Genomic DNA, 115,343 nt, shown 5'->3' with positions numbered 1-115,343 from the left:
ACGGCCTGGGCGCGGCGGTGGTGGCGCTGACCGCCACCGGGTCAAAGGGCCTGGAGTTCGACTCGGTCGTGGTGGTCCGCCCGGAGGAACTGCTGGAGCAGCCCCGAGGCGCCAACGACCTGTACGTCGCGGTCACCCGCGCCACGAAGCGGCTGACCGTGGCCCACGAGGGCGACCTGCCGGAGGTGCTCAAGCAGCTCTCCGGGTGAAGCTCCCGCGGGTAGGTGCCGCGGACTTGCGGGTAGGTGCCCGCCTGGCTGATGGGTAGGTGCCCACCTGATTGGTGGGTAGGTGCCCGCCTGGTTGGTGGGTGACCTCCCGCGTCCGGCACCCTCCTATCTCCGTGGGTGCGGCCCGTGGGGGTGTTGGTCTTGTGCGGGTGGTTTCCCCTTTTCCTGCCGCTTGATGGTGGCCGTCTCCGCTGCGCGCGTCAAGGTCGTCGCCGTCGAAGCGCTGGCGCGCTATCGGAGGCGCTCCACCTTGACCCGCTTCGCTGCGACGGCGGGTTGGCGGCTGTCAGGAACGGGGGACGTGTGGTCGGGGAGGCGATGGGCCCCAAGGGGCCCGAAGGGCCCGAAGGGCCCCTACAGCACAAGCACGGCCTGGCGGCCGTCAACGGCCACTCCGCCGGAGCGTTGACGCCTGGCGGTGTCGCGGCCGGTCAATGTGTGCTGCGAACCGCAACGGGCGGCCTTTTTCCCCGATGATCTTGCCCCCAGCTCCACCCTCGACCGTCGAGAGTGGAGACAGGGGCAAGATCAACCCCTATGAGCGACCTGGAATTCCAGGTGGACATAAACACCACACCAGGCGGCCTGAATCAGGAGACCTGAAGAAAGTCAGGGGGCACCCCTGACGAAAGTCATGCATTCAGCACAAGCCAGCGATAAGACTTCCTTTGTTCGACCCTTTCGATTACAATAGAAGAATGACGATCTCTCCCGAAGCACCCACCCCCACCGGGCACACCCCGGTGGATACCACGGTGGTCGCTGCTCGGGAAGAGACCACCGCGTTCTTCGACCGCGACGTGCCCCTCGGGGCGGCGGGCGAGGTGCTGGACCAGGCCACCCGCGTGTGGGAACACCTCGACCAGATCAAAGTCTCCATGGCCGCCCGGCTGGCCCAACTCGAAGCCACCGGCCAGCTGTTGGAACAGGGCGGACAGAGGAACCTGGAGGCGTGGCTGCGCCACGCCTTCGGGATCGCGGCCGCCCAGGCCAACGACCTGGCCCTGATCGGGCGCGCCGAATTCCGTCAGGAAATGGTCCCCACTCTGGAGGCGTTGCACTCCGGGGTTCTGTCGGTGGGTGAGGCCGCTGCGGTGATCAAGGGCGCCGAGGCCGGGGTGGAGAAAAGGGAAAAGGGTGACCACCCCGACCCGGAGCTGTTCCGCGCGAAAATGGAATGCGGAATCCTGGACTTCAAGGAGTCGCGCCCGAACATGTCGGTGGGCCAGATCACCCACTTCGCCCACCAGCTGTGCATGCGACTCAACCCGAACAAGGTGGAAAAGGACCACGAGGCCGCCCACGCCGCCCGGGGCGCCCAGCTGGTCACCACCTTCGACCGCACGTTCCTGTTCCAGGTGTGGGGCTCACCCGCTGACGCCCTGCGGATCCAGGTCGCGTTGGACAACTACCAGGTGCCCTTCCACCCCGAGGACGGGCTGTCCAAGTACGAGCGCACCTACGACGCCCTCATGGCCGCCCTGGGCTTCGCCCAGTCACACCAGGGGTGCGACACCCCCACCACGGCCACGGCGTTGATCAACATCACCGTGCCCGCCACCTCCCTGGCCGGGGACGAGGAAGCCGAGGACGCTGGTCCGGCCACCACGGAGACCGGGCAGGTCGTGCCCATCTCCGTGGTGCGCGAACTCCTCGGCCAAAGCTGGATCCGCCGCCTGGTGGTGGAGCAGAAGAACGGCCAGGTCCTGGACGTGGGCCGCTCCTGCCGGCTGGCCCCGCCCAAGATCCGGGCGGCCGCCTTCCACGGCCACACCAGCTGCGCCTGGCAGTACGGGTGCGACGTACCGTTGCCCTGGACCCAGGCTGACCACATCGTGGAGTTCTGGCAGGGCGGCACCACCAGCGCCGCCAACATCCAGCCGCTGTGCGCGACCCACAACCAGATCAAGCACCGGTGGTCGGTACGCCAGGACCGCCGGATGTGGTCGGGGCGAAACCGAGGCCGCACCGGAAACCAGGGCTCGGACCCGGATGGGGACCCAGCCCCACACCCGCACCCGTAACCGGCCACCCCCAACAAGCCCCCACCCGCCTTCGCCGGGCCGCTACCCCCGCATGGCCAGACCCCACCCCGACCCCGACCCTCCCAGCCTTGAGCCCTCGCCACCCCGGGGGCCGGGGGGTGAGACCTGGTCCTAGAAGCACGCTCACCCCTGTTTTTGCCTCCAACAGGGGGGTTCACCCACACCCAGACACCAGCCGACCCCCAAACACCAGCCCCCACCCGCCAGCAGGGGTCCGCCGCACACCATGACCGGCCGCGACACCCGCAACCGTCAACGCTCCGGCGAAGTGGCCATCGACGGCCGCTAGGCCGTGCTTGTGCTGTTGGGGTCCGGCCGAAGGCCGGACCATTGCTACCCCGACCACACCTCCCCCGTTTCCTGACTGCCGCCGACCCGCCGTCGCAGCGAAGCGGGTCAAGGTGGAGCGCCTCCGATAGCGCGCCAGCGCTTCGACGGCGACGACCTTGACGCGCGCAGCGGAGACGGCCACCATCAAGCGGCAGGAAACGGGGAAACCACCTGCACAAGACCAACACCCCCACGGGCAAACCCCACCCAACAGCCCCTCACCCACTGAGCACCCACCACGCCTGACCCCACCCACCGGCGCCCACCCACCGAGCCCACACAGCCCACAGCTCAGAACCCCCGCGTGAACACCCGGACTTCCTCGCCCAACTTCGGTGTAGGAGCGGACGTGCCGGTCCCGGCCCGATGCCCTCCTCCGCTTATGCGCCACACGCATAAGACCAGTTCCGAGGGTGTGGTCCGTTAGTCCGGTGGTCCGGCCCCGCCGAAGGGAGGATCGGCGGGGCCGGAGGCCGGGCCCTGGTACAGGGGGCCGGGTCTGGACCTACGCGGCTACCGCGGTGCGAAGAAGGTGTCGGCGGCTGGCAGCAGCGTGTGGGAGTAGTCGAACAGGGCCTGGTTCTCCCAGGCGTTGCCGGAGTCGGGGTCGGTGGGATCCCAGCCGTTGCCCTCGACGGCGGTCCACGCGGGTTCCCAGTACACGACGCCCCGGCCGCGGCCGCCCGCGACGGCGGCCACGGTGTCGACGATGTCTGCCAGGATCGCGGACTGCCCCTCGGGGGTCGCGGGGTGGCCGGTCACCTCCGCGAGCTCCTCGTCGAAGATGTTCTCGTGCCCGTCGGCGTCCTCGAGGGTGAACCCGTAGGCGGTCTCCACGAGGACGGCGTCGCGATCGTACCGGGAGGTGATGTCGTCGAGGTTGGTGCGCAGGTCGTCGAGGGTTCCGTGCCAGTACGGGTAGTAGGACACCCCGATCACGTCGAAGTCGGCGCCGTGCTCGACGGCGGCGTCGAACCACCAGCGGAACATCTCGTTGTCGCCGCCCTCGGCCAGGTGCAGCATGACCTCCGCCGACGGCGCGGCGTCGCGGACTGCCCGGGTCCCGGCGTCCACGAGTTCGAACAGCCCCGACCAGTCGTCGGTGTGCCCGTCCGGCCACAGCATGCCGTTGTTGATCTCGTTGCCCACCTGCACCATGTCGGCCGGGGTGTCCTGGTCGGCCAGGGCGGCCAGGAGCCCGTGCGTGTGGTCGTACACGGCGTCGACCAGGTCGGGGAAGGCCAGGGACTCCCAGGCGGCGGGCTTGTCCTGTTGTCCGGGGTCGGCCCAGAAGTCGGAGTAGTGGAAGTCCACGAGCAGCCCCATGCCGAGGTCCTTGATCCTCGGGGCGAGCGCGAGGACGGTCTCGGCGGTGTTGTAGCCGTCGGCGGGGTCCACCCAGACCTTGAGGCGGGCGTAGTTCATCCCGGACTCGGACAGGATGGTCAGCGCGTCGTCCTCGTTGCCGTCGGCGTCCCGGAAGACGGCGCCGAAGTCCTCGCCCTTGACCAGGGTGGACATGTCGCCGCCGGAGATCCAGTCGCCCTGGCGCGGGCGGGGCCGCGGGGTGGCCGGTGCCGCGTACGCGGCCGACGCGGGAAGGGGCGCGACGGCTGGCACGGCGAGGAGGGCGCTGAGCTGGGCGAAGGTTCGTCTTTTCATGGTTACCTCTCGGTCGGTGGCGTGTTCTCCTTCAGGACTCGCACTCCCCCGGCGGGGACCCGCAGGGTCGCGTCGACCCGCTCCCCGCTCACGCAGTCCACGCCCGAGGCGCGTACCTCGGCGTCCTGCGCCCCGTGGTTGAGGACGGTCAGATAGCTCTCCCCCAGGCCCACTCTGCGGACGGCCTCCACGTCCTCCCGCAGGTCCTCCACGACGGGCGGGGGCGCGATCTTGTCCAGCACCGCACCCAGCCCTTCGGGGGCCAGCGCGGTGGAGACGTACCAGGCCTCGCCGGAGCCGATGGCGTTGCGGGTCACCGCCGGCTCCCCCGCCGCCGGTCCGTCCGTGTAGGAGAGCACGCACTCCGCGCCGTCGGGGACGACCCGTTCGGCCCACACGCGCCCCGCGACGCCGTTCTCCAGGTGCACGCCCTCGTCGGCGCGCAACGGCAGGAACTCGTCGATCTCCAGCCCCAGCAGGTCCCGCAGGGGGCCGGGGTACCCGCCGGGGTGGATCTCGTCGTTGGTGCCGACGATGCCGGAGAAGTAGGAGACCACGACCGTTCCGCCCGCTTCGGCGTAGCGGGTGAGGTTCGCGGCCGCGGCGTCGGTGGTGAGGTACAGGCTGGGTACGACGACCATCGCGTAGCCGCTCAGGTCCGCGTCGGGCGGGACCACGTCGACGGTGCGGTGCGTGCGCCACAGCCAGGTGTAGTAGGCGCGGAAGCGTTCGAGGTAGGAGTGGTCGGCGCTGGGCCGGAACTCCAGCTCCATCGCCCACCACGACTGCCAGTCCCACACCAGGGCGGTGTCGGCCCGGACCGTGCTGCCCCGCAGGCTCTCCAGGTCGGCGAGCTCGCGGCCCAGGTCGACCACCTCGCCCCAGATCCGGCTCCGGCGCCCGTTGTGCGGCACCATCGCCGAGTGGAACTTCTCGGCGCCGAACCGGGAGGCGCGCCACTGGAAGAACATGATGCCGTCGGCCCCGCGCGCCAGGTGGGTCAGGCTGTTGCGGCGCATCTGACCGGCCTGTTTGGCGATGTTGCGGGGCTGCCAGTTGACGGCGCTCGTGGAGTGCTCCATGAGCACCCAGGGCCGACCGCCCGCCACCCCGCGGGTGATGTCGGCGGCCATGGCCAGCTCGACGTGGTTGTCGCCCTCCTCTGCCTGGAGGTAGTGGTCGTTGGCCACGAAGTCGACCTCGCGCGCCCAGGACCAGTAGTCGATCCACTTGCAGTTGACGATCATGAAGTTGGTGGTGACCGGGGTGTCGGGGGTGTGGCGCCGCACGATGTCGCGCTCGCGCCGGTAGCACTCCAGGTGCGCGTCGTTGCAGAAGCGCAGGAAGTCCAGCTGCAGGGCGGGGTTGATGGCGGTGGGCGCCACGCGCGGAGGTTCGACCTGTTCCCAGGCCCCGTAGGTCTGGCCCCAGAAGCTGGTGCCCCACGCGGTGTTGAGGCTGTCGACGTCCCCGTACCGCTCGCGCAGCCAGGCACGGAAGGCCTCGGCCGAGACCGCGCAGTAGCAGGCGGGCATCGCCCCGCCGTACTCGTTGTGCACGTGCCAGAACACCACGGCCGGGTGGTCGGCGTAGCGGCGGGCGAGCTCCTCGGTGATGCGCGCCGCGGCGCGGGCGTACTCCGGGGAGCTGGGGCACAGGGTCTGCCGGGAGGCTCCGGACAGGATGTGGCCCTCTTCGGTGACCGGGCGGACGGCCGGGTACTGGTGGAGCAGCCACGCGGGCGGGGCGGCGGTCGGGGTGGCGAGGCCGACGCGGATACCCGCGCCGTGCAGCAGGTCGAGTACGCGGTCGAGCCACTCGAAGGTGTACACGCCCTCCTCGGGTTCGAGGTGCGCCCAGGAGAAGATGCCCAAGCTGACCAGGTTGACCCCGGCCTCACGCATCATCCGGACGTCCTCGTGCCAGACCTCCTCGGGCCACTGGTCCGGGTTGTAGTCGCCTCCGTAGACGATCGCGTCGACACCGGGGATGAGTGGGGCAGTGGTCACTGGCGATCAGGCTCCGCTCGTACATGGGAACGTTCACAGTTTTCGTCCCACATGATGCCCATAACCGATTCGAAAAACCACCCCTTGACACGATCATCTCTTCTCGACAAGAGTGTGACCGCTCCCACAGACAACCAGGAATTCATCCGGAGGAGACATGCGATGGCCATAGGACGCAGCTCCCGGATTGCCGCCGGTGTCGGCGCGATGGTCCTGCTGAGCTCGTGCTCGCTCTTCCCCGGCACGGACGACGGCGCGGTGGAGCTGACCTTCTGGACCTGGGCCCCCGGCATCGAGGAGGTCGTGGAGATCTGGAACGGGGACAACCCCGACGTCCAGGTGACCGTCAGCGACCAGGGCGCAGGCGAGGAAGTGGTCACCAAGATGCTGACCGCGTCCCAAGCCGGGCACCCGCCCGACCTGGTCCAGGCCGAGTACCAGGCGCTGACCACGCTCGCCGCGCGCGACGCCGTCGCCGACCTGAGCGCCCATACCGCGGAAGCGGAGGACGCCTTCCACGAGAACATGTGGGAACAGGTGACCATGGGCACCGACCAGGTCTACGCCATCCCCCAGGACTCCGGGCCGATGATGCTCTACTACCGGTCCGACCTGTTCGACGAGTTCGGCCTGGAGGTCCCCGCAACCTGGGACGAGTTCGCCGACCTGGCCCGCGAGGTCCGCGACGAGCACCCCGACCACCGCATCACCAGCTTCTCCCCCACCGACCCCGGCTGGTTCGCCGGGCTCGCGCAGCAGGCCGGTGCCGCTTGGTGGACCACCGAGGGGGACGCGTGGTCCGTCTCAGTCGACGACGAGCCCACGCTGCGTGTCGCCGACTACTGGGGCGGACTGGTCGCCGAGGACGCGGTGAGCGGTCGGCCGATGTACACGCCCGAGTGGAACGCCGCCCTGAACGACGGTTCGCTCCTGGCCTGGCCGAGCGCGGTCTGGGCCCCAGGGGTCCTGTCCGGCGCGGCCGAGGACACCGCGGGCGACTGGTCCATGGCACCGCTCCCCCAGTGGGAGGAGGGCGCGAACGTGACCGGCAGCTGGGGCGGTTCCGCCACGGGTGTCGCCACCGGAACGCCGCACGAGGACGCGGCGGCGGAGTTCGCGGTCTGGCTGAACACCTCCCCCGAGGCCACCGAGGCGCTCGTCCTGGAGAGCGGCATCTACCCGGCGGCGACGGACACCCAGGACAGCCCGGTCCTGGACGAGCCCCCGGAGTTCCTCGCGCACCAGGAGGACTTCTACGAGGAGGCCGCCCGGATCGCTGAGGGCGCCGCGCCGGTCACCTGGGGCCCGAACGTCAACATCACCTACAGCTCCTACCAGGACTCCTTCGCGGACGCGATCGCGGGCGGGGCCCCGTTCTCCGAGGCCGTCGCCGCGATGCAGGAGGACACCCTGTCCGACATGGAGAGCAAGGGTTTCGCCATCTCCGGGTGACCACCCGGCCCATCCCCCCAAGGAGTGTCCACCATGTGCCCGGCCAGAGCACCCTCGCGCAGCCACAGGGCCGCGCGTCTGGTTCCCTACGCCTTCCTGGCCCCCGCCGTCATCCTGAGCTCCCTGCTCATCCTGCTACCGATCGCGTACACGATCTACCTGAGCGTGCGCCGCGTCGAGGTCTCCGGCCTGGGTCTGGGCGCGGAGGGGCGCAGCGAGTTCTTCGCGGGCCTGACCAACTACCAGTCCGCCGCGACCGACCCCGAACTGTGGGCCGGGACGCTGCGCATCGGGATCTACGGCCTGATGGTCGTTCCCCTCATGCTCGGCCTCGCCCTGGTGTTCGCCCTGGTCCTGGACCACCAGCGGGTGCGCTTCCGGAGCGTGTCCCGGATGGTGATCTTCCTTCCGTACGCGGTGCCCGCCGTGATCGCCACCCTGCTGTGGGGCTTCCTGTACCTTCCCGAGGTCAGCCCGTTCCACCAGACCCTGGAGGCGCTGGGGTTGCCGAGCGTGGACCTCATGGGCCAGCAGACGGTCTTCGTCGCGCTGACCAACATCGCGGTGTGGGGCGGTACCGGCTTCAACATGCTGATCCTGTACACGAACCTGCGCGCGGTCCCACCCGACCTGTACGAGGCGGCCCGGATCGACGGCGCGAGCGAGCTGCAGATGGCGCTGCGCATCAAGATCCCGATGCTCACGCCCGCGCTCATCATGACCTCGCTGTTCTCGATGATCGCCACATTGCAGGTGTTCTCCGAACCCGTGACGCTCTCACCCCTGTCCAACGCCATCTCCACGACCTGGAGCCCCCTGATGAAGGTCTACCGGGACGCGTTCGTGCGCGACGACATCCATCTGGCCGCGGCCACCTCCATCATCATCGCCGCGGTGACCCTCGCCCTGTCCTACGCGTTCCTGCGCCTGGTGCAGTCGCGCGCTTTCAGCCAGGAGGAGCGATGAGTCCCGCGAAGGAGACGCGCCCGGCGGACCCCGCGCGCGGAGCTGCCCGCGCCAAGGAGAGCGGTGCGAGCGGCGCTGCCCGCGGTGACGGCGCGGCCCGCGGCCGCAGCGGCGGTGCGCGCACGCCCGTCATCCCCACCGCGATCCTGCTCCTGGGCACGCTGTACTGCCTCATCCCGCTGGCGTGGGTGGCGGTGGCCTCCACCAAGGGCGGGTCGGACCTGTTCACCACGTTCACCTTCTGGCCGGGCGACGGCCTGTTCGAGAACGTCGGCGAGCTGACCGCCTACCGGGACGGCCTGTACTGGCAGTGGATGGCCAACAGCGCCCTCTACGCCGGGGTCGGCGGCCTCCTGTCCGCCCTGCTGTCGTGCCTGACCGGGTTCGCCCTGGCGAAGTACCGGTTCCGCGGGCGTACCGCACTGTTCAACATCCTGCTCGCCGGGGTCCTGGTGCCCCCGGTGATGCTCGCGGTCCCCCAGTTCCTGCTGTTCGCCGAGGTCGGCCTGACCAACACCTACCTGTCGGTCCTGCTGCCCAGCATCGTGAGCCCCTTCGGCATCTACCTGGCGCGCGTGTACGCGGCGGCCGCGGTCCCCGACTCCCTGCTGGAGTCGGCGCGTACCGAGGGCGCCGGTGAGCTGCGCGTCTTCTGGAAGGTGGCGCTGCCCATCATGCTGCCGGGCCTGGTGACGGTCTTCCTGTTCCAGTTCGTGGCGATCTGGAACAACTTCCTGCTGCCGTTCATCCTCCTGAGCGACGACGGCATGTTCCCCGTCACGGTGGGCCTCTACACGCTCCTGAACCAAGGCGCTTCGCAACCGGTGCTCTATACCCTGGTGATCACCGGATCGCTGCTCTCGGTCATCCCCCTGATCGCGCTCTTCGTGGCCCTGCAGCGGTTCTGGCGCATCGACCTGCTCTCCGGCGCGGTCAAGGCCTGACCGGCCCGGGGCGGGGCACCCGCGCGGAGCATGCTCCGCCCCGGACGAGAGGGAAACGACGAAGCCGTGACCGAAGACGACCGACCGACCGACCGCCAGGCGCACCGCCGCCCCACGATCAACGACGTGGCCACGGCCGCCGGGGTCTCCCGGGGGACCGTCTCCCGGGTCCTGACCGGCGAGGGCTACGTGAGCAAGGACTCCAGGGCGGCGGTGCTCAAGGCGGTGAGCACGATCGGCTACGTCGCCAACCGGCACGCACGGGGGCTGGCAACCCAGCGCTCCCAGACGGTCGCCTTCGTGCTCTCCGAGCCCCAGCACCGCCTGTTCGAAGACCCCAACTTCAGCATTCTGCTGCGCGAGTGCACCCAGGCGTTGGCCGCCCACGACATCATGCTGGTGCTGACCATCGCCGGGAACGAGGCCGACCGCAAGCGCGTGAGCCGGTTCGTCTCCGAGGGCGGGGTGGACGGGGCCCTGCTGGTCTCCGACCATGCGGGCACGTCCCTGGTGGACGAGCTGCTCGCCACCGGAACACCCCTGGTGGTGTGCGGTAGGCCCTCGGGTCACGGCATCGCCCACGTGGCGGCCGACGACCGCGACGGCGCCCGCCTGATGGCCCAGCACCTGCGCGGCTCCGGGCGCGAGCGCATCGCCACCATCGCCGGGCCGCAGGACACCTCCGGGGGTGTGGAGCGCTTGGCGGGTTTCCACGATGTGCTGGGCGAGGTCGACCAGCGCCTGATCGCCGTCGGCGACTACTCCCGCAGGAGCGGCGAGGAACAGATGCGCGCCCTGCTGGAGCAGGCCCCGGACCTGGACGCGGTCTTCGTCGCCTCCGACCTCATGGCCGCCGGGGCCCTGGACGCCCTGCGCCGCGCGGGCAGGCGGGTCCCCGAAGACGTGGCCGTCGGCGGGTTCGACGACTCCACCGCCGCCGAGAACTGCGACCCGCCGCTGACCACCGTCCGCCAGCCGCTGTCCCGGATCAGCAGGGAGATGGTGCGGCTGCTGCTCGACATGATCAACGGGGACACCCCCGCGGGGATGCTCCTGCCCACCACACTGGTGGAACGCGACTCGGTCTGAGGGGCCGGTGGAGTCCGGGCGGCGGGTTCGGGTCAGCGCTCCCGGGCGGCGCCGGTCGGCCCGCCCCTTCCTGACCGGCGAGGACCGTCAAGGAAGCACCAATGCCGCCTCAAATCCGTTTTCCCCTCCTTCCCCTCGCTGCGACCGCCTCGCCTCGCCCCCTCGCCGACGGGCCTCGGCCACCCCACCCCCGGAGGCGGCCTCCGGCCACCCGTGACCAGGCAAATTCTTCGCCAGGAAAGGGTTACGCCGGACCACCGGGCCTCTATTGGGGCCCATCCTGGAGAGCGGGCCCACGATCCCCTGGCCGTCAATGGCGATGGCTCCCGCGCTCCCCTGCCCGGTTGGGATCCGGCAGCACCTCCGCAGTGGACCCACACCTCATCTCCCTGTGAACTTCTGTGCTCGAGCACTGGACGCCCACAGAGTTGTACGTACAATCCGTACGGACAATCCGCGTACCAGCCGCTGGCCCCGTGCCATTCCGCCGGGCTTCTGCGAACGGATACTCATGCGCGAACCACGGGTCACCGATACCCCTCTTCCCCTGGATGAACAAGATCCCCAGCGGGGTCGTCCTCATCCCCCTGGCACCGGGTTCGGCCATCCGGAACCCTCACCCCCGTGGTGACCACCTGGGCCCCGCGCCGGGCCGGATCCCGGCCGGCGTAGGCCGAGAAAGCCGAAGAACAACAGGCAGGGCAAGAGAAGCCAGCGGAGGAAGCACGCACCGCGGCCGCCGCGGACGACGCGGCCGCGAACGACCAACAGAGAGGTTCCGACCCGTGAACACGTATTCCCCGCCGCGCGCCGCCGTGCTCGCGGACGACCTGACCGGCGCCGGCGAAACCGCCGTCCAGTTCCTGCGCGCCGGTTGGCGGACCGAGCTCCAACTCGGCCCGGCCGCGTCGAACACCGACGTCATCGCGCTCAGCACCGACTCGCGGGCGCTTCCCGCGGAGCAGGCGGCCGAAGCGGCCGCGCACTCCACCCGGCGACTACGCGAGGCCGGGGTCGGCCTGCTGTACAAGAAGATCGACTCCACCCTGCGGGGGCCGGTCCGCGCCGAGATCGACGCGGTCCTGGCCGCCTGGTCCCCCAACGCCGTGGCCGTGGTCTGTCCGGCCTTCCCCGCCAACGGCCGCACCGTCCGTGACGGCGTCCTGCTCGTCGACGGGACCGAAGTGCACCGCACCGCCGTCGGGAACGACCCGGTCACCCCGGTGGCGGAGAGCCGGGTCGCCCCGCTGATCGGCGCCGAACACGTCCAGCTCACCGGGCAGGACCCCGAGGAGGACGCGGCCCTGCTCCGCGCCGCCGCACCCGTCGCCGTCGTCGACGCCAAGAACGACACGGACCTGGCCCGGGTGGCGGCCGCCGTCACCGCGCTCGGGCCCGACGCCGTACCGGTCGGCTCCGCGGGGCTGGCCACCCGGTTGGCGGAGACCTGGCGCCCGGTGGAGGAACCCCCGCCCTCCCTGGTCGTGGTGACCTCGCACCACCAGACCGCCCGCGCCCAAGTGGCCGAGCTCGAGATCGACGAGTGGACCGTCGTGGAGCAGCCCGACCAGGTGGACCTCGCCGACGACGAGGCCTGGCACATCTGGAGCGAGAAGGTCATGGACCGGTTCGACCCCGACACGCCCCACACCGCGCTCGTCGCCCCCGAGGACCGCGACGGCGGCCTCGCCCCGGCGACCGTGGCCCGCAGGTTCGGGGAACTGTCCGCCCGCCTGGCCGACCGGCACGCCCTGTCCGGGTTCGTCGTCGCCGGCGGCGACGGCGCCCGCGCCCTCACGGCAGCCCTGGAGGCCCGGGCCATCACCCTGACCGGCGAGGTCGCATCCGGCATCCCCCTCGGCACACTCTCCGGTGGGCCCCGCCACGGTCAGGCCATCGTCACCAAGGCCGGGGGGTTCGGCAGCCCGACCGTTCTCCTGGAGGCCGCCGACGCGGTCCGCCACGTGAAAGGCAGAAACAGTTGAGCCGCCCCACCCTCGCGGTCACCCTCGGAGACGTCGCCGGCATCGGTCCGGAGATCACCGCCAAGGCGCTGCTCCTCCACCCTGAGGCCCGTGAGTACGCCAGGCCAGTCGTCATCGGCGACGTGGACGCGCTCCGCAACGCTGTCGCCACCGTGGGCGGCGACCCGTGGGCGGTCAACCCCGTGGCCTCACCCGCCGACGCGGCCGACGCACCCGAAATGATCGACATCGTGCAGACCGGCCCCTCGCTCGGCCATGTCGCTCCCGGGGCGCTGAGCGCCGCCGCGGGCGACGGCGCGGCCCGGTTCGTCATCGAGGCGGCCGACCTGGCCAAGCGGGGGATCGTCGACGGGATCGTGACACCGCCCCTGAACAAGGCCGCCATGCACCTGGGCGGGCACGCCTGGCCCGGGCACACCGAGCTGCTGGCACACGAGTTCGGGGTCAGCGAATACAGCCTCGTGCTGTCCGCGGGCGACCTGTCCTTCTTCCACCTCACGACGCACGTCTCCCTGCGCCAGGCCATCGGGGACATCACCCAGGAGCGGACCCTGGAGGTCCTGCGTCTGATGGGCGCGTTCGCGCGCGCCCAAGGTGACGCGGACGAACCCATCGGGGTGGCCGGGCTCAACCCGCATGCCGGGGAGAACCGCCTGTTCGGTGACGAGGACGCCGACATCCTCGCGCCCGCCATCGAGCGCGCCCGCACCGAGGGCATCAACGCCCACGGCCCGCTGCCCGCCGACACGCTCATCCCCGCGGCGGTCAAGGGCAAGTGGAAGCTCGTGGCGGTCTGCTACCACGACCAGGGCCACGCGCCCTTCAAGGCGGTGTACGGCGGCGACGGTGTCAACATCACCGCCGGTCTGCCCGTGGTGCGGGTCTCGGTCGACCACGGCACCGCCTTCGACATCGCGGGCAAGGGCACCGCCCGGGAGGCCGGCCTGGTCCTGGCGATGCGCCGGGCCGCCGAACTCGCCCCCGGGTGGGGGCACGTCTGGCAGGCCACCGGCATCTGACCTCGGTCGTGTCCCATGGGGCGTTTCGCCCCGCTCCACGGGGGGCGGGCCCGCCGCGACGGTGTCGGCGGGCCCGCCCCCACGATCCTGACCCAGTGCCGCGGCGGGCTTCCAACCCCACCATGCCACGTGTTTCCATAGCCGACCACCACAGGCGCGATGGTTGGAGCCCTCCATGACCGACACCAGCACCGGATTCGTCAAGGTCCTCGGCAGGGGGGACGTCCTCGCCCTGGCCTTCGGCGCGATGATCGGCTTCGGCTGGATCCTCCTGACCGGCGACTTCATCAATGCGGCGGGCAGCGTCGGCGCGGCCTTGGCGTTCGTCATCGGCGGCATCATCATCGCTTTCGTCGGCCTCACCTACGCCGAACTGGTCTCAGCCATGCCCCGTGCGGGCGGCGAACACCACTACGCCATGCGTGCGATCGGCCCCAAGGGCGCGGTCGTCGCTTCGTGGTCCATGGTGCTGGGCTACGTCTCCGTCGTCGCTTTCGAGGCAGTGGCGATCCCCGAGACGCTCGTCTACCTGTTCCCGGACATGGAGGCCGGGTACCTGTGGACGATCGCCGAGTACGACGTGCACGCCAGCCTCGTCGCGGTCGGCGTGATCAGCGCGATCCTGATGACGTTCATCAACTACATCGGCATTCGCCCCTCAAGCGTCTTCCAAGTGATCGCCGTGCTGTTCCTCCTGGCCGTGGGAGCCGCGATGCTCACCGGCTCGTTCGTCGGCGGCTCCACGGAGAACATGCAGCCCCTGTTCACCGGCGGCGTTCCCGGGATCTTCGTGGTTCTGGTGGCGGTGCCGTTCCTGTTCGTCGGCTTCGACGTCATTCCCCAGTCGGCTTCCGAGATCAACCTGCCCTACCGCCTGGTCGGTGCGCTCCTGGTGATCTCCGTGTTCTGCGCCACCGCCTGGTATGTGATGATCATGCTGACCGCCGGTTCGGGCCTGTCCCCCGCCGGCCTGGCCGACGCCGAACTCGCCTCCGCCGACGCTATGGCCGCCCTGTGGAACAGCCCCGCCATGGGCAACGTCCTGGTCCTCGGCGGCATCGCGGGCCTGCTCACCAGCTGGAACGCCTTCCTGATCGGAGGCAGCCGCCTCGTGTTCGCCATGGCCCAGTCCCGAATGCTCCCCATATGGTTCGGCCGCGTCCATCCCCGTTTCCGCACGCCTGCCAACGCCATTCTGTTCATCGGGGCGCTGTCGTTGATCGCCCCGTTCTTCGGCGATCCGATGCTGAACTGGCTGGTGAACGCGGGCGGGTTCACCATCGTCATCGCCTACCTGACGGTGGTCGTCAGCTTCCTGGTGCTGCGCCGCCGCGAACCCCGCATGGAGCGACCTTTCACGGTGCGGGCAGGTGTGCCTGTGGGAGTCATCGCGCTGGTGCTGTCCGTCGGCCTCTTCAGCCTGTACCTGCCGGGTATGCCTGCCGCACTGCTGTGGCCCAACGAGTGGGTCATGGTGCTGGTGTGGTGGATCGCCGGAGCAGCGCTCATGTGGCGCCTGCCCAGGGTCAGGGCCGGGTCGGACACGGAACAGCGCCTGATCGAGGCCATGGACGCCCGGTCCAAGGGCACCCGCTAGCCCCCGGTCGGACCCGGAGTTCTGCCGGACGGGAGACCGGCCAGCGGTGTGCGGGCCCGGGCCCCAGTGCCTCGAGCGGGCCCGGAAGGCCTCGGCGTAGACGGTGTTCGCGTGTCCCACCCGTTCTAGAATGGCCGCCATGCCAGTCGACCGCTCCGGCCACCGGCCTCTGCACGCCCAGGTAGCAGACGTTCTGCGGGCGGAGATCCGAGACCGTTCGATCCCGCCCGGTGACGCGCTCCCCAGCGAGGCGTCCCTGCGCGAGCGTTTCGGGGTCTCCCGCAGCGTCGTCCGCCAAGCCCTCGCCACCTTGGAGGACGAGGGGGCCGTCCGCAGGACCCGGGGCCGGGCCCCGGTCGCCGCGGTGCCCACCGAGCACCACCGGCTCGTGCAGCGGGTCACCGGCCTGTTCGACCAGTTCACGGCCGAGGGCCTGAACCTGGCCACCGCGGTGCTCTCCCTCGATCCCGCCCGCGCCGGAACCCCTTCGGCCGTGCGCCACCTGGGCACGCGTGAGCTGCTGCGCCTGGAGCGCGTCCGCTACGTGGACGGCGAGACCCTGTCCTACGTGCGCACCTGGCTGCCGGCCGCGCGCTTCGCAGGCCTCGACGCCTCGCTACTGCGCGACTCCTCTTTGCACCGGCTGTTGGAGACCCGCTTCGGGGCGGTGCCCAGCAGCGGCCGCAGACAGATCCGCGCCGTCCCGGCGGACCCGCGCATCGCCGCGGAGCTCGGGGTCGACGACCGCGACCCGCTGCTCCTGTTGGAGGGCGGCACGTTCGACCAGCACGGCACCCCGCTGGAGTGGTTCGAGAGCTGGCACCGCTCGGACCGGGTGGTCTTCGACATCGAGGCAGCGGGCGCCGCCGACCAGGTCCGGATCGCGCCGGGTCCACCCCTCGTCAGCCCTCCGGTCACCGGAAACCGCGCGGGGGCGGAGACCGGGCGGGGCCTGGACCGGGCCGTGGAACTCGCCGCGGAGCTGCGCGCCGAACTCGACCGGCTCCGGGACGGCTGACGGCCCCGCCCCCGGGAGGGGCGGGGCCTGGAGATGTCAGCGGGGAACGGAGTCCTCGGACCGGGCGGTCAGGTGTCCCGGATGGCGCTGCACTCCTCCTCGTCGCGCGCGCTCTCCAGGTCGTAGGCGTCGTCGGGGGCCCCTCCGACGTCCTCACCTTGCTGTTCCTCGTCGGCGTAGGCGGGGGCGAAGGTGTGCTCGTCCAGCAGGCAGTGCGTCGGCCCCACGGCGCGCCACCAGTTCGGGAAGGCCTCCCAGGTGCCGTCACCGGGGTCGTAGAAGGAGACCTCCCCGTAGTGCGAGGTGACCAGGCGCACCGACGCCGACGCACCGGGCCGGGCGACGGGGTGGACGATGGTGTACTCGGTGTGCACCGCCAGGTAGTCCTGCCCCAGCTCGTCCCGGGCCGTCTCGGCCCACATGCTGCCGTCCACCTTCACCACGTCGCCGATGGGCTCGGCGGTATTGGGTGCGAGGTTGAACGGGACGTGCCGGCTGTCGAGGTCGGGGTCCTCGTGCCCGTGGTGTTCCAGGTACCAGTCCAGCGCCTGTTCGGTGAGCAGTGCGGTGAACACGCTGTTGTCCTCGTCGAAGACCGCGTCACGCTCCAGGTAGACCGCTTCCAGGTACTCCGCGGTCATGTCGTAGGCCTCTTGGACCCGGTCGCCCGGGTACTCCCCGACCTCCCCGACGGACGCCGCCTCAGGGGTTTCGAAGCCCTCCGCGTAGTCGTCGGCCTCGGTCCCGGAGAACGGGTCGTCCCGGTCGACCTGGTCGACTTCGGGTTCGGAGAGCCGGTTGGCCGTACTCGAGGCGGCCTCGCCCAGCAGGTCTTCGACAGGGGCGCAGGCGGTCAGGGCCAGGGTGGTGGTAAGTGCCGCACACAGGGTCAGCCGTGCGGTGGATGACATGGGGGATGCTTTCTTGTCTGTGGGGGATTGGAGCTCGGACCAGGGTATACAGGGATCTCCGGCCTTGAAGAACCGGGTTTCCCTGCCCGGCAGACCGGTGGCCCGAACGCGAGAGGCGGAGGCGCGCCCGGCTGTGTCCGTTCCCCACGCCGGTGCCGCGCCGCGGCCGACGGCACCCCCACGGCACCCCGCGTACAGCCACTTTCCCCTTCCCCACCCCCAGGAGCCCGATGCGATTCACCATGGACGGCCAGGAGTTCCAGCTCGACCGCACGCTGGTGGAGGCGCGGCTGGCGGGGCGCACGCCCGAGCGGCTCACCACCCACTGGGTCGAGATCGGTGGCCGGCGCTGGCCGCCCAAACAAGCCCTCGAGGTGGCGCTGGGTGTCTCGCGCACCCGCTTCACTTCGAAGACCGCGCTGCGTCACCTGCGCCGGCTGGACTTTCCCGCCAGCGAGCATTCCACGCCCGCTGCGGGCGCCCCGGGCCCCGCAGAGGCGGCCCGGAGCACCCCGGTGGTGGCCGAGGACACCCCGGACCCCGCCGAGGCCTTCCGGCTGCTGGCGGCCGTCAGCGGCGCCGAGGGCCTGACCTCCACCATCGGCTGGTTGGAGTCGCGGCTGCACGGAGCGGAATCCGGCGCCGTCGGTGAGCTGGCCGACCGGTCCGGCCTCCACTCTGACGTGCTGGCCGCCGCCTTGGTCGTACGTCGGCACATGGGGCGGCTGAACGACGTCATCCACGCGGCGACCATCCTCCAGGCGCTCCCCCTGGTCCTCGAGGAGGGGGAACGCATCAGTGTCCGGCCCTCTCTCGCTGCGGGCAACGACCCCAGCCGCCCCTTCGATGTGGAGACCGACCGCCGGGTGGCGGAGTTCAAGGTCGCACAGTGGAAGGGCTCCGATGCGATGCGTCAGCGCACGGTGTTCCAGGACCTGGTCCACCTGGCCTTGGACCGGTCCGGGCGCCGGGCGCAGCTGTACGTGGTCGGGGAACGGCCCATCAAGTTCCTGCGGACGAGCACCGCCAGCACGGAGTGGGCGCTGGGCCGGTCGGCGCCGGCTCTTCGGAAACGCTTCGAGGAGGAGTACGGCACCGCCCGGATCGAAGTGGGGGACTTCACCCGTGGGCACGCCGGGCACGTGGAGCTGGTGGACCTGTCGACGATGATCGCCCCCCTGGTCTGAGCCCAGGCCGACGGACCCCCGGGACCTGGGGTGCACCGGCTGGTCGCGTGGCCGCAGGGGGAAGCGCCGGGAGCCAAGGTGTCGCCGGGGCGCGGAAGCGCAGTCCGCGATGGATACCGCCTGGGCGGTTTGTGATACTGGTGTGGCCCCACAGCGGGTTCCCGGCGACCCCGCACGTCGGAAGCGGCCGCACGGTCGAAAGCAGCCGTGCAGGCCTGCGCGCCCCACCCCCTACCCCAAGGAGATCCCCGCCCGGACAGCCGTGCCGGTCAGTGCTGGCCGGTGTCCAGCAGCCGTTCGAAAGTACCCACCGGGTTCTCGCGCGTCGGTAGGGCCTCCACGAACGGCAGCAGCTCCCGCTCGGCGACCCCGTGGACCCTGCGCAGTTCGGCCACCGGGTCGTGGTGCTCGTCCACGCGCAGGTCCAGGTACGGGTACGGGTTCCCGGTGTGCACGTACAGCGCCGCGCTCTGCTTGCCGCGCCGGTCTCCCCCTGCGGCCTGCCCCGCCTCCAGGGCGCTCAGCAGCCGCTCACCCAGCGTGCCCTCCGCACGGGACTCCCCGGCCGATTCCCACCGCTCAGCCATCGCGTCGAGCGTGGCGGCGCCGGTCAGGATGTTCCCGGCCACCGCATAACCGTTCCCGGTCCGGTGACCGCTCCACGGGTGCGTCTGCGCCCCGGTGTGCGCGGCGGCGCGGCCGTTGCCGTCGACCACCGCCACCTGCCGCGAGTCCGCGTCCGGGTCGGCCCCGAGGACACGGCCGAGCGCGTCCTCGGCGGGCTGGGACCGCAGCAGCTCCAAGGCGTCCACGCCCAACAGGGGATTGATCAGCGCCTGCGTCGCCACCGCTCCCGCCTCAGCGTGCGCGAAGACGGACAGCGCACCGATCGCCGGCATCCGGCTGCTGACCGCGACTCCGCACGTCCCGGTGGCGGTGTCGTACGCGACGATCGAGAAGGTCCCTGCATACAACCGGCATCACTCTTGCTGTCGGTGCGCCCGGCCGCGTGCTTCCGGTGCGCTCGGTTCGGTGGAAGAACTCCCGCGACCGCGCACAACGGAGGCAGGTCCGGCAGATGTTACCGCCGGTGCCGCTGCTCGCCGACGGCCCCCCTGCACGGTCGGCGGCCCCTGCACGGTCGGCCCTGGCCCGGCCCGGGGGTCGGACTCCGGCAACGTCAGGGTGTCCCCCACCGAAAACTGGGGCCCTTCCCGGATGTACGCCGACGGGCACGAATCTAGATTGAACGGTATGACGGGCACCGTCCCCAGTCCGCAGGTGAGCGCCGAGCCGCCGGACAGGGTTTCCCCAGGCGCACAGCCGGTGAGAGCACCCCGCTTCCGGGCTCCCTCCCAGGCCCTCTCCCGCACCCCCTACCTCCCCCTGGTCCACTCCTCCTTCCTTCCCCCTGTCCCGCTTCCACGGTTACTGAGCCCGCGATGAGGCGGCCGGACTCCCTGTACCTGCGCCACGCCGCCAACGACCTGACCAAGAACAAGGCGGTCAGCGTCGCACTCGTCGTGGTCCTGACCCTCAGCGCGTTCCTCATGGCCACCGGGGCCATGGTGATGGAACGCCTGGTCGGGTCGGTCGACCAGCTCTTCGAGGAAGCCAAGCCCCCGCACTTCCTGCAGATGCACACGGGCGACCACGACCCCGAAGCCCTGGAGCGGTTCGCCTCCGAGCACCCGGAGATCGAGGCCTGGCACGTCGTCGACATGCTCGGCTTCGACGGGCCGACCGTCTCCTGGCAGCGGCCCGCCACCGGCGAGTCGGGGGACCTGTCCGACAGCCTGGTCGACAACCTCTTCGTGACGCAGAACGACGAGTTCGACTTCCTGCTCGACGAAACCGGTGGTATCGCCCGCCCGGCCGAGGGCGGGGTCCACGTCCCGGTGGCCTACCAGGAGAGCTTCGACCTGGAGGTCGGCGACGAACTCCGGATCCGGACGGACACCGGCCACCACGACCTGCGTATCGAGGGCTTCGTACGCGATGCGCAGATGGCTTCCTCCCTGTCCTCGGCCACCCGGTTCCTGGTGTCCGAAGCCGACTTCGCGGCGCTGGAGCGGGCCGGAGGCGGCGACCCCGAGATCATCGCCGAGTACCGGTTGGCCGACCCCTCCGACGCGTCGGAGTTGCAGCGCGCCTACGAGGCCGACGAGGCCCTGCCGAAGAACGGCCAGGCGGTCACCTTCCAGATGATCCGCATGGTCAACGCGTTCAGCGACGGCCTGGTGGCGGTGGCCTTGGTGTTCGTGAGCGTGCTGCTCATCGCGATCGCCCTGCTCAACGTGCGCTTCGTGATCCGCGGGTCCCTGGAGGACGAGGTGCGCGAGATCGGCGCGATGAAGGCCATCGGCCTCCCCGACAGGTCGATCGCGGGCCTGTACCTGGCCAAGTACAGCGTCATGACCCTGTTCGCCTGCCTGGTCGGCGGCGCCCTGGCCCTGGTGGCGACCGACCTGCTGACGCGCGGCATCCAGGTGAACTACGCCGAGGCGCCGACCGGCCCCCTGACGTTCCTGGTACCCGTCATCGCGCTCACGGTCGTCTACCTGTTCGTCATGGCCCTGTGCCGGGGCGTCCTGCGGGGTGTGCGGAGGATCCAGGTCGTGGGTGCCCTCGTCCACGGCAGCACCCTCGACGAGCGCCAGACCGCCCGCCGGGCACGGAGGCAGGCCAGGAACGCCCGGCGCGGCGGCCTGACCTCGTACCGCGGCGTGGGCGCGGGTACGGGCTTGGGCACGGCCATGGGCTTGGGCGTCAGCGGGCGCCTGGCCTGGTTGGACCTGCGGGCGGAGGCCCGGCAGTGGGTCCTGATCCCCATGGTCTTCTTCCTGGCGGCCGTCCTCATGACGCTCCCGATGAACCTGCTGAGCACCTTCGACAGCCCGCGCTTCGTCACCTACCTGGGTGCCCCGCAGAGCGATCTCCGGGCCGACCTGCAGTTCTCCGACGACGTCGACGCCGTACGCGAGGACGTGCTCGCGGACATGCACGCCGACGACAAGCTGACGGACGTGCGCGTCTTCGCCCAGGTGCTGTATGAGGCCGAGGGCGAGGAGGGGTGGCAGAGCATGCGGGTGGAGGTGGGCGACCACGCCGAGGGCACGGTCGAGTTCATCGAGGGCGGGCCGCCCGGGTCCGGCCAGATCGCGCTGTCGGCTCTGAACGCGGAGCGGTACGGAGTCGGCGTCGGAGATGAACTGGCCCTGCGCGACGGCGGCGGCGAGCCAACTGCGACCGAGGTCAGCGGCGTCTACCAGGACGTCACCAGCGGCGGTTACACGGCCAAGGCCCAGGGTGAGCAGGAAACCGGTGCGGCAGCGTACGTCGTCTACGCGGACACGGTCGAGGGGGCGGACCCGACCACCGTGGCCGCCGACTACCGCGACCAGCATCCGGCTGCCTCGGTCGTGCCGATGCGGGAGTACGTGCAGCAGACGCTGTCGTACGTGACCGGTGCCTTCCAGAGCGCCGCCGTGCTGGCCTTCGTGTTCGGGGTCGGGGTGGCGGCGCTCATCACCACCCTGTTCCTGAACCTGCGGCTGACCCGGGAGCGCCGCAGGATGGGGGTGCTGTCCGCCCTCGGTTTCTCCACCGGCGAGATCATCACCCAGGTCAGGGCCAAGATCCTCCTGGCGATGGTGGTCGGCACGGTGGCCGGCCTGGCGTTCGCGGCCACGGCCGGGGAGTCGTTGGTGGGCCTGGCCGTCTCGCTGGCGGGGCCGGGGATCGTGGACCTCGCGTTCATCACCAATCCGCTGATGGTGTACGCGGTGTTCCCGCTGGCGCTGGTCGGCTCCGGATACCTGGGTGCGGTGGTGCTCACCGCACGGCTGCGCGGCGCCGACAAGAGCTCGTGGCTCAGGGGCTGAGCAGAGCCAGAGGTTGAGCGGAGTTTGAGGTAAGGAAAAGAGGAGCGCACATGTCACAGGTCGACGAGCTCACGTTGGAGTCGCGGGCGCTGAGCAAGACCTTCCACTCCACCGAGCCGCCCACGCAGGTCCTCAGCGGGATCGACTTGTCCGTGCGCAGGGGCGAGTTCCTGGTGGTGATGGGGTCGTCCGGTTCCGGGAAGTCGACGCTGCTGTACAGCGTCAGCGGCATGGACCGCCCGACGAGCGGGAGCGTCCTGCTGGACGGGCGCGACCTGACCTCGCTGAACGATACGGAGATGAGCCGGGTGCGGCTGACCCGGATGGGGTTCGTGTTCCAGCAGGCGTACTTCCTGAGCAACCTCAACGTCCGGGACAACATCCTGCTGCCCGCGCTCAAGGCGCTTCCTAGGAAGGCGGGGTCGCGGGAGAAGGATGCCGCGATCAACCGCGTGGACGCGCTCATGGCGCGGTTCGGGATCGAGCACGTGGGGCGGCACGGCATCACCCAGGTGTCGGGGGGCCAGTTGCAGCGCGCCTCGATCTGCCGGGCGCTGGCGTGCGAGCCAGCCATCCTGTTCGCGGACGAACCGACGGGTGCGCTGAACAGCTCCATGACGACCGAGGTGATGGACGCGCTCACCGATGTGCACCGGGAGGGCACGACGCTGGTCATGGTGACCCACGACCCGGCCTGCGCGGCCCGGGCCGACCGGGTGATCTACCTGAGGGACGGTTCGGTGGTCGACGCCCGAGAGCTGGGCGCCTGGACCGAGGAGGCGGCGTCGGGCAGGGAGGACGACTTGCTCGCGTGGCTGCGGGAGCTGGGCTTCTGAGTGCGGCCGTTCTCGCGATGATCTTGCCCCTGTCTCCGCCCTCGACGGCCGAGCGTGGAGCTGGGGGCAAGGTCATCGGGGGTTGGGGCGGGTTTTCCATAAGCAACGGGGGACGCCTGGCGGTTTCGATCCCGGAGGAGCACCGTTGACGCATGGACTCACACTCCACCTCCTCGCCTGCCCCCAATCCCGCACCCTGCTCGGCCCTCACGCGGGCATCCCCCTCAGCCCCAGCCCGGGCATCCTGTTCAGCCCTCACCGCCGCACTCTCCTCGGCCCTCACCGTGGCTTCAGATCAGTACGGACTGGTCAGCTGGCCCCAGGTCAGGGACGCCGGACTCGCCAAGAACGACGTCCGCCGCCTGCTGCGCAACCGCACGTGGGGACACCCCTATACGGGTGTCTACTCCGTGCGCGCCCTCCTGGACCGCGACAGCCCGGATCGGCACCTGCGGTCAGCTGTGATGGCCGCACAACTGGCGCTCGGACCCGAGTCCTTCGCCGCCGGAGAGACCGCAGCGCTCCTGTGGGGAATGCAAGGGCTACCGGCATGGGACGGCCACACACTGCACATGGTGGTGCCCGGTCTGGGCCAGCAACGCCACGTCCACAGCATCGCGCTGCACACGTGGAAGGTCCGGCCAGGAGAGGTCATCACCGACGGCCCCCTCCGCCTGACCACCCCGGGCAGAACCCTGCGCGACACCCTTCTCCGGGTAGGGCGGAAGACCGCCGTGTGCCTGATGGACTCGGCGCTCAACCTGCAGCTGATCCGCCAGGAGGATTTCGAGCACCTCGAGCACGCCAACCGCGGACGCCGCGGGTGTGTTCGAGTCCGGCGGTGGTGGCCCCTGGCCGACGGCAGGGCGCAGAGCCCGTTGGAGACCCGGGTACGTCTGGCCTGCGTCGACGGAGGGCTGCCGCCCACAGACCTCCAGCGCCGCTTCGTCGACGGTAACGGCAGGCTCATCGGCGTGGTCGACTTCTGGTGGGAGCACCTCAAGGTCATCGGCGAGGCCGACGGCATCGGACCGCACAGCCTCCCCCAGGTCCTTGCGCGGGACCGCGAACGGCAGAACGCACTCCAGGCGTGGTATCCGGGGGTGCGCATCGTCCGCTTCACCTGGCAGGACCTCAAGCGCCCCGGATACATCCTGGCCACCGTCACCCGGGCCGGATCCGTACCCTAAGCCGCGATGATCTTGCCCCTGTCTCAACCCTCGACGGCCGAGCGTGGAGCTGGGGGCAAGGTCATCGGCTGTCAAGGGGCGGAGGCCGCCCCGTGCGACGCGCGGGTGGGCGCCGGGGTCGAGGCAGATGAGGACCGCGAGGACGCGCAGGTACACGGCGGGCAAGGCCAGGTCGGTGCCCAGAACCTGGTGGGCGCTGTTCCAGAGCAGGTTCAGCGCGTCCTCCGTGAGCGCAGTGCGTAGCGGATCCCACTTCACCGCGTCGTGGTGTTCCAGGACCTCATCCGTGAGCTCCTCGGGCACCCTGTTGATCAGCTTGGCGCCCTGATCCACGGCGTTCGCGATCTCGATGAGCAGGTCGCACCAGAAGTGCCCCGCGATCGCGCGACCGTACTCGGCGCGGGTCGGGGGTTCCTCTTCGCCCTGCCGCTTGGCGTGCTGCCAGAGCTTGTCGTCGAAGATCTCCTCGTTGAGCGCACGTCCGAGACGCGCCACCCGCTGGACCCTGGCTCCGTCGGCTGACAGCCAGGAAACCGCGCCCGCCACGACCACGGCGCCGCCGGCCTGCCGCAGGTATTTGGTAGGTGTCAGGTGCCCCTTCTTCTCGAAATGGCGCTTCTGCTCCCACCAGCGCTCCTGCGCGGGTTCACGTAGTTCCCTGACACCCTCCTCGCCGCGACGGGCCCGTTCTACGTGGCCACTCCAGCCGTGGAGGCTGCTTCCACAGGTGGAGCAGACGCACGCGAGCTTGGTGGCAGTCTCACATCGTTTGTTGTGCTGACTGGTGCGCGGCACGGAACCTCCGGGGGTAGGGGGAGACAGCTCCGGATCAGATGAGCCGCTCCCCACACTCCCCGTGAAGGGCTGGTACCCGGCACCCCGAACGGGGCCACTCTCCTGTGGCCGTCACGGCACGGATCCCTTGCCTCGCAGGGGTTTTCGCCGTCCGGATCCCCAGCCCGCACATGCCCGGCCACTGACCGGATGTGACTGGTAGTGCCGAGGACGAGGAGGGATGGCAGAGCATGCGCGTGGAGGTGGGCGACCACGTCGAGGGCACGGGCGAGTTCATCGAGGGCGGGCCGCCCGGGTCCGGGAAATCGACGCTGCTGTACAGCGTCAGCGGCATGGACCGCCCGACGAGCGGCAGCGTCCTGATAGAGGGGTCACCAGCCAGGGGCGCCAGGCCGCACGTCGGTGTCCAGAAGAGGGACGACACAGGTTCCGCCGACCCGCCGGAGCAGTTCGACCTCGCGGGCGAATCGGGCACGGAACTCGGGAGTAGCCGCCAGGTCACCGTGCACGGTCTTGACCGCCACCGCGTCGCCGTTCGGTCCCACACCTGCGAACACCACGCCCATGCCGCCGGATCCCAGCCTCGCCACCAGCCTGTACGATCCGATGCTTCGCGGCGCGTTCGGGGGCAGTTCCGTCGCCGTGTCGGGGAGTCGCAGTCGCAGAACAGTGCTCTGGTCAGTCATTTTCCTTTTGTGTCCGGTCCATGTGGGGGAGTTCAGCGTGGCGCCAACGCTAACAGCCGCCGTTATCACGATCAGCGGGCCCCGTGCCGCGGTTCTGGAGGGGACAGCCGGATCGAGCCGTTGCTTTCGGATCTGGCGCACTTCACCAGGCACCCTCCCCGAAGCCACGCAGCAATAAATGCGGACCACCGAAAAGTACGTACTCCCACGTGCGGCACCGCTCCGTGCGTATGATGCTCGGGCACCGCGGACCCCTGTCCCTGTCCTCGTTTCTGAGATGCCTGACGCAAAAGGACTATGGATGCGCTTGCCCATGAGCCCGCTCCCCCACCCCCGCGCGGCCTCCGCCCCGGCTATCGCCGCGGCTGCCTCCCTTACCTTGGTCACGGCCTGCGCGTCGGCAGAGGAACCGGACGAAACCACCGCCGCCGACCCGGGCGTCAACGAGGCCGACGCCGCACCCACGGGGTTCACGGACCACTCAGGGTTCGTGGTCGCCGCCTTGACGGGCGTTTCCTCCGGAGAGGGCGGGCGGGCGCAGGAGGTCGTCCTGACGGTCCACGATCCCGAGGAGGGCACGCAACGCGCCAGCATCACCGCCGGGGAGGTCTCCGCCCACGGTTCGATGGCCCAAGGTTCACTGCGATTCACCCAGGACTTCTCCCACGTGGCCTACTTGGAAGAGCAGACCGACGAGTCCGACCTGCTCGTGTACCGGCTCGAGGGGCAGGAGCACGAGGCCGAGCTGATCCACCGGATCGAACCGCCCAGCGACAGCATCACCGGCGGGTACAGGCTCGGAGGGCTCTCCTTCCAGCCCGACGGAGAGCGACTCTGGTACGCCGTCTACGACAGCGACGACGAGGCCGAACTCCGCTCCATCGGCATGGCCGAAGAGGAGGAACCGAAGGACGAGGGGACGGCGGAGTTCCCCAACTGGACCTTCGACACCGACGGCGAGCTGGTCGAGTTCCAGACCGAGACCACGGAGACCGAGTTGGACCGGGGATCCGCCTCGGTCGAGTACTTCACCTACGGGCAGACCTTCTCCCCCAGCGCGATCGACTTCACGGCCCCCGGCGCACGCCACGGCGAGCAGCTCCAATACCGCACCGTGCAGCAGCTTGGTGAGGACGGGGAGTACCTGGCGGGCGGGAAGCTGAGTCAGCGCGGCAGCCAAGGCGACGAGCACGAGTGGGGTCCGCTCATGCGGCTCACCCTGAACGAGTCGGGTGAGGTCGAGGCCCACGAGACCGTCATCCCGGAAATGGAGAGGCACGGGGTCGACGGTCTCCAGGTCTCACCGTCCAACGACGCGGCGGTCATCCTGGCGTCGAACCGCAACGCCGGCAATACGTACGCCAGGGACACCGACGTCTACTTCGTCGACCTCGACGACCCAGACGACCCCCGCCTCCTCGAGACGGTGCTCCCGGAACGCGAATCCGCATCCGACACGGATGCCTCCGTCAGCATCGTGGGCTGGCTGGAATAGGGCGTCCCGGCGGGTTCGGGTGCGTCTGTGTCTCCCTGGTGCGGGTTCGCGCCCGGGACACACAACGGCGCCAGCAGGGACCAATACGTCCGTTCCAGGGCAGCCCCGCATGGTTCTGTGTGCACCAGCCCCTGGAAACCACCGTCACCTGCCCGTCTCACGGAAGGGTTCGTGTGCGGTGTAAAGCCGTGTCAACAACCCGTACACGGCCCTGGAACCCTGATCGACCCCGTGACGCTCGCACCACTCGACGACCGCCCGTCCAAGCGCGACGGTACGGCGGCTCGCCTCGGCGCTGCCGAGCCGCCTCTCGGTGCCCGCGATCGCCGCCACGAAGATTCGGGTGACCAGTGCGAACCTGGCTTCAGACGTCAGAACGCAGGACACCCACGGGCCGACCGCCTTCAGCGTGACCTCATCGACCCGTTGGCCGAGGGCCAATCGCCACATGTCCGCGGCAAGACACATCGTCCTTTCGGGAAGGTCACCTGACGCGGACTCGATCCTCAGCAGGAGCTCGGGCACCCCGCCTTCGGCGCGGGCCAAGCGATCGGTGACGAACCGGTGAGCGATCTCCCGGCGTTGGACGGGAACGCCCGCGTGGCTCCAGTCATCCACAACCACCCGGACGACGTCGAACAACCTTTCAGTGTCCTCGGCCATCTCGTCCAGCGCGTCGAGTGCGGCCTCGCGTACCTTCACTGAGTCCGCCTGAGCCAGCCATTTCAGGCGGAACAGTGCGGAGACGGCGTCGTCACGGCTGTAAATGGCGCAGGCCGTGGCCACCACAACGGCGTGTTCGTCCGTCTTCGGCTTCCTCGCCCAGTCGTAGAGTTTTCGCCGCATCTTGCTGCCGAAATCAGGCCAGGAAGCGACTTCCGCGGCCAATCCCGCCACGGCCCTCCTGGGGGCCTTCCCCTCCATCCACTCGTTGAGTAGCTGAATGGTCAACTCGGGATCGTTCCTGCGCAGTGCCAGGCCGACCCAGGCGTCGCGCACCGCGTCGAGGCACTCTTTTGGGTGCTCTGCCGCGATAGCGTCGGTCCAGGCCAGCAGTTCCGTGTGGATCCGCGGCAGCTGGGACCACACGTAGTCAAGGACAGCGGCCGCGTATTCGGGCTTGGTGAACCGTACCCGGCCGTCCTTGCCGCGTTCGGCCCCGACGAGCCTGAGCGTGGGTTCCACACCGAGACCGGTGAGACCACCGGCGTCACCCTTCTCGACCCGCAGCATCGGGGCCAGAGTGTCAGCGGCGCTGAGTACCCTTTCGCTGTCCAGTCCTTCGAACGCGGCGACGGAGATGAGGACGATACGAGTCCACGCGGCTTCGGGTCCGCCCCTGTGTTCGTCGAACCACCGGTCGAGTTCGGCTTTCCAGTCGCCGTAGATCCCGATGGCCTCGTTGATCCACGTACTCATGATCTCGTGTGTGTCGCGTGCGGCGTGGGCCCGGAGCCCGACGTTGGCCATACGGACCGCGTCCGCGGGTGACGCCTTGGCCATGAGCGTCTTCACCTGCGGCCATCGTGCCAACGCCTCGATGCCCTCGGCATCGGGGAAGTACTTGAGATGCTCGGCGAGTACGTCGATGGCGTGGGGCCGGTCCACCTGGAAAACCGGTGCGTCGGGAAAGGCGGTGTCGTACGTTCCCGGCGGGGTGATGACGGTCAGCGCGGAATCGTGTCCGTCCAACTTCTGCCTCAGCTCTCTGATCGCGTCGACGACCCGCCCGTCAAGGCTCTTCAGCATGGTGAGGTCGACGATGTAGCCGGCGCCGGGGATCAGTTTGGTCCTGCTCAGACGGCTGTGCGGTGTCTCGTCCGGGTTGTCGTTAACCTGACCGAACTGGACTTGGTGGACCTGAAGGCCACACGACGTGTGCAGCGCTATCGCCGCAGTCTCCCGTCCGCTGCCGGGCTCACCGACAAGGACTGCCCAGCGCCGGTCCTTGAAGAGCTCAACGAAACGCTCATAGGCTTCCCTCGACGCCGGGTGGAAGGTATCGGCCAGGTACTTCTGGTACTGCCAGCTCTTCGCTTCCGGTTCCAACCCCTCCGCGTTGTACTGGTAAATGAACAGGTTCCCGTGTAGATGGCCCAGCTGCACCATCTTGAGGAACTCGACCGGGTTATTGAACACCGCGGAGTTGTTCACCATCGCGGTCTCCTGCGCGACCATTTCCCTCCAGGTCCTCTCGCCCGCTACTCGTCGGCCGGTGTCACCGGTTTGCCCATGGCCTCGGTCACCAACCCCAGCAGAGCGGCGGACCGGGCCACGTAGAAAGCCTCGAAGTCATCCCCGCGCAGGTGGGACGGGTGGATGAGGTGGCACTTCAGGTAGGTGTCCATTTCCCTGGTCGAGGACAGGTCCTCCAGGCGTTTGACGTACTTGCTGGGCGCCGCGCCGCCGATCGCACGGTTGGTCCTGGCGGACAGCGGTGTCTTGTTGACGATGCTGTCGAACCGGTCGCGGGCGATGCCCTGGACCTCACACCACTTCTGCGGGAAGACGTGGTGGATGTCGACGGCGTGGTCGAAGTAGGTGTCTTCCTTGATGTTCGCGCCCGTGCGCCAGTCGATGACGTCACGTTTGAGGAGAAGAGCGTAGAGACCCTTGTACGCGGCGCTGTTCCGGGTCCGCAACGTGTCCAGCCGCCCAGCGGAGAACTGGGCCTCCTCGACCGTACGGGGCAGGTGGTCTCCCCCACGCGCCCAGGCGACGACCTCCGGCAGGTCGCGCGCGAACCGGGATTCGGTGCTCCCCCCGTACATCTCGCCGAGGATCCCGCACCAGAACCACCGGGAGATCGCCTTGTGTGCCGCTGAGCTGTCCGCCTCCCCTCCCAGAGTGGCGAAGATGGCGGCCAGGGGGATGATCTGTGTTCCGTACGGCAGGAACCGGGTGTCGTAGACGCACTCGCTGTACAGGAACCGCGCCGTCCTCAGCAAAGCGTCGACGGCCCGGTCAGCCCATGCCCGGTAGTCCTCCAACGACAGCCGGAGCATCTCGGTGCGGCGGCAACCTACTCTGGGTGCCCGCTCGGCGTCACCCCCGCCGGCCAGCCACACCTGGTTCCGTTCCTGCGTGGCCAGGAGGGTGACGATCTGCAGGAAGTCGGTGTCCTTCACCTGCTCCAGGACCCGGTAGCGGCTGTCCCGAAGCCACGTGTTCCGCCTCTTCTGCCAGTCCGGACGCAGTTCGAACTCGTCCGCGGCGAAGGTCGCGGTCAGCAGCTCGAATACGGTCAGCGCTTCGCCACCAGTGTTGACCTTCTCGAAGACCTGGCACACGGCTTCACGTGGTGTTTCGCGCCCGAGCTCGATCATGGGCAGCTGGTACTTCTCGAAGCGTTTGACGACCTCGGTGTTGAAGGCTTTCCACAGCTCCCGAATGTCCTTAGCGTACTCGTAGTGCTCCCGGAACCCTTCGGCCCAGTCGCCGGAGTCGAGAATCTGGTGGAGGGGGAAGAGCTTGGCCTCGTACTCCTTCTCCGGGGTGGAGCAGTCCAGGCGGATGTCGTTGCGGAAGCTGCGCACAATGCGGTCTGCGGGAAGGAACCGCACCGCCTGTTCACGGTCGATCGCCGGGTCCACAGCTGCCTCGATGTCGAGGTAGAACCAGCCGGTGGTCCTCTTTCCCCGCTCGTCGTAGGTCTGGACGGGGGCATCGAGGGAAATGGCCTGGAAGAGGGAGGTCATGCGCTGCTGGCCGTCAAGAATGAGGGTTTCGGCTTCCCTCTTCTCGCGGAGCACCACCCCTTCGACCGGCCTCTCCTTGAACCTGGACTGTCCGCCGGTCCGGAGGAACATGAGGGTGCCGACCGGGTACCCCTGGGAGATGGAGGCGATGAGGCTGGCGATGCCGCTGTGTGGCCATACCCAGCCCCGTTGGAAGTCGGGAAGTTGGATACGGCCGTCGGCCACTTTCTTGAGCAGTTCCTCGAGGAACTCCTTGGTGCTGTCGAAGGTGTCTACCGCCATGGGGGTCCTACCTTTGTTTCTGGGTCCTGGTAGCGGATCAGGCGTGCACGAAGCGGGTGGGTTCCTTCAGTAGGGCTCTGGCGCCCTCGACGTCGGCCAACCTCGCCGACAGAGTGCGCTCGGCCAGGTGTGTGGGGAGGGCCGCGTTGAACTTCAGGCCGTCCAGGGCGCGCGTGGCCACCGACGGCAGGGTGACCCGCTCCCCCGCGGCCTCCTTGGCGGCGGCCCAGGTGCGCGGGTCGAGCTCGGGGTTCAACCTCAGGCAGGCGTCGTTGGGCTGCTGCTTGGGGTCAGCGGCCGGGCCCAGGGTGGCCATCAGGGTCAGGTTGGCCCTCGCGCCCGCCCAGGTCCACCAGCGCAGGTCGCCGTTGGTGGCGCGGACGATGACCGACCCGCCCGGGTGGACCTGGTCCAGGTGGTCCTCGCGGGCCTCGGCCAGGGCCTTGACCGCGCGCTGGGTGAGCCGCACCTTCGGGTCGGCACCGAGCAGCACCTCGCGGACCGCGCGGGTGAGGTCGAAGAAGGACCCCAGGTGGCCGCCCGAGTCCCACTTGGCCTTGCCTCCGCCGCCGTCGACCGGTTCGACGAAGCACCGCTGCCGACGCCAGTCCACGCCGGTCACCGCCCAGGTGCGGCCGGCGAGCAGCAGGCGGCGGGGCCCGGTTTCCTTCTCGTCGGCGGCCAGCAGCGCCGGGTCCACCCGACCGATCTCGGTGCGGCCCTGCAGGGCGGTGAACTGGGGCGGCGCGGTGAAGACGCTGGTCAGCTCCATGAAGTGGCGGTGGCCGAAGCGCTTCTCGGCCTCGGGGCCGATCATCATCAGCCCGCCGTCCAGGTCGATGAACCCCTCCCGGATCAGGTGGGCGGCGATCGGCATGCCCTGGTGGAAGGGTTCCAGGCCGCCCCACCACTCGGGCCACAGCCGCTCCCCCACCTCGGGTTCCTGCAGGCACAGGGCGAGCAGTTGCTGGGCGACGATGTGCCGGGGTTCGGGGGTGGGGGTCACCGGTTCCACCCAGTGCCGTCCCCACAGGTGCAGGAGTCCGGCGGCGTCCAGCAGCCCGGATGTGTCCACGGCCAGGAACAGGCAGTTGCGGGCGCTGCCCTTCCGGCGTCCGGTGCGGCCGATGCGCTGCAGGAAGGAGGCGACCGTTCCCGGCGCGTTGATCTGGATGACCCGGTCCAGGTCGCCCACGTCGATGCCCAGTTCCAGGGTGCTGGTGGCGACGATGACGCAGTCGCGGGCCTCGGCGAAGGCGGCTTCGGCGCGTCGGCGTTCGTCCAGGGACAGGGAGGCGTGGGATAGGAAGGTGGTCACGCCGAGCTCGCGCAGGGCGTGGCCGAGCTCCTCCACGTACTTGCGGGAGTCGCAGAACACCAGGCGCTTCTCTCCCATGTGGAGGGAGGCGATGACCTTGGCGGCGTTGTGCAGGGAGCCCACGTAGTCGAGTTCGACTTCGCCGGGCGGAGGCTCCTCGGGAGTCTGGGAGCCCTGCGGAAGGCGCACCCCGGGGGCGATCACCCGGCCCGGCCGCTGACCGGCCTGGGATCCCTGCAGCCAGGTGAGCAGCTCGTCGGGGTTGCCGACGGTCGCGGACAGCCCTACCCGCTGGACGTCTCTCCCGGCGACCCGGCCCAGGCGTTCGAGGACGGCGAGCAGGTGCCAGCCCCGGTCGTCCCCGGCGAAGGCGTGCACCTCGTCCACGACGATGCCGTGCAGGTTCCTGAAGAAGGCCCGGTGGTCGACCTTGGTGCTCACCAGCATCGACTCGAGGGACTCGGGGGTGGTGAGCAGGATGTCAGGCCGGTTGCGCAAGATGCGCTGGCGCCCGGCCGAGGAGATGTCGCCGTGCCACAGCTCGGCGGTGCGGCCCAGCCACCCGGCGTAGGCCTGGGCCCGGGGCAGCAGGTTGTTGAGCAGTGCCTTGATCGGGCACACGTACAGCAGCGACAGCCCCTCCCCCGTCCGCCCCGCCATGGCGGTGAGCAAGGGGAACAGGGCCGCCTCGGTTTTGCCTCCCGCGGTGGGCGCGAGCAGGATCGCGTCGTCGCCGTCGATGATCGGCGCCAGGGCCTCCCGCTGCAGGGGACGCAGCCCCGGCCAGCCCAGCGTGTTGACGACGTGGTGGGCGAGGGTGGGGTGGATCAGGTCAAGGCTGCTGGGCCCCGGGCCGTCCGCCCCTGCCGAAGGCGCGCTCACAGGTCCAGTTCCACCTCGTCGGCACTACCGACCCGCTGCACGTGGGCCCCCCGTTCGACCTCGGTCAGCTCGCCGCCGCCGACGGTGAGGCTGTAGTGCCGCCTCGGATCGAAGTCGGCGTTCTGGTCCACCCGGTCCATGACGTCCACGAGTTTGCGCAGGTAGAGGCGGGGTGCGATGCCGATCTTGCCGCCCAGCTCACCGGCGACAGCCTCAGCGAAACCGAGCAGGTAGCTGTCGTCGACCCGGCTGCGTACGCGCTGCGGATCGTCCGCACCGTCGGCGTACAGTTCCCGGACCGCCACCCCGAGGTCGTGGAGTTTGTCCAGGTCGAACCCGGTGAGGCGGACCTGGGCGGCGCGCAGGTTGTCGTGCCGGGGGTCCGGCAGGAAGTCGGTGGCCAGCCGTTGGGCCAGGGGCGCCAGGCGTTGGATGCCTTGGGGCCCGTCGAAGAAGGCGGGGGTGCCGGTGATCACCAGGTACAGCCCGGGGAACTGGTTGTTGGCGATCTCGTCCAGGAGCTGGCGCAGCGCGTTGAGAGCCTTCTCCCGGGTGTCGGTGCGTGCCCGTTGGAGGGTCTCCAGCTCGTCCAGGACCACCAGCAGCCCGGGGTGGCCGCAGTCGCGCAGCAGCACGAGCAGCCCCTTGAGCGCGGCCAGGGCGCCGAAGTGGTCGAGGTCGCCCTTGATACCGGCGTAGCGTTTGGCCGCGGCGGCGACGTTGGGCTGTCCACCCAGCCAGGCGATGAGCGCCTCGGCGATGGCGGCCTCGCCCGCGGCCTGGGCCCGGTGGTAGCCGCGCAGGGCGGCGGCGAAGCCGGGATTGGCGGCCGCGACCTCGGACAGGCGCCGTTCCAGCAGCTCCAGGACGGCCGCGTCGAGTGCCTCCTCGTCGTTTTCGTCCACGTTGCCTTCGGCGAGGACGTCCTCCTCCAGCGAGTACACCCAGTTGTCCACGATCTCGCGCAGGGCGCTGGGCGGTTGGGTGGCGGTCGTGAGGCGTTCGGTGAGGCGCCGGTAGACGGTCTCCAGCCGGTGCAGCGGGGTCTCGGTCTCGGAGATCTGGATCTCGGTGACCGCGAAGTTGGCGCGTTTGGCACGTTCGCCCAGCCAGCGGACGAAGAAGGTCTTTCCGGACCCGTACTCACCGCGCACGGCCTTGAAGTCGGCCCCGCCGGTACTGACGTTGCCGAGTTCCTTGTCGACGGCGCTCTCGAAGCGTTCGAGTCCGACGGCGAACAGGTCGAGTCCACCGTGCGGGACGGTTCCGCGGCGCAGGGCGCCCACGACCTCCTCACGGCGTGCCGCACTGACGGGGTTCACGGTCAGTTCCCTCCAAGAAACTGCTGCTGGAGCAGGGCGGTGTTGAGTTCGACGCTACGGTCACCGTCGGTGAGGGTCAGGACCGGGTAGGCCTCCACGTTGAGGACCTTGCCGACCATCTTGAGGAACCGCACGGCCCGCGGGTGGCTTTCGGGTCCCTTGGCGGCGCGGGAGGCCGCGGCGACCGGCAGGCGCGGTTGGGTGCCTCCCACGGCCACGAGGGCGTCGATGAGCGCGGCGATCTCCCCTGCGGCCGGGGCCCGGCCGACCCGGCCCAGGCTGGCCTTGAACGCGGGGGTGTCGATCACCTGGGTTCCCAAGGTCTCGTCACCGAACAGGGCGGGGGTCTGCTCGTGCTGGGACTTCTTGGACTGGGGCTTCTTCTTCCGTGCACGGCCGCCCCCGTTCTCGGTTCCAGGGGCCTCACCCGAGGACACGTATCCCCCGAGGGAACCCGCCTGGATCGCCTTACCGCTGGCGCCACCGACCCGGTTGTCGAAGGCGGCTGCCGGGGTGTTCTCCAAGGGCTGGGACCACCAGACCGGTTCCACCTGGACCGGGCTCAGCCGCTGCCAACCGGGCGGGGTGGGATCCGGGACGCTCTCGCCGCGGCCGGGGCGCGGGGTGTCCAACGCAGGTACGAACACCAGTACGGGGATGACCATCTCGGCGGCGGAGAACCCGCCGTGGTAGCCGTCCTTGCGGTCGGTGTAGCGGATGTCCTCCCGGTAGGGGACCACCAGGGTGCCGTCACCGTGCAGGACTCGCCCGCCGGTCGCGGCGATCTCACCGTCGCCGGGCTCGCCGGTACGGTAGCGGGCGGACTCCCCCGACTGGGTCTTGACGCCGCGGCCACGGTCCCACACGTGGCCGTGGTCGGAGGTGAGCACGACAGGGCGTCCGGCCCGGGCCGCGGCCTCGATCAGCGAGTTGAGCTTGCCGATCTGCTTGGTCGACCAGGTGGACTCGTCCCCCTCCCGACCGCGGGCGAGTGCATCGTCGATGGTGTTGAGCACGACGCCCACGACCGTCTCGGTGTCGTCGATGTGCTCCTGGACTTCGGTGGGCAGGTGGAACCCGGCCCCGGTCTCGAGGTCGCGCTGGTGGTAGAGCACCGCTTCGCGCTTGCCGAAGGCCGGGGTGTTCCACAGCGCGACGAACCCGGAGCGTTCCCGGTCCTGTTTGCCGAAGTCGAGCTTGCCGGTGAGCAGGGAGGCCCGGGAGTAGTTGGTGGTGGAGGGCACGGTGGCCAGGGCGCCCTCGCGCACAGCGACGTGGTCGCCGCCGCGGGAGCGGCCGATCTCGGCGAGGCGGCCGCCAGCCCGGATGTCCTCGGCGAGCTGGACCGCGACCTCCGTGCTCATCCCGTCCAGGACGATGATGAGGGGCGTCTGGTCCTCCGCCAGTGGCCGGGCAACCTGGCTGAGGAGGTTCTCGGAGCGCAGTTGGGTGTCGGTGGGTGCGTGCCCGCTGTTCCACCGGTTGACGGCGGTCGCGAACTCGGCGTCAACCAGTGCACGCCAGCCGCGGGCCCGCTCGTAGAGGGCGCCGAGCGCCTGGTCGAAGGCGGGCACGTCACTGCGGTGGTGCCAGATCGCGGAGGCTGCGCGGTCCACCCACCCGGTTTCCTGGACGTGGGCCTGGATCCACCCGTGCGCGGTGGTGGGGGTGGATTCCCCCAGTGGCCGGTCCGCGGAGCCGAGTGCCAGGCGGCGCAGCAGCCGCACCGCGTTGGTGGCGGCCCGCGCCTGGTCCTGTTTGTCCCTGGCGCTGTGGCGGCGGTGGTCGCTCAGGAGGGCGAGGGCCGCTTCCACCTCGCGCAGGTCCTGGGGCTGTGGGGCACTGGGCAGGGGCCCGTTGGAGACGTGACCCTCCCCCAGGGCGAGGCTGATCTGCCGTCCCAGGTCGGCCAGGCGGGTGTGCAGTCCGGCGTCGAGCAGGCGGCTGGCCTGCGCGACGGGGGCGGCGTCGAGCTGGAAGAGGAGTTCCTCGGTGCGGCGGACGGTCTCGTCGGCGTGGTTGTCCTCGGTACCGTCGAGCAGCCGCAGCAGGGCCGCGGTGCAGGCGCTGCCGAAGTCCCTGAGGTCTTTGGCGCCGGGCTGGTTGGCCCCGAAGTAGCGTTCCTGGGCGCGGATGAGGGCGTGCTGGGCGGCGCGGGCGGCCTCGGGGTCCCCGTCCGGGCGGTCCTCCTTGGCGGCCTCGTCCAGTTCGGCCAGGGTCAGCCCGATGGGGATGGCGTCCAGGGCGAGCCCGCGGTCCAGGAGCTTGAACAGCACCCGGGGTACGGCGCCGAGGGTCTGCTCCACCTCGCTCCGCAGAGCTTCGCGTTCGTCCTCGTGCAGGTGGGTGAAGGCGGCCACGGAGGCCGGGTCGCGCGTCCATTCCAGGAGTGCCGCGCCGTCGATCTTCTCGTCGGGTTCGCGGCCGAAGCGCACGGACACGGCGATGGACAGCGCCTGTTCGAGTTTGAGCACGCCCGTGCTCAGCTTCAGTTGTTTGACGGCGCGGATGCCGCGCAGGGTGTCGGCCAGCCAGCGCAGACTGCCCGAGTACAGCCGCGGGTCGATCCGGGTGACCTTGAGTTCGGTCCGCAGCAGCTCCCAGTTGTCGATCCGGAGCACTTCCTCACCGAGGAGGCGGCCCAGCAGTGCTTCGCCGAGATCGGCCGGGTCGAGCGGGGTGAGCACGACCACGTGGTCGACGTCGTCGTTGTGGCCGCTGAGGGCGTGCACGAGGGTGAGGACGCTGTCGGCGCCGATCACCCGCACGGAACGCGTCTGGCTGGGGCCCTCGGCCGAGTCAAGGTGCACGGTGAGGGTGTCCGGGCCGTCCCAGCGCGGGTCGGCGGACAGGGCGAGGGCGGTGGCACCGGACTTCGGGTGCCCCTTGTCCACCCGGCGGGCTTCGGCGTCCAGGGCGCGTTGGAGTGCGCTCGTCACGGTCTCGGCGTTCACCCGCCCCTGGGCGGGCGACGCGGGCCGTGCGGTGGCCTTGTGTTGGGCCGTGTGGGCCGTGCCGCTCACTCGGCCTCCCGGATGGTGATCTGGATCTTCTTGCCTTCGGGGATGTCCATCTTGGACCGCAGTTCGGCCACGACGGAGTCGAGGTCTGCGCCGGGGGTGACCGTCACCCAGGACTCCGCTGGGGTGTCCACGGCGGTGGGCAGGGTCGGTTCGTGCTCGGCGGTCACACCGGTGTGCTGCGGAGCGGCGCCGGCCGTCGGAGGTGCGGGCTGCACGGGGGCGGCGGGGGCGGCGGGGGCGGCGGGGTTCTGCGCGGCGCCCGAGGCCGCCGCGGCCTGCCGGACGATCAGGTTGTTCAGGGCACTGACGGCGCTGTTGGCGGCGCTGAGCGCCGTGGCCAGCTTCTGGCTGCTCTCGTTGTGCCGAGCGGCCTCCCTGAGCCGGGTCAGGATCTGCTCGGCCTGGGCCGCGTGTTCCCCACCCGACTGGATGATGGTCTCCAGGGAGTCCAGCAGGTCCCACCGCGCGGCGGCCAGGGCCTGGGCGAGGTTGCCCGCCCCGGCGATGCTGGTGCGGTAGACCCCGCCCTCCTCGGACAGGTCGGCCCGGCCCAGCGCGTTGACCAGCTCGGTATCGTCGGTCAGCCCGCCGAGTCGGCCGAGGAGTTCGTCGGCGGTACGGGCGGTGCGCAGCCGCGGGGCTTCCTCGTCCAGGCCGAGGATGTGCAGGTGCTTGGTGAGTTCACGGACCAGGTGTTCGCTGCCTGCCTGATGCCGGTGGGCCTGCTCCTTGAGCTGTTCGGCCAGTCGCTGCACGGAGCGGCTGTTGAGCAGCGGCTGCGCGGAGAGCCCGAAGACGCGCTGGGCGCGCTCGTTGGCCCGGTCGAAGTCCTCTTCGGAGGGCAGTTCCTGCTGGCGGAGCACGATCTCGTCGGCGAGCTGGCCGATCTCCGCGCCGGTGTAGCGCTTCCCGGCGCGGATCCAGGCCCGGTCGCTCTGCACGGCGTAGACCAGCACGAGCAGGTCGACGATCTCCTGGGGCAGCCCCTGGCCGTCCTCCCGGGCCCGGATCCACTCCCGGAGGTCACCGACCCGGATGTCGGTGCTGGTCGGCATGTTCATCTTGGCGAACCGGTCGATCTCGCGCTGCCAGTCGTCGCGCAGCACGAAGACCTCGCCCACGGTGGCGATCCGCAGCGGTTCAGCGATCCGCTTGAGCACCGGCAGGTCGCTCTTGGGTACGTTCGCGTACCGGTTGAGCTTGTCGGCCTTGGCCTCCTCCACCGCCTTGAGCACGGTGCTCAGGTCGGCGCGCCGCAGCGGAGCCTTCTTGGTGGGGCTGGAGAGGTCGGGGTGCTCGGGGTAGAGGTGGTCCAGGAGCTTGGTGGTGATCCGGTCCAGGGCGGCGGGGAACTGGCTGCCCGCTTCCAGGGGGATGTTGAGCCCCTGCGGCAGCGGTTCGATGTGCGGGTCGGCGGGGGCACCGAAGTCGGTGCTGTCCTTGTCGACCTCGACGAGACCGTAGGCGCCGCGCAGCAGGTTCTTGATCTGCACGGTCAGCTGGCTGCGCTGGTTGTCGAGCTGGGCCCGGGCCTCACGGCGGTCGTCGCTGCTCCAGTCGGGCGCCTTCTCCTCGATCACGTTGGGCTCGAGGAGGTACTCCATCATGAGGATGCGGCGCGCGTCCTTGAGGCGCAGCGGGGAGAGGAAGGTGGGCAGCCACACCAGCCCGGGGACGCTCTCACCGAACTCCTCACGCAGGCTCTGCACCCGGTGGCGGTCCTCGGCGGGGTTGTGGTCACCGTCGTCGAAGGGGTAGTCGATGACCACCCGGACCGCGTTGCCGGCGACCGGCCGGAACTCCTCACGCCCGAGGTCGTCGGTGGAGCGCACGTTGCCGAAGGCGAGCTCGACGGTGCGCTGGGTGCCGCGCCAGACCGCGTTGGTGCGCTCGGCGCCCTGCTCCAGACCGAAGTGCTCCCACAGCAGGCGCTTGAACAGTCGGCGCAGCGCCTGGTCGTTGGCGGCCGGGTAGGCGCTGCGCATGAGCGCTTCGGTGTCCACCCGCAGCAGGTTCAGGGAGATGGTGGGGTTGGTGGTCTGGGCACCGACCCGGACCTCCCCGCACTCGGCCTGTAGGTCCTGGAAGAACCGGGTGGCCGCGGCCACGTCCTGACCGCTGTGCCGGGCCTTGATGATGCCCTGGTTGAGCGCCATCGCCCGACCGGTGGTCAGGTCCTTGAGCGCGGGCACGTTGGGGGTGAGCGCGCTCAGCAGCAGGGTCTTGACCAACAGGTCGTCCCGGCGGAACGGGGAGCGCACGCCGAGCCCGGCCACCTCGGCCTCGGTGGTCTTGTGCCGCTGGAGCAGCCAGGGGCGGACCCTGTTGAGGTAGAAGTGGCTGATCTTGGCGTACTCACCGCTGAGGTGGTCCTTGAAGGGGCGGCTCTCCCCCTCGATGAGCACGTCGAAGACGGCTCCGAGCGGCACCATCTGTCCGACGGGCAGGGTGGTGCGGTGGTTGACCAGCAGCTGCAGGAGCAGCTTGAGGGCGCTGCGCTGGCGTTGCAGCGCGTAGGACAGGTCCACCATGACGTGCAGAAGAGCGGGGCTGAACGGATAGAGGTTCCGGAAGTCCTGGGCGGTGCTGGTGTCAGCTCCGCCCTGACTGTCCAGGAGGGTGTCGATGACCTCGGCGCGGCTGTTGCGCAGGCGTTCGAAGGCGGCGTCGATCTCGGCCTTGGCCTCGGCGTCACGGGGCTTGATGAGCCGGTGCTGGACCACCTCGGTGAGGTTGGCGTCGGCCAGCTTGATGTGACCGAACCGGCCGTCCCAGTAGCTAATGGTCTGGGAGATGCCCTCGGTGCCGCCGCCCAGCCCGACCAGGTCGCGCAGATCGCGCTGGCGGGGCACGAAGCTGATGATCGGCGCGGGGCGGTGGCTGTGCGAGGACTCGACCAGCTTGGCGATCTTCTGCACCTCGGTGCTGATCCGGCCCTCGTCGCCGATGAAGGCGGTGAAGCGCAGGATCAGCTCGTCCAGGAGCAGCACGACGGCGTCGCAGCCCAGGTGTTCCTTGGCGTGTCGGCTGATGGCGGACAGGCCCTCGTCGATGCTGAGGTAGGCGTCACTGGAGTCGCCCACAGCGCCCGCGTAACGCTGGAAGGGACCACCGAGCAGGGCGCTGATCAGTTCCTCCCGCAGCGCGCGCTGGGTGGGGTCCTCGGTGTCGGGGTGGACGGCGAAGGCCTCGTCAAGCGACTCTGTGGTCCAGGAGACGGGACCGGCGAAGTCACCCCAGACGTCGTCGGCGTCCTCGCCCTCTGCTGTGTTGGCGGGCAGCTGGGCGATGAAGGCAGCGTCCCCCTGACTGGCCCGCTGCGCGCGGGCGTCCGCGAGGAACCCGTCAGCACGGTAGACGGCCGGGACCGGGGCGTCCGGGTATTCCTCGCGCACCTGACGCACGTACCCGCCGAGGATGTTGGCTTCGAGGGAGATGCTGGGGTCGATGAGGTGCGCCTTGACCTCGATGAACTTCTTCCCGGAGAGCCAGTTGTCGTGCTTGGCGAGCAGGTCGGCCAGGGCGCGCTTACTGCGGGCGTCGGGGTGGTGGTCCAAGATCGCGGAGAGCACCGAAAGGAAGTGGCTCTTACCCGCGCCGAAGGATCCGTGCAGGTAGGCGGCCTGGGACTTGTTGTCGACGACCGAGGCGCGGATGGTCTCCAGGGCTTCGTCGAAGCACTCGGCGAGCTGGGGGGTGACCACGTACTGCGCGATGGCCTGGGCCTGGCGGGTCGACGTACTCTCGGTGAGCTTGACGACCAGGTCACCGTCATGGACGGCGAGAGGGATGTCGATCAGGTCGCTGATGACTCGGCCGGTACCGCTCGAACCAGGGGAAGGGGTCGTCATCGCCAGGGCGCGCCTTTCTGCCATCTACGTCGGGTTGCGCAACCGTGTACACAGCCACCCGAACGCGGCGGGGCGCCGGAGCGAGCGCTCGGTGGTGGGCACACGGTTCCCGTTGTTACAACCGGGGGTTCCAGCCTATGCCTCCACGGTGACAGAAGTGCCCTGAGCGGTGGGCTTGTGGGGCTTCTGGTTCGGGTGATGAGGGTGGTGAGGGTGGGGAACTAAGGCTGGACCTTGGTGTGACGGTTGGGGATGGGGCTCGGTTGTCACAGTGGTGGGGTGGGTTGGCCTGCTTGGCTGGGTGAAGGAGGTTCGAGCTTCCCGCGCAGCCGGGTGGTGGGGCGTGGTGGGGGTGTGTGGCCTCGGGCAAGAGACCGACCAGTGGTGTCAAAGTCTCTCGCCCGAGGTGGATGAGGCAGTCGAAGAAGCTCAGGCCTTCTTGCGCCGTCCCCGGGTGGGCGCCGGCGGTGCCCAACCCTTCATCGTGGACTCGGTGATCCCGGTGGTGTCACGCAGTTCGGCGAGGTCGGCCCTGAGGTAATCGGCAGGGGTTTCGCCGTACTCGTCGACCTCGGTGTGCCACTGCTGCACCCACGGCAGGAGTTCGAGCATCCCGGCCAGGAGCGGAATCATCTTGTCCCGGGCGTCCTCGTCCTCGCCCTTGCCCTTGCCCCAGCCGAGCTGGTCCAGACGCTCGTGGGCCAGGGTGCCCAAGGCGTCCGCTTGCTGTGCGTGGTCCCAGCCGGCCCATCCGAGGAGGAGGGTGGGGTCACTGTCGGTTTCAGCGCCGGGGTAGGAGATGAAGCGTTCCTTGGGAACATCGAGCTTGCCCCGGTTGGACCAGAACTCGCCCTTACGGAAGTCAGCCGTCGTGTACTTGGGTGGGACGGGAATATCGAGGCGGTGTTCCTTCTCCCCGTCAGCGAGGTCAGCATTGAGCTGGTCCTCCTGGCGCTGCAGATCCCATACCTCTTCCCACTGCTTGCGCTTACGCAGACCAGATTCCTTGTAGCGCAGAGCAGCAAGGTAGGGGACGTGCTCGGTCTTCACGATCTCCTCAATGACTTCACCGAAGTCCTTGCTGGAGTCATAGAGGGCCGCAACCTCAGCGGCTTCGGGGAACAGATCACGAACCCGGTTGGCCAAAGCGCGAACTGAGAGCGGGCGGGCACGCTCATCGCCGTAGTCATCAGCAGCGAACCAGAGACGCCGATCTTCGCACTTTCCCAGGAGCCAGGTCTTGAGCGCGGCCTGCTGCTTCTTCTCCCAGGATTCGGACTGCCAACGGCGCTTATATTCGGGGCGCTCGAGCAGGTTAATGTTCTTATCCGACTCGATAATCTCGATGCGCTTTGCGACAACCTTCTTGTAGGCGTCCGGCCAGTGGTTCGGGATCTCAGTGATGGGATTGGAGTTGTGACGGGTGAACCATTCCCCAGAAGCTTCCTTCACCTCCAGCTTACGCGCGAGCACGATTTCAAACGCTCGTTCACCTAGCTTGACTGAGGGAACCTCGGAAGCCTCTGAGAATACCAACTCACCAAGTTGCTCATCGGTGATGAGTCCGTAGCGATGGTAGACGTCCCAGTCGAGCTCTTCTTGGAGCGCAATCATCCGCTCCCGAGTGGAAAAGTACTTCTGGCGAGCCTCTCCCAAATTGCTAACCGTAGACATAGCAGCCTCCGCCAGCATACCTGGCTCAAGCCCAGAAAGCTTCTGGGCGAGCAAATCCAACCTCTGAGCGCGCACTAGAGGAAGCCGTCGAGGGAGGGGAAACTCTTTAAGCTTGGTCCCAGTGAATTCATAAAACTTCTCCCATTCCTCACTGGCAATGCCACCCCCAATTCCACCACCCCCCTTGTCATGACTCACCTGCTTGATCCAGAAGCATGCTGTCGAGGAGTTCAACACACCCAGCAACTCCAGATGCTGCCCCACCGTCGACCCCTCCGGAAGCTTAATCACTGGAGCCGAACGATTAAAAACTTTCCCCCCGCAATCCAGAGAGAAATTATTATGAGTCGCCACATGAGAGAAAGCAATCAAATTTTTCGAAGAGATTCGAGACGGCAAAGAAAATGCATAATCATACCACTTGAGCCCTCGTTCATATTTATTTTTTCCAAAATAAATATTACCCCCCAACATCGACCGCCACCCCCAGCCGTACTTCTCAATCTCATCAGCACCATTACCACCATCGTCAAATGGAGCGATTACAAAATCCCCGCTTGAAATCCTCCAGTCTCGAACCGCGTCCCCAAGAACAAACGGGCGCACCGGCAGCTGTGGCAGCCTATCTCGAACTGTCGAGTCAACCACAAACACCCCATCTTCCCCAGTAATGACAGCAAATCCGATTGACTCCACAACCCGACCCAGCACAGATTCCATTGATTCAATTTTTGATGCCAGCTCAGCAGCGCCACCACCAGACAAGCTCCATGGAAATTTTTCCAGCGCAGCTCGGTCCAAATTGGCCACACTCACCCATTTACTTCCACCTTGAGGCGAAGAAATTTGATTAACGATCGCCTGCCAAACTAGACCCTGGGCCGGGTTCTTCGGCTGCTCCGGCTCACCACTGATACCGAGAACAGCACGGATTTTACTTCCGCTTCGCCACATTCTGTTCCGACCAAAGAGGATTACCGTCGGCGTTCCGTGACCAGGAATATAGGCTCCCGATGAATCGACCACATGAGTCAGGTCCACCTTGGCATGGAAGTAATCTTCAATCAGCTTCTTTCCAAACTCGCGCTTCATGAAGGAGTTGGCAGTAATTTGACCAGCATACCCGGCTCTCAGATCAGATCCACCCCCAAGCACGGCCAAATCGAAGAAGCGTTTCGCGAAAGGTGCCGATAGAGCGTATTTTCCGGAACAGACCTGCTTGTACGCACCCCGGTAATTCTGGTTCTCTTGCTTGTCTTTAACCGTAATGTAAGGAGGGTTCCCCACAACAGCGTGGTAGCTGTTCATCCCCAGCAGGTCGTATTCCGCGTATTCGCGTACGTCTTCAGTCGTGTAGTAGTGCACGCCCCCACCGAAGAGAGACCGCTGCTCTCCCGGCGCACCCCGACCATGGATCAGGGAATCACCGGTGGCCACGACGATGGGCCATTCAGGACTACTCGCACTTAGGGCCGCGACTCCACCTTCCTGCATCGCAGCGATGAGGAGGCGGAAGCGTGCGATAGCCACCGCATAGGGGTTCTTGTCCACGCCGTGGACGCTGCGCAGGCTGCGGCTGATCAGGTCCCAGTCCGACGTACCTGGCTCGGCCTCGCGCCACTTGTTGAGCAGACGTCGGAAAGCTCCAAGCAAGAAGTGGCCCGACCCGCAGGTGGGATCGATCAGGCGGAAACCCTTGCCTTCCTCCTGCTGGTAGATCCGGTTGCCGTCGAGGCCGAACTCCTTGATGGCAGGTTCCAGGGTGTAGTCGAGGATGAACTCCTCGACAAACTCCGGGGTCTGGAGCAGTGCGTACTTCTTCCGGGTGGCTTCGGACAGATCTTGGTAGAGGTCACCGAGGAAGCGGGTGTTCCACTCGGGGTCGGTGAAGTCGTGGGCGAGGTGTCCGTCCTCTCCCACAAAACGCCAGAAGTCGATGATCTGTTTGGCGGCCTGGTGGGATGGGGTGATCGTCCACATCGGGTTGTGCTGCTTGTCGAAGAGCCCCGCCATGACCGACGAGACACTCATCTGCTCGAAGGCGTGCTCCAGCCAGTCACGGTCAGTCAGCTCCGCAGCCTCGGGGTTCTCACTCCGACCCTGGAGAACCCAGGCCTCCTTCAGCTCCTGGGCGACCCCGTAGCGGTCACGCTCATCCTTCGGACCAGCGATGAACGGCTCCTCAAGGAGCCCGTTGTCCTCGCAGAACCGCAGGAACACGGTGGAGAGCACCCACGCCACCGCAGCCTGAGTGATCTGGTCCTCGCGCCACTCACCCTCCGTGATACCGACCCGCTCGGCGTCGCGCGCACGCTGGTACTCACGCTTGAGATAGGCGTCGAAGGTCTCCGGCTCCCCGCTGGGGCCAGTTCCCTTGATCGCGGTTGGGTCCTGACCTCGTTCCCGTAGGTCATCCTCCAACAGCTTGACCTGCTTCTGCAGATCCTTGAGCAGCTTGGCCTGATCGATCACAGGAGCTCCAACCACAACGAGAGGGACGGGGTACCTGTCCATTCTCGCGCGCGGAACGCCTTGGTCGCACCTGAATCCTTAGTCGCTTCGTGAACAAGACAGCGGTGGTGACCACCTCGCATCGGCAGCCACCACCGCCGCTCATACGCTCAGCGGCCGACCGGGGTCGGCTGCAGGAGACGGGTCAGGGTCTCGGCGTCCGGGACCTCGGCCAGGCCCGAGGAGGAGGCCACCCAGAACGACCCGGTCTGCTCCCCGAACCAGACGATGAGCTGGGGGTTGCGGGCCTGCACGGCGGCGGCATAGACGTGCTCATTGCGGTATTCGGCCAGATGGCCGCCCAGGCGGGGCAGGCGCTGGGCTCGGCGACGGCGGCAGGACGGGTGCTCACAGGAAGGGCAGAACGGGCCGGGCAGCGGGCCGCGCCGGGGCGGGGTCCGGTAGAGGGGGTCGCTGGAAGGTCGGGGTACGGGGATAGGATGCGTCACTGATCCTGCTTTCTGAACATGTGCAAGTGTGTGGATTTCGGGATTGGAGGGCCCGGGAAGAGCGCGGCAACGCTCTCCTGGGCCCGTTTCGCGTCTTCGGCGCGATGTGGCTGCGGGTTTAGAGCAGGGCGTTCCAGCGGCTGCCAGTCAGGTCTCCGGCGAGGAAGAACCAGACCTGGCGGGTCCCGGTGAAGCCGTTGTCACCCCAACTGGTGGCCAGGGCGTCGACCATCGCCAGTCCTCGGCCGGACTCGGCCTCGCTGTTGAGCCGCGAGGCGTCGGTGGACAGGTACTCAAAGCGGCCCGGGGTGTCCTTCTCGGTGGTCTTGGCGCCCTGGTCCCGGCAGGTCAGACGCAGACCGTTGTCGCGGCGCTCGCACTTGAGGGTGTAAACCCCGTAGGGCTCGCCCGAGCGCGAGTGGGTCAGGGCGTTGTTGGCCAGCTCGCTGCCGAGCAGGGTGAACAGGTAGCGGTAGTCGCTGCTGTGCTCGGCGGCGCAGGTGTCCAGGAAGGCCCGGACCAGGGGCATGTACTGCACCGAGCGGCCGAAGGTGTAGCAGCGGGTGCTGAAGTAGCGCATCCCGGCGCGGCCGGTGAAGTAGTGGCGCTGGTGGGCCGGGACCAACTCCGCCAAGGGCAGGGTGACCTCCGGAAGCGAGGGCATGGGGGCGGTTGCGGGCATGACGAACAGACTCCTTACGCAGGCGGAAGCAGTGAGTGGTTCGAGGGTGTGCCCGCAAGGCTGACTGACCTTCACGATTTCCCCGCGCAGGGAAAGGGGCACGGCATAGCCTGAGCAGCACAGGGCCTACCAACTGTGCGTGAGGCCCCAGTCACTGGCTACACACATCATCTTGCACTCGACATTGTCGAGAGTCAAGCACTTTGAGACATTGTCGATTTTTTCGAGTAGCCTGTGTGCATGCGCATCCCGTACAGCCCCACCCTCCGGCTTCGTCTTCTCGTCTCCGAGCTCAAGCAGGGCCGCGAACGCTCCAAGCTGACGGTCTCCCAAGCAGGCAAGGCACTGGGATGGACCGCATCCAAGATCAGCAAGATCGAGACCACGGAGACTCGTCGCATCACCGCAGGTGACCTAGACCAGCTCATGGACCTCTATAAGATCGACGACCCTTCCAAGCGCCTGGCCATGCACGCATTGGCACGCGATGCGAAGGAACGGGGCTGGTGGTCCAAGTACCGCGAGGTCTTCGGGGAACAAGCCCTGCCCGACTTCGAAGCGGAAGCGTCAGTTATCCGCAGCTTCGAAGGCTTGGTCATCCCCGGACTACTCCAGACCCCGGAGTATGCCGAAGCCCTCTTCCAGGGCGGGCGCTATACCGACGCCAAGGACATCGCCCACCGCGTGGACGCCCGCATGACTCGGCGAGAGATCCTGTCACGGCTCAGCCCAGTCCACTTTCGCGTGGTCATGGACGAGGCAGCGCTACGGCGTATGGTCGGCGACCCCTCGGTCATGGCGCAGCAGTTGGGGCATCTGCTCGACATGGCGAAGATGCCCAACGTAGACGTCCAAGTACTTCCGTTCTCCGCCGGTTCCCATGCTGCCCTGGTAGCCCCGTTCAGCATCCTGGACTTCCCCGAACACTTGGCCATGTCCATCGTCCATGTGGGCACTGTGACGGATTCAGTATTCTTCGAGCAGCCCAAGGATGTCGCGCGTTACAGCACCACATTCGGCGATATCCAGGGGACCGCGCTGAGCACCACCCAGAGCGCTCGGTTCATCACCGACGTGCTCGAATCCCTAGAGAGCGACTGATGAGCAACGAGCTAGTATTCCGCAAGAGCAGCTACAGCGGACAAGAGCCGAACTGCGTCGAGGTTGCGCACATCCCCATCGGCTTCCGGAAGAGCAGCCACAGCGGCCAGAGCCAGAACTGTGTTGAGGTCGCTGACCTGCCCTGCGGCGCTGCTGTCCGGGACTCGAAGAACCCCGCCAAGGGCCACATGCCCTTCCCCTCCGCCGAGTGGACCGCCTTCCTCTCGTCCACCCGCGCCTGAGCCCCGTCACCACGAGCCACACCCCACCGTCGGCGTCTGACCCATCCCAGGTGAGGCGCCGACGTCTTCCACACCATGCCACCACCTCAAGGAAGGCACCGCCGTGGCCACCACCACGCAGGTACGCACCTACACCGTCAAAGAGGGCCTGCTCGACGAGTGGGTCCAGCGCTGGAGGGAGGAGATCGTCCCGCTACGACTGGAGTTCGGGTTCTCCCTCGGCGGTGCCTGGACCGACCGGGAGCGCCACCATTTCATCTGGGAGATCTCCTACGACGGCCCCGAGACCTTCGCCGAGCGCAACCGCCAGTACTGGGACTCCCCCAAGCGCGAAGCGATGGCCCTGGACCCCAAGGACTACCTGGTCTCCACCGAGACCCGCGAGGTCACCCGGGTCTACTGACCCGGTTCTTCCTCCTCACCGAACGTGAGCAGGTGCGCGCGTCGCTCCTGCCGTGTCAGTGCCCGGAAGGTGCGCCGCCGTGCCACGCGCATCAACTCCTCCAAGGGCATGTGAGCGTCCCATACCCGTACGGTGCCGTCGGCCGAACCGGAGGCGAGCAGTCGTGATCCCCCGCTCCAGGTGAGGCTCAGGGCGCGGTCCCGGTGCACGCCCACCGTCAGGGGTTCGTCCCCATTCTGTGTGTCCCAGACACGGACGGTGCGGTCGTGGGAGACGGTCGCCAGACGCGCACCGTCTGGTGACCAGGCCACAGCGGGCACACGGCCGCCATGACCGGTGAGCACCCGTTCGGTCTGCCCCGTGGCCAGATTCCACACCCGCACCGTCCAATCCGCCGACGAGGTGGCCAAGCGTGTCTCGTCGGGGGCCCAGGAGACAGAGTCCACCCAGTTCTCGTGTCCGGTGAGCACGGCGCTCTCGCGACCCGTGCTCAGGTCCCATACCCGTGCGGTGCGGTCGTCGGAACAGGAGGCGATCATCCGCCCGCTTGGGGACCAGGCCAGGCCCACGACCCAGTCCTGGTGACCGCGCAGTACGGCCAGCAGAGTGCCGTCGCTGGCGTCCCACACGCGGATGCTCCGGTCCTGGGCTCCGGTGGCGAAGCGGTCGCCGTCGGGAGACCACGCCACCGACTCCACGATGGCGTCCTCATGGGCTAGTTCGGCCAGTGACTCGCCTGTCTCCAGGTTCCACAGACGAGCGCACCGGTCGATACCGCCCGAGACGAGGACTCTGCCGTCCGGGGACAGCGCTGCGTCGCGCACCGTGCCGGTGTGTCCCTGCAAGGGGATGGACTGGTCGGTACTCCGCTCCCACACGCGAACGCTCCCGTCCTCACCCGCTGCGGCGAGGGTTTCGCCCTGGCTACTGAGGGCGTTGACCGCCGTGCCTTCCGCGTGGTGGACGGCGTGTTCCACGGTTCTGGGCTCCATCTCCCACAGGCGTGCTGTGGCGTCCTCCGACCCCGTGGCCAGCCGCCTGCCGTCGGGGGACCAGGCCACGCCCCAGACGGCATCGGTATGGCCCCTTAGTACAGCGCGTTCCTCTGCGTCCTCGGCGGTGAAGACCCGGGCGGTGCGGTCGGCAGAGGCAGTAGCCAGCAGACGGCCATCGGGTGACCACTCCACGTTCCACACGCGGTCGCGGTGACCGCGCAGCAGGAGGAGCTGCTCACCTGTGGCAGCGTTCCACACCCGGACGGTGTGGTCGCCCGAAGCAGTGGCGATCCGGGTTCCGTCAGGGTGCCAGGACACGCCCTCGACGAAGTCGCGATGGCCCGCGAGCCGAACGTCCTGGCGGGCTTCGACGACGTCCCAGACGATGACGCTCCGGTCATGGGAGGCGGTGGCCAAGCGGGTGCCGTCGGGCGACCAGCGGATGCCCAGGACGTTGTCGGTGTGTCCGGTCAACTGTGCGCTCAAGCGTCCGGTCTCCGCCTCCCAAATCCGGATGACGCGATCGCGCGAGGCCGAGGCGACGTAGGTTCCGTCGGGGCTCCAGGCCACACCACGCACCACGTCGGTGGCGTCGGTCAGACGCAGGAGGGTTGCACCGGTGCTGGCCTCCCATATCCGCACGGTGTTGTCGCGGGAGGCGGTGGCCAGACGCCGTGAATCCGGCGACCAGGCCGCCATCTCCACCATCCCCATGTGGCCGCGCAGCTCCCGGAGCAATCCGCCCCGGGTGTCCCACAGACGCGCGGTGCCGTCGCGGGACGCGGTGGCGATCCGGGCACCGTCGGGTGACCAGGCCAGGTTGCGGACGGTGTCCGTGTGGCCGGTCAGGACGGCGGAGCAGTGGCTGTGTGCGAGGGCCGACAGCAGTGCGCCGCGTACGACGGGAGCGGGGTCGCACTCCTCCAGTGCGGCCAGAGTGAGGAGGACCGCCAGCTCGGGATGCTCCTCGACACCGGCCAAGACGTATTCGGCGATCGAGAGCGACACACGGCGCAGGAAACGGTGGTCGCGGCGCCGGGAAGCATCGACGAAGGCGGTGAGCGCCGAGGTTTGCTGCTCATCGTCACGCAGGGCCTCCAACCAGCGTTCGGCGGTGGCCAGCCGGGCCCCGGTGAGCAGGTAGTCGGGGTGGTGTCCCGAACTCTGCCAGTCACCCGCCCAGCGCTCCAGCTCTGCGCGCTGGCGCAGTCGTTCGGTGTGTGCCTCCACCTGTTGGCGCAGCGGAGCCCATTGGCGGAAGAGTGCCTCGTGGGCGACCTGGGCGACGGGGCCGCCGTCCTGGACATCGCTGACCAGCAGACGTGCGTCAACGAAGGCGTCAACGATGTGTCGGTCGCGTTCGTCGAGTTCATCCAAGCGCACCCGGCGGCGCGTAGCGTCGCCGCTGGTAACGGTGACGAATCGCAGCAGGATCCGGAGGATGCGGTCGAGGTCGGAGTCCGCGCGCAGCTCTGCGGTGACCTGGTCGGCGTGGCGGGTCAGTGCTCCCTCCACACCGCCGAGCGCCCGGTAGTCGGCCTGGGTGGCGGTCCCGCGCGTACCTGCGCGGATGTGGATCTCCTGCAGGAGGTAGGCGAGCAGGGGCAGGGCGTCACCGCTTCCGGTGTCTGCCGCGATCTGCTCGACCAAGCCGTCCTCGAAGCGGAGACCGGCTGCCTCGGCGGGGCGTTCGATGATCTCGACGAGGTGCTGGCGGTCGAGCGCACCTAAGGCCAGGGGGTTGGTGAACAGTTCTGCGGCCTCACCGTTGAGGAGATCGCCGAGGAACTCCACACGCAGGGTGGCCACAACGCGTAGGTGACGGTCTCCTTGCAGGGCTTCGCGCAGGGTGCGCAGGAAGAGGGAGCGGTCGTGCTCACCGCTGAGCGTGACCAGCTCCTCCATCTGGTCGATGATCAGAACGGTGCGGCGGGGTCCGCCGCCCTCGCGACGGATTTTCTGCAGCTGGGTGAGGAGCTCGCCGCTGTCACGCCGGATGCGGCGGGCGTAGGCGTCGGCGTGCGCGTGGTCGGTGGCAGCGGCCAGAGCATTGGCCAGAGCCCCGACTGGATCGGTTCCGGGCACCATGACGGGCAGCACGTTCCAGCTCCGACTTCGCAGCCGGGGCAGGATTCCGGCCTGAACGAGGGAGGACTTGCCGCTGCCGGAGGCTCCGATAACGGCCAGGAAGCGCTCGTGGGAGTCGGTACCGACAGCGTTGAGACGGCGTATGGCCTCGGTTGTCTGCGCGGTACGGCCGAAGAAGACCGCGGCCTCGTCCTCGTGGAATGAGGCCAGGCCGGGGTAGGGGGAGCGCCCCGGCTCCCAAGTGAACGAGGGAGACGGCGGGTTCTCCAGCCTGTAGGCCACGAAATGGCCGATGAGCAAGGCCGCGAGGATGAGAACCAACCCCGGCACGGCGGCCCGTTCCAGAACCTGAAGGGGAAGGGAGGTCTGTTGCCCGTCGGTGGCGAAATTGGTGACCACCCCCAGCAGACCAGCAGCCAGCACGAGAAACAGCTGCAGCATCAGTGCGAGTCTTTGGCGTCGCCGCACATCGTCTCCGAGGGGTCGCGTATTCCCGATTTCAAGGGGCGGGCACGCCCCCGGCGAGGCTACGGTGACGGTACGTCGAGGTAAAGGCGATGACCCCTTCCGGACACCCGGAAACCCTTACAGGGTAGGCACTGTGTGCCTTTTGGCGCTGCCGTCCGGGACTCGAAGAACCCCGCCAAGGGGCACATGCCCTTCCCCTCCGCCGAGTGGACCGCCTTCCTCACCTCCACCCGCAGCTGAGACCTGAAGCTGACGCGCCAGGAATCCCAACCCGATGGCGGACTCCTGGCGCAGTCGTTCCTGGCCAACGTCGGGCACGTATAGCAGTTGTCAGGATGCGTTCTGTCGTCAATCCTGGACCTGTCATGAATATCCGTGACTAGCCGAGAGGCTTGATGCCATGCGTCTGGAGTTCCTGGGTACCGACAGCCGGGACGGCGACTGCCCCACCCTGTACCGAACCGACCGGGGCACCATCGTCGTGCAGGGGTACAAGGTGACTGATCCCGAAGCTCTCGCCGACCTGCGGGACCTGGCCGAGAACGAGACGGTGGTGGAGGTCCCCGAGAAGCTCCTCCGATTCGCCGACAAGGAGAAGTCCCCATGACCAGGGTTCTCACCAAGGAAGAGTTCGCACAGCAGTTCCTGGACTTCGAGCACACCACCTGGAAGCTCGAGGTCCGCGACCGGTACAACGTCTCAGCGGAACGGGAAGAGTTCGAGTACTGGCTCCGCACCGGCGATAACTCCCTCGAGGAGAAGCACGCCCGCACCTCCACCTGGCACAGCAAGGTCCGCGACGCCCGTAGGGCGGGGAAACTCTGGCAGCGGGTCCGCGTGGTCAGTGAGCCGCTGAGCGACTACATCCGCTGGGAACACGCTGCCACGCAGTTCAACGAGGAGGCTGGGGAGGACATCCGATGGCTCCCCCGCCACCACACCGCGGTCGAGAAGCTACCGCAGCGCGACTTCTGGCTCTTCGACAGCCGGTGGGTCTGCGTCCTGCACTTCGACGAAGACGACACCCCTTTCGAGTACGAGTTCATCGACGACCCGGCGACGGTAGCCAAGCACTGCCAGTGGCGTGACATCGCCTGGCACTACGCCGTCCCCCACCGCGACTACGCCCCCGATGCACCGAAACGGTTTACTGCGTAGGTGTCCTACTCCCTCGAACGCGCCCGCCACGAGATCGGGCGGAGCCTCCGAGAGCTGCGAACCGGCGCGGGCCTGACCGGTTCGCAGCTCGCCGCGTCACTGGGTTGGAGCCAGCCGAAGGTCTCCCGACTGGAAACGGGACGCCAGACCCCTACCGGCGCAGACGTCCATGCGTGGGCCGCAGCGTGCGGGCAGGCGCGCGCGGCTGAGGAGATCGTCGCCCGTCTCCGTGTCCTGGAAACGATGTACGTCGAATGGCGTGTCCAGGAACGCGCGGGCATGCAAGGTCCGCAGAACGAGGTCCTCAGCAGGGACTCCGGGACACGGAGCCGCCGTGTCTACGAGTGCACCGTGGTGCCTGGAATCCTCCAAACCGAGGCCTATATTCGGGCTGTACTCACCCGGTATGCACGTTTTCGCGGCGTATCCGTCGGCGTGGAGGAAGCCGTTCGGAAGCGCCTCCGACGCCAGGAACTGCTCTACGAGAAACGCAGGAGATTCCGCTTCCTGATCTCCGAGGCCGTTCTCTACGCCCGCTACACCGACCGCGAGGCGATGGTGGAACAGCTCGACCGGCTCACGTCGGTATCCGCGCTGTCCAACGTGTCACTGGGGATCATCCCCTTCGAGCAGCGCGTGGTGTTCGACCCCGGGCACGGTTTCTGGATCCATGACGACGAGCTCGTCACCGTCGAGACCCTGTCAGCGGAGCTGCGCCTCACCCACCCCACCGAGGTGGAGCAGTACGCACGGGCCTTCGACTTGTGCGCACGAGGAGCCAGGTACGGCCGGGAAGCCCGCGCCCTGCTGCTACGCGCGATCGATGAGCTGACGGGCCGGTAGTCGCGGGTATTCACGTCTATGCATCAGGTCGCGCCGGTTTCCGATGCCTCGCGCATAGTCGAATATTCCGCTTCCCGCAGCACTGGCCGCTCCCTAATCTCAAGCTGGGAACAACGGAAAGGGGCGCCGGTCATGGCCACATGCTCGGGATGCAACGGAGCGAAGTACGTCTTCGTGGGCCGCGACGGATCAGGACCGTGGTCGGACAAGGAGATGATCCCGTGCCCCGACTGCAACGGGACGGGGAAAGCATGAACGACGGTATCGAGACCCTCGGGGCACGACGCGCCCGGCTCGCCGCCGGGCTGGACACCGACGAGCACATCCGGGCGGTGTTCGCGAAGGTCCCCCGCCACCTGTTCCTCCCCGACCGGGTCTGGCCGCGGGTGGTAGGCACTCACCTGGACCGGGACACCGACCCGGAAGGCTGGGCCGACCGCGCCTACGCCGATGCCCCCGTCATCACCCAGGTCAACGGGGGCCGGCGCGGGTCCGCGAACGTTCCCACCTCGTCCTCTTCCGCGCCTTCGGTGATGGCGGCGATGTTGGCGGCCGCCGGGGTGGAACCCGGCCACCGAGTCCTCGAGATCGGGACCGGCACCGGCTTCAACGCGGCCCTGCTGTGCGAACTCGTCGGCGCGGAAGGGCGCGTCGTCACCCTGGAGGTGGACCCCGCCGTGTCAGCGCGGGCGCGCCGGGCCCTCGCCGCGACCGGCTACGCGCCGACGGTTCTGCTCGGCGACGGTGCCGAGGGGCACCCGCCCGGGGCGCCGTTCGACTCCGTCATCGCCACCTGCGCGGTGGTGCGCGTCCCCGCGTCGTGGATCGAGCAGACGCGGCCCGGCGGGGTCGTCGTCCTGCCCTGGTCCCCCGGGGTCACGCTTCCCGGCGGGATGATGGCGCGGTTGGTCGCGCATCCCCGCGCGGGGCGTGCGGAAGGTCGGTTCGTCGGGGAGGCCGATTTCATGGCCCTGCGCGCCCAGCGGACCCGCCGGGGTGCGCCACCCGACGGCGGTGCAGTCGCGGATCGCACCTGGAGGATCGCGGGCGACGCACGTGAGCTGGTCCTGGGCGGCGCCGGTCCGCAACTGGCCCTGATGAACCCCGGTACGGCGATGGGTTTCCAACCCGGGAACGCCGGGCACAGCTGCGTGTGGCTCGCGGCAGCGGACTCCAGCTCATGGGCGCGTCTGCACCCGGACGGGCAGGTGGAACAGGGCGGGCCGGGCAGGATCGGCGAACAGATCCTGACCTCCCACGAGTGGTGGCGGGCCCAAGGAAGCCCCGACCTGACCGAGTACGGGCTGACCGTGACGAGCGGGGACGAGCACCGCGTATGGCTGCGAGACCCTTCCGGCCCCAGCTGGGTGCACCCCACAACCCTCAGTCCGGGGCCTCCCCTTCCCCCGCCAACAACGCAAGGATGTACCCCGGCCTGCGCAGATCCGCCCGCGTGAGGCGGACGACACGCACCACGGGGTAGAGCCTCCGCAGCGCGTTCTGCCGTTCCCGGTCCCCGGCCAGCGCACGCGGGGTGCTGTACGGCCCGGTCGCGGGCGCTGCGGCTGCTGCAGCTCCTGCTGCCTGGCATCGCGCGTATGCGTGCGAGAGGCGACTTTGGCCGAGGCCCAAAAGCTCCGCGGCGCGGTGAGGTGGGTTGGCCTGTTCCTGCCCGCGCGGGTCGCCCGCCTGGAAGAGTCGGTAGGGACCTTCCTCGCCTTGGCTCTGCTCAGGCGCCACGTCACCTGGTGCCACGGGGTCGCGGCCGAACCCGTCGAATTCCACGCCTGGCTGCGGACCACAGACGGAAGCCTCGTCGCCGAACCCGCATCCACAAGGCGTTTCCAAGCATGACTGACCGTTCCAGCACACCCCACGACCCCAAGGAATGAACGCGCATGAGTGAACCTGTGCTCTGGCTGCACGGCGACAAGGCGGGCATCGGACCGATCCGCCCCGACCTGGTGGAGGACTACTGGAGGTGGGAGCAGCAGATCCCCACGATCGTCGGATACAACCGGCAGACACCCCAGCAGATCGCGACCACACGGGAGATCTACACGACCGCTTACGAGGCCTCGTCCGACCGGCAGATCAAGTTCACCGTCTACGCCATGGACGGGACCGAGCCGGTTCCCGTGGGGACGGCCATGCTCATGCTCGACCTGGGTCTGGACATCGCCGAATACACCGTGGCCATCGGAGCCCCCGAAGCCCGAGGCAAAGGAGTGGGCACCGAAGCGACTCTTCTGGTGTTGGATTACGCCTTCCACGTCACCGGACTGGAGTGCGTCTACCTGACCGTCCTGGAACCCAACACCGGAGCGATCGCCGCCTACGAGCGCGCGGGCTTCCAGCGCCAGGGGGTTCGCCGCAACTCCAACAAGTGGCTGGGTCGCCGCGTCAACGAGATCCACATGGACGCCGTCCCCGCGGAGTTCCCCGGACCCTCCCGCATCAAGCAGCAGTTCGGCGATCGCACCTGATGCTCATCGTGCCCCGCACACTGTTCACCGGACTCATCCCTGATCGAGAAGGTCACGTACCAGGACGTGGATATCGGTCCACGGGTTCTTGTCCCGTGGATGGATTCCTTCCCCGTGCCGCTCAACCAACTGTTCGGCGCGCCTGATCGCCTCTCGCTGCGGATCCCCCATGAAGTGTCCGGGGTCGAAGTCCTTCCCGTCTGTGAAGCAGCAACGGAGACCTCTCATCTTGGCGATGGCATCCTCCGTTCGCATGTAGCCACCAACATGGTTCCCTTGGTGGAGGAGAAGCCAGAGCTCAAAGCACGGGTTGACATAAGCGATCCTGATCCCGTTCTCTTCGGCCAAACGGGCAGCCTGGTCCAGTGACCCATGGGGTTCGGGTGCTTCGACGTCAACGACGCACCACACTTCGTCGTATTCCCCGCCCTGCCGCTTACGTCTGCGGTGCGTCGAGTTCTGACGCTTTAGGGCCGCGTTGACCAGGGCATACGGCTCCCCGTGCTCTCTCCCCAGATCGATAACCACGCCCGAGAAGCGAAGCTCGGCTTTCAGCTTCTTGAAGTAGGTCGTCCCGCCATAGGTGTCCTCGCAGAAGATGAGATACCTACGACCAGGATTCCTCGACCGAACCCTTTTCGGCTGGAGGGATTTACTGCCCCTCGACTTATTCGACGCCACTCTCGAAAGCTACCGCATGACCAGAGACGAGACGGGCAAGTTCGTCCCCGATATCGTCGTCGAAGAAGGGGACAGCCGAAAAACCACCCAAAAGATACTTTTTCAGTACATCATCACGATCATCTCGCACCTTGAACTCACGTAGGGCGACCAGTCCAGATGAACCATCCGCGCCCTTCACCGTGAACCATGCCTGGTCACGGGTCAGGTACCCGAAGGATCGACGGCTCAGCAACGTGACATCGTGAGTGTTGAAGACCAGCTGTGCACCGAGCGGGTTGGTCTCCGGTTCCGAGAAGAGCCGGACCAGTTGCCCGGCGAGATTCGGGTGAAGCTGAGCATCCAGCTCGTCCACGACGAGCACCCGTCCCTCCAGCAGAGCCCGGACCGTCACACCGATCAGCGCCAACCAGGTCTTCGTTCCCTCCGACTCCACTTCGTGCGGCAGTTCCACATCGTCGCCAGAGGTTCGGTGCGCCACAAGGATCTCGGTGTGCCGCCAACCCTCCAGATTCGCCGGTGGCCCATCGGGACGAAGCGCTTTGAAACCCGCCGCGAAATGGGCCGCGGCTTCCTGGGGCATCTCCTGATCCTCCGCGCGGATACCGGTGATACCCAGGTCCGCGTATCTGAGCAGAAGCATACACAGCTCTGACGCCGATCCTGACAGCATGCGCAGTGTCAGGTCGAGACGGGCTCCTTCGTTTGCGTCAAAGGCCATGGTCATCTGATTGACCCAGTCATAGACACGGGTAAGCAAGGGGTGATTACCAGCAGCACCCGCTGACACGAAGAGGCTGTTGGGCCGTACGGACTCCCTGACCATCTGGGTTCGTTTCCCGAAACCCTTGCGCAAGCCGGGACCGAGCTCGATCTCCTGCGGCCCGTGCCGTTCGAAGAGTATCCGCATCCGCCCGTGTGGCCAGCTGTACAGCCATTCGCCGGTCACCGAGGCGTCACCCACCTCGAAGCCGTACTCAAAGCGAACCCCGTCCTGGACGAAATCGAAGGAGAACTCCGACGAACGGCTCGCCGACTCCTCGTCCAAGGCGAAGGGAGCCCGGTTGGTTCCACCCCGTGGGTTCCATCCGTTGTGCGAGAACCGGACCGCATCTCGTGCGTACCTCATCGCCCGCATCAGATTGGACTTGCCCGAGGCGTTGGCCCCGAAGACCCCGATCACTGGTAGAGCCTGCAGAGCCGTGCCGGGGATGTCCCGAATCGCCAGATCGTCATGGTTGTCCGCGGCAACAAGACTCAGCTCCTGTTCGTCCCGGATGGATTCCCAGTTCGTCACACGGAACCTCAGCAGCACGACTGCCCCCTCCCAACGCACTCGACAGCGCTCTTCGGTGGCAACCGTAGCCCGCGAAGCTTGCTTCCATGCATCTTTTGCACATCGATCCTGGAGAATTTTTCCCAGATCTAGGCTTTGACAGCCGCCCCGTGGTTGCTTTGATGCATACAGAACGCTCAAGACCGAACATGTGCCGCTACTGACCAGGCAGTGAGTCAGCGCCCTGCAGGCCATCGCGCTGCCCCTGCTGATGCTCCGATCAGCAGAGGTAGCGCGGACCCTCAGCTCACCAGCGTCGCCTCCGGGGCACTGAAGCCCCTCGGAAGCAGCACCTGCTCCGAATCGGCGATGATGCCCGCGGGGTGACCGTCCAAGGTAGCCGGGGCCTGAGGGCCGCGCATGGGGCAGAGAATCCACAGGCCATACGGGGCGCGGTTGGCCTCGCGGGCCTCCTGGATGAGGCGGCCGAGCAGGGCGCGGCCCGCGTCGTAGCGGGCCAGGGGCGTCGCCCGGTAGAGCACGACCACGCCCTGGCCGGTGGGTGAGTCCGCGCTCGCGGTGCGGATCCGGTCGCCCAGGTGCTGGAAGACCTCCTGGAGCAGGGTCTCGAAGGGTCGGGGCCGGGGCTGACTGTTGTCGGCCTTGGCCAGGTGATCCCAGGTCAGGCCTCGGCCCTTGGCGTCCATGACCTCGTCCACGACCTGGACGAACTCGGTGGACACGTCGAAAGGCACCGCGCCCGGCACGCGGGTGAGCATCTGGGCGGAGCGCTCGGTGTCGGGCAGCCAGGTCTTGAGCGCGCGGTAACCGCCCCGCTGGACGGCTTGTTCCAGGCGCTGCCAGGCCTGCAGGGAGGCGGTGTCCACCTGGTCGGGTGCGCTGTGGTGCCCGGTGTGGGTGGACGGTTGGTAGGTGGTGAACTCCGGTTCCAAGTACCAGCAGACGGTGTCGTTGACCCTCTCCTCACGGAGTTTGGGGTGCCTGCTCTTGAGCAGGGCGTACAGCTGTTTTCGGCTCGGTTCGGGAAGGGCCGGGAACCGGGACCGGACGCGGTCGCGGATCTGTTCCGGCGTGATCCCGGGTTTGCCCAGGTACCCGATGGCCTGCGTGATGCGCAGGGCCCGCTCCAGGTCGAGATCGACCGGGTACAGCTCAAGGCGCGGGGTCGCTTCGGCCCGCTCGGAGGCAGCGGCGGCCAACTGCACCAGGTCCGTGTCGGAGAACGCCTTCATGCCCTCCGGTGCCTCCGCACCGCGCAGGACCTCGCGGACCGTGCGGGGGCCGGGCAGGGCGTCGGATCCGTCGAGCGCGACCAGTTCATCGGCGCGCTCCCCGAGCGCTTCGGCGTAGTCGAACAGGTCGCCCTCCACCGGAACGAGGGGGTCGTTGTCGATGACCTGGGCGACCATCACCCTGCGGGGGTAACGCCGCGCCACGAAGCGCTGTTCGCTGCGTTGCTCCTCGAACTCCACCACCGCGCGCACCGTGGCGAGGGCGTACACCGAACGCTCCGCTGTCTCCAGGGTGGAACCCCGTGTGGCCAGAAGCTCGGAGGCGATCTGTCGCACTTCCCGGAGCCGGTTGTTGTCGTCGAGGATCTCCACCACGTCGTCACGGACCGAGCCGAGCAGGGACGCGTTCTTCCCCCAGTAGGCGAAGGCCTCCTGGAGCGCTTCCTCCACCCGCTCCGCGGGCAGCTCCAAGCGTCGGGCGATCTCGCGACGGGTGGGCCACCAGTCCAGGAAGCCCTGCCTGCCCTCGGGCATGCCGAGCAGCTCGCGCGCCACCCGGACCCACCAACGGTTGGCGTCGGTGGTGTTGGGCAGCAGCTGCCGGATCACCTGGTCGAGCAGAGCGTTGCGCTTGACCTTGTCGTCTGCGCCACTGGGCAGTTTGGCCTTGGCCGGAACGGCGTACTCGGCCACGTCCAGGTGCTTGCGCCAGTACGCGGTGGCGCTGCTCAGCTCGTTGCGGATGCTGCGGGTACTCCCCCGCATGTGCGTGATGCCGCGCACCGGTTTACGGAGGAGCTGCCCCACGGTCTCGCAGCGCAGGATCCGTTGGGCGGTGTCCACCGCGAGCGGGGTGAGCCCGGACAGGTGGAGGGGGGTGTCCACCGTGGCGCTTTCCTGGTTACGCCGACGGGTCTTCTCGTCCTCCACCGGGCTCTCGGCCGCCGCCTTAGCGAGGAAGGATGCCTGCCAGGCGGTGCGCATCTCCGCGAGCGTCGCGAAGCGCTCTTCGCTACGTCGGTGCAGAGACCTGTGAAAGAAGCTCACCAGGGCGTCCCGGCTCTGCTTGGGAAACGCCTCCTCGGCCAGGCGGGGAACCTGCACGTCCTCCGCGAGGAATTCTGGGTCTATGCCCTCCTCATCCCAGACGGGAAGCTCACCGGTGACCATCTCGTGGAGCGTGACGGCCAGCGCGTAACGCTCGGCGAACTCGTCGTAGGGGCGCTTCTCACCTAGGAAGGGGTCCAGGTATCCGCGGGTACCCGACGAGGTGTGGGTCAGCGGCGCCCTGGCAAGGGAGAAGTCGAAGAGCATCAGGCTCCGTGCCTGTTTGGGGATCTCCCGCACCCCCAGGTTGGCGGGCTTGATGTCCCGGTGCAGAATCTCCTTCTCACCCAGGTATTCGAAGATCTCGAACAGGTGGCGGCCGAAGGCGTCGAGTTCGCCGCTGGTGAGCGCGCCCTCCTTCCCGAGGAACTCCGCGAGCGTCTGCTGGCCGGCCCGTTGCAGGACCAGAACAGTGCGTTCCCCGATCTCCTGGAGCCCGGGGTCCGCGTCCTTCTCCGCGCTGTCCATGGAGACGATGCGCGGGTGGGAACCCACGGCGCGCAGAGTTTGCGCTTCGCTGCGCAGAGCGGCGGCTGCCGCGTCGGTGTTCAGCGCCACCTTGTAGACGACCTCGCGCCCGGTGCGCTCGTTACGCATGAGCAGGGCCCGGGAGGTGGCCCCCTTACCGAGTACCTCACGGACCTCCCAACCCGGGGTGATCTCGTCGCCGGTTCGGGCCACCAGGGGATCGGTGGTGACCTCGGGCAGGGTCAGGCGCTCCTCGACCTCGTCGAGCATGCGCAGGAAGGCCTGCACGGTCGCCAACCGGTCGTTGGGGGAACGCTGAGTGGACTCGCGCACCAGCGTGTCCAGCTGCGGCACGATGTCGTCACTCACCGCTGCGGGGGTGAGGCAGCCGTGCTCCTGGATGGCCTGGCTCAGCTCAGCCCGGTTCCGGGCCGGTGGGCGGCCCGTGAAGACGAGATAGGTGAGAGCGCCGAGTCCGAACAGGTCCTGAGCCGCCGCCCGGCCGGCGAAGTCGGGAAACTCCGGAGCCAGGTAGACCTCTGCCGCCCTCTCCACGTGCGCGGCCAGGGCGCGCTTGCCCAGCGCCGACTCCAGGTGCTCGGTGGCTCCGCCACTGGAACTGACGTGGGAGGTGCGGTTGCCGCGCAGACGCAGGCTCTCCCGGGCGGCCACCTGCCAGTCGGCGATGTACAGGCGGGGGTAGTTGCCGTCCATCTCCACCCACACGCTGCGGGCGGCTAAGGCGCGGTGGTAGAGCCGGTTGCGGTGGGCGTGGTTGACGGCCTCCGCCAGCTGGCGGACCATCACCATCCGGGTGTCGACGTCCAGTCCTTCACCGTGTTCGGCGATGAAGTGGTCGAGACGCTGCCAGGACTTGTGGTGCCGGAACGCGATGGCGGGCCCGAGATCGGCGCCGCCCTCGTCGATGAGCCCGAAGTACTCGGCTTTGACGATGCCTTCGTGGGAGATGCCCTCCAGGGACATGTACTCACGCTTGGCGGCGCGTTCCACCGAGCGGAGTTCGTCCTCGGAGGGGTTCTCGCCGTAGTGGAACAGGCGCACGCGGCTCATACCGCCGAGCCTCTGGTGTTCGGCCTTGAAGTCGGTCCAGGTGGGACCGCTGTCGAAGGAGCGCTTCTCCAGGGTGTACTCACCCAGTTGCAGAGCCCGGTCCATCGGCATGATGCCGATCTTCTCCATGAGGCGGGTGACGTGGCGCAGGAACCTCGGGTCGACCCGGCTGTGAGGAGTGTCGATCAGCCCATCAGACACTCCGGGCAGGCCGGTCTGCTTCTCCAGGCCGTTGCGCCCGTAGACATTGGCCTTCTGGACCTCGTCGAAGGCACACCGCAGGCCAGGGTCGGAGAGGAATACCCCGGCCTCAATGAACGGAACCTGGACATCGAGGCCGAGTTCCTGCGCCGCCCACCGGAGACGGTTCTTGAGCTCCTTGGCCTTGAGGTCGGTCAGGTGCAGGGGGTTGCTGAAGGTCCGGCGACGCCCGTTGCGATCGGTGAAGGTCCAGTCGGATCCTCGGTTGGTGGCCCGCCCGGGGTGGCTCTTGATCTCCACCAGGTAGGCGCCGGTGGGGGTGACGGCGAAGAGGTCGCACTCACGGATGCGCTGGTTGCGGGCGGTGAAGGTGAACCCTGCCCAGGCGCGGTAGTTCCCGGTCGTCGGGAACTTCTCCCGGATGTGCTCCAGTGCGGCCTGCTCCCAGGGGAACTCCGAGGGTTTGCCCCACCATCGGTTCGCCATCCGGCCGCTCCCTCTCCCGTTTTCTACCTGTCCGACTGCCCACCCAGCATAGAGGTGGCCGACGACACCGATTGCTGGCTGCTGGGGAACCGGGTGGATGGAGGGAGGAGGGCTGGCGGGAGCGCGGATGGCAGTGGGCGGGATGGTGCATGTGCCGACAGCGGATCTCAGGGGCCGACCGGTCCGGGGCCGCCTGTCCCGGACCCCGTATCCGGCATCACCCGAGCACGGAGAAGACGAAAGCTGCCACCGCGGTAACCGCGACCACCGTGGCCGGGACGGCCGTCCCGGCCAACCGGATGGCCGCGGACCACGGCTTGCCGTCTTCTCGGGTGACCAGAGCTGCGGCCAGGGCGACTACCAGGCTCAGTAGAGCGATAACGGCGAAGAAGGCGAGAACCACGAGAACGTGGGAGGTCATGGGCGGGAGGCCCCTTTCTTGGGGGGTAACGGAACGTCACGGGCAGGGGCACGGTGCGGTCCGCGGAGCTGGGCGGGACACAGTCGCGGTGTCGGACGGTCCCAATGTAGCGGCCAATCTCAGCACGCACAAATAATTAAAGCACTCATGATGTAGATTATGCTCAGATCCGAGGCCGAGGACCACCCCACGGCGGCATATTCGCGACCATGAGCAGGACACATCCATCATCGAGAAGGCAGGGCATGGCTTACGCGTCACTCTTGAGAGAGCTCCGCTCACTTACGCTCCACGTCCTCGACGACTTCCGAGGAACCGTCTCGGCCTCCTCGACGGCGTGGCGCGACATCGAGTGCGCCGCCGCCATGTGGGCCCTCGCCCCGACGTTCGTCACTTTCTGTGAGCAAGAAGGGCTCGTGGACACCACAGTGCTGGGCCTGGGCGAGCCCTCTGACCCGGGTCCCACGCACGGATCGGGCCCCACGGAGGAAGCGGGCGTTTCGGACATCAGCCGTCCGCACGAAGATCCGGTACACACAATCGAACAGGCGATGGACAGCGTGGTTCGGGAACACCCCGTCTTGGGCCCCGCTTTCTCCCCCGACACCGGATCGTGGCGGACGTACCGACCGAGTGCGGCGGTCGCCCACCGCTTGCTGACCTACCTCAGAGGGGACGGTCGCGAGGCCATGAAGGAGGCCACCAAGGCCCACGCCTCAGGCTCAAGCGAGGAATCGAACACAGAGCCCTTCGGGGGGCTGTACCAGGAACTGTCGGAAACCGCGCGCAAGATGGACGCCCTGCTCACCACCCCGGGCTTCGTCATCGACGAGATCCTGCGCCAGACGCTGGACCCGGCGTTGGAGGAGGCCGCGCCCGTCACCGAGCACGGGATCCGAGTCATCGACCCCGCATGCGGCTCCGGCGGCTTCCTACTGAAAGCCCTGCACCGGGTGTTCGACCAGGTCCGCGCCGAGGACCCCGGACTCTCCGCGGACAGGGCGGTCGAGATCGCCCTCTCCTGTGTCCACGGAGCCGACCGGAACCCGATCGCGGTCATGGTCAGCCGGTTCCGGCTGGCGGTGGAAGCTCTTCGGCTCTCCGGAAGCGTCGGTCGGGCCGAAGAGGCGAACTGGCGGGTGATCGTGGTCGAGGCGGATTCCCTCCTTGAGGGCGAGGGTGCCCCCTCCCCGGATGGTCGCTTCGCGCCTACACCCACCCAACCGCCGTCCTCCTGGCCGACGGCAGCCAGGGAAGCACACGTGCTCGCACGTTCCTCCTACGACGTCGTGGCCGTCAATCCCCCCTACATCACCCCCCGGGACAAGCAGCAGGCCGAGGCCTACCGCGGCGCCTACCCGAGCGCGCGGTCCAGGACCGTCGCCATGACCGTGCCCTTCACCGAATGCGCTTTCTCCCTTGCGCGCTGGGACGGCCACGTCGGCCTGATGCTGGCGAATTCCTTCTCCCAGCGGGAGTTCGGCAAGCGCCTGGTCGAGGGGTTCCTGCCCACCGTGAAGCTGGACCGCATCATCGACACGTCGGGCGCATACATCCCGGGGCACGGAGTGCCCACGCTCATCCTCACCGGACGCAACCGAAAGCCCACCCCGGGATCCCTCGTCACCGTGGTCGCCTGCCTGCGCGGCGAGCCCACCCTTCCCGCCGAACCCGAGCACGGCAAGGTGTGGACCTCGATCCGGGGGCGACTGGCACGCGTTCCCAGCGAGGACCCGTGGACCGTCTCACAGGAACGGCCATTGGCGGACTACCGCTCGCACCCGTGGCAACTCGCCTCTCCGTCCACCGAGACGCTCTTCCGATCGCTGCGTTCACCACGGACCCTGGGCGACCAGGTACAGCGCATCGGGTACGTCGCCAGCACCGGCGCCGACGACCTGTTCACAGCTTCCCCGGCGTCAATGCACCGCTGGGGAGGCGAGGACTCGGCGACCATCGACATCATCACCGGTTCGGAGGTCCGCGACTGGCAGGCCCGGAGTGAACAGGTCGCGTTCTTCCCACGCGACCGGACCGATCGTTCCAAGCTCGTGGACATCGACGATCTGCCGGGGCACCGGAGGCGGCTGTGGCCTTACCGGACACCGCTCGAAGACCGCCTCCGCACCACTGGCAAAGCCTGGTACGACTGGCATCAGCTGACGGCCAACCAGGACGCGTCTCCGTGGTCGATCATCTTTCCCTGGGTGGCGTCCCACCCGCACTTCGCCCTCAGGAAGGCCGACAACGCCCCGCTGAACTCGGCTCCCGTCATCGAGCTGCCGTTGTCCGTGTCCGAGGAGGACGTGCTCGGTCTCCTCGGAGCACTCAACAGCTCCGTCGCGTGCTTCTGGTTGAAGCAGGTCAGCAACGCCAAGGGGAACCCCAGGGAAGGGCAGCTCAGGTCGGGTGACACCTGGGACACCATCTACGAGTTCACCGCCACTCGGATGAGAGACCTGCCCCTGCCTAGCCAGACCGATACGGAGCTGCCCCGCAGGCTCGACGCCTTGGCGTGCCAACTGCAGGAAATAAGCGCTCAAGTCGCTGACTCCGCCTCTGTACCCGCAGGTGATCGGATCGCCCAGCTGGGGCGGGAGTGGAACGACACCCTCAGGCGCATGGTGCTGCTGCAAGAGGAACTGGACTGGCGCCTGTACGAGGCGTACGGGCTCGTCTCCGCGGAAAGCCCCACTCATGTGTCCCCCGGGGCACTCCCCGACGGGATCGACCTGGGCCACCGCGCATTCGAGATCGCCCTAGCCCACAGGATCGCGGACGGAGAAGAGGAAAACGACTGGTTCGCCAGACACGCCGCGACGCCAGTGACAGAACCTCCCGCGCACTGGAGCGCGGAGTACCGCCACGCCGTTACAGAGCGCGTAGCGGCTCTGGAGTCCACTCCTGCCCTGAAAATCCTGGAACGGCCGGACTTCAAACACCGCTGGACCACCCCCTCCTGGGAGCGAGTCTGGCGCCCTGTCGTCACGTCCTGGCTGCTGGACCGCTGCGAGCGCCGGGAACTCTGGTATACGCAGGAGGCGGACGGCACCGAACGGCCGACCAGCCGCACCCTCGCCGAACTGATCGCCCTCCTCGAGGACGAGCCAGGGGTTACCGCGGCGGCGGAAGTTCTCAACCCGGACTCCTCCCTCAGAGAGCTGGTGCCCGAACTGCTGGCCCCGGAACACGTCCCGTTTCTCCCCGCGCTCCGCTTGCGTCCCAAAGGGCTCAAGAAGCACGCAAAATGGAAGCAGCACTGGGCAGAGCGTTGGCGAGCGGAGCACCCCACGGACACAGGGGACACCTCGGAGGGAACATCTGAGAGCCAGGTGACTCCCACACCGCCGAAGTTCACGTCCGCCGACTTCCTGAGGAGTTCCTACTGGGCCAACCGCGGCAAGTTCGACATGCCGAACGAGCGGTTCATCTCCTACCCCTCCGGCACCTCATCCGGGCTCTCACCCACGAGCGTTATCGGGTGGGCAGGCTGGGACGCTACCGAACGGGCCGAAGTCCTGGTGGACATCATCGACAGACACCTGGCTCCCCCCGCCGCCCCGGCCGAGGCCGTCACCCCCCTGCTCGCAGGGCTGGCCGAGGTGCTGCCCTGGGCCGATCGAGTCGCGGCGGGTATCGGCCCGGTGGCCGCTCGGGATGGCTCCGCCAGGCTCCAAAGGCGTTTCGAGGAGTTCCTGACCGGGCTGGATCTGACGGAGGAAGAGCTGGTCTCCTGGGCACCGCCCGCCCCCCGGCGGGGTCGCCCGCCGAAAAGAGCAACAGGCTGAAGTGCCTCGGACCACACAACCCCGCAGGCTCGCACCGCCACAAGCCCACCGTCCGCCCACCTACGTCGGCGCCTTACCCTCCCCGGGAGGTGAGGCGCCGACGCTGGGAACCCCTACGTGACACGCGACACCAGCCCGACCTGACCGAATACGGGCTGACCGTGACGGGCGGGGGCGAGCACCGCGTATGGCTGCGAGACCCTTCCGGCCCCAGCTGGGTGCACCTGCCCGCCCGAGCGTGAGCGCTCAAGAAGTGCTCGAATGTCACCCGGAGCGAGAAAACACCGTCACTCGGGAGTAGCGGCGGACGACGGGCGGCGGGCTCCCAGGACGCTCAGTGCGCACAGCACGCCGTAGCCGCCGGCGACCATCAGCGCCGCCTTGCGGTCCGCACTCGTGGGAAGGCTGGTTCCCATGATGACGGCGTCACCCACGTCGGAGGCCACCCGGATACCGATGGCGGTGAGCAGGGGCCACCCCGCGGGCGCGACCATCATCGCGGTACCGCAGGCCAGGTCCCGCGCGAGCATGGCGCGGCTGAGTACCTGCACCTCTTCATCGGCCTCGCCGTCCGACAGGCCGATGGCGTCGGTCATCGTCTCGGGATTGACCAGGACGACGACGGCGTAACCGACCGTGGCCGCGCCCATCACCCGGGGAAACGCGCGCAGGGCGAACCTGCCCGCACGGGACCAGGAGGCGGCGGAGCTCCCCCGACGGGCGGGGTCGTGTTCGCGGGACATAGCACACACATCCGTTCTCTCGGTGACGCGAGCCATCGCGACGCCGCCCGTGGTGCGGCGTCAGTGCTTCGGTCTGTTCGCCGCCATCGCCCACCGGACGCCGCGGACCACGGTGTGACCGGCCACAGGCCCGACAACGGAGCCCAGACCGGCAGGATCAGTGAGGGCCAGCTCGCGGCGCGCCCACGGCGGCAGCTCGGCGACGGCACCGGCGGCCAGTGCCGCGTAGGCGGGGCGGACGGCGACTGGCAGGGGCGGGCGGCGCAGCAGGAAACGGGCCGTATCCCGAGCCGCTGGGGTTCCTTCCAGCTCGGGGCGGTAGGCCGACAGCCACGCGCGCAGTTCGGCCATGTCACGCGGCGGGTCGACCACGCCCAGCGCCTCGGCGACCCGGGCGGCGTCGGCCACGTAGGCGTCGCGCTCGGCCCGGTCCAGGGGCTGCTTGCCGTAGCGCTGGTGGCACTGGAGGAAACTCGCCACCTCGGCGACGTGCACCCAGCCGAGCAGGTGTGGATCGTCGGCGCGGTAGTCGCGTCCGTCGGGCGCGGTGCCGCGCACGCGGGCGTGTACCCCGCGCACCCGTTCGACGGCGCGGGTGGCGTCGGCGTCGGTGCCGTAGGTGGTCACGGCCATGAAGGTGCTCGTGCGCTGCAGTCGGCCCCACGGGTCGCCCCGATAGCCCGAGTGGGCGTCGACCGCCGCCATGGCCAGGGGGTGCAGGGACTGGAAGAGCAGCGCGCGCAGCCCGCCGACGAACATCGCCGCGTCCCCGTGCACGCGCCGGATCGGCCGGTCGGGCCCGAACCAGCGCGGCCCCGGAGCATTGTGGATGCGGTCGCGGTTTGCCGGTCCCTGGGGTCCGGCCACACGGGCGAACAGCCACGCGCCCACCCGGGCGCGCGGCGACCGCGCGGCTGTTCCTCCCGTGGCGGTGGATTCGCTCATAACCCCAGTATGCAGTCCACCGTGCGGCCCCACCGGTCCGGCTGCTCTTGGTACACGCTGCTCACAATTATCACGTTTTCCAAGATACTCTGATTTCGAGTAAAGTGAAAGGGCAACAGTTCCGGTGGGCTCATGCCTGACCGCGCTGCGCCCGAGCACGTGCCGAAACCCCGCCGACCAGGAAGGAGACATGACGACGACTACCCAGAGGAAGACCCCGTCGCTCAAGGCGTCACTGCTGGCCGCGGCTCTGTTCGCCGCGGCGGTCACCGCGGCAGCGCTGATCGGAGTGCTGTCCAACACCGGCACCTCGGCTGACTACGCGGCCCTGCAACAACCGGAGTGGGCTCCTCCGTCGTGGCTGTTCAGCCCCGTGTGGACGGTGCTGTACGCGATGATCGCCCTGTCCGGCTGGATGGTCTGGCGCCTTCGCGGCTGGCGCGGCGCCCGGGTCGAACTGTCGCTGTTCGCCGCCCAGCTGCTGTTGAACGCGGCCTGGACCCCGCTGTTCTTCGCCGCCGGGCTGCGCGGCACGGCACTGGTCGACATCGTCCTCCTGGTCGCGACCCTGGCGGTGACCATCGCTCTGTTCGCCCGCGTGTCCCGCTGGGCCGCGGCCCTGCTGGTGCCCTACTGGACCTGGACGGTGTTCGCGACCGCGCTCAACTTCTCCATCTGGCAGCTCAACACCGGCGCCTGACGCAGCACCGGCACCACTCCCCGGCTCGGCCGCGCCTGCCAGATCGATGCCGAAACTGGCATAGACCTTGGTGGTGCCCTCCCCGCCAGGTCCGCCTCCGCCTGGTCATTTCGTGACTAAGTCCCCTTGCGCAGCATCCGATGCTTCTTTACAGTCGGACCATTTTGGCCACACGGATATCGGCATAAAACCATCCCAAACAGCCGCACGAAAAACACACACCCCTGCCACGCAAACCTCAAGAACAGACCATTCTCCAACGACGAACGATGGACCTGAAGGCGCTAGAAGCACTGCCCCTGAGGGGATGCGGCTGCCGGGGACACAGATACACAACTCTCACCGGACGATTCGCCATACCCGTGTTATTTTTCTTGCAGGGCGTACTCACCCCCCGACTGGAGTACGTGGGAAGGGAAGCGATGGCAGGTCACTGGGAGGCGTACGCGACGGCGGAGATGAAACGCAGGCTCGGAGCGTCACCCGCCGAACTGGGCAACACGGACCGTCTCGGCAAATGCCCGGATATCTGGGAACTGGACAACGGCGACATCGCGGTGATCGGCAGCGACCTGACCGACTCCTACGCCCCACGCCTGCCCGAAGGTGTGGCCATCGCGGAGAACGAACGGCTGGTTGTCATCCCCCGGTCCACCATCATCTCAGCGAAATCGGACATCCCCGATGCTTAACACCATCAACTCCATTCCCGGTGACCACCTAGGACTCTCCGACTACGACGATGACTTCGAGGAGCGTTTCCAATCGCTCCGCAACGCTGACGTCTGGAAACTCGAACGGCAGCAGGTGTTCCACGAGCCGGAAAGTGAGAGCTGGATGGCCTTCCTCCAGGGCCGCCGGGAGGAGTCCCTGCGTCTGATGGAGGCTGGTCGCCCCGCGCTGCGCAAGCTGTTCGAAGGACTGACACAGATCGGGTGCAAGGCTCGGCGAGTCCGCGTCGTCGAGAAGCCCTTCTCGACCTACCTGCTGTGGGAACTGCACTCCGCACGGATCCGAGCACAGTGCGGCGAGGACATCCGGGTCATCACCCCGGAGGCGCTCTCGGCCTTCGAACAGGAAAACCCCGTCCCGGAGATCGTCATCCTCGGCGATGAGGTGACCTACCGGATCCTCTACGACGCTCAGGGCGAGGCAGAGGGAGCGGTCCGCTATACCGGTCCCGCCGTCCTCGAACAGTGCCGGGCCGAGATCGCGGCCCTGCACCAGCAGGCCGAGGTTCTGGAGGACTACTTCGTCCGCGAGGTGGACGGGGTGGCAGCCACCCGTGCCCGATAGACACACAACCTCCCCGGGCGAGGAACCCGAGGAGGGACCGACCGGCGGCAACCGGTCACGGATGTCCGATGTCTCCGGACGTGCAATCCAGGCAAGGGACGTCCGTGGCGGGGTGCACTTTCACTCGGATCGCTCGGAGCACACCGGTTCCCCGGTACCCAGACAGCTCCCCGGTGACGTGCGCGGGTTCGTGAACCGCACGGGTGAGCTCGAGGTACTCAGCAGCCACATGCCCCGAGGCGACCTGGACACCGAGGAGCAGCCGGAAGCCACGATGCACGTGGTCGTCGGCACCGCCGGTGTGGGCAAGACCGCCCTCGCGCTGCACTGGGCGCACCGGGTCAAGGGCCACTTCCCCGACGGTCAGCTCTACGTCGACCTCCAGGGCTACGGGCCCGGTCTGCCCATGGCCCCGGAACAGGTATTGGAGCGGTTCCTGCGGGCGTTCGGTGTCGCCACCGGCTCTCTTCCGCCCGACACCGACAGCAGGTCCGCCCTCTACCGGTCCTTCCTGGCCGAGAAGCGGGTACTGGTCCTGCTGGACAACGCCGCCAACGCCGCCCAGGTGCGGCCGCTCCTGCCCGGCTCCGCCGACAGCGCGGTGGTGATCACCAGCCGGGACCGGCTGTCCGGGCTGGTAGCCAGGGACGGAGCGCAGCGCCTCACCGTGCGCACCTTGGACACGGAGCAGGCGGTGGAACTCCTGGAGTACGTGACCGTCCACCATCGCCCCAAGGACGAGTCGGGCGAGGTCGCCGAACTCGCCCGCCTGTGCGGGCAGCTCCCGTTGGCCCTGCGCATCGCCGCCGAGCGCGCGGCCAGCCGTCCGCACATGCCCCTGGCCGACCTCATCCAGGACCTGCGCGACGAGTCCGGACTGTGGGACGCGTTGGCCACCGATGACGAGGAGGAAGCGGACACCGTCCGTTCCGTCTTCGCCTGGTCCTACCGGGTCCTGCCCCAGGAAGCGGCCCGCCTGTTCCGGCTCCTGGGCCTGCATCCCGGAAGGGACTTCGGCACCGGTGCCGCGGCCGCCCTGGCCGACCTTCCGGTGCGCCGGACCCGGCGCGCACTGGACACACTCGTCGGTGCGCACCTCCTGGAACAGATCGGCGCGGACCGTTACCGCTTCCACGACCTGATCCGCTCCTACGCGATGGACCAGGTACGGGACGAGGAAGCCCCAGAGCTGCGGCGCGAGGCCCTGCAGCGGCTCCTGACCTGGTACCTGCGCACCGCGTACGCGGCGTGCACGGTGGTGGACTCCAACCTGCGCCGCCCCGAACCGGACGAGATCCTCACCGACCCGGCGCAGGACCACCCCACCGGAGTCCCCGGGTTCGGCGACAATACCGACGCGCTGCGCTGGTTCGCACTGGAAGAACCCAACCTGATGGCCGCCGCTGAGACAGCCGTCGACCTGGGCTCGGACCAACTCACCTGGCGGTTCCCCTATGTTCTGGGGCACTTCCCCGTCCACGGCACGGCGTGGATCAGGATGCTCGGCCACGGGGTGAACGCGGTGCGACGCGAACACCACCCGCAAGCCGAGTCCGACCTGTGGGAAGGCCTGGGCATAGCACACCTCCAGGCCAACCGGTTCGAGGAAGGCATCGAGCACCACACCCGAGCCCTGGAACTGCGGCGAGAGATGAGTGACGAGCGAGGGGTCTTCATGTCCCTGAACGCCCTGGGCCTGGCTCACCTGCGCGGCCGCAACCTCGACCAGGCACGCGGGAACTTCGAGCGCTCCCTCGAAGCAGCCCGAGGCCTCGGCGACCGGTTGTGGGAGGGGATCGCCCTGGGCAACCTGGTCCACTGTCTGCTGGAACTGGGATTGCGGGAGGAAGCTGTGGCCCTGTCCGACCAGGCCCTGGAGATCCACCGGGAGACCAGGAACCGGACGAGCGAGTTGGCCTGCCTGACCACCCTGAGCGAGGCCCGACGGGAAACAGGCCAAGCCGACCACGCCCTGGCCCTGACCGAGCGGGCCCTGAAGATTGCCCAGGATCTCGACCTCACCACCTATGAGGGCTTCGCCCACCTGGAGCTCGGCCGGGTCCACTCGATGCTCGACCACCACGAGGAGGCCCTCGCCCACTTCCACGAGGCGGCCGGCCTACACCGATCGATCGGCGAGCACGTCGGCGAGTCCGAGTCTTTCGAGGGCGTGGGCAGGGTCTACCGGTCCCTCGGACACCTGGACGAGGCGGCACGCTTCTACCGCCAGGCCGCCAACGGCTACCGGAGAAACAGGGCCCGGTGGAACCTGGCAGTCTGCCTCGACCGCCTGGCCGCGATGTCATCCGAAAACCGTGCAGGAGAGGCGGCCCACGCGTACTGGCGTGAGGCCCTGGAGGCCATCGAGGACTTCACCGACCCCCGGGCCGAACACCTACGCGAGCAGCTCACCGCCAGCCTGACCGGCGCGAGCGCTGACTGAACCCGCGTCCGGCCTTCCACCCGGCCGGTTACCCGCTCTCCGCGCGGGCGACGGCCACGATCCGGTCCCAGGACAGCCGGGACGGTTCCCTGCCGACGTCGGACAGCAGCGCGGCCAGCGCCTCCCGGCGCTGCGCGGTCGACAGCTCCGTCCCGAACCGGTCCACGAAGCACAGGGCGCGGGGGCGGGCCAGGCCTCCCAGGACCTCGCGGACCGCGTCCAGCAGGTCGCGGGCCAGCTCAGGTTCACCCGTGACGTCCGGGACCAGGACCACGGCGGCGGCGAGGGAGCGGCCCAGGTGGGCGGTGCTGCGTTCGCACACCTCGGCATCGGCCACGAAGGGATGCGTCCTCAGCACGTCACGCACTTCGGTGAGTGAGACCAGCTGCCCGGACACGCTGGTCACCTCGTCGATCCGGCCGTGGAAGGTCAGTACCGGTACACCCGTACCTTCGGCCTCCCGGTGGCTGACGATGTCCCCGGTGGCGTACACCCCGGGGTAGCGGTGCCAGTGCCGGGCGGCGTCCTCGGCCCCGGCCCCCTCCAGGGACTGGAGTATCCCCGCCCACGGGCGGGTGAGCACCAGTTCGCCGCGGGTGCCGGGGGCAACGGCGTGCGCGTCCTCGTCGACGATCCGCAGCCCGGGGTCGGGGATCCGGGCGGGGTCGACGGGCCTGTCCAGGCGCACGATCCCGTTCAGCTCGGCCTGGCCCCACCCGTCGGCCACCTCAAGGGAGCCCGAACCGATCCGGTCGTGCAGCCAGGCGGTGAGCTCCGCCTCGATGGGTTCGCCCAGGGTGACGATGCGCCGCAGCGAGGGCATCGGCCGGTCCTCGGCTTCGCGGTGCGTCCAGCCGCGCAGGCGGCGCATCACCGACGGCGAGGTCACCATGGTGCGGACCCCGTAGCGGGCCGCGATCTCCCACGTCCGGTTGCGGTCGGGTACGTCCAGGGTGCCCTCGAACATCACCGCGGTGTCGCCCCAGATCAGCGGGCCGTAGACGCCGTGCACCTGGGTGCCGAGCCAGGCGATGTCGCCCGCGCACCAGTACACGCCGCCGCCGGAGAGTCCGTAGCGGTGGAGGGCCGAGGCGGCCGCCAGGACGTTGGCGGTCGCGTGGACCGCCGAGACCGGACGGCCGCGGCGGTTGGCCAGCGGGGTCGTCAGCAGCGGGTGCCCGGCGGGCAGGGCGTCGGGCCACGCGGGTTCGCTGGCGGGTTCCGCGGCGGCCATGGCCTCGTGCCACCAGCGGTCCCCGGCGTACCAGGCGACGTCCGCCCCCGTGCGCCGGACCACGATGGTCTGCTCCACCCCGCCCACCGCGGCCAGGGCGTCGTCGGCGCGCGCCTTCAACGGCAGGATGGTGCCGTGGCGCCAGGCGCCGTCCTGGGTGATCAGCAGCCGGGGGTGGAAGTCGGCCAAGCGCTCGGCCAGGGCCTCGGCCGGTAGTGGGGTGGGCAGGATGCTGTGCACGGCGCCGAGGCGGGCGCAGGCGAACACGGCCACGACGGTTTCCGGGAGCCAGCCCAGGTGCAGCGCCACGCGGTCGCCTTCGCCGATGCCCAGCCCGCGCAGCACGGCGGCGAAGGAGCGGACCTGTGTGCGCAGCTCGGCGTAGGTGAGTTCGCGGCGGTCCCCCGGTTCGCCCTCCCACAGCACCGCGGCTCGCTGTCCGTCGTGTTCGGCGTGCCGGTCGACACAGTTGGTGGCGAGGTTGAGCCGGCCGCCGGTGAACCACTGGCCGTGGGGCCCGCTGGGGGTGTGCAGCGCGTTCCAGGGGGTGTCCCAGGTGAGATCCGCTGCGGCCCGGGTCCAGCGGTCGGCCCAGTCCTCAACCATGGCTCAGTGTCCTCCCCGCGGCGGTCGCGGCCTGGTACAGGTGGCGCGCCAGCTCCTGGACCCGCTTCTCGGGCAGGTCGACGTCACAGGTCAGGGCGAGCGCGGCGGCGGAGCGGTCGGCCGGGCCGGGCACGCCGACGGCGAGCTCCGCCGAGTCCGGCTGCGGCAGTACGGCCGGGCCGGAACCGGCGCCGGACACGTACAGGTAGGGGGCCTGGCGCCAGGCGTCGCGTTCCTTGTTGGCGGCCTCGCGCAGCTCCGGATCGGCCGTCTCCAGCGCCTGGGCCCAGACGGCTTCCTCGGCGTTGGCCGCGAGGACCCGGCCCGCGGCGGTGGCGAGCGCGGGAAGCACCCGGTGCGCGTCGCGGTAGATGCCGCCGTCGGGGGCGTCCACGCGGTCCACGTAGGTGGCGCTGCCCCGCACCACCAGCGCGACCTGGACGGTGCAGCCGGTGGCGTCGCGCAGCGGCACCAGGTACGGGGCGAGCGCGTTGAGGACCGGCAGGCGCCCTAAATAGCTCTCGGAGAGCCGGGTGACGCCGGCCCCCAGCCCGTAGCGGGAGGAGCGCGGGTCCTGCTCGACGAGGTCGGCGGCCACGAGGGAGCGCAGGAGCCGGTGCACCGTGGCCACCGACAGCCCGGAGTTCGCGGAGAGGTCGTTGAGGTACTGGTAGGGCGGCCCCGAGCTCAGCAGGTCCAGCAGTACGACGGCGTTGCGGACGGTCCCCAGTGTTCCACGGGCATCCGGTAGGGCCGACGGGGTCGACTCTGCCACCTGCTTCCCCCTCCGCTGCTCCGCACTTTTCGGATAAAACGCAGCGGAAGCTTACCAGAGACCCCTAGATTCCAGATACGACCTATTGCTTTGCACATAGTGGAAACGTAGTGTGTTGCCTCTCACATCGGGCGGACATGTTCCAGATCCGCAGGGAGGCGATGACCGGTGATCCCCCGTGCCTACCGACACGACCTGAACGGCAGTCAGCTCACCCCGGGCGAGACCGTGCTGGAGTGCGCCGACCTGTCGCTGCGCTTCGGCGGCGTCCAGGCCCTCGACGCGGTCTCCCTGGAGGTGGTCCAGGGCCGCATCCACTCGGTGATCGGCCCCAACGGCGCCGGCAAGAGCAGCCTCCTCAACTGCGTGAGCGGGCTCTACCGGCCCCAGCAGGGCAGCATCAAGCTGCGCACCCCCAAGGGCGACCACGAACTCGCCAACAAGCCCCCGCACCGCATCGCCCGCCTGGGGGTCGCCCGGTCGTTCCAGAACATCGAGCTGTTCGAGCACCTCACCGTGCTGGAGAACCTGATGCTGGGCCGCCACATCCACATGTCCACCGCCCTGCTGCCGGCGCTGGTGTGGTTCGGTCCCGCGCGCCGGGCCGAGATCGCGCACCGGGAACTGGTCGAGGAGGTCATCGACCTGCTCGACATCCAGGAGGTGCGCAACACCCCGGTGGGTGCGCTCGCCTACGGCATCCAGAAACGTACCGAGCTGGGCCGCGCGCTGTGCATGCAGCCGGGGCTCCTGCTCCTCGACGAGCCCATGGCCGGCATGAACGCCGAGGAGAAGGAGGACATGGCCCGGTTCATCCTCGACGTGCACGAGCTGGCCGGCCTCACCGTGGTCCTCATCGAGCACGACATGAACGTGGTCATGGACATCTCCCACCGGGTCACGGTGCTGGACTTCGGCAAGGTCATCGCCGACGGCCCGCCGGACGAGGTCAAGCAGGACCCCGACGTCATCGCGGCCTACCTCGGAACCGCGGCGGTACAGCAATGAACGAGGACACTCTGGTGAGCACGGACACCGCCGCCGACGGCAACAGCGCGGCCGACACCACCTTCCCCCGACTGCTGGCCGAACGCGCCCGCGAGACCCCGGACGCCGTCGCGCTCCAGGAGAAGCGCTACGGCATCTGGCAGACCCTGACCTGGCGCGAGTACCAGCAGCGGGTCCGGGACCTGGCGCACGGCCTGGCGTCCCTGGACGTGGAGGCGGGTGAGATCGTCGCCGTGATCGGCGACAACCGCCCGGAGTGGCTGATCGCCGAACTGGCCGCGCAGTCGATCGGCGCGGCGGTCGTGGGCGTCTACCCCACCAGCATCGGCGAGGAGGTCCTGCACGTCCTCAGTACCGCCGAGGTCCGCGTCGTCATCGCCGAGGACCAGGAACAGGTCGACAAGCTCCTCGAACTCAAGCAGCAGCTCCCGCACCTGACCACGGCCGTCTACTACGACCCGCACGGCCTCGAGCGCTACACCGAGTCCTGGCTGCGGGAGTTCACCGAGGTGGAGCGGGCCGGCCGGGAATGGGAACAGGAAAACCCCGGCTGGTTGGACGGGCGCGTGGCCGCGGCCAGCCCGCACGACATCGCGGTCATCTGCACGACCTCGGGCACCACGTCCCGGCCCAAGCTCGGCGAGCTCTCCCACCGCAACCTGCTCGCCATGGCCGCGAACCTCACCGCGGTGGACCCCATCACCGCCCGGTACCGCTACGTGTCGTTCCTGCCGCTGGCCTGGATCGGCGAGCAGATGCTGGCGGTGGCCTGCGGGCTGTCCACCGGGATGGCGCTGTCCTTCCCGGAGGAGGCCGGAACCCAGCGCAGCGACCTGCGTGAAATCGGCCCCGACGTGATGTTCAGCCCGCCGCGGATCTGGGAGTCGATGCTCTCGGAGGTCCAGGTCCGCATCGACGAGGCGGGCTGGCTCAAGCGGAAGGTGTTCGGCTGGGGCTACCGGGTCGGTGAGCGCACCGCCCAGCTGCGGACCCGCGGGCGCAAACCCGGACCGGCGGGCCGCGTGGCGCACTTCATCGCCGACGTGGTCGCCCTGCGCCCCGTACGCGACCAGCTCGGCCTGGCCCGGATCCGCCGCTGCTACACCGGCGGCGCTCCCCTGGGCCCGGACGTGTTCGGGTTCTTCCACACCATCGGGGTCAACCTCAAACAGATCTACGGCCAGACCGAGATCTGCGGCATCGCGGTGGTGCACCGGGACGACGACGTCCGGTTCAACACCGTGGGTGTGCCCATCACGGGCACCGAGGTCAGTATCGGCGACAACGGCGAGATCCTGTTGCGCTCCGACTCGGTGTTCCGCGGCTACTGCCGCAAGCCCGAAGCCACCGCCGAGGCGGTCACCCCCGAGGGCTGGCTGCGCACAGGTGACGCCGGCTACCTCGACGACAACGACCACCTCGTGGTGATCGACCGCGCCTCCGACGTGCTGAAGGCCAACGACGGCACCCAGTTCTCCAGCGCCTTCATCGAGAACAAGATCAAGTTCTCCCCGTTCGTGGAGGAGGCCGTCGCCGTGGGTTCACCCGACCGCTCGGGGATCTCCGCCATCATCACCATCGACCCCACCACGGTGGGCTCCTGGGCCGAGCACGCGCACCTGTCCTACACCACCTACACCGACCTCGCGCAGCGCGGTGAGGTGTACCGGCTCATCGCCGAGGAGGTGTACCGCGGCAACACCGACCTGAGCGAAAGCGTTCAGGTACGCCGCTTCGTGCTGCTCCACAAGCAGTTCGACCCGGACGACGACGAGATCACCCGCACCCGGAAGGTACGCCGCTCGGTCATCGCCGAACGGTACGCGGAGGTGCTCGACGCCCTCGATACCGGGGCCGAGACCGCCCGGGTCACCAACACCGTCACCTACCAGGACGGCACCAACGTGAAGCGGGAGATCGACCTGCGGGTCTTCGACATGTCCGTTTTCGAACTGCCGGACGGGTACCGCCGTCGGCCGATCTGGACGGGACGGCGCTGAGCATGACCACCTTCGTGACACTGACCGCCTACGGGCTCGCCGACGGTGCGGTGCTCGCCCTCGCCGCCCTCGGCTTCGTGCTGATCTACAAGGCCACCGCCGTCATCAACTTCGCCCAAGGCGAGTTCCTCCTCGTCGGCGCCTACACCTTCTACACCTCGTTCGTGCTGTTCGGGCTCCCGATCACCGTGGCGGTGCTCAACGGGGTGGCGATCGCGATCGTCCTCGGCCTCCTCGTGGAGCGCTTCGTCCTGCGCCCGCTGGTCGGACGCAGCGCCATCAGCGTCATCATGGTGACGATCGGACTCTCATCGGTCCTCACCGGGGTCATGCAGCTGATCTTCGGTACCGAGGCCCGTTCCATGGCCCCGGTGCTGCCCCGCGGCACGGTGGAGGTGCTGGGGGCCTCGCTTCCCCTGCACCGGCTGCTGGTCGTGGTGGTCGCCGCCGCCGTGCTGACCGTGTTCACCCTGTTCTTCCGCTACACCCGGCACGGGGTGGCGATGCGCGCTGTGGCCGACGACCAGCAGGCCGCGCTGACCATGGGGATCTCGGTACGGCGGGTCTTCGCCATGGCGTGGGCGCTGGCCGCGGTGAGCGCGCTCATCGCCGGCGTACTGCTGGCCGACATCACCGCGGTCGACCCGCACATCGCCACCTTCGGCCTGCTGGTGTTCCCCGTGGTGATCCTGGGCGGACTCGACTCGGTACCCGGAACCATCATCGGCGGGCTCACCATCGGGCTCATCAAGATGTACACCTTCGGCTACCTGGACCCTGGGCTCGCCGATGTCGTGCCCTACATCGTGTTGGTGCTGGTCCTCCTGGTCCGCCCGTACGGCCTGTTCGGCGAGAAACGAATAGAGAGGGTCTGAGGCCATGCCAGCGACCGCCACCGGGGTGCACCACCGCACCTACCGCTCCGACCTCGCGCTGCGGCACACCCGTGCCGAGCGAGCCCGGCTCGTGATCGTCGTCCTGGCGCTCGCCGCGCTGCCGTTCGTCGTGGACGTGTACTGGCTCAGCGTCGTCAACACCATCCTGATCGCCGTCGTGGGTTCCGTCGGCCTGAACATCCTGGTCGGCTTCACCGGCCAGATCTCCCTCGGCCAGGGCGGGTTCCTCGCCGTCGGCGCGTTCACCTCCGCGCTGCTGTACGAGCGCGCCGGGATGCCCGCACCTGTGTCCATCGCCGCCGCGGTCCTGTTCACCGCCGTCGTCGGGGCGTTCTTCGGGCTGCCGGCGCTCCGGCTCAAGGGGCTGTACCTCGCGATCGCGACCCTGGCCGCGCAGACCATCATCCTGTTCGTGGTGCGCCGCTGGGACTGGCTCACCGACGGTGAGGGCTACCTGGACATCCGGCCGTTCCAGCTCTTCGGCGTCGAGTTCACCGGGCCGATGCGGGAGCTGATGTGGTACGTGACCCTGCTGACCATAGCCACCCTCGCCGTGCTGGCCGCACGCAACCTGTTCCGCGCGAACCTGGGGCGCTCGTTCATGGCGGTGCGCGACCACGACATCGCCGCGGCCGCGATGGGCGTCAACGTCACCTACACCAAGGTGATGGCCTTCGCCGTCTCCTCGGGCTTCGTCGGCCTGGCCGGCGCGCTCACCGCCCACTACAACTCCACCGTCTCCTGGGAGAGGTTCACGCTGGAGGAATCCATCCTCTTCCTGGCGATGATCATCGTCGGCGGCCTGGGCAGCGTGGCCGGCTCCGTGTACGGCGCGGCGTTCATCATCCTGCTCTCGCCGCTGCTCCTGGAACTCACCCGGGCACTCCACGACGTCGCACCCTGGCTCAGCGGACACTTTCCCGCGCTCGAAATCGCCGCGTTCGGCCTGGTCATCGTGTTGTTCCTGATCTTCGAACCGCGCGGACTGGACCGCATCTGGCAGCGCGTCAAGGACTACGTCCGCTTCTGGCCGTTCCGCTATTAACCATCTGACGGGAGACCCTCCATGCGCATCCCACTCCGCTCCCTGGCCATAACATCGGCCCTCGTCATGGTCGCGACCGCGTGCAGCGGCAGCGTGTTCTCCGGCGGGGAGGACGCCGAAGAAGGCGACATCCCCATCGGGATCATCGCCGACCTCACCGGTGCGACCGCCGACGTCAGCACCATCTACAACAACGGCATGCTCGCCTACATCGACAAGCTCAACGACGAGGGCGGCATCGAGGGCCGGGAGATCGACGCCCAGTCCGAGGACTACGCCTACGAGGTGCCCGCGGCCGAGGACCTGTACCGCCGCTACACCGCCGATGGGGTGGTCGCGGTCCAGGGCTGGGGCACCGGTGACACCGAAGCGCTCCGCGGCAGCGTCGCCTCCGACGAACTGCCGTTCATGTCGGCGTCCTACTCCGAGGAGCTCACCGACCCCGAGGAGTCCCCGTACAACTTCGTGGTGGGGCCGACCTACTCCGACCAGATGCGGGTGGCCCTCGACTACATCGTGGCCGAGGACGACGCCGACGAGATCGCCGTGTTCCACCACGACTCGCCGTTCGGCACCGCGCCCGTGGGCGACGGCGAGGACTGGATCGAGGAACAGGGCTACGACCTGGGTTACGAGTCCTACGCCATGCCCGACGAGACCGCGAACTTCGTCGGCATGCTGGCCCAGGCCGAATCCCAGGGCGCCTCGCACATCGTGATCCAGAACGTGTCCACCCCGGCCGCGCAGGCCGCCCGGGACCTCGCCGAGCAGAACATGGACATGCGGGTCGTGTGCCTGAACTGGTGCGCCGACGAGCTGTTCATCACCACAGCCGGCGAGGAGGAGTCCGAAGGGCACCTGTTCGTCCAGCCGTTCGCGCCGCCGGAGGCGGAACTGCCGGGCCACGAGGAGCCCGCGGCCTACCTGGAGGAGCACGGCGAGTCGCTGGCGGACGAGGGCCTGCACTTCACCCAGGGCTGGTACACGATGCACGTGATGGCGGAGGGCATGCGGGAACTGGTCGAGAACGACGAGGACGTCACCGGCGCCAACCTGCGCGAAGCCCTGGAGGGCATCGAGGTCGACACGGGCGGCGTGGTCGGCAGCGGCACCGTCAGCTTCACCGAGGACTCGCACCGGGGCTCCACCAGCACCGGTATCTACGAGGTCCAAGCCGGTGAGCTGGTCGAGGTCGCCGCTGACATGGAACCCGGGGAGTAACGGCCATGACCGGATCTTCGCCGCGCGCGGAAGCGGCCCGAGGCGGTTCTCCCCCTGACCCCGGGGCCCTGCGCCTCAACAACATCGAAGTGATCTACGACGAGGTCATCCTGGTGCTGCGCGGCCTGTCACTGGAGGTCGCACCCGGATCCATCGTCGCCCTGCTGGGGTCCAACGGGGCGGGAAAGTCCACCACGCTCAAGGCGATCTCCGGGCTCCTGCCCAGCGAGCACGGAGAGATCACCTCCGGCGAGGTGTTCCTGGACGAGCAGGACGTCACCCACGTCGACCCTCCCCAGCGCGTGCGGCAGGGCATGTCGCTGTGCATGGAGGGACGGCACGTGTTCGAGCACCTCACTGTGCAGGAGAACCTCGTGGCCGGCGCCTACACCCGCGGACGGGTACGCGGCGAGGACCTGGACATGGTGTACGGCTACTTCCCCCGCCTCGCGGACCTGCGCTCCCGGGTGGCCGGGTTCCTCTCCGGCGGGGAGCAGCAGATGCTCGCGATCGGGCGCGCCCTGATGGCCCGCCCCCGGCTGCTCATGCTGGACGAGCCGTCGCTCGGGCTCGCCCCCCGCCTGGTGGAGGAGATCTTCTCCTACATCACCCGCCTCAACCAGGAGCTGGGCACCACGATCCTCGTGGTCGAGCAGAACGCCCGCCAAGCCCTGGACGTGGCCCACCACGGCTACGTGATGGAGCGCGGCCGGGTGGTTCTGGAGGGGCCGGCGTCCGAACTCCGGGAGAACCCGGACGTCAAGGAGTTCTACCTGGGCGTCGGCAAGGAGGGTGAGCGGCGCAGCTACCGGGACGTCAAGCACTACAAGAGGCGCAAGCGCTGGCTGTGACCACACGAGAGTATGGGAGGAATCGTGAGCAACACACTCCAGGAGGCCGTGGACCGCTACACCACCGGCCTGGACGACGCGGTGTCCGCCATGGTCCGGGAAGCCGCGGACCGCGTTCCCGGGTTCGCCGCGCGGCTCGCCGAGGCGGGCATCGAGCCGGGGGCGGTCGGGAGCGTGGCCGGTCTCGATGCACTACCGGTCATGTCGAAGGACGACATGATCGCCCAGCAGCGCAGCGATCCGCCGTTCGGGGGCTACCTGGCGAGCGACGTCCGCCCGCTCCGGATCTTCCAGTCGCCCGGCCCGCTGCACGAACCACAGCTGCCCGGGCCGGACCCGTGGCGCTGGAGTGAGGCGCTGCGCTCCCTGGGGCTCAAACCCGGGGACACCCTGCTGAACTGCTTCGGGTACCACCTGTCCCCGGCCGGCGCGATGTTCGAGGAGGGCGCCGCCGCCGTCGGCGCCACGGTCGTACCGGGCGGTATCGGCAACCTCGAACTGCAGGCCGGGATGGTCGCGGAGCTGGACGTCACCGCCTACACCGGCCTTCCCAGCTACCTCAAGGCACTGCGCGAGCGGTTCACCGAAGGCGGCCACGACCCCCAGTCCTGGCAGCTCCGCCGGGCCCTGGTCACGGCCGAGCCGCTGCCTGACTCGCTGCGCGCGGAGCTGGAAACGTGGGTGGCGGACGTGCGCATGTCCTACGGCACCGCCGAGACCGGCCTGCTGGGTTACGAGACGGCGCCGGGCTCCGGCTTGCGGCTGGCCGAGGGTGTCCTCGTCCAGATCTGCGACCTGTCTTCGGGGCTGCCCGTCCGGGACGGCACGGTGGGGCAGGTCGTGGTGACCCTGCTGCGCGCGGAGTACCCGCTGGTCCGCTTCGGTACCGGCGATCTCTCCGCCTGGGTCGAGGGTCCTGAGGGGTCCGACGGCTCCGAGGGCTCCGAGGGCACCGACGGGGCACCGCGGCTCGCCGGCGTGCTCGGCCGGGCCGGAGAAGCGGTGAAGGTCCGCGGCATGTTCCTGCACCCGAAGCAGGCCAGCTCCGCCCTGGACGGCATGCCCGGGCTCGGGAAGTTCCGGTTCGTGGTGCGGCGCGCCGATCACCGCGACGAACTGCGCTGTGAGGTCACCACGGTGGACGGTGCGGCCCCGGAGCGCGTGGCCGAGGACGTGTCCTCCCGCATCCGCGCCGCCCTGCGGTTCGATTCCAAGGTCGACGTGGTCCCCGAGATCGCCGCCGACGCCGACGTCATCACCGACACCCGGGACTGGTCCTAAGAGCACCTTCCGTGGCCCGCCGCACCCCGGAGCATGGCGGCGGGCCACGGAACGGTGTACCCGGAGGCGCTCACGGCCTTCGGGAGAGCTCGCGGCCTTCGGGAGAGAGGGTCCTGTGAAGGAGGTGACCGCCGCCGCGGACCATCACGGTCCCGACCGGCCGCTGGTGCTGTGGCTCGACGTCCTCTCCGCCGATCGGTACACCGAACTGGTGACCCCGGCACCGGCACCCTCCCCGTAGGACCGCGGATCCTGGCGTCCCTGGACTCCGCTATCCTGGCTCGACCTCGCGGAACACACCCCGGTGAACCCTCGGCGGCACTGTGCACGATAGGTAGGAGTACGGCTCCACCTCCGACGGGCGGGACCCCCTCCGCCCCAGTCCGCCACCGAGCCCGCCACGGAGCACGAGCATCGGCGGCTCCGGCGGAGGCAAGCACGAGAGGGACGACAAGCAGTGACTCCCCCGCACGAGAAGCTGGCCGCCCGCCTCGAATGGGAGGGCGTCCTGCCGCAGCACTGGCGTTCCGCTTTCCACCGGGTCCAACGCCACTGCTTCCTCCCGGACCGGATCACCACCCGGGGCGGCACCACCGTGAACCGGGTCCACGACGAGGAGCGGTGGTTCGAACTGGCCTACGACGACATCCCGGTCATCACCCAGCTCGACGACGGCACCGGGGACGGCTCCGGCTACCCCACCAGCTCCGCGTCGCAACCCGCGATCGTCGCCGACATGCTCCGCCGCTTGGACGTGACCCCCGGGATGCGCGTACTGGAGATCGGAACCGGCACCGGCTACAACGCCGCCCTCCTCTCCCACCTGCTCGGCGACGAAGAAGTCACCACCGTCGAGATAGACCCTGGCCTCGCCGAACGGGCCCGCGAACGGCTGCTCTGCGCGGGGTTCGGACCACTCGTCATCACCGGGGACGGCACCCAGGGCTGGCCCGCACGCGCCCCTTTCGACCGGGTGATCAGCACCGCCGCCGTCAAACGCGTGCCCTACCACTGGATCGCCCAGACCCGGCCCGGCGGGAAGATCCTCACCCCCTGGGGCAACGCCTTCCACAACGGGGTGCTCGCCGCCCTCCGCGTGGGCCCGGACGGCACCGCGCACGGACGCTTCGACGGCAAGGTGGGATTCATGTGGGTGCGCGGCCAACGCACCCCCGGTAGGGCTGTGGAGGCCTACGTCCACCCTGAGGACCAGGAGTCCACTGTCACGCGTACCGCGCTCCACCCCGACGAGCCGATCAACGACTTCGACGCGTGCTTCGCCATCGGCCTGCGCATGCCCACCGTGCTGAACCGGGTCGAGTTCGCCGGGGACGATGAGGGCGGGACCGGCGCGGCGGGGGCGGAGGGCGCGGAAGGTGCGGAAGGCGCAGCAGGTGCGGAGGGCGCGGAACAGCGGTTCACCGTCTACCTGGTCGATCCCGAGACCGCCTCCTGGGCGTCCTGGCACATAGACCCGCGCGACCAGGAGAGCGGGTACAAGGTCCGCCAACACGGGCCGCGCTCCCTATTCACCGAACTAGAAGCCGCCTACCGGTGGTGGCAGGACACCGGACGACCGGACCACACCCGGTTCGGTCTCACCGTGTCCGCGGGCGCCCAGTGCGCCTGGCTCGACGACCCGCAGAACCGGGTGTGAGCTGGGCGGCAAGGGCCAACACCGTTCACCGTTCTCTTCGGGCGTGGGCTAGCGGTTCGGGCGTGGGCAAGGGGTTGCCTTCCGGGTTGGGGTTCCCTCCTTTCCCGCCGCCCGATTGTGGCCGTCTCCGCTACGCGCCTCAAGGTCGTCGCCATCGAGCGCTTCGCGCGTCATTGGCGCTCCACCTTGACCCGCTCCGCTCCGACGGCAGGTTGGCGGCTATCGGGAAAGGGGGACGGGTGGTTGAGGTCCGAGCGGCCCCGGCCTGGCGGCCGGGCAACCCCGGTCGGCCTGGCGGCCGATACCTGCCACACCGCCAGAGCGTTGACGGTTCGGGTGTCGCGGCCGGTCAATGCGCGCGGCGAACCCCTCTCGGCGGCCTTTTCCCCGATGATCTTGCCCCTGTCTCCACCCTCGGCCGTCGAGAATGGAGACAGGGGCAAGATCATCCCCTACCAGCGACCTGGAATTCCAGGTTCGGACAAACACCAAGTCGAGTGGGGAGATAAAGGCACTTCCGGGTGGAGGAAAAAGGGCGACCGGAAAGGGATCCGGAGCGCACCCCCGGGGAAAAAGATCTGAAGTTGCCGCAGGCAACACTCCCTTTCTCGCGCCTTTTCGATTACAATATAAGAATGACGATCTCTCCTGAAGCACCCACCCCCACTGGGCACACCCCGGTGGATGTCGCGGTGGACGCTGCCCGGGAAGAGAGCGCCGACTTCTTCGGCCGCGACGTGCCGCTGGGGGCGGCGGGTGAGGTGTTGGACCAGGCCACCCGGGTGTGGGAACAACTCGACCAGATCAAGGTGTCCATGGCCGCCCGACTGGCCCAGCTGGAGGCCACCGGCCAGCTGTTGGAGCAGGGCGGGCAGAAGAGCCTGGAGGCGTGGCTGCGCCACGCCTTCGGTATTCCTGCTGGGCAGGCCAACGACCTGGCCCTGATCGGGCGCGCCGAATTCCGTCAGGAAATGGTCCCCACCATCCAGGCGTTGCACTCCGGGGTCCTGTCAGTGGGTGAAGCCGCTGCGGTGATCAAGGGCGCCGACGCGGGTGTGGAGAAAAGGGAGAAGGGTGACCACCCCGACCCGGAGCTGTTCCGGGCGAAAATGGAGTTCGGGATCCTGGGGTTCAAGGAGTCGCGCCCGAACATGTCGGTGGGCCAGATCACCCGCTTCGCCCACCAGCTGTGCATGGGGCTCAACCCGAACAAGGTGGAAAAGGACCACGAGGCCGCCCACGCCGCCCGGGGCGCCCAGCTGGTCACCACCTTCGACAAAACTTTCCTGTTCCAGGTGTGGGGCTCTCCCGCTGACGCCTTGCGGATCCAGGTGGCGTTGGACAACTACCAGGTGCCCTTCCACTCCGAGGACGGGCTGTCCAAGTACGAGCGCACCTACGACGCCCTGATGGCCGCGTTGGGCTTCGCCCAGTCCCACCAGGGTTGTGACACCCCGACCACGGCGACGGCGTTGATCAACATCACCGTGCCCGCCACCAGCCTGGCCGGGGACGAGGAAGCCGAGGACGCTGGTCCGGCCACCACGGAGACCGGGCAGGTCGTGCCCATCTCGGTGGTGCGCGAACTCCTGGGTGAGAGCTGGATCCGCCGCCTGGTCATCGAGCAGAAGAACGGCCAGGTCCTGGACGTGGGCCGCTCCTGCCGACTGGCCCCGCCCAAGATCCGGGCGGCTGCTTTCCACGGGCACACCAGCTGCGCCTGGCAGTACGGGTGCGACGTACCGCTGCCCTGGACCCAGGCCGATCACATCGTGGAGTTCTGGCAGGGCGGCACCACCAGCGCCGCCAACATCCAGCCGCTCTGTGCGACCCATAACCAGGTCAAGCACCGGTGGTCGGTACGCCAGGACCGCCGGATGTGGTCCGGCCGCACCCGAGGCCGCACCGGAAACAGGGATGGGGACGGGGACCCAGCCCCACACCCGTAACCACCCACCCTCACCAATCACCCCCGTCACCGCCGGGCCCCTACCCGAACACGCCCATGCCCAGGCACCGAGTCCTCCACCCCCGGGTGTCCGCCGCCCACCATGACCAGCCGCGACACCCCCAACCGCCACAGCGCCGGCGCAGGGGCAGGCATCGGCCCCCAGGCCGAGGGGTTCGCAGCAGAGCATGACCGGCCGCGACACCGCCAGGCGTCAACGCTCCGGCGAAGTGGCAACTGACGGCCGCCAGGCCGTGCCGTTGGGCCTTTCAGGCCCCTCGGGGCCGTTTGGGCCCCTGCCCACACCTCCCCCGTTCCTGATAGCCGCCAACCCGCCGTCGCAGCGAAGCGGGTCAAGGTGGAGCGCCAATGACGCGCGAAGCGCTCGATGGCGACGACCTTGAGGCGCGCAGCGGAGACGGCCACCATCGGGCGGCAGGAAAAGGGGAGAACCACCCGCACCCGCAGAAGAGCCCGGCCCACGGACTCGAAAACCCTCTCATCCGCCCCCTGGTCCGAGGATCTGAGGACAGACCCACGATTCTCTTCACCTCGGAACACGTGCAGGCCTCATCACCTGGGAACACGCGCAGGACATCGGAAACTGTCACTCTCCCGCCGTCAGAGCGGCACCCTTCCGCTCCCGGCTCCCCGCACCCCCACTGAGCGGATTGTTCTCGTGACCGCACCGTTCCGCCGCGTCGCATCCACGACCCCCTGGACGACTTCGGGGCGTGGCCCGCAAGGGATAGGGCTGCACCGGCGGCGGGGGCGGTATCCGGGCGGCCCGTAGCCCAAGGTGCGGCCCCGCGATCTGCCTAGGGTGTGGAACTCTGCCTAGGGTGTGGAACTCGCGATGAGTTTCGCGCCCGGGATCGGTCCTTACGGGCAGAACGGAAGAGAACCATCTGCACCGGAGGAACCCATGGCCAAGGTCATCTACTCCATGTTCGTCTCGGTGGACGGCTACGTCTCCTCCGCCGACGGCGGCCTGGACTGGCTGTTCCCGGACGAGGAGCTCCACGGATTCGTCAACGAGCAGTCGCGCGCGATCACGGCGTCCCTGTACGGCCGCCGCCTGTTCGAGCTCATGGCCGACTACTGGCCGACCGTGCAGGACACACCGCAGACGCCCCGGGTGGAAGCGGACTTCGCCCGGTTCTGGAGGGAGACGGAGAAGATCGTGTTCTCCACGACCCTGGGATCCCACGAGTGGGCAGACAGGGTCATCGGCGATGACGTGCCGGGAGCGGTCGCCCGCCTCAAGGACGAACTCCCGGGCGAGATGGACGTCGGCGGGCCCACCCTGGCGGCGGAGCTCATCCGGCACGGCCTCGTCGACGAGTACCGGCAGTTCGTCTTTCCCGTCGTGTTGGGCGACGGGCTGCCCTTCTTCCCTGGCCTGGACCGACCCGGGAAGCTGCGGCTCGTCGAGAACCGCACCTTCGACTCCGGGGTGGTCTACCTGAGGTACGCGTCCTGAACGCATACACCCAGAGGGCACGGCACGACCGGGCGGGCCCCGGTGCGCCCACACGGCGCCCCAACGTCGGTCAGCGCTGGGACGGGGACCCGCAGCACTTCTTGTACTTGCGCCCCGAGGCGCACCAGCACGGTTTGTTGCGTTCGGGCGGCCACGGCAGCCGACTCGGCGAGTCGTTCGGGAGCGCCGCGGCCCACTTCTCGCGGGTGGACTCCTCCGCCGGGTCGAGACCCTGTTCCGCGGCGAAGGCCGCGACTTCGTCGGCGTCCGCGGTCACCACCGCGAAGAGGGTGTCCGGATAGCGGCGGGACGCCCCGCGCAGCCCGCGCTCGGTCTCCGCGTAGTGATCGGCCTCGGCCATGTGCGGGCCGATCATGCCCAGCTCACGTGCGCGTGGGAGGGAGGCGCGGGAGTACGCCACGGTGAACCCTGGTACCTCGGGAGCCTGGGCAGTGAACGGGTCGCCGAAAGGCGGCTCGTCGTCCAGCAGTCCGCTGCCCTCGTGGAGGGCCCGCGACCGGACTTCGGCGGCGGGCCCGGACTTCCGCAGGTTATCGATGACGCGCTGTACCACTGGAGGGTGCGACACGGAGATAAAGTTGTCCGCCATGACCAGGGCGGCGCGGTCGTGTCCGTCCTCGGGGATACCGAGCCGGTCCCGCAGGCGGGCGCGGCCCAGCAGCGGCACCACGGCGGCGGGGCCGAGACCGTCGATCTGGTCGGCGGGCAGGGTGAGCGGCTCCCTCGCGGCGATCTCGAAGCCGCGCAGTGCCTCCTCCAGCTTGCCGTCCCTCTCGAACTCCTCGGCGACCGTGCTCGCCGTGACCGGGTCGAGCCGGTCGGGGTCGAGGAGCTCGTCGACGAGGTCGTCGGCCGCCTTCTCCTCTCCGGCGGCTCGGAGCAGAAGCATCAGCGAGTAGGTGGCGTACTGAGCGGTCACGTTGTCCGGAGGGTTCTCCCGGATCGCCTCCAACAGGTGCCGGGCCCGGTCGGGGCGGCCGGCGCTCTCCAGGTGGTCGGCGGCGTCCAGGAGGATGTCACCGGTCAGCTCGTCGTACTCGCGGATGTCGTGCAGGAGCTCTTCCGGCAGGTCCAGTGTCTGGGCGGTCTCCCACAGCCGCGGGGAGAGCGTTGCGGGAAGCGGGATGCGTGAAGGGTTTTCGCGGGGTTCAGGGTCTGGCATGGTCCAAAGCTATCCACCTTCCCCCGCCCGGCGGTGACGGATGCTCAGACCCGGCTGCCCGTCAGCCGCCCGTCACCCGACTGGTCCAGCCCCCGTCAACGGACCGGCCCGCGGCCGAGGCGCTCGTACACGGGTGCCAGCCGGGAGGCCACACCCGGTGTGGCTCCCTCCCAGTGCGCGAGCGGGTCGAAGGGGCGCTGCGGCGCCAGCCGCGCGGGTTCGCTCCGCACCCAGAAACCGTCGACGGCCGCGGCCAGCGGCGCCACTTCGACCTCCAACTCACCCGTAGGCCCCGACTGGCGTCCCGCCCCTTCCAGGGCGCTGACCACCTCGTCCTCGGGCCGCCCCAGCCACGTGAACAGCAGGAGCGGTTCGTCGTCGAGCAGGGACGCCAGGGCGTACAGTACGGCCGCGCCGTGCTTGCAGGGGTTCCCCCAGTCCGGGCAGGTGCAGCGGAAACCGAAGTCGTCGATGCTGTCGGGGAAGAGCCGCACCCCGTGGTCGGCGAAGACCTCGTCGATGTCGGGAGGCATCTCGCCGGACAGCAGGTCGGCCACGGCATCCGCGTCCTGGGAGAGATCGTCCAGGATGCGCTCCCACCGGTGGTCCTCGACCTTCTGATAGACGACGGACACCCGGTAGGGACGCCCCCGCGAGCCCCCCACGCTGGCCACGACCGCGGACCGGTCCACGTCGACGGTGATCTGGGAGACGGCTCCCTTGCGCAGGTAAGTGCGGCCCCTGGCCATCCTCACGTGGTCGCCGTCAGCCATCCCTTCCATGAGCCGGTGCGCCCACCAGCTCGTACAGATCTGGTTCCCTGCGCCCATCAGGCCACCGCTTCCGGCGCCAGGCGCACGACGTCGCGCAGTTCGGCCACGCTCATGTCGCCGAGCCAGTCCTCGCCGGAGCCCACGACCGCCTCGGCCAGGCTCTTCTTACGTTCGATCATCTCGTCGACCCTCTCCTCCAAGGTCCCCACGCAGACCATCTTGCGCACCTGCACGTTGCGTTTCTGCCCGATGCGGAAGGCCCGGTCGGTGGCCTGGTCCTCCACGGCCGGGTTCCACCACCGGTCGAAGTGCACGACCTGGTTGGCGGCGGTCAGGTTCAGCCCGGTCCCCGCCGCCTTCAGGGAGAGCAGGAACAGCACCGGTTCGGCACTGGTCTGGAACCGCTCGACCATGGCCTCGCGCTTCTTCCTCGGGGTGCCGCCGTGCAGCCACAGCACCGGCATGTCCAGCCTGCCTTCGAGGTAGGGGGCCAGGCGGGAACCGAACTCGGTGTACTGCGTGAAGCACAGCGCCTTGTCGCCCTCGGCCGCCATCTCGGTGAGCAGCTGCTCCAGTTGGGCCAGCTTGCCCGAACGCCCCGGCAGCCGGGAACCGTCACCGAGCAGGTGCGCGGGGTGGTTGCAGACCTGCTTGAGCTTGGCCATGGTCGCCAGGACCAGGCCCTTGCGCCGGATACCGGTGGCCTCGTCGACGAGCGCGGTCATCTCGTCGACGGTAGCCTTGTACAGGGAGGCCTGCTCCGGGGTGAGCGTGCACCAGGTCCGCATCTCGTGTTTGGCGGGCAGGTCGGTGATGATGGAGGTGTCGGTCTTGAGGCGGCGCAGCACGAACGGGTCGGTGACCCGGCGCAGCCGCGCGGTGGCGGACCGACCGGAGTCCGCGGTGGCGGACCGACCGGAGTCCGCTTTGAGGTCGCGTTGGATGTCGGCCGCCACACCCTTCTCGAAGGCCTCGCGGGAACCGAGCAGCCCCGGGTTGGCGAAGTCCAGGATGGACCAGAGCTCGCCCAGGTGGTTCTCCACCGGGGTGCCGGTGAGCGCGATCTTCGAGGGCGCGGGGACGGCGCGTGCCGCCCCGGCCTGCTTGGTACGGGAGTTCTTGATGTTCTGGGCCTCGTCGCAGACCACCCGTGCCCAAGTCAGGGCGGAAAGCTCTTCGGCGTCGCGCAGCAACACCCCGTAGGTGGTCACGAACAGGTCGGTCTCGGACGCCGTCCGCGCCAGCTCCTCCCCCTTGGGCCGCCCGGTCCCGTGGTGCAGGTGCACCCGGAGTTTGGGGGTGAACCGGGCGGCCTCCTTGCGCCAGTTGCCGACGACCGAGGTCGGGCACACCAGCAGCGTGGGCGCCGGTCGGCGCTCACCGGTACGTTCGTCGGCCAGCAGGGCGAGCAGCTGCACCGTCTTGCCCAAGCCCATGTCGTCGGCCAGGACCGCGCCGAGCCCGAGCCCGTCGAGGTAGCGCAGCCACGCGGCCCCGCGTTGCTGGTAGGGGCGTAGGTCGGCTTCCAGGCCGGGCGGTTCGGCCATGGGGGCGAAGACCTTCTCGGCGCGCCCGGCCAGCAGGGCGCCCAGGTCCCCGTCCGCTTCGACCTCGACCGGTTCCGGGGCTGCGGGGTCGGGGAGCACCGCCATCCGCAGGGCCTCGGCCATCCCCACCGTCCCGCTCTTTTTGCCCGACAGGAAGGCGGCGGCGCGGCGGAGCTGGTCCGGGTCCAGTCGGGCCCACTCGCCGCGCAGCCGCACGAGGGGCTGCTTGAGCCGGGCCAGTTCGGCCAGCTCGCCGGGGGTCAGTTCCACGTCGCCGATCGCGGCCCGGTAGTCGAAGGCGACCAGTGTGCGCCCGATGCCCGTACCGTCCTCGGCCCGGTGGGAACCGTGTTCGGAGAGGGCGAGCCGGGTCGCCACCCCGACGCTGCCGGTCCAGGGTGGCAGGAGCACGCCGAACCCTGCGTCACGCAGGGCGGTGGCGTGCCGGTCCAAGAAGTCGCACGCCTCGTCCAGGGTCAGTTCGAGGGTGCCCGGGTGCTCGGGTGCCAAGGCGCGTGCCAGCGACGGGCAAGCGCGCGCGGCCCGGACCAGGTCCCGGTTGACGGGTTCGGCGGCGTCGCGGGGCAGCCAGTCGACACCCTCCCCCGCACGCAGCTGGTTCAGGGGGACCATGAGGGAAGGCTCCTCCACGGACTGGACCCAGACCTGCAACTGCCAGGGGTCGTCGGCCGGTGCGTACAGCCCGGCTCCGTTCTCCCCGTCCGACACGTCGTGCGCTGGTTCGGACGGCTCTTCGTGCGCGTGCCACTCGTCGTGCACGTCCCACTCTTCGCCCGCCGGTTCGGGTGCCGGTTCGGGTTCGGCCAGACGGAAGACGAGACGAATCGCACCCGCGAACTGGTGGGCCGCGGCGAACCAGTCCTGTAGCTCCTCGGCGAGCGGGTGCGTACCGGTGGTCGGCAAACGGACGGAGTGGCCCAGAACGCCGTCGGCGTTGACCAGCGCGGCCAACCACCGGTGCTGGACGCTCGGGCGTTCGGGCAGCGCGACATCGTGGCCGACCAGGTGTTCGCGGGCTACGAGGTCGGTGAGGGCGCACAGGGTGCCCAGAGCGGACGCCATCGCGTCAGCGCCCGCGCCGTGTGCGTCGAGGTCCGGGTCGTGGTGGGCACGGGCCGCGGGCGGCAGGGCCTCGACGTGGGCGCGCAGCCAGGCGAAGGCCGCAGCGTCCAACAGGGGCCGCCACCGGGCACGGGGACGCACGGCCGTGTACGAGTCACCGTAGGGGACGTTCTCCTCCACCAGGCGCGGCAGGACCCGGCGCGCTTCGACCAAGCCCTCGGCGGCGTCCAGCAGGGCGGCCAGGTGCGGCAGCGAGGCGCTGTCCGAGTGTGCCCGAACGCCGCGCAGCAGGGCCAGAGCGTCGGCTCCGGCCAGGTCCAGAGCGGGCACGCGCCAGGGACGGACCGATACTCGGCCGGGATCGTATGCGGGCACTCCGTCCATGGCGGGGAACCAGGGCGGTGGAACCGGGTGCCGGGGGATGCCCGGCAGGTGCAGCACCTCCTCCGAGGGGGCGGCGGCCGTCAGCGCGGACGGGCCGAGCACCTCGGACAGCGCACGGGACAGCGTGTCGTGGTCGAGGGCGTAGGGGTGGGGACGGACCCGTTCGCGTGAGTACGTCGCTGCTGGCGCACTGGAGTCCAGTCCCCACACGCGTAGAAGGTCCGCTTCCCAGAAGGCTTCGATGGCACGCACACACTCCATTGTCAGCCCTGAGACCGGGTGCGGAGTCCGTTTTTACGCAATCCGGGGACCGCAGCGCCAGGCGGAGGCCCTCGGTGTCTGAAACCGCCGAGGGCCGTTCAGCGCGGAGGCCGGTGCGGGGGTCAACGCAAGGACGGGGACCCGCAGCACTTCTTGTACTTGCGCCCCGAGGCGCACCAGCACGGCTTGTTGCGTTCGGGCGGCCACGGCCTCAGCCGCGGGTCGTCGTGGGCCAGGGACTCACCCCACTCACCACGGAGCTGGCGGTCCGAGGGCTCCCCGCCCCGACTGCGGGCGTACTCCTCCATCTCCGCGAGTGAGAACAGCGCCAAGCGCCAGTCCACACCCGGGTACTCACGCGATTTCTCGCGCAGTACCTGCTCCCCAGCACGAAAGTAGGCGTCGGCTCCCTGGTCGACGTACTCTCCGGTCAGCACCGCGCGTTCCCTCGCCAGGTGGAAGTCCTCCCTGGAACAGAGGACCTGGTGCCCCCGCTGGCGTCCGGGCCGACTCACGGGAGGCGGCCCAGGCGCGGCAGGAGGCGGCCCGTCGGCACCACCGAGCTCCGCGGGGAGAGACGGCTGCGGCTCGTTCTGGGACAACCCGACGGCGCGTGTGAGCCTGTCCATCATCTCCGCGGGATCGGCGCGATTGTGCACCCTGCGGTCGAAGTCGTCGGGGGCGTACCCGAGGTCCGCACGGACCCGGGCCCGGCCGATCAGGGCGTAGGCGAACACCAGGTCCTCCTCGTCCAAGTCCTTGGCATTGCCCGCCAGGTACTTCTGAGACGCGATGTCGTAGCAGGTCAGCGCCTGCTCCAAACGGCCCTGCGCGGCCAGCATCTCGGCCAGCAAGCCGGCGGGGGCTTTCTGGAGGACCCCCGGCACGAGGAGATCGGCGATGACGTGTTCCGCACCGTCCCGGGTCTGGCCGCCTTCCTCGGCGAACTGGAACCGCAGTTTCTCCATGGCCGCGAACTGGCGGTATTCGGTATCCGGGCCGTACTCGATCAGTGCGTCGAGGACCGAGACCGCCTTTTCGGCGCCTCCGGCGGGATCGGGCCCCGCGGCCTCTTCCAGAAGGATCTCCCCCGCCGACTCGGGGTACCGGTCCATCTCTTCGAGGACGCCCTGGGACAGGTCCAGCCGCTCGGCAGCGGCCCGCAGCGCGGCGCCGGAGGCGTCCGCCGGGTGTTGGGGGGACAGCGTGTTGTGCACCATGGGACTACGCTAGCCACAGACCACCCGTCCTGGGCCCGAAACCGGATCATCGGGGACGGCGGTGCGGAGGAGCAGCCGCCCTCGGTCGGCTGCCCACCCGGGAGGACGCGGTCGACGCCGGACCCGGCGCCGTCTGCCCCCGGCTGTTGGACGGGAACAGGCCCCGGAGCACCCACCACCCGCCTTCCGCCGAGTAGCCGGGGAATCCCGCCCCTGGCCACTCAGCGCCGCTTTCCCTCCGTTTGCGAGCGGGCGCGTCCGGGTCAGCAGGGCCGGACTGACAGGTCGGTGAGCAGGTCCTTGAGCACCGCCTCTTCCTCCACCCGGCGGCCGCGCTCGGCCATCGCCTCGGCCAGCGCCGGGTCCCATCCCGTCGGGGACGGCCTGCCGGTGAGCGCGGGCCCCGTCTCCGAAACCGAGGCACTGTAGTCGGCGGCCGCGAACCGCCACGGCTTCCAGTCCACGTGTGCGGCCACGCGCGCGGCGATGCGCACCCCGCCCCAGTCGAAATCGGCGTGCAGGCGCACGCGCGCACCACCGCTGGCCGCCTGGCGCAGCAGTGTCAGCGCTGCCGCGCTCGGCTGCCCCTGCAGGCACACCAGCGGGGCGCAGTCGGCGCCCAGGCGGTCCGCTGCCGCCGAGAGGACGGCCGGGTTCTCGCACACCGAAACGGTCACCCCGGACCAGTCCGGCCGCGGGCGGTCCCGGACCAGCTGGCGAAGCGTGAGTACCGCGGGTTGGCCCGCCCCGGCCAGGGCCGCCAGAGCCCGACCCGTGGCGGTGGTGCCCTCGCCGGGCAGGTTGAGTGCCAGCACAGTGGAGGACAGCTCGTCCTTGAGTACCCCCGCGCTCGCCCACACGCGCCGACGCCAGGCGGCCCCGCTGCCTTCGGGTTCGCCGGACAGGACGCGGGCCGCGCCCAAGACCAGGCCGGAGGCGGGCCGGTCGTCGTCCAAGGCGTGGGAGTCGCCCAGCACCCGGGCGGCGAACTCGCTCAGGGCCACCCCGTCGGCGGGGAGTGCGGACACGGCGGCGGCCACGGCTTCCAGAAGGTCCGCTGCCGCAGCGGGGTCGGGTTCCAGGCGGCGGACCCGGCCGTCGGCGCGCACCCCGGCGCACCAGGCCGCCAGATCTGCCCGCCGCGCGCAGATCCGCTCCAGGGGCGCGAACGCGGTGTCCCAGGCGCGTTCGCGTTCCTCGGCCTCCTCCTTGCGGGTCCGGACCGGACCGGTCAGCTGGACGACGGCGGCCGCCAACCCGTCGGGACTGGCGCCGCTGGAGCGCAGCACCGCGTCCAGGTCGTCCAAGGGCACGCGCAGTGAGCTCCCCCTACCGGGGCGGCGGCCGAGCAGGGACTCCACGGCCGCGCGTTCACCCTCGGCGACGCCGCTGAGCGTGAGGGCTCCGGTCAGGGGTGCGCCGTCGGCCATCCGGCGGCGGAGCCGCGCCAGGAGCCGGGCGGTATCGGGGGTACCGAGCAGCCGTTTCAGGCGGTGCGGGTCCGGCCCCGGTACCGGGTCCGGGTCAGCGTCAGGGCCGTTCAGCTCCACAAACCCTCCTGCTCCCCCAACCCCGCGCCGGTACCGGAGCCGTCCGGAGCGGGCGACTCCACGCCGCCCGCCTCGTCCGGATCGGCGGCCAGGAAGCGTTCCCGGCCGTCCCACTCCCAGCGGGTGACCAGGACCGCGCGGACACCGTCCACGCGGGAGAGCTGCGCGATGGCCAGCCCGGGCACCTGCGGGTAGCACCCCCACTCGCGTTCGCTGGTCATCGCCACGTCGAGGTCGAAGGCGCGCAGCAGCCCCAGACACTTGGCACGGGAGTCGTCGTCCACCCCGGCGAACGCCTCGTCCAGCGTGATGAGCCGGGGCACGTGCGGGTTGGCCGCCGTCGCGTAGTAGGAGGAGGCCGCCGCGAACAGGGGCACCGACACCGACAGTACGCGTTCGCCGCCGGAGGCCGGACCGGTGGCGCTGCTCCACTTGCCGTGCTGGTGGCGCTCGACGGCGAAGTGGTGCCAGGAACGGTAGTCCAGCGCCCGGGTGAGCCGGTCGAACCAGGAGCCGGTGGGGTCCTTGGCCCGCTCCTGTTCGATGAGGCGTTGCAGGAAGTCCCCGACAGCGGTCCGGTCCTGGGGCGACCAGGCGTCGGCGCTCTGGCGCAGGAGGCGGTCGCGTGCGGTGGCCACACCTTCGGGTGCGTCCCCGCGCAGCCGCCAGGACAGGCGCAGCCGCATCCCGGTACTGGTGGGCCGCTCCTCCAGTTCGGCGTTCATGCGGAGCACCTGGCGCTCGGCGGTGCCGATGAGGTCCTGCAGCGTTCCGGCGACTTCGGTGAGCAGGTGGTTCTCCAGCACCTCGCGCTCGCGGGCCGAGAGCAGTTCGCGGCGGGCCGCGACCTCGGCCGCCAGTGCTTCGGCGAGTTCGGGCACGGGCTGTTCGCGGCCTTGGAAGGTGACGCGGACGATGATGACACCGGCCACGGGCCAGGAGGAAGCGCCGTGCCCGTGCCGGGACAGGGCGTCCTGGAGGTTCTTGAAGTGCTGTGACAGGCTCTTCTGCAGCCGGTCCCAGACCTGCTCGGAATCGTCGGTGCCGTCGAGTTCGCGCTCCACGGCCCGGGCCAGACGCACGGCCGGGCCCGCCGCCCAGGGCTGGTCGGGGTCGGGCGCCTCCAGGCCCGGCAGGGCCACGTCCAGCAGGCCGGTGGCGCAGAAGGCGCGCAGGCCCTCGACCGCCTCGGCGCGGGAGCGCAGGCTGTCCTCGATGTCCTCGTCCAGGCGCTCGAGCCGTCCGGCGGCGCGCCCTCGCCGGTCCAGGGCTTCGGCGCGGGCGGCGGAGAGGTCGCGCTCCTCGGTGCGGCAGGACTCCAGGTCCGCTTCCACCTGGGCGAGCAGGCGGTTGAGTTCGGCGACGGCCGCGCCGACGGTCTCGCTGAGCGTGGTGTGGCGCTGGTCGGCGGCGCTGGCCTCCAGCCGGGCCTGTTCGGCGCGTTCGGCGAGGTCGGCGGCGACCTCGCGGCTGCGTTCGGTTTCGGCCCGTTCGTCGGCGAGTGCGCGGCGGGCATGGGTGTGGTTGCGGACCGCGGGCCACAGCCCGGCCAGGCTCACCTGGTAGTCGGAGAGGGCCTTGCGGTGTCCGCCCAGGGCGTCGTTGGTGGCGGGGGTGCCCAGTTCCGCCGCGGTGTCGGTGAGTTCGCGTTCGGCGGCTTGGCGGTCGCGGCGGGTCTGTTCGGCGCGGTCCGAGCGCTCGTCGCGGAGGCGGGTGAGGCGGACCGTCGCGCGCACGGTGTCGGCGACGGCGGCGTGGGCGGCGCGCAGGGCGGTGTCGTCGGGCAGAGCGGCCAGCTCGGCGCGCAGGGTGCGGCGCCGCTGTCCCAGGTTCTCGAGTGCGTGTTCGGTCTCTTCGATCCGGTGGGCGAGCTCGCGGAGTTCCTGTTCGATCCGGGCCAGGCGGTCCCGGCGCGCCTGTTCGCGGGCGCCCTCTCCGAGGTAGCGGGCCGTGTCCTTGACCCAGGTGCCGCGCAGGGCACCGACCCGGAAGGAGCCGTCGGTGCCGACCCGGGTGGCGGCCGCCGAGTCGGGCCCCGCGCCGATCCCGGCCAGGAGGGCTCGCAGGGTGTCGGGGCCGACGGCGCGGGCGTCGGGGTCCTGCGGGTCGATCGCCGGGTGCAGCAGGGTGCCCAGGTGTTCCCCGGTGACCGGGGAACCGGGCACGGCGTGCACGTCGTGGGTGTCGGGATCGGTGAGGGCGCCGTCGGGGCCGACCCAGGCGTCCAGCAGGCCGGAGGCCTCCAGGGCAGCTTCCAGCAGTGCACGCTCGCCCTCGTCGAGGTGGTCGGCGAAGTCGACGAGTTTCCACAGGGGTGCGCCGGGGCGCCCGGGGGCGCGCTCGGCGGTGCGGGTGTGGGGTGCGGGCGGTGCGGCGGGGCCGCCGGCGGCGAGCTGGCGTTGTTCGTCCTCCAGCTCGGTGCGCTCGCCGTGCAGGGAGGTGCGGGCCAGGCCCAGTTCCGCTTCGCGGGAGGCCAGGTCGGCCTCGACGAGTTGGGCGGTTTCCTGGGCGCGCACCCGCGCCGGGTCGGGGCCGTCCAGGGCACCGGCCCAGGCCTCGACCCGGTCGAGGGTGCTTTCGGGGTCTTCCGGGCGCAGCTCGGAGCAGCCGTTGAAGTGGTCGCGGACGGCGCGGACGTGGGTGTCGGCGGTCTCGGCCAGTTCCTGCTCGGCGGCGGCCCTGCGGTCGGCCAGTTCGGTGAGTTCGCCCTCGGTCTCCTCCAGCCGTTGCAGGGCGGTGCGGTGCGCCGCCGCCGCGGTCTCGGCGGCAGTGAGGAGGGAGGCCGTGTGGTCGAGGGCGCGGGTGCGCCGTTCCACGAGCGCCTCGGCGGCCTGTTCGTAGGTGGCAAGCGAGGGATCGGCCCCTTCCGCGCTCGCGGGGTCTCCGTCGGCGGGGCGTTCGAGAGGGCTTTCGACGGTGTCGCGGTGACCGGCCTCCACACCTGCCCTGGCCGCGGCGCGGACGGCGCCGGAACGCGCGGAGCTGAGCGCTTCGGCCTCCCTTTCGAGGCGCTCCCGTGCCTGGGCGCCGCGCTGCTCTGCGCGGGCCGCGTCCTGTCCGGCCCGCGCGGCGTCGCCCGAAGCCTGCTCGGCTCGGCCCGCGGTCTGCTGGGCTTCGATGCGGGCGCTGTCCAGGTCGCGTGCGCTGTCCATCTCCGGGCTGCGGCGCAGGGTTTGGTCCTGCCCGCGCAACCGGGCCACGCGTTCGTCGAGCTCGGCGGTGCGGGCGTCGACGCTGGTCAGTGCGGACTCGGCGGCGGAGTGGGCGGCCGCGGCCTCGTTGCGGTCGGAGGTGAGCCGTTCGTAGCGGGAGTGCTCGGTGCGCGGCGGGCGGGCCGCCCGGCGGGCCGCGGCGCGGGCGTAGTCGCGGTAGTGGCCGAGGAAGCCGGAGGCGGCGCGTTCGGCGTCGACCATGGCGTTGAGCTCGGTCTCGTCCTCTTCCAGTTCCCGGTAGGCCTCGGCCACGTCGGCGACGATCGCCTGGTCCACCGGGGGCAGGGACTCGGTGAGCGCCTTGGAGAGGGCGGTTTCGCTGGGCCGCTTGGACAGCTGGGGTTGGCGCAGCTGCACGAGCAGGTCCACGAGGGCCCCGTAGCGCTGTTCGCCCAGTCCGAACAGGGCCTCGTCCACGGCCCTGCGGTAGTCGCGGGCGCGGTCGTAGACCATGCCGTGGCCTTCGACGGCGTCGGCGAGGCGGTCCCGGGACAGGGCGGTGCGGGTGGCGTCGAGCAGACTGAGCCCGTCCGGGTCGCCGATGCGCTGAGTGGTGGAGAAGTACCAGTGGCGGGCGATGCCGCGCCCCGTGACGGCCTTGAGGCCACAGCCCAGAGTGCGGAACTCGGTGCCACCGTCGGCGGTGCGGCGGCCGAACTCGATCCAGGTGTAGCCGAGGCGGTCGCCGTGCGGGTGGTCGCCGCCCAGGAGCAGGTTCCACTCCATGCGCTTCTTGGGGTCGCCGTCGGGTTCGACCCGGTGCGCGGAGAGTTCGCCGTCCAGGAGGAAGGGCAGGGTCAGGGCGAGCACCTTGGACTTGCCGGTGCCGTTGTTGCCGCGCAGCAGCAGTCGGCCGTCGCGGAACCAGAACTGCTCGTTCTCGTAGTAGAACAGGTCGATCAGGCCCACCCGGAGGGGCTGCCAGCGTTCGCGTCCGGGCTCGGGCAGCCGTGCGGCTGCGGGCAGCGGTGCGGTCACGGGTTGCCTCCCTTGGGTGTGGTGACGACGGGTTCGGCCACGGCGTACCGGGCCAGGGCGGGGCGTCCCACGACGGCGGCGCGGCCGTCGACCGTGGTGTGCGCGGCCAGGCCCAGGGCGCGGAGCCGCTCCAGGGCTTGGGCGACCAGTTCGGGTTCGTTGCCGGGGGCCCGGGCGGCCTTGGACCAGTAGGAGGCGTGTTCGACGGCGAGTGCGCGCACCCGGTCGCACAGCGCCTCGACGGTGACCGGCCCCTGGGCGGCGGCCAGGTGTTCGGCGAGCAGCAGGGTGGCGTGTCCCTGCGTGCCCTGTTCGGGCATGCGCACGTCGGTGAGGTCGTCGTCGGGGTCGACCATGCCGATACCCTCGGCGCGCACCTCGGGGACCAGCCCGGTGAGTTCGGTGATCCTGCGGGTGAGGGCGGCGCGCTGACTGGTGAGGTAGGCGCGCTCGGCTTCGGTGAGCGTGTCGTAGTAGAGGACGGGGTCGTCGAGCAGGCGGCGGGTGAGGCGGTGGCGGATGGCCGTGTTGCGCAGGTCGTCGCTGTCCAGGTGGTGGGCGACGGAGTCCTCGGCCAGGGCGCGCAGCCGCTCCTCCGGGCCGGTGTCGGCGACGGTGGAGGGTCCCCGGGCGCCGACCAGCATCCCGGCCAGGACTCGGCGGTCGACGTCGTAGAGGACGTCGCCGGTGGAGCGCACGAAGGCGTCTTCGTCTCCGGCGACGCGGGCGAGCACACCCAGGTTCAGCAGCAGGCGGACCACGGCCACCAGGTCCATGCGCTCGTCGCGGGTGGCGAGGGTGAAGGCGAAGTCGAACTCGGGGGCGGCCGCCTCCAGGATGACCTGCTCCGACAGGCGGCCGAGGGCGATCTGTGCCTCGGCGCGCTCCAGGACTGCCAGGGAAAGGCACAGAAGGACGTAGCGCCGCCGGTCGAAGGCCAGACGGCCCCGGCCCTGCTCCCGGGCCGGGTGGGAGGGGTCGTGCGGGTTTCCGGGGACCTTGCGCAGACGCACCGTCTCTGCGTCCACGTGCAGGACCCACCCGGTGTTGCGGTCGAACCAGGCCCGCAGCTGGGCGGCGTGCTCGCGCACCAGGCGGAAGTCGGCGTCGTCTCCGCTGGCGCGCAGGAGCGGGCGGCGCAGCAGGGCCCGGGCTGCGCGGTGCATCCGGGCCCGGTCGAGGTCGTGCGAGGCGCTAGCGGCCACGGTCCTGCCCTCCGGTCACGTCGATGATGCGCACCAGGTGGTCGGGGCCGGTGAACGTGCCGCCGGGGGTGCGGATGGTGGCCTCCCCCGCCTCTTCTCCGTCGGCGAGGGCGCTCAGGTGGATCTCCATGGTCCCGTCGTTGCTGGTCGCGAAGGTCTCCCTGGTGTCGTGCCCCCACCGGGCCAAAGCGTCGCCGAGCAGTTGCAGGAACAGGCCGAAGGCGACGGGGTCGAGTTCGCCCAGCTCGGAAAGGCGCACGGTGCCGTCGGTGGCCAGCCGGGCCCGGGCCGCGGCGATCTCCCGTGCCTGCTTGCGGGCGAGCTCGGCCAGATAGCGGCGTTCCTCGCTGCGGTCGACGACCTTGCGGGCGCGGCCGCGCCTCTCGTAACTGCCGGTACGGCGCAGGCGGGGACTGATGGTGAGCGGGTCGGCTTCCGACCAGGGGGTGTGCGGCGGGACCGGATCCCGGTCGCGGGCGTCCAGGGTGGCGGCGTCCACGGTCAGGTGGCGGGAGGCGTGGAGCCCGAACGCGGTGCGCCACAGCCGGTGCCGGGAATCGTCGTCGGGGGCGTCGGCGAACCACCGGGCGAGGGCGCGAAAGTCGGCCGAGCGGTCGGAGCGGCCGGTGCGCCGTTCGTTGATCACCGACACCACCCGCAGCAGCTGGGGGATGGAGCTGCGGGCGCTGACGCGCAGCCGCTGGGACTGGGCGGGCCGGTCGGGTTCGGAAACGAACCAGGAGCGCAGGCCCTCCCAGCGGCGCCGCCAGACCGCCAGGGCCTCCTGGAGGTGCGGGGGGTCCTCTGCTGGGGACTCGGCCGTCTCACCGCCCGTCCCCTGCCGGTCAGCCCCCTGCCGGTCAGCCCCCTGCCGGTCGGCTTCCTGGCCTCCGGGTGCGGCGTCAGCGGCCTCGCGCTCGGCAGCGGTGCGCAGCAGGCGCCCGACCGGGCCGGTGCCGGTGCCGTCCCGGTCGAGTTCGCCGAGCACGTGGGCGATCTCGGCGCCCCGCGTGATGAGGTCGGCGATGAACCGCTCCAGGTAGGAGATGAGCCGGTCCTTGTAGGCCAGGAACGCGTCGACGTCGGCGTCGTGCAGGTCGATGGTGCGCTGGAGCGAGCCCATGAACGCCCGGGCGTTGTCGGCGAGGTCGGTGAACCGGTCGACCAGCATGAGCAGCGCCGCGTGGGTCTTGGCAGGGTCGGGCTCAGGCTGGTCGGCCAGTGCGTGCAGCGCCCACAGGTGGGTGGCGATGTCGGCCAGGGCCACGGTCTGGAGGGCGCCGCGCTGGCCCAGCGCCTCGTCGTAGGCGGTCAGCGCCCGTTCGGCGGCCTCGCCCGCCCGGGTCAGCTGGTAGATGTGGCGGCGCCGGTAGAAGTCCTCCACGGCGGTGACCCGTTCGGTGTCCGGGTCCTGGCGCAGGTTGCCCCAGCCCGCGAGCTTGACGAGTGCTTCGGCGACGGGGTCCGCGGTGGCCGGGCGGAGTTCCTCGGGCAGGCCGGTGTGGACCTCCTCGGGGCGCAGGTGCACCTGGAAGCGTTCCTTGGCGCCGACGAACACCGTCATCACGGCGCGGTAGAGCTCGGAGTTGGGCGCGTTGAGGTGGGCGAAGGTGCTGTAGGGGCCCTCGCGCGCGTCCTGACCCGAGGGGTCACCGGGCTGTTGGTGAGGGAGCGAAGACATCGCGTCCAGTATCGCCCACGGCGGGGACCGACGGTGCCGTCCGTATCAATAGGCGGGGTTTTCTCCTGCTGAAAAGTGTGCCCGGCGCCGCTGCAGGCGGTAGGAAGGAGCCCAGACGACACGGCGGCGCGGCCGCACAGCAGCAGGACGGGAAACGACGATGGCGCAGCGGAAACTGGAGAACCGGGTCTACCGGCTCCTGATCGAACTGGACGGCACCCACCCTTCGGTCTGGCGGCGGGTCGAAGTGCCGGCGACCATGCCGCTGGTCCACCTGCACATGCTCATCCAGTCCGTGATGGGCTGGGAGAACTCCCACATGCACGGCTTCGAGTTCGGTCGGCGCCGGTACAGCGCCTACGAGGACATGATCCACGAGGGCGACCTCGACGAGTACGAGTTCCGGGTGGGCGACGTGCTCAGCCGCAAGGGCTCCAAGGGCACCTACACCTACGACTTCGGCGACGACTGGCTACACCTCATCACCGTGGAGGCGACCGGCGAGGCCGATCCCGACATCTTCTACCCCCGGCTGCTGGACGGCGCCGGGGCCGGGCCACCCGAGGACTGCGGCGGAGTCGGGGGTTTCGAGCACCTGCGCACCATGCGCGACCACCCCGAGAGGATCGACGGCGTGTACTTCGGCCTCGACCCCGAGGAAGAGCGGGCCTGGGTGGAGGAGATCGAACCCGACGACCTGGACCTCGACGGACTCCAGGACGCACTGCGGGCGATGTTCGAGGCGCTGGAGAAGGGCGAACTGCCCCCGGCGGACCCGGACCTCTACCCCGAGGAGACCCCGCCCCCCATGCGTCCGGTGTCGCTGGCGCCCGAGGCGGAACTGGCCCGCACGGCCGCGGAGACCGAACCGCTCCGCGGACTCCTGGCGCTGGCCCGGTGGTTCGGCTCCGACAGGGAACTGACCAGCAGTGGTGTCCCCAAACCCGCGGACGTGCGCGCCGCCGTCACCGAACTCGGACTGCTGCGGCCCGCCGCGGCGAACGAGGCCGCCGTCTGGGACGAGAAGCTGCGGCGGCTCCGCTCGGCCCGCGACCTCCCCGGCTTCCCGGAACTGTGGGAGGTCGCCCTCGACCTGCGTTTGATCGAAACCCTGGGCAAGCGGGTACGCGGGGCGGACGGGGTGCTCGAGGGGCTGCCCGACGAGCGGGTCCTCGGCATGTGGGCCCAGCTTTTCGAGGACGCCCTCAACGGTGAGCCCATGGGCAAAGAGGCGCACACGCTCGATCCGCAGGCGACCGACCTGGCCGTCCGTGCGCTGATGGACCTCTACGACGCCCCCGACGATGCCGAGATCCCCCTCCACTCACTGGTCGAAGGGCCGGTCAACGAGATGGAGGAGGCCGGGTTCTCCGACGGCATCCCGGTCGAGCAACTCATGGAGGTGCTGGTCGGCAACCTGTACGCGGCGCTGTTCGTCCTGGTTTCGTTCGGCGGCGTCCGGCTGGTGGACCACACCCCCGACGAGGTCTCCGTGCAGTACCAGCACGGCAGGTTCCCGTTCCTGATCGCCGATCCCGCCGAACCGAGCCCGCACGCCCGGATCGACTGCGCGGCCGTGCTCACACCCCTGGGGCGGTACGGCGTGCGGGAGATGCTGCTCAAGTCGGGGATACCGGCCCCGTTGGTCGGCGAGTCGGCCGACGCCGGTGCCGCCGAGTTCCTCGATGCACTGTCGCTGACCCCTCCGGAGTTCCACCAGGAAGAGATCGCGGCGTGGACAGCTGGGCGCGCCGTGGGCGACGCGGTCCGCGACATCACCGAAGCCGCATCCGAAGTCACGGCGGAGGGCGCGCTCCGCCGGGCCTACGCCGCCGAGGTCCTGAACTCGCTGGGCGCACCGGCCCAGCCGGAACTGCGCGACCTGCTGGGGTCCGAGCACCCCGCGCTGGCCGCTCTTGCCGCCGGGGCGCTCATGGCGTCGGGCACACTCACGGAGGCGGAGTACCAGCGGCTGAGCACCGAGTACGGGCCCTGGTTGGCCATCGACATGGCGTCGGGGCCGCTGGAACAGGGCGAGGAGTATCTGGCGTTCCTGATCGAGCTCAACACCGAAGAAGGCACGGGGCCGATCGGAGAGCTCCTGCTGGCGGACGCGAACCGCTTGTGGACGATCGACCACCCGGGCACGGTGCCGGTGCTGGAGGCGCTGGGTCGGCTGCACCCGGACAAGAAGGTCGCCAAGGAGGCCCGCCGGGCGGCGCACAAGGCCCGCAGCCGCAGCTGACCCAGGAGCGCAGCGAACAGCGCTTCCGCACGGCGTGGTCCACCTCCGACCGCGGGATCCGTTCCATGACAGGGGTGCCGGGCGCCGCTGAAGGCGATAGAACGGAGCTTCAGACAACACGGCGGCGGGGCGGGAAACGGCGATGGCACAGGGGAAACCAGAAAACAGGGTGCACCGGATCAGGATCGTGCTGGAGGGTACTCTGCCGCCGATCTGGCGGCGGGTCGAGGTACCCGAGGCCATGCCGCTGAGCGACCTGCACACGCTCGTCCAGGCCGTGATGGGGTGGCAGAACGCGCAGCCGCACTTCTTCGAGTTCTCCGGACGGCTCTCCGGCGACAGCGAGCACATGGGAGCCGGTGCGGCCGACCTGGACGAGACCACAACCGTAGTCAGCGACGTCCTGGGCCGCGGGTGTTCCCAGGGCACCTACACCTACGACCCCGGCGACGACTGGCTGCACGTTCTCACCCTGGAGGAGGTCGGCAAGCCCCGACCCGACACTGTCTACCCTCGGGTGTTGGACGGCTGGGGCGGCTGCCCGCCGGAGGACTGCGGCGGCCTGTTGGAATTCGATGACCTGCGCGAACTCCGTGACCACCCCGAGTTGTTCGACGAGGACGAGGATCTCGCGGAGGAGCAGCGGGAGTGGGTGAGTCTGCTCGCACCCGACGACCTCGATATCGAGGCCGTTCAGCAGGACGTACGCGCGGCCTTCGGGACTCTGCCGGAGGAAGGGACCGCATCCTCCGGCAAACGCGTCCTTCCCGCGCGACCGGTGTCCCTGCCCGATCCGAAGGAGCTGGCCGAGAGCGCGGAACGAACGGAGCCGCTACGCGGGCTGCTTCGCCTGGCGCAGTGGGCCGTTCCACACAAGCGGCTGACCGCAGCGGGTACGCTCCACCCGGCCGAGGTCCGCCATGCGGTCGAGGAGCTCGACCTGCCGCTGGAGGACGCCGGGCACGAGGTCGCGGAACGCGGCGAACAGGGGCGAGGGAGCCGAGCGTCCGGGGGCCTCCCGGACTTCCAGTCTCTCTGGCGCACGGCAGTCGATCTGGGACTGATCCACACGGAATCAGGCACGGCCTTCCCCGCCCCGGAACTCCTCCTCGGAAAGCTGGCACCGGCGACAGTGCTGGACCTGTGGGTGGAGCTGTTCGAAGCCGCTGTCAGCACGGCATCACCGGCATCCGGCCCCGGAGTTACCCAACCCGCCCTGCGCCTGCTCTACGAAGCACCCGACAACGCCGAGCTCTCCCTGTCCCAACTGGCAGCCGGACTACGCGCGGAGGCCGAACATGCCGGTTTCCCCCTGACGAGCGAACTGGGACTCACTCAGGAGCTCGTCACAGGATCGATGTACCAGTCGCTGCTCCGTCTCGCCGACACCGGCGGGGTCCGCCTGGTGGAGGGCTCCCCCGGGCGTCCCGCGAAGCCGTACCGCCCCGGGCCGAGGGATTCCGAGGCCATGCAGTGGCTGGGTTCCCTCTCACCACAGCCCGTAGGCCAAGGCGCAGAACACGCGGTTGTGCTCACCCCGCTGGGCCGTTATGGAACACGCCAGGCGCTCCTCAAGGCAGGGGTCCCCGCGCCGCTCAGCCAGAGCATCGCCGAATCCAGTGCCGCCGAACTCCTCGACGCGTTGCGGGCCCTGCCCAGGACACGGTACCTCGCCGAAATCAAGCCGTGGGTGGCAAGGCGCACGGGCGCCGAGGCGGTCCGTGAGATCGCCGAGGCAACCGCTGACTCCACCGGTGGCGGTGCGGTGTATCGAGCCCTCGGAATATCCGTTCTGAGTGAGGCTGGTGAGCAGGCCCTGCCGGAACTGCATGCGCTGCTCAGGTCGGATCGGCCGATGGCAGCCGGACTGGCCGCTGGCGTCCTGCTGAAGTCGCGCTCTCTCACCAGGGAGGAGCACGAAAAGCTGCTCGCCGACTACGGCCCCTGGCAGGCAGTCGACGCTGCTGCTGGGCACTTGGTGTGGGGCGAGGATAACTTGGTCTTCCAACTCACGAGCGCCCCTGGTGAGGCACCGGACAGGATCGGGGAGCTCCTGCTCGCGGACACCGACCGGATGTGGAAGATCGACCATCCGGCCACGGTGCCGGTGCTGGAGGCGCTGGGTCGGCTGCACCCGGACAAGAAGGTCGCCAAGGAGGCCCGCCGGGCAGCGTACAAGGCCCGCAGTCGGCGCTGACTGAGTACCGCGCCGCGTGCTCCGAACCTCTGTTCCGCACGGCGGCTGCCGATCCCCGCACGTAAGCGGGGGTGCGGGAGTACGGGGGTGCGGGGGTGCGGGGGTGCGGGGCGCCGACGGCAGATGTGGCGGACACGGACTGTCCTCCACTTCTGCGATGGTTCTCCTGGACACGCATGGAACAGGGGAACAGACGATGACCAGCAGGACCGCGCCCGTTCTGGACGACCGGGCGCTCAACCGCGCCACCCTGGCCCGGCAGGCGCTGCTCGCCCCGACCGGCGCATCGGCCCTGGACACCGTGGCCCACCTCGGCGGGCTCCAGGCACAGGAGCCGCAGGAGCCGTTCGTCGGGCTCTGGTCGCGGTTGGGCTCCTTCGCCCTGGCGGAGCTGTCGGATCTACTGACCGAGCGCCGGGTGGTGCGGGTCCACCTCATGCGGCGCACCGTCCACCTGGTCACGTCCGAGGACGCCCTCGCCTGGCGGCCGCGGTTCGACGCCATGCTGCGCCAGAAGGTCATGGGCGTGTACCGCAGCGAACTCAGGGAGGTGGACCTGGCGGAGCTCGCCGAGGCGGGCCGGGCCGTGATGTCCGACGGTGCACCGCGCACCATGGCCGAACTCGTCGAGGCGGTGGCCGACCGCTGGCCCGCACCGGGGAAGCGGCCCCTGGGCGAGATGCTGGTCTCGGCGCTGCTCCCCGTCGTGCAAGCGCCGCCGCGCGGTCTGTGGCGGACCAAGGGCGGGGTGCGCAACGTGCTGATCTCCTCCTGGCTCGGCCGTGAGATCGACCCGCCCGCGCCGGAGGGCTCCGATCCGGTGGGCCAGGCCCTGGTGCGGCGCTACCTCGCCGCGTACGGTCCGGCGACCTCCACCGACCTGCGCTCGTGGTGCGGGTTGTCCGGGCTGCCCGCGGCGGTGGCGGCCATGCGGGACGAACTGGTCTCCTTCCGCGACCAGCGCGGCCGGGAGCTGCTGGACCTGCCGGACGCCCAGCGCCCGGACCCCGGTACCGAGGCCCCGGTCCGGTTTTTGCCCGCGTTCGACAACGCGGTCCTCGGCTACCACTACCGGAGCCGGATCATCGACGACGAGCACCGGGGCCTGTCGGTCGCCGGTGAACGCGTGGTGCTGGTGGACGGCCGCGTCGCCGCGACCTGGCGGCCCGAGGGCGGCGCCGTGGTCGTCACCCCGTTGCGCGCCCTGGCCGGGAACGACCGGGCGGAGGTCGGCGCACAGGCTGAGCGGCTGTCCCTGTTCCTGTCCGAGGGCGGGAGCGACCGCGTTCGGATCGACGCACCTAGCGGCTGACCGGCCGGGCCCGGTGCCGCCAGACCCGGGCGTTGCCGGACCCGAGTAGAAGTCCCAGAGAACCACCCTTGACACCACCGTGCTCCAGTTCACATACTACTCCGTATCATTCCTAGTAGGAGGGGTAAGTTACGTGGACTTCACGTTTTCCGAAAAGGTCGCCATCGTGACCGGGGCCGGGGGCGGCCTGGGCCGGGCACACGCCCTGGCTCTGGCTGAGCGCGGCGCGAAGATCGTGGTGAACGACCTGGGCGGCCCCCTCTCAGGAGCGGGGGCCGACGAGAGTCCCGCCGCCAGGGTGGCCGCCGAGATCGAGGGCCGCGGCGGCGAGGCCGTCCCCGACAGTTCTGACGTCACCGACCCGGACGCCGTCGGCCGCATGGTCGATCAGGCACTGGAACGGTGGGGCAGGGTCGACATCCTGATCAGCAACGCGGGCATCCTGCGGGACAGGTCGTTCGCCAAGGCGGACACCGGCGACTTCCAGAAGGTGGTCGACGTCCACCTCATGGGCGCCGTGCACTGCGCCAAGGCCGTCTGGCCGCACATGGTCGCGCGGGGATACGGGCGCATCCTCCTGACGACATCGGCTTCGGGGATCTACGGCAACTTCGGCCAGGCCAACTACGGGGCGGCCAAGTCCGGGCTCGTGGGGCTGATGAACGTGCTCGCGATCGAGGGCGAGCCCAAGGGGATCCACGTCAACTCCCTGGCCCCCACCGCGGCGACGAGGATGACCGAGGAGCTCATCGACCCGGCCTCGCTGGCGGCGCTGACGCCCGAGTCGATCGCGCCGGGGGCGGTGTTCCTCGTCTCCGATGCCGCCCCGACCAAGACGATCCTCGCCGCCGGAGCCGGGGTGTTCGCCGTGGCCCGCATGGCGGAGTCGGCGGGCGTCCACCTGCCCGAGGCGGAACGCTCGCCCGAGACCATCGCCGCGCGCTGGGACGAGATCACCGACATGTCCGCACCCGTGGTCACCGATTCCGCGTTCGACCAGACCAACCGCTACGTGGACCTCGCCAGAGAGCAGCATTCGAACGTCGTCGCGTAGCTCCCGGGCCCGACCCCGTATCGATGACACCCCTCATCCCGAACGGGTCGGTGATCCGCGGCGCGGGCAACGGCCAGCCCGTCCGATGACGGGACGCCCCGATGACAGGCCACCCTCCCAAAGAAAGGACACAACATGACTCCGGTCATCGCCATCATGTTGTTCTACTTCGCCGTGATGTTCGCCATCGGGTACTGGGCGAAGTCCCGGGTGAAGTCCTCCAGGGACTTCCTCATCGCCGGCCAGAGCCTCGGCTTCTTCGTGATGGCCATCGGCACGTTCGCGTCGATCCAGAGCGGTTTCGGCATGATCGGGCACACCGCGAACACCAACGCCTGGGGACTGCAGGCCCTGGTCGCGGCAGCCCTCCTCGTCCCCGTCTCGTTCGCGATCTGCTGGTTCCTGCTGGGCGCACGCCTGTACAAGCTGGGCCGCAAGTACGAGGTGTACTCCATCCCGGACGTGATCCGGATCAGGTATCCCGGACGTGCGGCCCACGTGACCATGGCGGTCGCCATGTTCGTGGGCTCCGTCGCCTACATGACCGCACAGGTGACCGCCACGGGTGTGATCGTCAGCCTCATCTTCGGGACTTCGATCACCGTCGGCGCGATCATCGGTTCGGCCGTGGTGGCGCTCTACACCATCGCCGGGGGCATGCTCGCGGGGGCCTGGACCGACTTCATCCAGGGCCTGCTCATGATCGTGATGTCGCTCGCGGCCTTCATCGTGGCCACCAACACCGTCGGTGGTTGGAGCACGATGCTCAACACCATCGCGAGCCACGACGTCGACTTCCTGCGGCTGGACGCCAGTCAACCGCTGACCTACATCTACACGTTCGTCGTGATGGCCATCCTGGGCACCGCCGCCCAGCCGCACCTCATCACCAAGTTCCTCATGCTCCGCTCCCACTCGGAGCTGAAGTGGGGGGCGTCCATCGCGGCTCTGGGCTACGCGCTCACGACGCTGTTCGCCCTCGGGGTCGGCCTGGCCATGCGCGCCCTGACCATCGAGGGGCGGGCGCCGGAGCTGGACAACATCGACAACACCACCACCTGGTTCTTCGAGAACATGGTGTCCCCGGTGTTCGCCGGTTTCGTCATGGCGGGCCTCTTGGCGGCGATCATGTCGAGCTCGAACTCCTTCATCGCCGTCGGCGCGTCCTCGCTGATGCGCGACCTTCCGCTCGCCTACGGGATCACCGTCCGCAGAGAGGTCTTCTGGGCCCGGATCACCAGCGCGATCGTCGTGGCGTGCTCGCTCCTGTTCGGCCTCTACCTCTCCCAAGTCGTGTTCCTGCTCGGTGCCATCGGGTGGGCGGCCTTCGCCTCCGCGATCTTCGGACCCTTGGCACTGGGCCTGTACTGGCGCCGCGCGACCGGGGCGGCCACCACCGCGGCCATCGCCTTCGGCATCGTGGGCAACCTCGTCACAGCAGCCCTCACGGCGCAGGAGATCATCACCCTTCCCACCTACATCCAGACCGGCGGACTCATCACCTGCCTCGGGATCCTGATCTTCATCGCCCTGTCCGTGGCCGTGCCCTCCCGCGGGTGCGATGCCCGGTTCACGCGGATGTTCGGGCCCGGCGCACCGGAGGACGAGGCGGTCCCCGATGACAAGGCGGTCCCGGAGGACGGGGCGACCGCTGAGCCGAGCCGCCGAACCCCCTGAAGAAAGGCAAGGTTGGTCACCATGAAGTTGGACCGCACCGACACACTGGTCGCCGTGTGCTTCGCCATCACCGCCACCGCCACCGTCGGAATGTTCTTCGACGTCTGGCATCTCGTCTACTACGCCATCCCGGCCCTGATCACTCTGCTCATGCTCATCGGGTCGCTCAACATGCGCCACGAGTGGAGCGCGACCGTGGTCGTCTCGCTTCTGTCGTTCGGGGCGGTGCTCACGCTGCTGTTCGCGGCCGCGCACGCGACACTGCACGGTTCCGGCTACTGGGGCGGGCTGCCGACGTCGTCCGCGCTGGTCTTCTATGCCATCTGGCCGTTCACCACGGTGGTGGGCCCGCTGCTGTTCACCCTCGTGTACCAGAAATGGATCCGCCACGACTTCGAGGAGAGCCAACCGGAGTCGGCCCAGTCCTGATCGGCACCACGACACGAACGACGGAAGGTACGCATGCACACGCCACCCGAAGGGTTTCCGCTGTGCGACATCCCCGGACACTACGCCTCACTGCGTCCCGGAACCGTCGCCGTACGGTGCGGTGACGAGGAGCTGACCTGGGAGCGCCTCCACCTCGACAGCAACCGGGTAGCCCGCGGACTGGAGAGTTCAGGCGTCACGGCCGGAAGCATCGTCGCCCTCATACTCCCCAACGGGACCGACCTGATCGTGGCCGCGTTCGCCTGCTACAAGGCGGGCGCGGTTCCGCAGCCCCTCTCCCCCAAGCTCACCGGCACGGAACGGCGGGAGATCCTGGAGCTGTCGGAACCGGCTGCCACCGTGACCGGGTCACCGGCGTCCACCGTCCCCAACGGGGTGACCGTCGCCCAGCTCCGCGCACTCGGCGACGCCGACGACCTGCCCACGCGGATCGCACCCTCCTGGAAGGCACCCACGTCCGGAGGGTCGACCGGCCGCCCCAAGATCATCGTCTCCGGCAAGGACGCGACCTTCCGGAGTTTCGACGCGCAGGCCTGGGGGATCGAACCCGGGCAGCGCACGCTCATGACCGCACCACTCCACCACAACGCGCCGTTCGCCACCACGATGCCCACCCTGTTCACCGGGGGTTCCGTGGTGTTGTTGGGGAAGTTCGACCCGGAGACCACGCTCGCGGCGGTGGAACGCCACGCGATCGACTGGCTGTACCTGGTGCCGACGATGATGCGCCGCATCCACGCGCTGCCGGAACAGGTCCGGGGGCGCTACGACCTGTCCTCGCTCCGGTCCGTCTGGCACGTCGCGGAACCGTGCCCGCCCTGGTTGAAACGGGCCTGGATGGACTGGCTCGGCCCGGAGACGATCTGGGAACTCTACGGGGGGACCGAGGCGCAGGCGGGGTGCACCATCACCGGCCGCGAGTGGCTGTCCCACCCCGGCTCGGTGGGGCGTCCCGCCTGGGGCGAGATCAAGATCGTCGCCGCGGACGGCACCGACGAGACAACGCCGCGCACCCTCGGCGAGGTCTACATGCGGCCGGCGGAAGGCAGCACCGCTTCCTACCGCTACATCGGCGCGGAGCCGAAGGCCCTCGACGGCTGGGAGTCCCTCGGCGACCTGGGCGAACTCGACGAGGACGGTTACCTGTACCTGCACGACCGGCTGTCGGACATGATCGTCACCGGCGGGGTGAACATCTATCCGGCTGAGGTCGAGGGGGCGCTGATCGAGCATCCGGAAGTGCTCTCCAGCGCCGTGATCGGGCTTCCCGACCCCGACCGGGGGAACCGTGTCCACGCGATCGTCGAGGCGGCAGAGGGTTCGGCGGTGACGGCCGCGGGTCTCAGCGCGCACGCGCAGGAGCGACTCTCTCCGCACAAGCGGCCGACGAGCATCGAGATCGTCCACGAACGGTTGCGCGACGACACCGGCAAGATGCGCCGTTCGGCCCTTCGCGCCGCAAGGCTACCCGGAGTGAAATACTGAGTAGTATGTAACCTTGTGTGTTCAGAGCACCTAGATGATTGAGTCCGATGTCTTCAGTGGTCGTAGGCGATCAGGGACCGCTTGACGGGGGCGTTGGTCTCCCAGTTGTGCCAGATCGCCGCGGCCATGGCCAGCAGGCGCTGTGCGGTACGGGCG

The 115,343-nt window shown here is 69.2% G+C and carries 80 protein-coding genes and 3 pseudogenes (1 of these 83 running past the window's edge); 51 read left to right on the top strand and 32 right to left on the bottom strand.

Translation table 11 applies throughout. From position 1 onward, the window contains the following. Together ACYVDG_RS01525 and ACYVDG_RS01520 are read left to right on the top strand one after the other, a co-directional pair. Positions 1-209, top strand: partial view of a HelD family protein gene (locus tag ACYVDG_RS01525; RefSeq protein ID WP_460746052.1) — the final stretch only. It extends 2,146 nt beyond the left edge of the window; 209 of the gene's 2,355 nt are visible here — the last part of the coding sequence; its start codon lies off the left edge, out of view; its stop codon occupies positions 207-209. Positions 210-928: 719 nt separating this feature from the next. After that, positions 929-2,254, top strand: coding sequence for an HNH endonuclease signature motif containing protein (locus tag ACYVDG_RS01520; protein ID WP_460746048.1), 1,326 nt, complete (start codon positions 929-931; stop codon positions 2,252-2,254). A gap of 864 nt (positions 2,255-3,118) precedes the next feature. Here ACYVDG_RS01520 and ACYVDG_RS01515 read toward each other — a convergent pair. Together ACYVDG_RS01515 and ACYVDG_RS01510 are read right to left on the bottom strand one after the other, a co-directional pair. After that, positions 3,119-4,267, bottom strand: coding sequence for a glycoside hydrolase family 53 protein (locus ACYVDG_RS01515; protein WP_460746044.1), 1,149 nt, complete (start codon positions 4,265-4,267; stop codon positions 3,119-3,121). 2 nt (positions 4,268-4,269) lie between these two features. Then, positions 4,270-6,276, bottom strand: coding sequence for a beta-galactosidase (locus ACYVDG_RS01510; RefSeq protein ID WP_460746041.1), 2,007 nt, complete (start codon positions 6,274-6,276; stop codon positions 4,270-4,272). Between the two features lie 162 nt (positions 6,277-6,438). Between ACYVDG_RS01510 and ACYVDG_RS01505 the strand changes: the two genes are divergently transcribed. The 8 genes from ACYVDG_RS01505 (at position 6,439) to ACYVDG_RS01470 (ending at position 16,346) form a co-directional block, all read left to right on the top strand. Further along, positions 6,439-7,728: an ABC transporter substrate-binding protein gene (locus ACYVDG_RS01505; protein WP_460746038.1), complete on the top strand. Its 1,290-nt coding sequence runs from the start codon at positions 6,439-6,441 to the stop codon at positions 7,726-7,728. A 33-nt stretch (positions 7,729-7,761) separates the two neighbouring features. After that, the gene (locus ACYVDG_RS01500; RefSeq protein ID WP_460746034.1) at positions 7,762-8,694 is read left to right on the top strand and encodes a carbohydrate ABC transporter permease; all 933 of its coding nucleotides are present in this window, start codon (positions 7,762-7,764) and stop codon (positions 8,692-8,694) included. Beyond that, on the top strand, positions 8,691-9,638 hold the full coding sequence (locus ACYVDG_RS01495; RefSeq protein WP_460746030.1) for a carbohydrate ABC transporter permease: 948 nt from the start codon (positions 8,691-8,693) through the stop codon (positions 9,636-9,638). Before ACYVDG_RS01500 ends, ACYVDG_RS01495 begins: the two co-directional genes overlap by 4 nt. A gap of 66 nt (positions 9,639-9,704) precedes the next feature. Continuing rightward, positions 9,705-10,727 carry a LacI family DNA-binding transcriptional regulator gene (locus ACYVDG_RS01490; protein ID WP_460746025.1) on the top strand — a complete coding sequence of 341 codons (1,023 nt, stop codon included), beginning with the start codon at positions 9,705-9,707 and terminating at the stop codon, positions 10,725-10,727. Between the two features lie 785 nt (positions 10,728-11,512). After that, positions 11,513-12,712, top strand: a complete 1,200-nt coding sequence (locus tag ACYVDG_RS01485) for a four-carbon acid sugar kinase family protein (protein ID WP_460746023.1) — start codon at positions 11,513-11,515, stop codon at positions 12,710-12,712. Then, positions 12,709-13,731, top strand: a complete 1,023-nt coding sequence (gene pdxA / locus ACYVDG_RS01480) for a 4-hydroxythreonine-4-phosphate dehydrogenase PdxA (RefSeq protein ID WP_460746020.1) — start codon at positions 12,709-12,711, stop codon at positions 13,729-13,731. Before ACYVDG_RS01485 ends, pdxA begins: the two co-directional genes overlap by 4 nt. Positions 13,732-13,906: 175 nt before the next feature. After that, positions 13,907-15,328, top strand: a complete 1,422-nt coding sequence (locus tag ACYVDG_RS01475; RefSeq protein ID WP_460746017.1) for an APC family permease — start codon at positions 13,907-13,909, stop codon at positions 15,326-15,328. 130 nt (positions 15,329-15,458) lie between these two features. After that, on the top strand, positions 15,459-16,346 hold the full coding sequence (locus ACYVDG_RS01470) for a GntR family transcriptional regulator (RefSeq protein WP_460746015.1): 888 nt from the start codon (positions 15,459-15,461) through the stop codon (positions 16,344-16,346). A 68-nt stretch (positions 16,347-16,414) separates the two neighbouring features. On the opposite strand, the gene ACYVDG_RS01465 is transcribed toward ACYVDG_RS01470, so the two are convergent. Then, positions 16,415-17,257, bottom strand: coding sequence for a hypothetical protein (locus ACYVDG_RS01465; protein ID WP_460746013.1), 843 nt, complete (start codon positions 17,255-17,257; stop codon positions 16,415-16,417). Positions 17,258-17,487: 230 nt separating this feature from the next. Here ACYVDG_RS01465 and ACYVDG_RS01460 point away from each other — a divergent pair, with 230 nt between their 5' ends. Then, positions 17,488-18,444, top strand: coding sequence for a hypothetical protein (locus ACYVDG_RS01460; RefSeq protein WP_460746011.1), 957 nt, complete (start codon positions 17,488-17,490; stop codon positions 18,442-18,444). Between the two features lie 269 nt (positions 18,445-18,713). Here the strand turns inward: ACYVDG_RS01460 and ACYVDG_RS01455 are convergent, their stop codons facing one another. Continuing rightward, on the bottom strand, positions 18,714-19,418 hold the full coding sequence (locus tag ACYVDG_RS01455; RefSeq protein WP_460746010.1) for a DUF1028 domain-containing protein: 705 nt from the start codon (positions 19,416-19,418) through the stop codon (positions 18,714-18,716). Between the two features lie 468 nt (positions 19,419-19,886). On the opposite strand from ACYVDG_RS01455, the gene ACYVDG_RS01450 reads away from it, so the two are divergent. The 6 genes and pseudogenes from ACYVDG_RS01450 to ACYVDG_RS01425 form a co-directional block, all read left to right on the top strand. Continuing rightward, entirely contained in the window at positions 19,887-22,328 is a 2,442-nt protein-coding gene (locus tag ACYVDG_RS01450; protein ID WP_460746008.1) for an ABC transporter permease, read from the top strand. A 50-nt stretch (positions 22,329-22,378) separates the two neighbouring features. Further along, positions 22,379-23,164, top strand: a complete 786-nt coding sequence (locus ACYVDG_RS01445; RefSeq protein ID WP_460746006.1) for an ABC transporter ATP-binding protein — start codon at positions 22,379-22,381, stop codon at positions 23,162-23,164. A 284-nt stretch (positions 23,165-23,448) separates the two neighbouring features. Next, complete coding sequence (locus tag ACYVDG_RS01440) at positions 23,449-24,354, top strand: hypothetical protein (RefSeq protein ID WP_460746005.1); 906 nt, start codon at positions 23,449-23,451, stop codon at positions 24,352-24,354. 6 nt (positions 24,355-24,360) lie between these two features. Next, complete coding sequence (locus ACYVDG_RS01435; RefSeq protein ID WP_460746003.1) at positions 24,361-24,597, top strand: hypothetical protein; 237 nt, start codon at positions 24,361-24,363, stop codon at positions 24,595-24,597. A 24-nt stretch (positions 24,598-24,621) separates the two neighbouring features. Further along, positions 24,622-24,876, top strand: a complete 255-nt coding sequence (locus ACYVDG_RS01430) for a hypothetical protein (protein WP_460746001.1) — start codon at positions 24,622-24,624, stop codon at positions 24,874-24,876. Positions 24,877-25,379: 503 nt separating this feature from the next. Beyond that, positions 25,380-25,487 (top strand): annotated as a pseudogene (locus ACYVDG_RS01425) (hypothetical protein); the annotation flags it as partial. Positions 25,488-25,520: 33 nt separating this feature from the next. Here ACYVDG_RS01425 and ACYVDG_RS01420 read toward each other — a convergent pair. Then, a complete protein-coding gene (locus ACYVDG_RS01420) occupies positions 25,521-25,739 on the bottom strand; it encodes a hypothetical protein (RefSeq protein ID WP_460746263.1) in 219 nt (72 codons plus the stop codon). A gap of 409 nt (positions 25,740-26,148) precedes the next feature. Here ACYVDG_RS01420 and ACYVDG_RS01415 point away from each other — a divergent pair, with 409 nt between their 5' ends. Further along, a complete protein-coding gene (locus ACYVDG_RS01415) occupies positions 26,149-27,330 on the top strand; it encodes a hypothetical protein (RefSeq protein ID WP_460746000.1) in 1,182 nt (393 codons plus the stop codon). 144 nt (positions 27,331-27,474) lie between these two features. Here the strand turns inward: ACYVDG_RS01415 and ACYVDG_RS01410 are convergent, their stop codons facing one another. The 9 genes from ACYVDG_RS01410 to ACYVDG_RS01370 all read right to left on the bottom strand — a co-directional run bounded on the left by ACYVDG_RS01410 (position 27,475) and on the right by ACYVDG_RS01370 (position 47,022). After that, complete coding sequence (locus tag ACYVDG_RS01410) at positions 27,475-29,487, bottom strand: hypothetical protein (RefSeq protein ID WP_460745999.1); 2,013 nt, start codon at positions 29,485-29,487, stop codon at positions 27,475-27,477. A 44-nt stretch (positions 29,488-29,531) separates the two neighbouring features. After that, positions 29,532-31,310 (bottom strand): GmrSD restriction endonuclease domain-containing protein, encoded by a 1,779-nt coding sequence (locus ACYVDG_RS01405; RefSeq protein WP_460745998.1) that lies wholly within the window; start codon positions 31,308-31,310, stop codon positions 29,532-29,534. A 37-nt stretch (positions 31,311-31,347) separates the two neighbouring features. Further along, positions 31,348-33,510 carry a DEAD/DEAH box helicase gene (locus tag ACYVDG_RS01400; RefSeq protein WP_460745997.1) on the bottom strand — a complete coding sequence of 721 codons (2,163 nt, stop codon included), beginning with the start codon at positions 33,508-33,510 and terminating at the stop codon, positions 31,348-31,350. Next, positions 33,507-34,832, bottom strand: a complete 1,326-nt coding sequence (brxD, locus tag ACYVDG_RS01395; protein WP_460745995.1) for a BREX system ATP-binding protein BrxD — start codon at positions 34,830-34,832, stop codon at positions 33,507-33,509. The genes ACYVDG_RS01400 and brxD overlap by 4 nt, the downstream gene beginning before the upstream one ends. 2 nt (positions 34,833-34,834) lie before the next feature. Next, complete coding sequence (gene pglZ / locus ACYVDG_RS01390) at positions 34,835-37,855, bottom strand: BREX-2 system phosphatase PglZ (RefSeq protein WP_460745993.1); 3,021 nt, start codon at positions 37,853-37,855, stop codon at positions 34,835-34,837. Next, positions 37,852-41,706, bottom strand: coding sequence for a DUF6079 family protein (locus ACYVDG_RS01385; protein WP_460745989.1), 3,855 nt, complete (start codon positions 41,704-41,706; stop codon positions 37,852-37,854). Before ACYVDG_RS01385 ends, pglZ begins: the two co-directional genes overlap by 4 nt. 429 nt (positions 41,707-42,135) lie before the next feature. After that, complete coding sequence (pglX, locus tag ACYVDG_RS01380) at positions 42,136-45,852, bottom strand: BREX-2 system adenine-specific DNA-methyltransferase PglX (protein ID WP_460745986.1); 3,717 nt, start codon at positions 45,850-45,852, stop codon at positions 42,136-42,138. 149 nt (positions 45,853-46,001) lie between these two features. After that, positions 46,002-46,340 (bottom strand): hypothetical protein, encoded by a 339-nt coding sequence (locus ACYVDG_RS01375; RefSeq protein WP_460745982.1) that lies wholly within the window; start codon positions 46,338-46,340, stop codon positions 46,002-46,004. A gap of 118 nt (positions 46,341-46,458) precedes the next feature. Then, positions 46,459-47,022, bottom strand: a complete 564-nt coding sequence (locus ACYVDG_RS01370; protein ID WP_460745980.1) for an ATP-binding protein — start codon at positions 47,020-47,022, stop codon at positions 46,459-46,461. A gap of 240 nt (positions 47,023-47,262) precedes the next feature. Between ACYVDG_RS01370 and ACYVDG_RS01365 the strand changes: the two genes are divergently transcribed. The 3 genes from ACYVDG_RS01365 to ACYVDG_RS01355 all read left to right on the top strand — a co-directional run bounded on the left by ACYVDG_RS01365 (position 47,263) and on the right by ACYVDG_RS01355 (position 48,768). Continuing rightward, entirely contained in the window at positions 47,263-48,123 is an 861-nt protein-coding gene (locus tag ACYVDG_RS01365) for a helix-turn-helix domain-containing protein (RefSeq protein ID WP_460745977.1), read from the top strand. Beyond that, complete coding sequence (locus ACYVDG_RS01360) at positions 48,123-48,365, top strand: DUF397 domain-containing protein (protein WP_460745975.1); 243 nt, start codon at positions 48,123-48,125, stop codon at positions 48,363-48,365. Before ACYVDG_RS01365 ends, ACYVDG_RS01360 begins: the two co-directional genes overlap by 1 nt. Before the next feature lie 103 nt (positions 48,366-48,468). After that, on the top strand, positions 48,469-48,768 hold the full coding sequence (locus ACYVDG_RS01355; protein WP_460745973.1) for an NIPSNAP family protein: 300 nt from the start codon (positions 48,469-48,471) through the stop codon (positions 48,766-48,768). On the opposite strand, the gene ACYVDG_RS01350 is transcribed toward ACYVDG_RS01355, so the two are convergent. Next, the gene (locus ACYVDG_RS01350) at positions 48,762-52,292 is read right to left on the bottom strand and encodes an nSTAND1 domain-containing NTPase (protein WP_460745971.1); all 3,531 of its coding nucleotides are present in this window, start codon (positions 52,290-52,292) and stop codon (positions 48,762-48,764) included. The genes ACYVDG_RS01355 and ACYVDG_RS01350 overlap by 7 nt on opposite strands. Positions 52,293-52,454: 162 nt before the next feature. Here ACYVDG_RS01350 and ACYVDG_RS01345 point away from each other — a divergent pair. The 7 genes and pseudogenes from ACYVDG_RS01345 to ACYVDG_RS01315 all read left to right on the top strand — a co-directional run. Then, a pseudogene (locus tag ACYVDG_RS01345) lies at positions 52,455-52,559 on the top strand (DUF397 domain-containing protein); the annotation flags it as partial. A gap of 160 nt (positions 52,560-52,719) precedes the next feature. Then, entirely contained in the window at positions 52,720-52,926 is a 207-nt protein-coding gene (locus ACYVDG_RS01340; protein WP_460745968.1) for a hypothetical protein, read from the top strand. Beyond that, the gene (locus tag ACYVDG_RS01335) at positions 52,923-53,477 is read left to right on the top strand and encodes a DUF6879 family protein (protein WP_460745965.1); all 555 of its coding nucleotides are present in this window, start codon (positions 52,923-52,925) and stop codon (positions 53,475-53,477) included. The genes ACYVDG_RS01340 and ACYVDG_RS01335 overlap by 4 nt, the downstream gene beginning before the upstream one ends. Then, entirely contained in the window at positions 53,478-54,320 is an 843-nt protein-coding gene (locus ACYVDG_RS01330; protein WP_460745961.1) for a helix-turn-helix domain-containing protein, read from the top strand. 221 nt (positions 54,321-54,541) lie between these two features. Further along, positions 54,542-55,777 carry a methyltransferase domain-containing protein gene (locus ACYVDG_RS01325; protein ID WP_460745959.1) on the top strand — a complete coding sequence of 412 codons (1,236 nt, stop codon included), beginning with the start codon at positions 54,542-54,544 and terminating at the stop codon, positions 55,775-55,777. After that, on the top strand, positions 55,764-56,174 hold the full coding sequence (locus ACYVDG_RS01320; protein WP_460746253.1) for a lasso peptide biosynthesis B2 protein: 411 nt from the start codon (positions 55,764-55,766) through the stop codon (positions 56,172-56,174). The genes ACYVDG_RS01325 and ACYVDG_RS01320 overlap by 14 nt, the downstream gene beginning before the upstream one ends. Before the next feature lie 44 nt (positions 56,175-56,218). Beyond that, complete coding sequence (locus ACYVDG_RS01315; RefSeq protein ID WP_460745955.1) at positions 56,219-56,806, top strand: GNAT family N-acetyltransferase; 588 nt, start codon at positions 56,219-56,221, stop codon at positions 56,804-56,806. 33 nt (positions 56,807-56,839) lie between these two features. On the opposite strand, the gene ACYVDG_RS01310 is transcribed toward ACYVDG_RS01315, so the two are convergent. The 4 genes from ACYVDG_RS01310 to ACYVDG_RS01295 all read right to left on the bottom strand — a co-directional run bounded on the left by ACYVDG_RS01310 (position 56,840) and on the right by ACYVDG_RS01295 (position 63,770). Next, positions 56,840-57,487 carry an RloB family protein gene (locus tag ACYVDG_RS01310; RefSeq protein WP_460745951.1) on the bottom strand — a complete coding sequence of 216 codons (648 nt, stop codon included), beginning with the start codon at positions 57,485-57,487 and terminating at the stop codon, positions 56,840-56,842. Next, complete coding sequence (locus tag ACYVDG_RS01305) at positions 57,474-58,802, bottom strand: AAA family ATPase (RefSeq protein ID WP_460745946.1); 1,329 nt, start codon at positions 58,800-58,802, stop codon at positions 57,474-57,476. The genes ACYVDG_RS01310 and ACYVDG_RS01305 overlap by 14 nt, the downstream gene beginning before the upstream one ends. Positions 58,803-59,065: 263 nt before the next feature. Further along, positions 59,066-63,349 (bottom strand): BREX system serine/threonine kinase PglW, encoded by a 4,284-nt coding sequence (gene pglW, locus ACYVDG_RS01300; RefSeq protein ID WP_460745942.1) that lies wholly within the window; start codon positions 63,347-63,349, stop codon positions 59,066-59,068. Positions 63,350-63,566: 217 nt separating this feature from the next. Next, complete coding sequence (locus ACYVDG_RS01295; RefSeq protein ID WP_460745940.1) at positions 63,567-63,770, bottom strand: hypothetical protein; 204 nt, start codon at positions 63,768-63,770, stop codon at positions 63,567-63,569. A gap of 245 nt (positions 63,771-64,015) precedes the next feature. On the opposite strand from ACYVDG_RS01295, the gene pglX (ACYVDG_RS01290) reads away from it, so the two are divergent. Next, positions 64,016-67,558, top strand: a complete 3,543-nt coding sequence (gene pglX, locus ACYVDG_RS01290) for a BREX-2 system adenine-specific DNA-methyltransferase PglX (RefSeq protein ID WP_460745938.1) — start codon at positions 64,016-64,018, stop codon at positions 67,556-67,558. A 287-nt stretch (positions 67,559-67,845) separates the two neighbouring features. On the opposite strand, the gene ACYVDG_RS01285 is transcribed toward pglX (ACYVDG_RS01290), so the two are convergent. Together ACYVDG_RS01285 and ACYVDG_RS01280 are read right to left on the bottom strand one after the other, a co-directional pair. Further along, entirely contained in the window at positions 67,846-68,301 is a 456-nt protein-coding gene (locus ACYVDG_RS01285) for a hypothetical protein (RefSeq protein ID WP_460745937.1), read from the bottom strand. Positions 68,302-68,361: 60 nt separating this feature from the next. Continuing rightward, positions 68,362-69,246: an oxygenase MpaB family protein gene (locus ACYVDG_RS01280; RefSeq protein ID WP_460745936.1), complete on the bottom strand. Its 885-nt coding sequence runs from the start codon at positions 69,244-69,246 to the stop codon at positions 68,362-68,364. A 190-nt stretch (positions 69,247-69,436) separates the two neighbouring features. On the opposite strand from ACYVDG_RS01280, the gene ACYVDG_RS01275 reads away from it, so the two are divergent. The 4 genes from ACYVDG_RS01275 to ACYVDG_RS01260 all read left to right on the top strand — a co-directional run bounded on the left by ACYVDG_RS01275 (position 69,437) and on the right by ACYVDG_RS01260 (position 73,685). Continuing rightward, positions 69,437-69,946: a TspO/MBR family protein gene (locus ACYVDG_RS01275; protein WP_460745935.1), complete on the top strand. Its 510-nt coding sequence runs from the start codon at positions 69,437-69,439 to the stop codon at positions 69,944-69,946. Positions 69,947-70,368: 422 nt separating this feature from the next. After that, the gene (locus ACYVDG_RS01270; protein WP_460745933.1) at positions 70,369-70,638 is read left to right on the top strand and encodes a hypothetical protein; all 270 of its coding nucleotides are present in this window, start codon (positions 70,369-70,371) and stop codon (positions 70,636-70,638) included. Then, the gene (locus tag ACYVDG_RS01265) at positions 70,631-71,242 is read left to right on the top strand and encodes a DUF6879 family protein (RefSeq protein ID WP_460745930.1); all 612 of its coding nucleotides are present in this window, start codon (positions 70,631-70,633) and stop codon (positions 71,240-71,242) included. The genes ACYVDG_RS01270 and ACYVDG_RS01265 overlap by 8 nt, the downstream gene beginning before the upstream one ends. A gap of 112 nt (positions 71,243-71,354) precedes the next feature. Then, positions 71,355-73,685, top strand: coding sequence for an ATP-binding protein (locus tag ACYVDG_RS01260; RefSeq protein ID WP_460745928.1), 2,331 nt, complete (start codon positions 71,355-71,357; stop codon positions 73,683-73,685). A gap of 28 nt (positions 73,686-73,713) precedes the next feature. On the opposite strand, the gene ACYVDG_RS01255 is transcribed toward ACYVDG_RS01260, so the two are convergent. Together ACYVDG_RS01255 and ACYVDG_RS01250 are read right to left on the bottom strand one after the other, a co-directional pair. After that, the gene (locus tag ACYVDG_RS01255) at positions 73,714-75,525 is read right to left on the bottom strand and encodes an AMP-binding protein (RefSeq protein WP_460745925.1); all 1,812 of its coding nucleotides are present in this window, start codon (positions 75,523-75,525) and stop codon (positions 73,714-73,716) included. Then, the gene (locus tag ACYVDG_RS01250) at positions 75,518-76,300 is read right to left on the bottom strand and encodes an IclR family transcriptional regulator (protein WP_460745923.1); all 783 of its coding nucleotides are present in this window, start codon (positions 76,298-76,300) and stop codon (positions 75,518-75,520) included. Before ACYVDG_RS01250 ends, ACYVDG_RS01255 begins: the two co-directional genes overlap by 8 nt. Before the next feature lie 168 nt (positions 76,301-76,468). Here ACYVDG_RS01250 and ACYVDG_RS01245 point away from each other — a divergent pair, with 168 nt between their 5' ends. From ACYVDG_RS01245 to ACYVDG_RS01195, 11 genes are all read left to right on the top strand, one after another. After that, a complete protein-coding gene (locus ACYVDG_RS01245; protein WP_460745920.1) occupies positions 76,469-77,308 on the top strand; it encodes an ABC transporter ATP-binding protein in 840 nt (279 codons plus the stop codon). Between the two features lie 14 nt (positions 77,309-77,322). Next, on the top strand, positions 77,323-79,308 hold the full coding sequence (locus ACYVDG_RS01240) for an AMP-binding protein (RefSeq protein WP_460745918.1): 1,986 nt from the start codon (positions 77,323-77,325) through the stop codon (positions 79,306-79,308). A 2-nt stretch (positions 79,309-79,310) separates the two neighbouring features. After that, positions 79,311-80,183 carry a branched-chain amino acid ABC transporter permease gene (locus ACYVDG_RS01235; RefSeq protein ID WP_460745916.1) on the top strand — a complete coding sequence of 291 codons (873 nt, stop codon included), beginning with the start codon at positions 79,311-79,313 and terminating at the stop codon, positions 80,181-80,183. 4 nt (positions 80,184-80,187) lie between these two features. Next, positions 80,188-81,249 (top strand): branched-chain amino acid ABC transporter permease, encoded by a 1,062-nt coding sequence (locus tag ACYVDG_RS01230; RefSeq protein WP_460745915.1) that lies wholly within the window; start codon positions 80,188-80,190, stop codon positions 81,247-81,249. Positions 81,250-81,315: 66 nt separating this feature from the next. Then, positions 81,316-82,470, top strand: coding sequence for an ABC transporter substrate-binding protein (locus tag ACYVDG_RS01225; RefSeq protein ID WP_460745912.1), 1,155 nt, complete (start codon positions 81,316-81,318; stop codon positions 82,468-82,470). A 5-nt stretch (positions 82,471-82,475) separates the two neighbouring features. After that, entirely contained in the window at positions 82,476-83,321 is an 846-nt protein-coding gene (locus ACYVDG_RS01220) for an ABC transporter ATP-binding protein (protein ID WP_460745910.1), read from the top strand. Between the two features lie 24 nt (positions 83,322-83,345). Beyond that, entirely contained in the window at positions 83,346-84,602 is a 1,257-nt protein-coding gene (locus ACYVDG_RS01215; protein WP_460745909.1) for a phenylacetate--CoA ligase family protein, read from the top strand. Between the two features lie 115 nt (positions 84,603-84,717). Continuing rightward, entirely contained in the window at positions 84,718-84,843 is a 126-nt protein-coding gene (locus tag ACYVDG_RS01210) for a hypothetical protein (protein WP_460745907.1), read from the top strand. 216 nt (positions 84,844-85,059) lie between these two features. Beyond that, the gene (locus ACYVDG_RS01205) at positions 85,060-86,259 is read left to right on the top strand and encodes a methyltransferase domain-containing protein (RefSeq protein WP_460745905.1); all 1,200 of its coding nucleotides are present in this window, start codon (positions 85,060-85,062) and stop codon (positions 86,257-86,259) included. Positions 86,260-86,894: 635 nt separating this feature from the next. Then, positions 86,895-88,208 (top strand): HNH endonuclease signature motif containing protein, encoded by a 1,314-nt coding sequence (locus ACYVDG_RS01200; protein ID WP_460745904.1) that lies wholly within the window; start codon positions 86,895-86,897, stop codon positions 88,206-88,208. A gap of 924 nt (positions 88,209-89,132) precedes the next feature. Then, on the top strand, positions 89,133-89,690 hold the full coding sequence (locus ACYVDG_RS01195) for a dihydrofolate reductase family protein (protein WP_460745902.1): 558 nt from the start codon (positions 89,133-89,135) through the stop codon (positions 89,688-89,690). Positions 89,691-89,760: 70 nt separating this feature from the next. On the opposite strand, the gene ACYVDG_RS01190 is transcribed toward ACYVDG_RS01195, so the two are convergent. The 8 genes from ACYVDG_RS01190 to ACYVDG_RS01155 all read right to left on the bottom strand — a co-directional run bounded on the left by ACYVDG_RS01190 (position 89,761) and on the right by ACYVDG_RS01155 (position 104,767). Further along, positions 89,761-90,873: an SEC-C metal-binding domain-containing protein gene (locus ACYVDG_RS01190; protein ID WP_460745900.1), complete on the bottom strand. Its 1,113-nt coding sequence runs from the start codon at positions 90,871-90,873 to the stop codon at positions 89,761-89,763. Positions 90,874-90,968: 95 nt separating this feature from the next. After that, the gene (locus ACYVDG_RS01185; RefSeq protein WP_460745898.1) at positions 90,969-91,703 is read right to left on the bottom strand and encodes an SWIM zinc finger family protein; all 735 of its coding nucleotides are present in this window, start codon (positions 91,701-91,703) and stop codon (positions 90,969-90,971) included. Then, a complete protein-coding gene (locus tag ACYVDG_RS01180) occupies positions 91,703-94,921 on the bottom strand; it encodes an SNF2-related protein (RefSeq protein ID WP_460745896.1) in 3,219 nt (1,072 codons plus the stop codon). The genes ACYVDG_RS01185 and ACYVDG_RS01180 overlap by 1 nt, the downstream gene beginning before the upstream one ends. A 122-nt stretch (positions 94,922-95,043) precedes the next feature. After that, on the bottom strand, positions 95,044-96,141 hold the full coding sequence (locus ACYVDG_RS01175; RefSeq protein ID WP_460745894.1) for an SEC-C domain-containing protein: 1,098 nt from the start codon (positions 96,139-96,141) through the stop codon (positions 95,044-95,046). 263 nt (positions 96,142-96,404) lie between these two features. After that, complete coding sequence (locus tag ACYVDG_RS01170; RefSeq protein WP_460745893.1) at positions 96,405-97,691, bottom strand: TIGR02679 family protein; 1,287 nt, start codon at positions 97,689-97,691, stop codon at positions 96,405-96,407. Then, positions 97,682-101,881 (bottom strand): TIGR02680 family protein, encoded by a 4,200-nt coding sequence (locus ACYVDG_RS01165; protein WP_460745891.1) that lies wholly within the window; start codon positions 101,879-101,881, stop codon positions 97,682-97,684. The genes ACYVDG_RS01170 and ACYVDG_RS01165 overlap by 10 nt, the downstream gene beginning before the upstream one ends. Next, positions 101,878-103,086: a TIGR02678 family protein gene (locus ACYVDG_RS01160; protein WP_460745889.1), complete on the bottom strand. Its 1,209-nt coding sequence runs from the start codon at positions 103,084-103,086 to the stop codon at positions 101,878-101,880. The genes ACYVDG_RS01165 and ACYVDG_RS01160 overlap by 4 nt, the downstream gene beginning before the upstream one ends. Continuing rightward, positions 103,076-104,767 carry a TIGR02677 family protein gene (locus ACYVDG_RS01155; RefSeq protein ID WP_460745887.1) on the bottom strand — a complete coding sequence of 564 codons (1,692 nt, stop codon included), beginning with the start codon at positions 104,765-104,767 and terminating at the stop codon, positions 103,076-103,078. The genes ACYVDG_RS01160 and ACYVDG_RS01155 overlap by 11 nt, the downstream gene beginning before the upstream one ends. 160 nt (positions 104,768-104,927) lie before the next feature. Between ACYVDG_RS01155 and ACYVDG_RS01150 the strand changes: the two genes are divergently transcribed. The 7 genes from ACYVDG_RS01150 (at position 104,928) to ACYVDG_RS01120 (ending at position 115,187) form a co-directional block, all read left to right on the top strand. Next, positions 104,928-107,012, top strand: a complete 2,085-nt coding sequence (locus ACYVDG_RS01150) for a plasmid pRiA4b ORF-3 family protein (protein ID WP_460745886.1) — start codon at positions 104,928-104,930, stop codon at positions 107,010-107,012. A gap of 142 nt (positions 107,013-107,154) precedes the next feature. Continuing rightward, the gene (locus ACYVDG_RS01145) at positions 107,155-109,209 is read left to right on the top strand and encodes a plasmid pRiA4b ORF-3 family protein (RefSeq protein ID WP_460745885.1); all 2,055 of its coding nucleotides are present in this window, start codon (positions 107,155-107,157) and stop codon (positions 109,207-109,209) included. Between the two features lie 196 nt (positions 109,210-109,405). Then, entirely contained in the window at positions 109,406-110,521 is a 1,116-nt protein-coding gene (locus tag ACYVDG_RS01140) for a winged helix DNA-binding domain-containing protein (protein ID WP_460745883.1), read from the top strand. A gap of 79 nt (positions 110,522-110,600) precedes the next feature. Continuing rightward, entirely contained in the window at positions 110,601-111,575 is a 975-nt protein-coding gene (locus tag ACYVDG_RS01135) for an SDR family NAD(P)-dependent oxidoreductase (RefSeq protein ID WP_460745882.1), read from the top strand. A gap of 135 nt (positions 111,576-111,710) precedes the next feature. Beyond that, the gene (locus tag ACYVDG_RS01130; protein WP_460745880.1) at positions 111,711-113,252 is read left to right on the top strand and encodes a sodium:solute symporter family protein; all 1,542 of its coding nucleotides are present in this window, start codon (positions 111,711-111,713) and stop codon (positions 113,250-113,252) included. Positions 113,253-113,273: 21 nt separating this feature from the next. Next, the gene (locus ACYVDG_RS01125) at positions 113,274-113,681 is read left to right on the top strand and encodes a hypothetical protein (protein ID WP_460745878.1); all 408 of its coding nucleotides are present in this window, start codon (positions 113,274-113,276) and stop codon (positions 113,679-113,681) included. Positions 113,682-113,714: 33 nt separating this feature from the next. Beyond that, positions 113,715-115,187: an AMP-binding protein gene (locus ACYVDG_RS01120; RefSeq protein WP_460745877.1), complete on the top strand. Its 1,473-nt coding sequence runs from the start codon at positions 113,715-113,717 to the stop codon at positions 115,185-115,187. A 53-nt stretch (positions 115,188-115,240) separates the two neighbouring features. Here ACYVDG_RS01120 and ACYVDG_RS01115 read toward each other — a convergent pair. Beyond that, positions 115,241-115,343, bottom strand: a pseudogene (locus ACYVDG_RS01115) (IS982 family transposase); the annotation flags it as partial.

This window comes from Nocardiopsis oceani (assembly GCF_054777395.1).
Note: the sequence above shows the minus strand (reverse complement) of the source record. Positions and strands in the feature narration are given on the sequence as shown.

Bases quoted from the DNA above. Each gene is read 5' to 3' on its own strand.
- ACYVDG_RS01195 (WP_460745902.1), top strand. From the start codon at position 89,133: ATGGCCAAGGTCATCTACTCCATGTTCGTCTCGGTGGACGGCTACGTC.
- ACYVDG_RS01435 (WP_460746003.1), top strand. From the start codon at position 24,361: ATGATCTTGCCCCTGTCTCAACCCTCGACGGCCGAGCGTGGAGCTGGG.
- ACYVDG_RS01180 (WP_460745896.1), bottom strand. From the start codon at position 94,921: ATGGAGTGTGTGCGTGCCATCGAAGCCTTCTGGGAAGCGGACCTTCTA.
- ACYVDG_RS01140 (WP_460745883.1), top strand. From the start codon at position 109,406: ATGACCAGCAGGACCGCGCCCGTTCTGGACGACCGGGCGCTCAACCGC.
- ACYVDG_RS01385 (WP_460745989.1), bottom strand. From the start codon at position 41,706: ATGACGACCCCTTCCCCTGGTTCGAGCGGTACCGGCCGAGTCATCAGC.
- ACYVDG_RS01295 (WP_460745940.1), bottom strand. From the start codon at position 63,770: ATGACCTCCCACGTTCTCGTGGTTCTCGCCTTCTTCGCCGTTATCGCT.
- ACYVDG_RS01475 (WP_460746017.1), top strand. From the start codon at position 13,907: ATGACCGACACCAGCACCGGATTCGTCAAGGTCCTCGGCAGGGGGGAC.
- ACYVDG_RS01335 (WP_460745965.1), top strand. From the start codon at position 52,923: ATGACCAGGGTTCTCACCAAGGAAGAGTTCGCACAGCAGTTCCTGGAC.
- ACYVDG_RS01470 (WP_460746015.1), top strand. From the start codon at position 15,459: ATGGCCGCCATGCCAGTCGACCGCTCCGGCCACCGGCCTCTGCACGCC.
- ACYVDG_RS01120 (WP_460745877.1), top strand. From the start codon at position 113,715: ATGCACACGCCACCCGAAGGGTTTCCGCTGTGCGACATCCCCGGACAC.
- ACYVDG_RS01315 (WP_460745955.1), top strand. From the start codon at position 56,219: ATGAGTGAACCTGTGCTCTGGCTGCACGGCGACAAGGCGGGCATCGGA.
- ACYVDG_RS01225 (WP_460745912.1), top strand. From the start codon at position 81,316: ATGGTCGCGACCGCGTGCAGCGGCAGCGTGTTCTCCGGCGGGGAGGAC.
- ACYVDG_RS01235 (WP_460745916.1), top strand. From the start codon at position 79,311: ATGACCACCTTCGTGACACTGACCGCCTACGGGCTCGCCGACGGTGCG.
- ACYVDG_RS01265 (WP_460745930.1), top strand. From the start codon at position 70,631: ATGCTTAACACCATCAACTCCATTCCCGGTGACCACCTAGGACTCTCC.
- ACYVDG_RS01255 (WP_460745925.1), bottom strand. From the start codon at position 75,525: ATGGTTGAGGACTGGGCCGACCGCTGGACCCGGGCCGCAGCGGATCTC.
- ACYVDG_RS01230 (WP_460745915.1), top strand. From the start codon at position 80,188: ATGCCAGCGACCGCCACCGGGGTGCACCACCGCACCTACCGCTCCGAC.
- ACYVDG_RS01280 (WP_460745936.1), bottom strand. From the start codon at position 69,246: ATGAGCGAATCCACCGCCACGGGAGGAACAGCCGCGCGGTCGCCGCGC.
- ACYVDG_RS01415 (WP_460746000.1), top strand. From the start codon at position 26,149: ATGAGCCCGCTCCCCCACCCCCGCGCGGCCTCCGCCCCGGCTATCGCC.
- ACYVDG_RS01145 (WP_460745885.1), top strand. From the start codon at position 107,155: ATGGCACAGGGGAAACCAGAAAACAGGGTGCACCGGATCAGGATCGTG.
- ACYVDG_RS01175 (WP_460745894.1), bottom strand. From the start codon at position 96,141: ATGGTGCACAACACGCTGTCCCCCCAACACCCGGCGGACGCCTCCGGC.
- ACYVDG_RS01155 (WP_460745887.1), bottom strand. From the start codon at position 104,767: ATGTCTTCGCTCCCTCACCAACAGCCCGGTGACCCCTCGGGTCAGGAC.
- ACYVDG_RS01200 (WP_460745904.1), top strand. From the start codon at position 86,895: ATGACGATCTCTCCTGAAGCACCCACCCCCACTGGGCACACCCCGGTG.
- ACYVDG_RS01150 (WP_460745886.1), top strand. From the start codon at position 104,928: ATGGCGCAGCGGAAACTGGAGAACCGGGTCTACCGGCTCCTGATCGAA.
- ACYVDG_RS01460 (WP_460746011.1), top strand. From the start codon at position 17,488: ATGCGATTCACCATGGACGGCCAGGAGTTCCAGCTCGACCGCACGCTG.
- ACYVDG_RS01505 (WP_460746038.1), top strand. From the start codon at position 6,439: ATGGCCATAGGACGCAGCTCCCGGATTGCCGCCGGTGTCGGCGCGATG.
- ACYVDG_RS01275 (WP_460745935.1), top strand. From the start codon at position 69,437: ATGACGACGACTACCCAGAGGAAGACCCCGTCGCTCAAGGCGTCACTG.
- ACYVDG_RS01370 (WP_460745980.1), bottom strand. From the start codon at position 47,022: ATGCCCGCAACCGCCCCCATGCCCTCGCTTCCGGAGGTCACCCTGCCC.
- ACYVDG_RS01350 (WP_460745971.1), bottom strand. From the start codon at position 52,292: ATGCTGCAGCTGTTTCTCGTGCTGGCTGCTGGTCTGCTGGGGGTGGTC.
- ACYVDG_RS01405 (WP_460745998.1), bottom strand. From the start codon at position 31,310: ATGGCGGTAGACACCTTCGACAGCACCAAGGAGTTCCTCGAGGAACTG.
- ACYVDG_RS01285 (WP_460745937.1), bottom strand. From the start codon at position 68,301: ATGTCCCGCGAACACGACCCCGCCCGTCGGGGGAGCTCCGCCGCCTCC.
- pglW (WP_460745942.1), bottom strand. From the start codon at position 63,349: ATGGCGAACCGATGGTGGGGCAAACCCTCGGAGTTCCCCTGGGAGCAG.
- ACYVDG_RS01360 (WP_460745975.1), top strand. From the start codon at position 48,123: ATGAGCAACGAGCTAGTATTCCGCAAGAGCAGCTACAGCGGACAAGAG.
- ACYVDG_RS01450 (WP_460746008.1), top strand. From the start codon at position 19,887: ATGAGGCGGCCGGACTCCCTGTACCTGCGCCACGCCGCCAACGACCTG.
- ACYVDG_RS01365 (WP_460745977.1), top strand. From the start codon at position 47,263: ATGCGCATCCCGTACAGCCCCACCCTCCGGCTTCGTCTTCTCGTCTCC.
- pglX (WP_460745938.1), top strand. From the start codon at position 64,016: ATGGCTTACGCGTCACTCTTGAGAGAGCTCCGCTCACTTACGCTCCAC.
- ACYVDG_RS01500 (WP_460746034.1), top strand. From the start codon at position 7,762: ATGTGCCCGGCCAGAGCACCCTCGCGCAGCCACAGGGCCGCGCGTCTG.
- ACYVDG_RS01515 (WP_460746044.1), bottom strand. From the start codon at position 4,267: ATGAAAAGACGAACCTTCGCCCAGCTCAGCGCCCTCCTCGCCGTGCCA.
- ACYVDG_RS01495 (WP_460746030.1), top strand. From the start codon at position 8,691: ATGAGTCCCGCGAAGGAGACGCGCCCGGCGGACCCCGCGCGCGGAGCT.
- ACYVDG_RS01185 (WP_460745898.1), bottom strand. From the start codon at position 91,703: ATGGGCGCAGGGAACCAGATCTGTACGAGCTGGTGGGCGCACCGGCTC.
- ACYVDG_RS01130 (WP_460745880.1), top strand. From the start codon at position 111,711: ATGACTCCGGTCATCGCCATCATGTTGTTCTACTTCGCCGTGATGTTC.
- ACYVDG_RS01190 (WP_460745900.1), bottom strand. From the start codon at position 90,873: ATGCCAGACCCTGAACCCCGCGAAAACCCTTCACGCATCCCGCTTCCC.
- ACYVDG_RS01270 (WP_460745933.1), top strand. From the start codon at position 70,369: ATGGCAGGTCACTGGGAGGCGTACGCGACGGCGGAGATGAAACGCAGG.
- ACYVDG_RS01410 (WP_460745999.1), bottom strand. From the start codon at position 29,487: ATGGTGAACAACTCCGCGGTGTTCAATAACCCGGTCGAGTTCCTCAAG.
- ACYVDG_RS01340 (WP_460745968.1), top strand. From the start codon at position 52,720: ATGCGTCTGGAGTTCCTGGGTACCGACAGCCGGGACGGCGACTGCCCC.
- ACYVDG_RS01465 (WP_460746013.1), bottom strand. From the start codon at position 17,257: ATGTCATCCACCGCACGGCTGACCCTGTGTGCGGCACTTACCACCACC.
- ACYVDG_RS01520 (WP_460746048.1), top strand. From the start codon at position 929: ATGACGATCTCTCCCGAAGCACCCACCCCCACCGGGCACACCCCGGTG.
- ACYVDG_RS01220 (WP_460745910.1), top strand. From the start codon at position 82,476: ATGACCGGATCTTCGCCGCGCGCGGAAGCGGCCCGAGGCGGTTCTCCC.
- ACYVDG_RS01125 (WP_460745878.1), top strand. From the start codon at position 113,274: ATGAAGTTGGACCGCACCGACACACTGGTCGCCGTGTGCTTCGCCATC.
- ACYVDG_RS01445 (WP_460746006.1), top strand. From the start codon at position 22,379: ATGTCACAGGTCGACGAGCTCACGTTGGAGTCGCGGGCGCTGAGCAAG.